We start from the raw sequence: 108,732 nt of genomic DNA, 5'->3' as shown, positions 1-108,732 counted from the left end.
TGGGCGCGCTGCTCGAGACGGGGGCGTATCTTTCGGGCCTGGTGCGGACCGAGGTGGGGGAGTATCGCTTGACCGAGGCGCAGGATTTGGCCTTGGTGGAAGCGAAAAACGTTCGTTTGTATCTGAAAAACGTTTAGTTCCGAACGCAAAAAGGAGGTCTATGTAAATATTTCTACATATGGAGTAGAATCCAAGGTGGTTTATTGAATGTTGTGACAGAAATGGTTGACAAAAAAATATAAACGTGGTAACATGTAGTAATGATCGTTTGCTGATTGCTCTGCGGTAACGCAGGTCAGCCAGGAGACGACCGCCTCCGCACGAGACATTCTGCCCTGTACGTGCGGCCGCCCCCAAGATCTTTCACTTGATCGTGTATACAGCACAGCGCCAAACGAGCGTCTGCGGCCCCGCAGGGTTCGTTCCGTCCGCCGGTTCCGGGATTCGTCCTGGAGAAAAGAGGTACGAAATGTGCCAACACAACCCCACCTGCCCGCCGGCAGAGGCCCCCAACCGCGACCAAGCGGTCGTTGTCTCGGATCACATGGGTGATCAGGGATGGGCTACTCGTTGCAACGGCGTCGTGACCTTCGCGGATAATGGTGAGATTCTGCCGAGTGGCAAGGTCCTCGGACCGCCGCCGCTCGACGCTGCGTGGACCCCCAAGCCACCGCCACTCGCCGCTTCTTCGGCCGCCTAGCCAGCTGTACTACCGGTCATAACCCGTCCGACCCCCGCGCTCACAAGGCGCGCTGGTCGGGCGGGACCGACCCAAGTTCTGAATACCGCGGTCTTCAGAGTTTAGGTTCGGTCTCGATGGGTTGTGGCCAGAGCTGGCCGTACGGTAGGCTGAGAAATCGCTACGCGTAGGCCTTTTGATAGTGTCGTTGGCACGGGTACTTGATTAGATAGGTAAAAAGTGCTAATATCGATTGCGTTATGTTAAAACCTGAATCGAAAACCAAGGTTATTACAGGTCTACAGACCCACAAGAAGGACACCGGCTCGCCGGAGGTTCAGGTGGGTATTTTTACCGAGCAGATCAAAGAGCTTACAAAGCATCTCCAATTGCACAAAAAAGATGAGCACTCCCGCCGTGGTCTGCTCAAGATGGTGAGCAAGCGCCGCCGGTTGCTTGATTATCTCAACAAGCGTGATCCGTCGCGCTACCGGGATGTGCTCAAGAAGCTCGATCTGCGCCGCTAACACGCGGTATGGTACAATGTCCGCACATACCTCCAGGCTACGCTACCAATTAACGCGTGCGCGTCCGTGAGTATGTGTTAGAGCTTTGGGATGAATCTACCTTATGCGGTTGATCCCTTGTCCCTGGCACGTATGCGCAAGCCGTTAAGGAACTACATGAAACAAGAGATTATTCACCCGTTCGGGGGTAAAGCCCGGTCGTTTAAGACTGAGTTTGCCGGCCGGGAACTGACGATTGAGACCGGTAAAATGGGCTTTTTGGCCGATGGTGCCGTGACCGTGCGCTATGGCGATACGGTGGTGTTTGGTACGGCTGTGGTGAGCAATACGCCGCGCGATGGCGTGGATTTTTTCCCGCTGCTGATTGATTACGAAGAGCGGTTTTATGCTGCGGGTAAGATTTCGGGCAGCCGATTTATTAAGCGCGAGGGGCGGGCGAGCGAGCGCGCTACGCTGAGTGCGCGGTTGATCGACCGGCCGATTCGGCCGCTGTTTCCCAAGGGCTATCGGCACGATGTGCAGTCGGTGGCGATGGTGGTGAGCGCGGACCTGGAATTTGCGCCCAACATTATCGCGATGACGGCGGTGTCGATGGCGCTGAGCCTGAGCGGTGCGCCATTTGAGGGGCCGGTGGCAGGCGTGCGGATTGGTTTGGTGGATGATGAGCTGGTGGTATTCCCGAGCGAATCGCAGATGGCCGAGTCGAAGCTTGATTTGACTGTGGCTGGTACCAAAGACGCCATCATGATGGTGGAAGCGGGTGCCAATGAGGTGGATGAGGCGACGATGATTGCGGCGATCGAGCTGGCGCACAAAAGCATTCAGCCGCTGATTGAGCTGCAGGAGAAGATCGCCAAAGAGCTGGGGGCGAAGGAAAAGCCGTATGAGCTCGTGCTGGCCAACGAGGAGTTGGTGGCGTCGATCAAGCACTTTTTGGACGGCAAATTGGGGCCGGCGGTGCGGCACCAGGATCACTATGCGCGGCATGATGCTCTGCGCAACCTGGAAGGTGAGACAGTGACGCAATTTGGCGAAAACTATGAGCACAGTGATATTGAGGTGGCATTCCGGAAGGTGATGGATTACGAAATTCGCCGGGCGATTTTGGAAGACGGCGAGCGACCCGATGGGCGCAAGACCACCGAAGTGCGACCGATTTCGAGCCAGGTTGGCTTGCTACCGCGCACGCATGGTTCGGCGTTGTTTACGCGCGGGAGCACGCAGGTGCTCAACGTGACGACGCTGGCGAGCACGAGCTACGCGCAGCTCATCGACACGATGGAAGAAGACACCACCAAGCGCTACATGCACCACTACAATGCGCCGGGTTACTCGGGTGGCGAGGTGAAGCCGATGCGCTCGCCGGGCCGCCGCGAGATTGGCCACGGGGCGCTGGCGGAGCGAGCGTTGCTGCCGGTGATTCCGACCGTGGAGGATTTTCCATACACGATTCGCACGGTGAGCGAGGTAATTAGCCAGAACGGCTCGAGCTCGATGGCGAGCGTGTGCGGCTCGACGCTGAGCCTCATGGACGCGGGTGTGCCGATTCGCAAGCCGGTGGCGGGTATTGCGATGGGGCTCGTGACGGATCACGAGAAAGCCGGGAAATACGTGATTTTGAGCGATATTCAGGGTGCCGAGGATTTTGCCGGCGACATGGACTTCAAGGTGGCGGGTACCAAAGACGGCATTACGGCGCTGCAGATGGACATCAAGGTGAAGGGGATTACCCCGGAAATTATGAGTAAAGCACTTGCTCAAGCCAAAACTGGACGTGAGCACATCATGACCCGCATGATGGAAGTGCTCGATGCCCCGCGCGGGGAAATGAGCGAGTACGCGCCGCGGATTTCGAAGCTGATGATTAATCCCGAGAAGATCAAGGATGTGATTGGCAAGGGTGGTGAGACGATTAACCGGATTATTGCCGAGACCGGGGTGGAGATCGACATCGAGGATTCGGGGCTCGTAATGATTGCCTCCACCGACGCTGACGGCGCTGAGCGGGCGATTGCGATCATCCGCGGCCTTACCGAGGATCCGGAGGTGGGTACGATTTACGAGGGAACCGTGGTGAAGCTTATGGAATTCGGCGCGTTCGTGAACGTTTTGCCGGGCAAAGACGGCCTGGTGCACGTGTCGCAAATGAGCGACAAGCGCGTGGAAAAAGTTTCGGATGTGGTAAAATTGGGCGACAAGGTGCGCGTGAAGCTGCTCGAGATCGACGGCCAGGGACGATTGAATTTGAGTATGAAAGCGGTAGGCGACCAGCACAGTTAGGTTGCTGGGGTGCGAGGCCTCTCGAATCCATCGAGAGGCTGGAGGGCCGCAGCAAAATAAACGGGTAGTATGCAGGACAAACAAGCAGACAAGGCAGAGCAACTGGCGCAGATCGCTCAAGCGATTGAGCAGGATGGGGTGACCCCACATTTGAAGCAAACGGCAACGCAGTTGGTGTTTGGGGTGGGGAGTCCGACGGCCGAGCTGATGTTTGTGGGTGAAGCGCCAGGCAAGAATGAGGATTTGCAGGGGGAGCCGTTTGTGGGTGCGGCCGGTAAATTCTTGAACGAGATGCTAGCCTCGATTGGTTTGAAGCGGTCGGATATTTACATCAGCAATATCGTGAAGTACCGGCCGCCCGATAATCGGGACCCGACGCCGGAAGAGATTGCGGCATTTGTGCCCTATTTGCAGCGTCAAATTGAAGTGATCGGGCCGAAGCTGGTCGTGTTTTTGGGACGGCACTCGATGAGCGTGTTTTTGCCCGAGCTGCGGATAAGTCAGGCGCATGGGAAGCCGGTGCGCAAGGGTGGGCAGGTGTACCTGCCGCTGTTTCATCCGGCGGCGGCGCTGTACAACCCGGCGATGCGTGAGACGCTCCTGGCGGATTTTGCCTTGATACCGGCCATTTTGAAGAAGATAGGGTAGTGGCTGGAATTTTTTTGCAATTATTTTGAATAACAATTTGGCTAGCCTAGGGCGGCCAAAACGAAAGGACCTTCATTGGAACCAAATAATACCAATAACGACAACAAAACTCCGCAGCGGCCAGTGCCGCCGCTGGTAAACCCGGTGGCGGGTAACGCGCCTCGGCGGCCCGTGAACACGGCGCCGACGGGTGGCGGATTGCCGCCGGTAGCGCCGCGGTCGGCTGATCGGCCAGTGGCCGCTCGGCCGCCGGCGGCCGCCCGCGTGCCGCTGACTTCGCGGCCGAACGTGGCCGCGCAGCTGGCCTCGGTGCAGCCGGCGGGTGGCGCTGCTGCGGCGCGGCCGCAACAGCCGAGCGGCGGCAAGCCGGCGGCGGGCGGCGGTGGCCAACGTTCGGGCGGTGGAGGCGGCGGTGGCGGTGGCCGGGGCGGACGCCGTCGCGGCCAGTCGCAGGTGCCCAACCACACCGACCTGGTGCCGGCGCTCGATACGATGCCGGTGAACAAGAGCGTGTTTAACGGTGCTAGCGGCAAGCAGCAAACCAAGCAGCGGGGTGCGCAGGCTGCTCAAGCCGACCGCGGGCCGGCCAATCAGGTGACGCACGAGCAAAAACTCAAGGTGATTCCGCTGGGCGGCTTGGGTGAGGTGGGCAAAAACATGATGGCCATCGAATTTGGTAACGATATTATTACGATCGATATGGGCTTTATGTTCCCCAATCCGGGGAAATTTCCGGGGGTAGATTATACGATTCCGGATGTGAGCTACCTAGTGAAGAACAAGCACAAGATTCGCGGACACGTGCTGACGCATGCGCATGAGGATCACATGGGCGGCATTCCGTTCATTTTGCCGCAGCTGCCGGCGCCGATTTATACGGCGCGGTTTAGTGCGGGGATGGTGGAGAAGAAGCTGGTGGAATACCATTTGCAGACGCAGCCGCAGCTGCGCGTGATGGATCCGGATAAGCACGAGAAGGTGCAGATTGGGGCGTTTACGCTCGAAATGGTGCGTGTGACGCATTCGATTCCGGATGCCTGCGCCGTGGTGATCACGACGCCGGTGGGCAAGATCATCAACACGGGCGACTGGCGGTTTGACCCGACGCCGGTGGATGGTAAGCTGGCCGACTTTGCGCGGCTCAAGGAGTTGGGGGCCGAAGGCGTGCTGCTGCTCATGAGCGACAGTACGTCGTGCGAGTATTTGGGCCACTCGAAGAGCGAGGCCGAGATTGAGCCGACATTCCACGAGGTGTTTAATCGGCAGGACGGGCGGATTATTTTGGCGAGTTTTTCGAGCCAGATCAACCGTATTCAGCTGGTGATTAATGCTACGGCGGCGGTGGGCCGCAAGATTGCGTTCGTGGGCCGCTCGATGCTGGCCAACGTGGAGCTGGCGATTAAGCTTGGCTATCTCAAGATCCCGGCAGGCCTTGTGGTGCGGGTGCAGGACGTAGTGAACTTACCGGACAACAAAGTGGTGATCATGTGTACGGGCTCACAAGGCGAAGAAAATTCGGCTTTGACGCGCATGGGCACGGGCGATCACCAAAACATCAAGATCAAGCCCGGCGACACCGTGGTGTTTAGCTCGAGTATTATCCCGGGCAACGACCGCTCGGTGACGAGCTCGATCGACGCTTTGATGCGCGAGGGGGCCAAGGTGGTGCACCATGTGTTCCGCGATCTGGATGGATTGGGGCCGCTGCATGTGGGTGGTCACGCGTACCAGGATGAGATCAAAGAGATGATTGCGATGGTGAAGCCGAAGTACTTCATGCCGATTCACGGTGAATTCCATATGATGGTGCGCAATGCTGAAATCGCGCTCAACGAAGGTATGGCATCGGACAATATCTTTGTGATGGACAATGGCGACGTGTTGGAGATTACACCCAACCGGGCGCAGAAGGGCGCTCGCGTGCCGGCGGGGGTAGTAGTGATCGACGGCGCTGGTATCGGCGACGTGGAGGGAGTGGTGCTGCGTGACCGCATTGCGATGGGTAATGACGGCGTGTTTATGATTATCGCTACCGTGAGTCGTAAAACTGGCCGGATGGTGAGCAGCCCGGACATTATTTCGCGCGGTTTCATTTACATGAAAGAAAATGAGGAGCTGATCGGCAAGGCTCGTACGGAGATTCGCAAAGCCTTCGAGAAACGAGCGGTGGGCGGCAATCCGAGCCGTGAGGATTGGGCGAAGTTTAAGCTGCGATTGCGCGATGACATTGGCGATTTGCTCTACAGCAAGACCAAACGGTCGCCGATGGTGCTGCCGGTGATCAACGAAGTGTAGTAATGGGTGATTGAATGCCTTTGCGAAGCAAAATACGGGGTGATGCCGAGCGTAAGAATTTTGAACACCAAATTAATTCGGTGAGGGTATGGCGACTGGCTGATTGATTGTCCTTATGGTCTGATATAATGGGTGGGATATGGCAGCCAAGAAGACTTCTACCAAGACCAAGCGCAAAGCTACGACCCGGCGGTCGCGGGCGAAGGCGGCCAAATTGTCGCCTGAGGCGCGGCGAGAGATTTCGTCGGTAGTGCTGGGGCTGCTGGCGCTGTTGCTGGCGTTTGCGTGTTTTAATTTTGGCGGGTCGCTCGTGACGGGTATGTTCCACGGCTTGCGGGTTGGGATCGGCTATAGCGCCTACGTGTTGCCGGTGATTTTTGGGGCTTTGGCGTGGATGTTGTTTCAGCCGGATAAGTATGCGGTGAAGGGGCTGAATTATTTTGGGTTTTTGGGCTTGGTGGCGAGTTTATCGGCACTGTGTCATTTGTTGATAGGCCGGGCTGACGCGCAGCTGGCAGCTATGGGCGGGTACGGCGGCGGGTACCTGGGGTACGCCATTAGCATGTGGATGCTGACGTTGCTCAACGGGGTGGCAGCGGCGATTGTGCTGGTGGCATTGCTGGCGATTTTCTTGATTTTGGCGACCAATACCAATCTGAAGGCGTTGTTTACGGCGATTTTGAGTGGGTTTACGCGCGAGGGCAAGGCGGTAGACGACGATGAGGCGGCTGGTGGTAAGCAGCCGGAGCTGCAGCTGAAGGTGAACGATAACTCGGGTGCGTCGATGACGGCGTTGCCGGTGCGGGGTGATTTGAACCTAGGCGGGGGGGGGTTCAAGAAGCCGGCGCCGGCTGCCGCTGAGGCGCCGCAAGAGGCGCTGACGGCTAATTCGGAGGAGGCCTGGGAGGCGCCGAGTTTGGATTTGTTGCAGGCTACGAGCACCAAGGCGGATGCGGGGGACGTGAATGCGAATGCCAAGACGATTGCGTCGACGATGGAGAGCTTTGGGATTAACGTGACGATGGGCGAGGTGAACGTGGGGCCGACGGTGACACAGTACACGTTTATTCCGCCGGCGGGGGTGAAGCTCAATAAGATTACGGGGTTGGATACGAATCTGGCACTGAGCTTGGCGGCGCATCCGATTCGCATTGAGGCGCCGATTCCGGGCAAGAGCGCGGTGGGGGTGGAGATCCCAAATAAGAAGATTGCGACAGTGCGGCTGCGGGATGTGCTGAGCGCGCCCGAAATTGAATCGCAAAAGGCGCCGCTGACATTTGTGCTGGGGCGCGATGTGAGTGGCACGCCGATGAGCTCGGACCTAGCGGCGATGCCGCATCTTTTGATCGCGGGGGCGACGGGTTCGGGTAAATCGGTGATGATTAACGCGTTGCTGACGAGTTTGCTGTACCGGAATTCGCCGGCGGATATGAAGCTGATACTGGTGGACCCGAAGCGGGTGGAGTTGGGGTTGTACAACGATATTCCGCATTTGTTGACGCCCGTGATCGTGGAGCCGGAGAAGTGTATTTCGGCACTGAAATGGGCGGTGGCGGAGATGGAGCGACGGTATAAACTGCTGGCCGAGGTGGGCAACCGTAACATCGTGGAGTACAACACTTCGCACAAAGGCGAGGCGATGCCGTACATCGTGATTGTGATCGATGAGCTGGCGGACTTGATGGTGCTGGCGGCGGCGGATGTGGAGAGTTTGATCGTGCGGTTGGCGCAGATGGCGCGGGCGGTGGGCATTCACCTAGTGCTGGCCACGCAGCGGCCGAGCGTGGACGTGATTACGGGCATCATCAAGGCGAATATTCCGGCGCGGTTGGCGTTTAGTGTGGCGAGCCAGATTGATTCGCGGACGATTTTGGACCAGATGGGGGCGGAGAAGCTGCTAGGTAAGGGCGATATGTTGTTCTCGAGCCCGGAGTACATTAAACCGCGGCGTATTCAAGGGGTGTACATTGACGAGAAGGAAACGAAGGCGGTGACGGATTATTTGCGCTCGGCGCGGGCGCCGCAGTACAACGACGAGGTGCTGGCGCAGAAGGTGTCGCTGGGCGGCGGGCGCAGCGGGGGCGGGGGCGATCTGGGTGAGCCGGACGACGATATGTTTGACGAGGCGGCGGAGGCGGTGTTTCGGGCCGGGAAGGCATCGGCCTCGATGTTGCAGCGGCGGTTGAGGATTGGGTATGCGCGGGCGGCGCGGCTGCTGGATTTGCTGGAGGAGCGGGGGATCATTGGGCCGGCAGATGGGGCGCGGCCGCGCGATGTGTTGATTTCGAGCTTGGATCAGGTTCAGGGTGGCGGCGGTGGTGGTGAGGCGATGCGGCCGGCGGAGCCGTATGAGGAGTAGGCTGTGGCTTGGCTCCGGCCATAAACCCTAGCCTTGCTCGCGAACTCATCCCCTTTGCTTGGTGGATGCGTGGTTTTGTCTGGCGTTCGCGGCGGCTAGGGTTTATGGCCTGCGCTCGACGCGCTGAGGCGGCTGGCGCTCTACCTGTTGTTTAGCTGTAGAATGGAATTATGCGGGAAGATACGAAGCGGCCTGAGACGGGTCAGGAATTACACGTGGGCCAGCAGCTCAAGGCCCGGCGGCAGGCGTTGCGGCTGAGTTTGGCGCAGGTGGAGGTTGATACGAAAATTCGGGGTAAGTTCCTGACGGCGCTGGAGTCGGGGGATTATTCGAGTTTGCCGAATGATATTTATTCGCGGGGATTTGTGCAGCACTATGCGAGCCATTTGGGGCTGGATGGAGTGCATGTGGCGGCGGATTATGTGCGGGAGCGTGGTGGTGTGGCGCAGGCTGATACCAAGCGGCCGCAGCTGGAGCGGGCGCCGCGGTTGGTGTTTACGGGTAAATTGGCTGCGGTGGGGGGTGTGCTCGTGGTGGCGGCGAGCGTACTGTGGTATCTGTTGTGGCAATTTTCGGCCTTGGCGTCGGCGCCGGGCTTGACGGTGAACTCGCCGGAATCTGATGTGGTGCTGACCGGCGCGGTGGTGAATGTGGCGGGGCATACTACGCCCGGGGCTGACGTGAGCGTGAACGAGTCGCCGGTGCTGACCGATACGGATGGTAACTTTAGCGAAAAGGTGGCGTTGCAAGACGGGGTGAATGCGATCAAGGTGGTGGCGCGGAGCAAGCTGGGTAAGAGCAGCGTGGTGATGCGCAATGTGCTGGCTAAACTGCCCAAGATGAGTGCGGCTGAGGCGGTAGTGCCGGCGGCGGTGTTCGACGGAGTGGCGGTGGTGGTGAGTGTGAGTGAGACGACGTCGATTGTGGTGCTCGTGGACGGGGCCGAGGCGTTTCGGGGGACCTTTGTGGCGGGCAAGAGTTTGGTGTTTACGGGTAAGGTGGATGTGAACGTTACGACCGGCAATGCTGGTGCCACGAGCCTCACAGTGACGAACGCGGCGGGGGCGGGTAAGCGGCTGAGCCCGTTGGGCAAAGAGGGTGAGATTCGGCGCAATCAGGATTTTGCGAAGGATACGGTGATTCCTTAGGGTTCATGCGGCTTGATTTGTGCTAAACTGGGCGCGATAAGGGAGACGAGCGATGGCGAAGGATTTTTCGTTTGATGTGGCCAGTGACTACGATGTGGCCGAGATGACCAATGCGGTGGATCAGGCGCAGCGGGAGCTGGGTCAGCGGTTTGACTTTAAGGGGACGGCGGCCAAGCTAGAGTTTGCGGATGGCAAGACCGGGGTGCAGATAGAGGGGGAGACGAAGAACCAGCTCGATGCGATTTTGGACATGTTCCAGAGCAAGTTGGTGAAGCGTGGCGTGTCGCTGAAGGTGCTGGATGTGAGCAAGGATCCGGTTGCCGGTGGCAAGGAGATGCGCTGGAGCGTGCCGTTTAAGAAGGGGCTGGATCAGGACAAGGCGAAGCAGATTACGAAACTGATTCGCGACAAATACCCGAAGGCGAAGGCGCAGATCCAGGGCGATATGGTGCGGGTGAGCTCGACGAGCAAGGATGATTTGCAGGGGGTGATGGTGGCGCTGCGCGAGGCGACTTTTGACTTTCCGCTCGATTTCCAAAATTACCGTTGACAGTTCGGTTTGTGTTCGGTTACTATGAGCTCACATAGATAACCAGATCAAAGGACAGTACAATGAGCACAGAACTAGCGGAGAAGGTAGTAATGGAACCGAAGGCGGACAAGGCGGTAAAACCCGAGAAGGTTGAGAAGACGATCGGAGAAAAGGCCGAGCGTATGAAGGCCATTGATCTGGCGATGGCGCAGATTGAGAAGCAATTCGGAGCCGGCTCGATCATGAAGCTGGGTGAGGCTCACAAGATTGACGTGGCGACGATTCCGACCGGGTCGCTGTCGCTGGATTTGGCGTTGGGTGGCGGGTTGCCGCAAGGGCGGATTATTGAGATTTACGGGCCGGAATCGAGCGGCAAGACCACATTGGCGCTGCATGCAGTGGCGGAGGTGCAAAAGAGCGGGGGTACGGCGGCGTTTATTGACGCGGAGCACGCTTTGGACCCGGAGTATGCGGGGCGGATCGGGATTAACCTCGACACGTTGTTGATTTCGCAGCCCGATACGGGCGAGCAGGCGCTCGAGATCGTGGAGACGCTGGTGCGGTCGTCGGCTGTGGATATTGTGGTGGTAGACTCGGTGGCGGCGTTGGTGCCGCGGGCCGAGATCGAGGGCGACATGGGCGATGCGCATGTGGGCCTGCAGGCGCGGCTGATGAGCCAGGCGTTGCGCAAGCTGACCGGGGTAATTTCCAAGAGCAAAACCACGGTGGTGTTCATTAATCAGCTGCGGCTCAAAATTGGCGTGATGTTTGGCAATCCCGAGACTACGGCCGGCGGGCAGGCGCTCAAGTATTATGCTTCGGTGCGCATGGATATTCGCGGTTCGGAGCAGATCAAAGACGGCGACGTTTCCATCGGCAAGCATGTGAAGGTGAAGGTGGTGAAGAATAAGGTGGCGGCGCCGTTTAAGGTGGCCGAATTCGATATTATGTTTAACGAGGGGATCTCGACGGCCGGCGATTTGGTTGATCTGGCGGTGAAGTTCGGGCTGGTGATCAAGAGCGGGGCGTGGTACTCGTACAAAGAGGAGAAGATCGGTCAGGGGCGAGAGGCGGCTAAGCAGTATCTGAAAGATCATCCCGAGCTGATGGTGACGCTCGACAAGGATATTCGCAAGCTCGCTCAGGCGGTCTAGATTATGCCGGTCGTTACGGCGATAAAGCGAAAGTCGCGGCTTAGAGGCGCGGTGCTGTTCCGGGTGTTCATTGATGAGGTCTTCGCGTTTAGTTTGAGCGATCTCGAGCTCAGTAATAGCGGTATTCGAGTGGGCCAGGAGCTCAGTGAGGGCCAGATTGGGGAGTTTCGCGCGGAGGCTAAGGAGTCCAAGGCGTATGCCTTGGCTCTGCGGTATCTCGGAGTGCGGATGCGCAGTCGTCGGGAGCTCGCGGACTATCTGGCCGGCAAAGGGTGTGAGCCGGCTGAGATCGAGGTCGCGATTGGGCGGCTGGAGGGGTTGGGGTTGGTCGATGACCTCAGGTTTGGACGGGCTTGGATAGCGGACCGGCAAGCGGTGAGACCGCGGAGCCGTCTGAGGCTTGCCCAGGAGTTGGCCGCGAAAGGTGTGGCTCGGGATATTGCGGAGGTGGCGTTGCGTGATATGGCGCCGGAAAGCGAGCTTGAGTCACTTAAACAGCTCATCCAGCGCAAACGCAGATTAAGTGGCTATGCAGATGAGCGTAAGCTCACGGCTTATTTGCAGCGGCAAGGCTACCGCTGGGATCTCATCAAAGAGGCTCTGGAGGTGTCGTCTGAATTGGACTAGTTGGCGGTGACGAGGCGGTAGACGAGAACAAATGCGACGGCAAAAATGAGGATGACTAGCACGATATGGTCCGATTATCTGACCTCAGTGTAGCTTAAGAGGTTTTCGATATCAAGGTTGGGTTTCGGGTAGGGAATCGGTATTTAACAGGGCATCCTGAACCGTGGTGTCGCGAACGGTAATATGACTCGGGGTGATATCAACGATTTGGGTGCGGTCGATAATGAGATTCGGGCTAAACCAGCCCCAAAATAGAGGCCGGCGGATATGAAGCTTTTGTACCCGATTGGTATCGAGATTGATTGAGTAATCTTCGACCGAACCCAGCCGGCGGCCGGTGTCGGCTATCACGGATTGACCTAGCGGGGAGTAGCGGTCTTTTAGATCGGCTTTGAGTCGTACGATATCGGCTGGGTCGGTGAGGTCGTCTTCGTCGTCGATGATGACGCAATCGGCGGCGAATTGCCGGATGTCGCGCGTCATGAGCAGGAAGGCTTGGCTGCGGGGAGCTACGCGACAGGTAAAGGCGATGACTTGCAGGGCGGTGATGGTGAGGAGCGGTTCGCCGATCCAGGCGACGGCCTGGCCGGTTTGGAGGCTGATGATGGGTTGGCCGGTGAGGTTGCTCTCCAGAGTATACATGAGGCCATTGTACACTGCCCGGAGGGCTCGAACTGATTGACGGGGGTGCCAAAACCAGGTACAATTACAAGGTTTTACAACCACTAACCTTTTTGCGTACGGCAGGAGCCGGGCGCATCCGTGGGAATGCACCGCGGTTTCCAGAGAAAGGAATCAATGCAAAAGACTTATGAGTTGATGGTGCTGTTGCACCCCGATCTCGAAATCGACGTGGAAGCGCCGATTACTAAGGTCGAAAATCTCATCGCCGATGCCGGCGGAAAGGTTCTGAAGCGCGATAACTGGGGCAAGAAGCGCCTGGCTTATCGAATCGCGCGTCAGGACTTTGCTATTTACGTGTATTTTGAGGTGACGTTGCCACCTGAGGGCGTTGCGCAGCTCGATAGCACTATTCTTATTATGGAAGAAGTGCTACGGCATATTTTGGTGGTGCACGAAGAGAATCCTCCTCGCGCTGAAGCCAAAAAAGATGATAGGGGTGATAAGAAGGCCGAGGTAGTAGCCGAGGCTAAGGGTGAAGACGAAGCGAAAGCAGACGAGAAAGAGGGAGACAAGTAGATGGCAAAAAGCTTTAACCAAGCCATAATTATGGGTAATCTGACGCGCGATCCGGAATTGCGCTCGACCCCCAGCGGTCAGCAAGTGGCATCGTTTGCGGTGGCCACCAATCGGAGCTGGATGGATCAGAGCGGTGAACGTAAAGAGGCGGTGGAATACCACGAGATTGTGGCTTGGGGAAAGCTTGGAGAGCTAGCTGCTCAGTACTTGGCCAAGGGCCGCAAGGTGATGGTGATCGGCCGGTTGCAAACTCAGAGCTGGGAAAAAGACGGCGTGAAGCGTCAGCGCACGGAAATCGTGGCGAGCGACGTCAACTTCCTGGATGGCCCCGGCGGAGCGCCGGTTGGGGGCGGGGAGCCTCGCAGCGGTGCCGCGTCGGCCGGTAGCAACCCGGCTTCGGCGGCCAAGTCCGACGATGTGGTGATCCAGGATCTGGACGCCAATTCCAACATTAATTTAGATGACATCCCGTTTTAGGGGTTTAAGGAACACGAATGGCTAATTTTTATTCAAAGAAAGTCTGCCGCTTTTGCGCCGAGAAGGTCGATTATGTCGACTACAAGGACGTGAAGCTGTTGCAGCGGTACCTCTCGAGCTACGGCAAGATCGAGGGTCGCAAGCGCACTGGTAACTGCTTGCGTCACCAGCGGCGCGTAGCCGTGGCGCTCAAGCGCGCTCGTCACATTGCTTTGCTGCCGTTTACGGTTCGGTAGTCTGATATGGCGATGGTTTACGGACACACGGATCTGAAGATCGGGGTGCTAGTGGAACTCGAGGGTGCGCCGTACCGCGTAGTGGAATACTCGCATAAGGCTATGGGCCGCGGTGGTGCGGTGGTGCAGGTGAAGCTCAAGAATTTGCTGAGTGGTGGCGTGGTGGAGAAATCATTCCGTAGCTCAGATAAGATTCTGCCGGCCGATGTGAGCCGGGTGAATATGCAGATGCTATACCGTGAGGGCGACAATCTGGTTTTTATGAATAATGAGACCTACGACCAGGAAACCGTGAGCACTGAAGTGCTCGGTGATCAGGCCAAATATGTGGCCGATGGGACGACGGTGGGTTTGCAGATGTTCAACGGCCGGGTGATTGGCCTTGAAATCCCCAATGCGGTGCAGTTGGCGGTCACTGAGACCGAGCCGGGCGTGAAGGGCGACACCGCTACCACGGCGCTGAAGCCGGCTACGCTAGAGACCGGCGTGCAGGTAATGGTGCCGCTGTTTGTGAACGAGGGCGACCGCGTGAAGGTGAATACCTTGAGCGGGGCCTACCTCGAGCGCGCTAAGTAGGCGACTGGCGTGAAGCAGCGGCTTGATGTGCTGATGGTGACCCGGGGTCTGGCGCCCACGCGCACGCAGGCGCAGGCGCTGATTATGGCCGGCCAGGTGTCGGCGGAGGGGCGGCGGCTGGAGAAGCCTGGCTTGATGGTGCACGCGGACACTTCGCTGCATGTGAAGGACCAGCCGCGATACGCGAGCCGGGCGGGGGACAAGTTGGCCTCGGTAGTGGAGCATTTTGGGCTCGACTTTGGAGGCAAGATTGTGCTCGATGTGGGCTCGTCGACGGGCGGGTTTACGGATTTGGCGCTGCAGCACGGCGCGGCGCGGGTGTATTGCGTGGATGTGGGGACCGGCCAGCTGGCGTACAGATTGCGGCAAGATGAGCGCGTGGTAGTGATGGAGCAGACGGATATTCGCGACGTGACGGTCGGCGATGCGGGCAAGGCCATTCCGGAGCCAGCGGATATGGCGGTGATGGACGTGTCGTTTATCTCGCTTACCAAAGTGCTAGAGGTTGCGGCGGCGTTGGTAAGACCGGGTGGGCTGCTTGTGGCCATGGCGAAGCCGCAATTTGAGGCGGGCAAAGCGTTGGCGGATAAATATCACGGGGTGATACCGCTGGGGGGCGAGCGGGACGAGGTTTTGGGCGATTTGCGGCTGTGGATGCGCGAACGGTTCGAGATTATGGCCGAAATGGACTCGGCGGTGTCGGGCGCTGAGGGGAATGTGGAGCGGTTTTTCCTGCTCCGGACTCGCTCATGACGCTAGCGGAATATGAAGCGGCGCACGACGGAACGTTTAAGCAGGTGACGTTGGTCTTTTTGCGCCGGCCGGGCGAGCTGTTGCTGGCCATGAAGAAGCGGGGATTTGGCGCCGGGCATTGGAATGGGGTGGGTGGCAAGCTGGAGGCAGGCGAAACCTACGAAGCGGCGGCTCGGCGCGAGGTGACGGAGGAGATTGGCGTCGAGGTAGGCGCGCTTACGGAGGCCGGGATGCTGAGGTTTTATTTTGAGCGTGATCCGGGTTTTGAGATGCAGAATATTTTGTGCCGGGTGTATGTATGTGAGGTGTGGGTAGGTGAGCCGATGGAGACCGAGGAAATGGCGCCACGGTGGTTTGATGAGCGGGAACTCCCATATGACGAGATGTGGGCTGATGATCGGTATTGGTTGCCGGAGGTGTTGGTGGGTAAGTATATTGAGGCTGAGTTCTTGTTTGGTGGGGAGGGTGAAGTGCTCGATATGCGGCTTCGATCTTAGGCGTAACGCTCGATCATCTGGGCGAGGCCGTCCTCATCGAGGGGAGGCGCAATGAGGACGGCTGCGGCTTTGAGGGTGGGGCCGGCGTTGCCCATGGCGATTTTGAGGCCGACGGAGCGGAAGAGATGCAGGTCGTTGTCGCCATCGCCGATGCCGATGCTGGCTGCGCGGGGCACGCCGAGCCGCGTGAGCACATCGGTGACGGCGTGCTCTTTGGTGGCGTCGCTGTGGGTGATGTTGAAGGCGAAACTGCCGTCGCCGCTCCAGTCGGGTACTACATTGGCGCTGAGGTTGGGGATGGTTTCGATGGTGCTTTTGAGATGCTCGACGTCTGCGGCTGGGACCTGGCCGACATAGATAATTTCGAGGTCCTCGGCTAGGGTGGGGTGGATTGCGGGGGCGTCCGAAGCTATGCGTTCTTCCCGCAGAAATAGTGAGTAGGGGTGGTCTTTGACGATGCTGAAAATGGCGTGCACTGCGGCTTGGGGCAAGGTGGTGATTTTTAAGACCTTGTGGTCGGCGGGATCAATGATAATGGTGCCGCCGGAGATGATGCAGGGGGCGGTGAGTCCCAGTGCCTCGATTACGGGCATAGCGTAGCGCAGTGGCCGGCCCGTGGCGGCTACGAGGTGGATGCGGTCGCGGTGAGCGGCGACGGTGCGCACGAGCCGCTCTGAGGGCATGCCGTCGCGCCGGTTGGGGATGGCGGTGCCGTCGAGGTCGAAAAATATGGCCTGGTAGTTAGACATTAAAGCGGAATTCGACTACGTCGCCGTCTTGCATGAGGTAATCTTTGCCTTCCAGCCGCGCCTTGCCGGCGGCGCGGGCAGCGGGCAGGGAGCCGGCGGCCATGAGGTCGTCGTAGCTGACGATTTCGGCTTTGATAAAGCCTTTTTGAAAATCGGTGTGAATGACGCCGGCGGCTTCGGGGGCGGTGGCATCGCGGGGGATGGTCCAGGCGCGGACTTCTTTGGGGCCGGCGGTGAGGTATGTCTGCAGGCCGAGTGTGCCAAAGCCGGCGTGGGCGAGTTGGTCGAGGCCAGATTGGGTGCTGCCGAGCTCGGCGAGCAGCTCTTGGGCTTCGTCGTTCGGGAGGTCAATGAGCTCGGCTTCGATCTGTGCGCACAAGAAAATACTGCTGGCAGGAGCGACTAATTTGGCCAGATCATTTTGCATAATTTTATTGTTCAAATCTTGTTCATCAATGTTGAACACAAAAATAAATGGCTTGGCAGAGAGTAAATTTAGGTCTTTGAGCAAATCAAGATCGAGGCCGGCGCTGCCGAGGAGCTGTCCGTGGTCGAGAATTTCGCGAGCTTTTTGAGTGATTTCGAGGACCTGTCCGAAGGTTTTGGGGTCGCGCTTGGCGTCGCCTTCGAGCCGGCGCAGGCGGGCGTCGACGGTGGCGAGATCGGCGAGGATGAGCTCGGTGTTGATGGTTTCGATGTCGCGCAGGGGATTGGGGTCACCGTCGACGTGCAGCACATTGGGGTCAGAGAAGGCGCGCACGACCTGCACGATGGCGCTGGCTTCGCGGATGTGGCTGAGGAATTTGTTGCCCATGCCCTGGCCCTCGCTGGCGCCGCGTACGATGCCGGCGATATCGACGAAGGTGACCGTGGCGGGCACGATTTTCTCGGTGTGGTAGAGCTCGGCGAGGGCTGCGAGGCGGGGATCGGGTGGGGCCACGATGCCGACGTTGGGCTCGATGGTGGCAAAGGGGTAGTTGGCCGCCAAGACATTGTTCTTGGTGAGCGCGTTGAAGAGGGTGGATTTGCCGACGTTGGGCAGGCCGACGATGCCGAGGGAAAGTGACATGGGGCTATTTTACAGATTTGGGGATGGTATGGCTAGGCGAGGTCAACTATGATGTGCTTACCGTGAGTTTGATGATCAAGGAGGGTCGGTATGGGTGAATTGGGTCCGTCACCCGAGCAAGAGCCGAGATATATGAGAGAACAAGTGTTGCAGGTGCTCGCTGGGTTGGTTGCGAAAGGCTATGATCACCCGGATGCTTTGCCTTTGGAGGGTGACCCGGAAGTCTCTGCAGCACAGCAAGCGGTGGACGCTTGGCGGGCCCAAGAGCTGGAGGCGGCGGCGAAGAGCCTGTTCCCGGTGCAGATATCCTGGCGACTATGAGCGTGGACACCATTTTCGTGGATGCGGGCTTTCGTAATCCAGACTACTTGGACGAAGTCTGCGGATCTTCTCTGGATCATGATCTGGCTGATGCCGAGGACGCTGATTTGCCTGAGGTGGCGGAGCAAATTCGGGCGAAGATAGCCGAGCTCGAGGCGTTACGGGACAATTCCGTGTAGATTTCGGGAGTCGGAATCATTGACAAAAGCGTCTATATTTTGTATAGTTTCAAAGAAAATTTGGCCAGAGCCAAAGTTTTAACTTTGACAAGTTGGTCCGATTTTTTTGTTTTCTGTGGGGCTGTCTTGGGATGCGGTGTGGCTACTTCTGTTTGGGAGTGGCTGCACCGCATCCTGATGAGGCCCACGGGGGGCCTCGCAGGATCGGGTCCCGAAGTTTGGGACTGTCACGGGGAGGAACTGTATGTCTCCACGAAGGACGGGTCGTGTCGGGGGGCGTGGGCGGATCGCAGCGTTTGCGATCTTGCTCGTGGCTCTGATGGGCGCAACGCTCACCTCGGGCACCGCGTACGGCAGTGCGGCGCCCCCGCCGATCGGCGGGCTGAAGCCGCCTCCGCCGGCCACGAAGCCGGCACCGAAACCGCCGGTGGCCAAGAAGCCGCCGGTGAGGAAGCTCGCGGCCACGAAGCCGGCGTGCACCAACAACACCAAGGCGGCAGTGCACCACACGTACAACCGCAACACCGGTGACGTCAGCGTCAGTGTCAGCCAGAAGCTGTGCAAGGTGCTGTACTACCGGGCGGCGGTCTGGGTGGAGCTCAACCCAGGCCTCGGGAAGGCCCACCTGTTCCCACAGGGACTGGTGGCCACCACCAAGGTGTACCCGTTCCAGAATCCCTTCCGGGGTTCGTACGTCGTCAAGGCGCCGCCTCACGGCATCTGCTACACGCAGTCCGACGGGTACGCCGCCTACGGTCGGGTCCCGCACATCCCATCCGTCCTCACGAAGGGCGGCCGGGGTAACGGCGAGGACTCGTACCTGAGCACCTTCTCGACCGGTCCGGGTACCTACACGGTGCCGAACCTCAACAACCCGAACTGCAGGCCGCCGACGCCGCCGCGGCCGGTGGGCAAGTTCGCTTGCGCGCTGAACTGCGTCGGAACCGGTGTGTGGACGATTCCCATCAAGAACGCGTCCATCTGGACCGAGCAGGTGGGCTACCAGCTCCCCGTGCTCGACAGCGCCGGCAAGCCGGTCCTGAAGGATGGCAAGCCGGTCGTGTACACCAGCGCCGCCGTCACAGTGAAGCCAGGGAAGTCGGCGACCATCAAGGTGCCATCTCGCAACAAGGTGGCCCTGACGGTGCTGTACCGCTACACGTTCAGCCGTACCTGGGTGGCGGGTCCCAAGCAGGTGGCGGATTGCCCGCCGCTGCCCACCTTCACCCACTCGGAGACCGACACCTGCGCCTGCAACGGGAAGGCATCGGGGCACCACGACTTCCGGCTCGTCCCCAACACCCTCGGGGACGGCCAGGAGTTGCGCGTGCTCAACGCCCAGAACCGCGTGGTGTTGACGGTCAGCCGCAGCAAGCTGGCGGGGTCGGTGTCGTTCTCGGGGGCCTCCAACCTCCGGGTCGAGCGACGCACCCAGCACGCCAACGGCACATGGACCGCGTGGTCCAAGGTGGGAGGCCACTACGTGACGGGGGCGTGAAATCGGGCTAGCAAGTCGCACTAAACGCGCGGGAGGGGTGGCGCACTGCCATCCCTCCCGCGTGGTCCACGCAATTATTTTATTTTGGTTCACGAAGCGCAAGCAGTTTGACCGCAGGCCGGCATTGGCCTAGAGTAAATTCAAATGCCGCAAGTAGTGATTGATACTGGAGCTTCGAAGCGACGCGCACGGATGATGGGTGCGGGTGTGGTTGTGGTGGTGTTGGCGGTGGTTGTGGGCGTTTTTGTCTTCATGAAGCTACAAAAGCCGGATACTGCGGTGGCGACCAAGCAGACATTGCTCAAGGCTCAAGACAATTCGTTTAGTGGTAAGTATGACGCCGCGATAGCCTCTTTGCGGACTCAGCTAACGGCGGTGAAGACGAATGAAGAAAAGCTGAGCTTGTACGCGGCTATTGGTTCAAATTATGAAGCTAAGGGTGATTTTCCGGGTGCGCTTGATGCGTACAAGACGGGGCAGGCCTTGATGGAAACGTACGGCATTGATTTTTCGGTGGCGCGGGCGGCGGAGAGCGCCGGCAATAAGGCGGTGGCGCTGGATTTCTATAAGCGGTGCCAGAAGATGATCAAAGACGGGACTTCTAAGCAGCACGCCGGCGAACTGCCACGGATTGAAGCGGCGATAACGCGCGTGGGAGGTACGCCGTGAGGCAGCGATTTTCGAGGCTGGTAGTGGCGGTGCTCACGGTGCTGACGGTATTGCTGCCGATGGGTGAGGCCTGGGCGGCGCCGTTTGCGCGGGCGGAATACCATGGGTATTTTTTGAACGCATTTGATGACTGGGGCGACAATGTTTTAAACGCTGGCATTCATCCGACCCCGGCTCCGCTGAGCCCGACCGGAAAGCCGTGTGTGGAGTCATTTATTGCGGCTATAAAGACCTACTTGGTTTCGGGGAGTCCTCAGGATAAAACCGGGGCTCGGTTTTTGGTACTGACCATGACGGGGAAGCCGGCTGGCACGGTGTGGCCGGTAAACCCAGCCTTAACGGTGCTGATTGCGGACTGGGAAGGCCGAGTCCGCTACTACAGCGACCAAAATTGGGTTACGTGGGGGCCCAATTGCGACGGAGTGCCCCATGCTTTTAGCACTAACACGTTTTGGCAAGGTAACGGCCCGGGTTCTAATCCGAACGACGATGCGTGGTACAACGATCCGGGTGGTTCGACGCCGGACGCGATTATTTTTCACCAGCCGGCGACGACGGATTTTTACGCGATTCGCGAGGCCTGCGCCAACCCATTGGGCGACGCGAACGGCTTGAACCAGCCAACTTTTAATGTAAATCTGAGTGCGTCGTCGAATCCGCCGCAGGTGGCTGGAGTGGCCAAGGTGGTGGCGGGTGACCCGGTGGATATCAACGTGGGGCTGGTGAATAGCGGCCCGGCACCTTCGCAGCCGGGGGATTTGCAGGTGATGTATCCGGGGGCGGCGTTTGCGACCGCGCCGTGTCCGGTGGCGTGCGCCACGACGCCGGCGCAGCAATCGGTGCTCACGGGGGGGCATTCTTCTGGCGACGGGTTTAGATCGGCTTCGGCCATTGGGGGGGTGGTAGGCAAGAACTGGTTTTGGAATGTGACGGGGATGGGTGCAGGTGCCACGAACGGACGCGTGACCTTTACGGTGCCGGCAACAGCGCCGGTGGGGAGTACGTTTACGGTGGACGTGTGGTTTGAGCCGACGAACTTGGCGGGGGCGCAGGATCATGTGCAGCTGCATTTTCGCGTGATCTCGCGGCGCGTGCCGGGCATCGAGGCCGATAGCGGCGATGTGCATGCCGGCGATTGTACTCAGCCGGCGGCTAACGGCTATGTGCAGACCAACGCCAGCGGGGCCTCATTTGGCCAGTATGCGGTGTCGGCGACGGCGGGCATTAGTAATTTTGCTTCCAATAATAATGCGGCGGCTGATTCGCTGAGGCTAGGGGTGAACGGTGGCTACGCTTGTTTGCAGCGGCCGGATATTTATGGGATTGCAGCGGCGGGCATGTCGGGGCCGGGGTACACCACGATCCCCGTGCAGGATTTTTTCCTGACGGGCAATGAAGAGGGAGTGTATTACTACATCGGTGTGTCCCCGCTTAAGCTGCACGGGACCGTGGGTAATCCGCTGGCACCGGGGGTAGCGCGCCGGCCGGTGACGATCGTGACGAACGGCAGCGTGGAGATTACGGGGAATATTACGCTCAATCCGACGATTTTGCCGGCGCACAGCGTGTCGTCGCTGGGAATTATTGCGAACGGCGGGATTTCGATTGACCCGGCGGTGACGCGGGTGGATGCGTATCTGTTCTCGAACGGGACTATTAATACGTGTAACGCGGTGGCGGCGGCGTGTTCGACTCCAACTTTGCGTATTAACGGCTTCATGATGGGCAAACAGCTGATTTTTGGCCGGCTCGGAGCGGCGAACACCAACGGTACTCCGGTGAGCGAGCAGGTGGTGCTGACGCCGCAGATTTATCTCAACCCGCCGAAATATTTTGATTCTAGTATTGATGATATTTTGCTGCAGGGGCAGGGTGAGAGGGCGCCGCTGTTTTAGGGATTGGCTCCTGCGGGAGTGGGTGAGGGAGTGCGATCCGAACTCGGCCTTTTTGCCAACTACGTTGCGCGGTGTTGTTTGGCGGATAGCATTCCCTCACCCATGCCCTCCGGCGCGTCACCTGGGGCGTCTGGTGGGGGCTGGGGAGGGAAGTGGAAAATGGTTTCACTTGTATAATGGTTATGGTAAAGTTTAGGCCATGGGACTGTTCGTAAAAGACACGGAATTTTTTGGCCTGGACATTGGTTCGTCGGCGATCCGGCTGGTGCAGCTGCGGCGCGGCGGAGACCATCCGGCGCTGGTGGCGTACGGGGCTTTGCCGGCTCCGGCCAACCTGACGGCGAGTGATTCGCAGCTCGATCAAGACAAGGTGGCGGAGCTGATTCGGCAGCTGGTGCGCGAGAATCGGGTGGCGCTCAAGAATGTGGTGGTGGGACTATCGGCCAACAAGGTGTTTGCGACCGTGATCACGACGCCGAAGCTTGATAACGCGCAGTTGGCGAAGGCGATTCGGTATCAGGCGGAGCAGTATATTCCGATGGCGCTCGACCAAGTGAAGCTGGATTGGTCGGTGATTGACCAGAGCAAGGACGGCAAGCAGCTAGAGGTGCTGCTGGTAGCGGCGCCGAATTCGGCGATTGAGCGTTATGTGAGCATTTTGGAAAAGGCCGGTCTTGAGCCGCTGGCCATGGAGCCCAACGCGACGGCAGTGGCGCGGGCGCTGATGCCGGCCAACAACCTAGCCGTGGTGGTGGTGGATTTTGGCTCGCTGGAGTCGGATATCTCGATCGTGTGGAACAACGCGCCGCGGCTGATCCGCTCGGTGTCGGTGGGCGGTACTACGATGGTGCGGTCGGTGGCGCAAAACCTGGGCCTCGACGAGGTGCAGGCGAACCAGTTTACGTTCAAGTTTGGTTTGACGCAGAGCAAGCTGGAAGGCCAGGTATTTAAGGCGATCAAGCCGACGCTCGACAACCTGGTGAGTGAAGTGGAGAAATCTACGAAGTACTTTTTGGGCCGGTATCCGGATGTGAAGCTCGAGAAGCTGGTGGTGACGGGCGGGCCATCGAGCCTGCCCGAGCTGGGGCCGTTTTTGGCCAACTCGACCGGGTTGCCGGTGGAGTTTGGTAATGCGTGGGTAAATGTGTCGTACCCCTCCGGGCTGCAAGATAAGCTCATGGGCCTCTCGGTGGAGTATGCCGCGGCGGTGGGCCTGGCGGGCCGGGGGTACATCGCATGAGCACGCTGATCAACCTGCTGCCGGATCTGCGGCAGGCTAAGCTGCGTGAGCGCCGGCGCCGGCAGTTGGTGTCGGGGGTATCGGTGACGATTTGGATCGTGTGCGGCGCGGTGGTGGCTTTGATGTCGATCATCGCGGCGGGGCAAAAAGTGTCGATTAGTAATCACACGAAGGCGATTACGCAAGGCAAGACCGATCTGGAAAATGTGGCGGGCTTGCTCGACGCGTTGACTGCCGAAGAGCACCTGAAGGCGTTGCCGGCATTGTATGACCAGCGCGTGTACCTCACGAAATTCTTCAAGGCTTATAGCGAGGCTAGCCCGGTAAGTACCACGATTTCGTCGCTGTCCGCGGACAATCAGAATGTGCTGACGGTGCGCGGGGTGGCGCCGACCTATGCTGAGGTGGCCAAGCTGGCGCGAGCGTTGATTGGATCGAATGTGACGGTGGGTAGCTCGGCGTTGGCTAGCAATAGCCCGTACTTTTCGGATGTGACGATTCAGAGTGTGGACAGTGGCGACAAGACGGGTGTGAACTTTACGATTAAAGCGACCATGGGGTCGGGGGTCACCAGTGGCAGCAATTAATACGGAAAAACTATCGAGCAATAATCTGATGATTGTTTTGCTCTTGATCAACCTGCTGGTGTTGGGGGCGTCGGGGTTGGTGGCGAAGTCGCTGTTTGGGACGATTGCGCGCGACCGGGTGGTAAATGAGAAAAAAGGGGTAGCGGAGAAGCAGGTGAAGGAAGATCTGGCAGCGGCGCCAAATTTGGTGGACGCGTTCAATAACCTGGGTTCGAAAGCGGCGCTGGTGGCCGACGCGTTGCCCAACGCCGTGGACTACCCTAGCTTGATCGTGACGCTCGAGAATATGACAAATGCGGCCAGCACAAAGCTCAAGAATATTACCGCGGCGCCGGATGCGGGAGTGAGTGCGGTGCCGGCTACTGGCACAGCGCCGGCGGCGGCATCGACGGCGGGTCCGACGCCGCAGACGTTTGCTTTCTCGATCAATACCACGAGCAATTATGATAGCTTACTTAAGCTCCTGGGTGAATTCGAGACCTCGGCGCGGCCGATGCGCGTGACCGGCCTGCAGCTGACCGGCGGCGGTAGCAGCATGAGCGCGCAGATTGATGCGCAGACGTACTACCAGGACAAAGCCAAGCTACCCTTTAGCACGGAGACGGTGAAATGAAACAAAAGGACGTGATTTACGCGGTTTTGGCGGTGGTGATTTTGATGGTGGCTGGTTACATTGGCTATACGCAGCTGGTGCCCAAAAATGCTAACGGCAAGAGTACGACGGTGGAAGTGGAGAAGATTGGGGTGATCCCGGGCGATCTGGATTCGGCGGGTCTCGACCGGATTGGCGATGGCGGGAAGGTGATTGACTACAATTCGACGCCGGATCTGAGCGGTTTGGGTAACAGCGCACCGTTTGGTCCGTGACGGGTGGTTTGAGGCAGGGGGCGTTTTGGCGCAAGAGAGGTGAGGATTAATGCTATCAGTTGAGAGCCAGCATCGAATCGAGGAGCTCCTGCTTGAGGGCAAGCTCATGGCGCCCGCTGATCTGGAGGCGGCTAAGGTCGATGCGCTCAAAGAATCGAAGCCGCTGATTGCCTATATTGCCGAGAAAAACTTGGTGGGCGAAGAGGATTTGACCCGGATTTCGGCCTCGGCTATGGGTGTGCCGTATGCCAACCTCAACAACATTACGGTGCCGGAAGACATCACGAAATTGCTGGCTCGTGATACGGCTGAGAATTATTTGGCGGTACCGTTTGGGATGCAGCAAGGGCGGCTGGCGGTGGGGATGCTTGATCCCACCAACATCCAGGCGGTGGACTTCCTGAGCCGCAAGGTAGGGCATACGGTGACGGTGTATTTGGCGTCGCGGGGCTCGATCGACCACGTGTTGGCGCAGTTCCATAGCGACGTGGCGGCGGACGTGGCGTCGGCCATGGATGTGGCCAGGGTGGACGACCACCCCAAGGTGGAGGCCAAGAGCGCCAAGGCCATGGCCAACCTGGTGCAGGACGCGCCGATCACCCGGGCACTGAATGCGATTTTGGACTATGCGGCGCAGAGTAGGGCGTCGGACATTCACATTGAGCCGAGGGAGCACGAGCTGAAGATTCGGTACCGCATCGACGGCATCTTGCAGGAAACGATGACGCTGCCGAAAAATATTGAACCGGCGCTGATTTCGCGCATTAAGATTTTGAGCAACCTGCGCATCGACGAACACCGGATCCCGCAGGATGGGCAGTTCCAGATAAGCTCGGCCGGGCACGAGATTGACCTGCGTATCGCTATTAGTCCGGTGGTGTGGGGTGAGCAGGTGGTGATCCGGTTGCTCGACAAGAGCGGGACAGTGCTGACGCTGGAGTCGCTGGGCTTTCGCGGGCGGGCGGCGCGGCTGATTGATGAGGGTATCCATAAGCCGCACGGTATGACGCTCAGCACGGGGCCGACGGGTTCGGGTAAGTCGACCACACTGTACGCCATTGTGCAGGAGCTTAAGGATGTGTCGATCAACATTGTGACACTGGAAGACCCGGTGGAGTACAAGATGGACGGAATTAATCAGATTCAGGTGAACGCGGACGTGGGGCTGACGTTTGCAAGCGGTTTGCGCAGTATTTTGCGCCAGGACCCGAACGTGGTGCTGGTGGGGGAGATTCGGGATAAAGAAACGGCGGATCTGGCGGTGCAGGCGGCGCTCACGGGGCACGTGGTGCTCTCGACGATTCACACCAACTCGGCGGCGGGGGTGTTGCCCCGCATGCTCGATATGGGCATTGAGCCGTTTTTGATCGCGAGTACGATCAACACGGTGATTGGGCAGCGGCTGGTGCGCAAATTGTGTGAGATTTGCAAGGAAAAGGTGGAGACGAATGAGGCGCAGACGAAGTCGGTGATGACGACCATTGGGAATGTTTTGCCCAAGACGAAGGCCGACCTCGATAAGGTGAAAAAGGATGTGGGCTACGATGTGGTGCCGATCGCCGATCAAAAGAGTTTCACGATCTACAAGCCGGTGGGGTGCCGGGAGTGCGTGAAGGGCTACAAGGGGCGCATTGGGATCTACGAGGTGTTTGCGATGACGCCGGCGATGGAGAAGCTGCTGCTGGGGCACGCGACGACGAGCGAGGTGCAAAACCAGGCGTCGAGCGACGGGATGCTGACGATGAAGCAAGACGGCTACTTCAAGGTACTCAATGCACTGACGACGCTTGAGGAAGTGGCGCGGGTGGCGGCGGACTTTTAGGAGTGGCGGTAGGGATTCGGTGTTCAACCTTGACTAACGTTGAACGTTTTGCTATGTTCTACGTATGATTTCGAGCAAGCTGTCGGCTAAATATCAGGTGGTGATTCCGAAGGAGTTGCGGCAGGGTTTGAATATGCGGCCGGGCCAGCGAGTGTATTTGTCGGCGGGGGAGAATGATGAGCTGATCTTGACGGCTAGGCCCGATGTGGACCAGTTTTTGGGGGTTTTGCAGCCGGCGGTTGAAGACCCGGTGGCGTATCAAAAGCGGGTGCGGGTGGATAAATCCTCCCTATGACGGGTCGTTTGGCGCTCGATACTAATGTGTTGCTGTATGCGCTGACGCGGGGATCGGCGTTTTATGAGCCGGCGGCGGCGATTTTGCGGGGGCAGACGGATTGCGATCTTATGGCTTCGGAGCTGGTGGTGGCCGAATTGTTGAGCCATGACAGCGTGGGGTCAAAGGCTGAATATGAGAAGGTGGATGGCTTGATTCGGTCGCAGGTGTTTGAAGTGGTGCCGGTGTCGGCAGAGGTGTTGTACCTGGCGGCTGGTTTGCGGCGAGAGCATCGGCTGACGTTGGCCGACGCGATTCATGTGGCGGCAGCGGTGGTGGGCAAGGCGACGCATTTTGTGACGAACGATCGGGATTTGCGGCGGTGTACGGTGGCGGGCCTCGAATTTTTGGACTTGGAAACGGTGGGACGGCTGATGGCGCGGTAATTTTGGGACTGGGCAGCAGGACGCCCCGGCCTCCGCGGATTTCGCGGGAGGCCGGGGCGTGTGCCCGTGCAAGGGGGGTCGCCCCGGGGGTTGCGGGACGTCAGGGGACGAGCTGGATGGTGATGCGGAAATCGCCGGGTCGCTTGATCGTGACGCCGCCGACGAAGGTCGTGACTCGGTCGCCGACGAAGATCGCGACGTGGTTGAAGCCCTTCGTGATGATCTGTCCGCTGATGCGAGTTTCGGATGGGACCACAGCTTCGATCGTGTCGCTCTGCGGTTCGTCGGGGCTGAACGCGTTGTTGCGCCAGAAGCTGACCGTGATCTTCACCGAGTGGCCGGTGAGGAGTGACCCGAGACGCTCGATGAGTGTGGGGAGATTCGCCTCCGTGACCTCGATGGTCTCGTCGGGGGTGCCGGGTTTGTGGTCGGGGCCGCCGTCGTCGTGCCAGCGGTGGATGTCCGTTTCGGTACCCAGACTTGCCATGGGGTGCTCCCTTGCGTGGGGCGTGAACGCGGGACCGCGCTCGTTTATAGATGTTAACAATATATGACCAGTTTTGTCAATAATTGGTTGCCGAAGAGGCTGCTAGTGTACAACGTGATACCCCTTGTGCTTTAATAGGGATAATTAGAGGTGAATGGTGGAGAGAAGCGCCCTCAAAATCGAAACAATGCTCGAACAGGTCATCAAGTTTGATGCCTCAGACTTGCACTTGCAGGTGGGTTTGCCGCCGATGTTGCGCGTGGATGGTGCGCTCAAGCCGATCGATGAGACGCCGGTGCTCGAAGCGGCCGACGTGGAGAAGCTGGTGTTTTCGATTCTCGACGATGACCAAAAAGAGATTTTGCTCAAAGACAAGGAAGTGGATTTTTCCTTTGCTTTCGGAAATTATGGTCGGTTTCGGGTAAACGCGTTTCACGAGCGGGGCAACATCGCGGCGGCGTTGCGGCTGATTCCGTCGAAGGTGCGAACGCTCGAGGAGCTGCAGATGCCCAAGACGCTGCAGGAGTTTACGAAGTTTCCGCGAGGCTTGGTGCTCGTGACGGGGCCGACGGGTTCGGGTAAGTCGACCACGCTGGCGGCCATGGTGGACAAGATTAACACCGAGCGGTCGTGCCATATTTTGACGATTGAGGACCCGATTGAATACGCCCACAGCTCGAAGAAATCGATCGTGGTGCAGCGCGAAATTCACTACGACACGTACTCGTTTGCGGCGGCGCTGCGGAGCTCGTTGCGCCAAGACCCGGACGTGGTGCTCATCGGTGAGATGCGCGACCTGGAGACGATCGCGGCGGCGGTGACGATTGCTGAGACGGGGCACTTGGTGCTGGCGACCCTGCATACGAACTCGGCGGCCCAGAGCATCGACCGCATGATCGACGTGTTTCCGCCGCACCAGCAGCAGCAGATTCGAGTGCAGCTGGCGGGCATGCTGCAGGGCATTTGCTCGCAGCGTCTGGTGCCGGGGATCGGCGGCGGGCGCGTGGTGGCGGCGGAGATTCTGGTGGCCACCGGGGCGGTGCGCAATATCATTCGCGAGGGCAAGACGCACCAGCTCGACGCGGTGATTCAGACCGGTGCGGAATACGGCATGCAGAGCATGGACCGGCAGCTGGTGCAGCTGGTGCAGGAAGGCAAAATTAGCTACGATGAAGCCAAGAACTTTGCGATTGATTTGCAAGAACTTGACCGCCTAATGCGAGGCTAACCGCTTATGTTGACGTTCGTTTATACTGCTCACAAAACGGCCACCGGCGAGATGGTCAAAGCTGATGTGCAGGCCGAAAACGAGAATTCGGCGGCCAAATTGTTGATCAGCCAGGGGCTGTTCCCGATTTCGATTCAGCCCAAGGATGGCGGCGGGCTGCTGGCTAAGAGTGGTGTGGGCAAGCGGGTGAGCGCGAAGGACCGGGTGATCTTCACGCGGCAGCTCAGTACGCTCATTAATGCCGGTCTGCCGCTGACGCAGTCGCTGCGCACGGTAGCGGATCAGATAACCAACAAGGCGCTGCACCAGGTGGTGGCGGAGGTGGTGTCGAGCGTGGAATCGGGGACGAGCTTGAGCCAGTCGTTTGCTAAGCATCCGAAGATTTTTAGCGATATTTATGTGAGCTTGGTGGCGGCGGGCGAGGCTACGGGTACGCTCGATAAATCGCTGGAGCGCATTGCCAACCAGCAAGAAAAAGATGCGGCGATCGTGGGCAAAATTCGCAGCGCGTTGATCTACCCGGTGATTGTGCTGGGGGTGATTGTGCTTGTGCTGGTGTTTATGCTCACCACGGTGCTGCCGCAGGTGGGGAGTTTGTACAAGGATTTGCACAAAGACTTGCCGGCGCTGACGCAAATTTTGCTCGCGATTTCGAATTTTATTGTGCACTTTTGGTTTTTGGTGCTGATTGCGCTGGGGGCGGCGGGATTTGCGATTCGGAGCTTTATTCAAACCGAGCGAGGGCGCTCGATGGCGGACCGGTTTAAGATTAGCATGCCGATATTTGGGAAAATTTTCCGCAAGGTGTACATGGCGCGGTTTGCGCGGACGCTGGGGACGATGCTGCAGAGCGGTATTCCGATGCTGGAGGCGCTGCGGATCGTGAAGAACGCGATCAACAACGTGCACGTGGAGGCGGTGCTCGAGAAGAGTATGCAGGGCGTGAAGGGCGGCAAGGCGTTGTCGTCGACGCTTGAGAATGAAGAGGCGTTCATTAAGCTCGTGCCGCAGATGATCAAGATTGGTGAGCAGTCGGGCGCGATCGACAGCATGCTCGACCGGGTGGCGACGTATTACGAGAACGAGGTGGACGAAGAGGTGAAGAACATCTCGACCACGATCGAGCCGCTGATGATGGTGATTTTGGGCGTGACGGTGGGCGGCGTGATCGCGGCGATTTTGCTGCCGGTGTACTCGCTGGTGGGTAGCGGGGGCGTGGATAATTTGAAATGATCCCGCGGGATGTCCCATCGCTGCTAAAGTTTCAGGTCGGGTGCTTTACGGTAGCAGCTATTTTCATCTTTGTTGTTGGTTCAGTGACTCCAGACACAATACCCGGTCCAATTGTCTCTACGCTTTTTATGGCGGCGGTCTTTGTTGCGTATTGCGTGTGCACTCTATTCAGCAGTAACTTTGTGGCAAAGATTTTATTGGCTGTCTTGGGTCTTTTTATAACTCTTTCAGTCCTGTCGGCGATGTTTAGAACTCCTCCTTGCGACGGATACTATAATAGGGTGTCGTGCGTGAGCCTGAACTTGCCTTTGATTCATTTGGGTAGCTTTGTCATAGCTTTGTTTGTGATTTTAGGTCTTGTCGCTGCTTTTGATGTTATAAAAATCAGAAGTAAACCGGTACCAAAAAAGCGACGTTAGTTGCTTAATTTTGAGTGATCGAGGATGAGTGCTCCTTTCCGGACGATCCGGGGACTGCTCCCGGGATCGTCCGGGTTGGGGTGTGGGCCCGGGTTATCCCGGGCTTGGGGGTGGCTCAGGTTGTGCTGGGCCGGGGTTGGTTACCAGCTGGTGCCGGTGGCTACGGCGGCTACCGCATTGGCGATGCGGGTTTGGCCCGGCGTGCTGCTCGTGACCGAGCCGCTGGGGTGCGGGTAGCCGTAGAGCCGGGTGAGCTGGAGGTACCCGCTGGCAACGGGTGTGGCTCCGAAGTTGGCCCGGAGGTCGATCAGCTTGACGTTGCTGCCGGTGACGGCGGCATGATCGGCATGGAGCAGGTCAACCACCGACTTGACGCCATGCCAGGCGCCGGAGTCGTTGTAGCAGATGCTGGTGTTGTCCTCGACGTACGGGTAGTCGACGTTGAGCCCTCGTACGCCCGGCGACACCGAGCTCGCGATGGTCATGAGCCCCTGGAGGTTGCTCGTGATGGTTGCGTTGAGCGTCGGGCTGCCGGCGCCCAGCGTGGTGTAGACCGACTGGGTGTCGGGGCAGTCCGTGACGCCGTTGGCCGTGGGAACTGCCCAGGGGCCGTAGGCGGAGGCGAAGTGGTTGATGTACCACGAGGTCATCACCGAGATCCAGTTCGTGTCGTCGGACCCGCCGGTGAAGGCGAGGTAACTCCACGAATTGTAGCGCGGGTAGAGCTCGGCGCGGATGGCGTCGGCTTGGGTGCCTGGTGCGGCCCACGAGCTGCTGCCGGGAGCGAAGGTCGCGTCGCCGAAACTCTGCGCGCTGGCTCCGCTGAGGGCGGCGTTCTTGCTGATGATCTGCCAGTTCGCCGACAGATGGAGTGTGCTGCTCATGGTGAGGGCGGTTTTCGGCAGCCACGAGAACGCGTAATCGTTGGGCTGCACCAAGGGCGCGCCGGCGATGCTGCAGGGAATGTTGCCGGGGTAGAGCGGTGCGTCGGCGGCGTTGGGGCAGTAGCGCTCGTCGCTGTCGTGGTGATGCCCGCTCAGGAACGAATCGCCGACGCCGACCAGGAGGCCTGCCTTCGGTGTGCGTACCGGGAGCGGGGTGCCCCAGGCGTTGGCGGTGCCGTTGGTCTTGACGGAGCGTACCCACAGGTACCAGATTTGATCTGGTTGCGTGCCGCCGTTCCAGACTGTTCCGGAGCCGCTGTAGACGCCCATGAAGTTGAGCGGGCCGGTGCGGGTGGTCATGTTGGTGATGGTCTGGAAGTTGCCCGTCGGCGCCGTGGTGGCGGATGTGCTCCAGCCGAGGTCGTAGCGCATGTTGCCCGTGGCCGAGAGGCCCACGGTGACCTGCCGCACGCCGTACGCGTCGTGCGACGTGGGGGCGGCGATGGCTACCGTGGAGTTGGCGGGTTGGGTGGCGGGGTAGGCGGCGAGTACCGGCGAGGGGGAACTGAGCTGAGCATCCCAGGTAGTGACGGTGAGTTGAGTGGGGGTGCCGCCGCTGGCGCTGATCATGTATAGGTCGGTAGCGTCCGTTGTGCTGGTGTATCCGTTACTCATGAAGTAGATCGTGGCGTTGTTGGCGCTGACTCGCGGAGATCTGTCGTTCTTGTAGTTGCTCTCCGTGGTCAGCACTTGCCGAGCTACGCTCGTGCCGCTGAACGGGGCGCCTGATCCCGTATACGTGAAGTAGACGATTCCGGTGCAGTCCGCGCATCCGCCGCTCTGGCTGCTGGCAACGTAGATGCGGCTACCGTCGTGCGACCAGGCCGGTGAGTAGTCGTTGAAGCCAGATGGCAGCTCGTGGTCGTTGGCGCCGTTAACGTCGACGACGTGGATTTTGAAGCCGGTTGGTCCGTAGGCGTCGTAGGCGAGCCTGGTGCCATCAGGCGACCACGTGACGTCGTAGACTTGGGAGCTTCCGCTGTAGGCAGTTGTTTGGACTCCGGTGGTGATGTTTACTACCTTCACTCGCCAGATTCCTGTGGCTCCGGAATACTTGGTGAATGCGATGCTCTGGCCGTTCGGCGACCACTGAAGGCCGTACATGGTGTAACCATGCGGTGGTGTGCTCGTGCAGTCTTCCCAGGGGAGATTGTCTTCGCAGTTTACGCCGCCGGCGGCTTCTCGTACGCCGGAGCCATTCGAGTTCATGATGGCTATACCGGCGGCGGTGCCGGGGACTACGGAGCCGTAGTAGGCGATGCGGCTTCCGTCGGGCGAGATGTCTGGGTACTGCGCTGACGGATCGCCCGGGATCTGAGAGCTGCTTCCGTCTGAGGCGTGCCTCAGGTAGATGCCGGGATTGTTGTTGGCCTTCAGATATACCACATCGCCTGCCGCGACGGCCGCGTTGGCCGCAGGGGCGGTGAGGGCGATGGTGGCGGTGGACACTCCGGCGACGATGCCGAGACTGGCCAGGAAGGTGGCCATGGCGGCCAGCAACCTTCGTGCGGGTGGTACCGGTCGTTGCGACACGGTATCTCCGTTTCTCTCAAGGAACTAGATGGCGGGTGCCGTCCAGCCTGGAGAGCATACGACACCGAGGGGGGTACGTGTCAACGGTTTTCCGGCGGCGATTTTGTGCTAGATGGAGCCGAAGTGGTCAGCCAGGACACTCAGTTGACAAGCTTTAAGCATAAGTGGCATACTCAAGCCAAGTTGTAATGATTCAACTCATTAAATTAATTGAAAGGTGAGTATAGGTGAGTAATCTCCTAAAGAAAGAGAAGGGGTTTACCCTTATCGAAATCGTCCTCGTCTTGGCCATTGCGGGTCTTCTGCTCGTGATTGTCTTCTTGGCGGTGTCCGGGGCGCAGAAGAGTCGGCGTGACTCGCAGCGCAAGAACGACTTGAGCCGTATCGCGGCTCAGCTGGAGAGTTTTGCTGGTAACTACAATGGTTGTTACCCGGGTTCTGCCAGTGCTGGTGGTTGTACTGCTACCGTTCCGGACTGGACCGCGTTTTGGGGTAGTAGCTACATTACCGGTGGTAACTTTAACGATCCCACTACGGGCGCTGCCTACACTAACGGTGGTGCGTTCAGTGCTAACCCGGCGCAGGGTGCGGTGACTTATCGCTATGGTACATCTTGTGATGGGACCACTGGTCGCACGTATAGTGTATCCATGGGTCTTGAGCAGGGCTCGATCTGCCGTGACACTAAGTAGTCTGCTGGCGTAGTTCGCAAAAAGAGGCCTTCGGGCCTCTTTTTGCGTGTATAATCCGGTTATGATTGCGCAGACGGGTGGTATGGTGGTGGATTCGGAGATGGCGGTGGGGTTGGCGGCGGCGGGGGTGATACTCGGTCTGATTTTTGGCTCGGCGATTAATGCGATGGTGTGGCGGCTCAAGGTGGGCAAGAGCTGGGTGCGGGGGCGGAGTGCGTGTCCGGATTGTGGGCATGTGCTGGCGCCGAAGGACCTCGTGCCGGTGCTGTCGTGGCTCGCGCTGGGGGGTAAGTGCCGGTACTGCCGGCAGCCCATCAAGGACCATCCGGTGGTGGAGCTCGTGACGGCGCTGGTGTTTGGCCTCTCCGCGTACGCGCTGGCGCCGGTGGGGGCAGTGGATTGGGTGCGGTTGGGATTTTGGCTGGTGCTAGCCACAATGCTGATTGTGCTAGCGGTGTATGATGCGCGGTGGATGATTTTGCCCGATAAAGTGATGCTGCCGCTGATGGCGGTAGGCGTGGTGTATGCGGCGACGATGGCGGTGGCGACGCACAGTCCGCAGGTGCTGTGGGGGGCGCTAGCGGCGGCATTGGTAGCCGGCGGGGCGTTCTACGCGTTGGTGTGGGCCACCAAGGGGCGGGCGATGGGCGGCGGGGACATCAAGCTGGCGTTTGCGATGGGGCTGGTGCTGGGGGCGCAGGGTACGGCGGTGGCGATGTTGGTGGCGTTTAATGTGGCGGCGGCCGTGGGGGTGGCGATGATTGCGTCGCGCCGGCGGGGGCGGCACGACCACATTCCGTTCGGGCCGTACCTAGTAGGCGGGACGATCGTGGCGTTTTTGTGGGGGCGGGAGATTGTGGCGTGGTATTTGCGGCTGAACGGGTTGGGGTGAGCTCGCCGCCTCGGCGCGTGCTACAATCAAAGCACTTATGGCTATCCGGAAGCAGCTAGGTTTTACGCTCGTGGAAATAGTGATCGTGATTGCGATCACGGGGGCGATTGCGGTGATTGCGCTCGTTGGGCAGCGCGGCTTGCGCAGCCGGGCGCAGTTTGACGCCGGCGTGGACAAGCTGGTGGCGAGCGTGGCCAATGCGCACAACCAGGCGACGGCGGGGGTGCAGGTGAGCGGCCTGGGCAACGGCTCGGTGAATTGTGCGGGTGGGGCCTCGCCGGTCGGCGCCAAGTACATTTTTGCGGGCGTGGCGTGGAGCGCAGTGGACGCGCCGGCGGCGACGTTTGCGCTGGATTTTTACGCGACCCAGATCGATGCGGCCACAGGTTCGCGGCTGGCGGCGGCGCCGTGCATTTTTAACACCGAGACGGTGGCGCCGGGCACGGTGATGCGCGTGAATAATCCGCCGCCGGGGCAGATGCGGCGGGTGCTGTTTGTGCGCGACGACGCCGGTGGGCTCAATATTTGCCGGGGTACGGGCGCGGTGGCGACGGTGGCGGCGAGTTTTCGGACCGGAACGTGTGTGGCGCCGGCGGTGACGAATGCGGCGCCGGGGCTCACCATCACGCTCAGCGATCCGGACGGCCATCAGTCGTCGGTGTTGATTGATGTGAGTGGGCTGGCGAAACGGCTCAACTAGCGCGGCTGGGCGTGCTATATTGAAGGTACTTATGGTTATAAAGCGGTTTGGGATGAGGCTGACGGGGGTCAAGACAGGGCGCGAGCGAGGCGACACGCTGGTGGAGGTGGTGATCGCGCTGGCGATTTTGGCGTTTGTGCTGCTGGGCGCGACGCTGGTGGCCACGAGCGCCTTCCGCACCGGCCAGACGGCCCGGGAGCGCACGCAGGTGTCGAATGAGGCCCAGCGCCAAATGGAGGCGCTGCGGAGCTTTCGCGACAACCATACCTGGGATGAGTTTCGGGTGGGTGTGGGTGCATCGTACCCGGGGGTAGACAACGTGCCGGTAACACCGTGCCGATTTGACGCTACCAAGCACTGCTTCCACATGGAGACGCAGGCAGTGGGGGCAAATACGGAATTTGTGCCGGTGACGGGTTCTACGGTGGGTTCGGTGCCTACTTCGACTATTGAGATTTGGGCCGACAATTCGGCGGCGGCGATCACAGCGCGGCCGTGCAACTATGACTTTGAGCTGCACTATAGCTTCCAGACGCTCGGCGGGGGCGTGCCGGCCCAAAACCACATCCGTACGCGGTTGGCGAATTTGAAATACGTGCTGCCGGCGGTGGGTCCGGGGACATGTCTATGAGGCGGCAGGTGGCGCAGCAGCGGGGGTTTACGCTCGTTGAGCTCTTGGTGGCAATGGCGGTTTTTGGCTTCATGCTGCTTATAGTGGTATCGGGGTTCATCAATATCGTGCATCTGCACAATCAGGCGCTGGCGTCGAACGTGGCGCAGGACAACGCTCGCACGGCCATGGCTGAGCTGGTGCGCTCGGTGCGCGATAGTGCCGGCGTGGTGGGCGCGCCGGGAGCTGGGCCGTCGGGGACGTTGTGCCTGAGCCAGCTCGGCGGAACGCTGCGGGGGTATTATTTGAACGCGGGGGTGTTGACGCGGTCGGATAATTGCACCACGCCGCGGATAAATCCGGTAGCGATCACCAATGATGTGGTGCAGGTGACGAACTTTGTGGCCACGGTGGAGTCATCGGGGCCGGAGGTGGTGAAGCCCGAGATTAAGCTGACGGTAACCCTTGGCAGCCGCAATGGCACCACCGCGGGTGCCGGAGCGGCGCTGGCCTGCAACAATACCAATCAAGACCGGACATTTTGCTCAGTCGTAACCTTAACCTCGGGGGCGGTGCCGCGATGATAAAACAATCTGAAAATGGCTTTGTGTCGCTATTAACCTGCATCATGCTGAGCTTGCTGCTGCTCGTGATCACGATTAGTATGGCGTCGCTGCAGTCGCTGCAGCTGCGCAAGGCTGAGGATTCGGAGCAGACGCTGCGGGCCTATTACTCGGCGGAAGCGGGCGTGGAAGATGCGGTGAGCAAGGTGCTCAGCAAGACGATTGCTCAGGGCGTGGGCGACAACACCTGCAACGCTTCGACGGGATTTGATGCGAGCGGCGCAGCCGAGTGGACCTGCCAGTACGTGAGCTTTTCGGGCAATCCGACGGGTAAGCTTGATCACCCGGATTCGGCCAAAACGGTGGATCCGCTCAATGTGCCATACCAGAGCGTAATCATTGAGTGGAATCAATCGACCAACATTGCGGCGGCGTTCCATAATCGGCCGGCCCTGTTGGGCGGCACGTTCCCCACGGCGGCCGCGTATGCTTCTTCGCCGTTTGATCCGCCGCTCGAACTAGCGGTGCTGGAGTATCCGTCGGGTGGGTTTGGGTCAAACCAAGTGTGTACGCGGCCGGGAGTGCCGGCGGGATGCCAGGCGCTGCTGCAGAATCTGGTGTTGGTGCCCGAGGGTGGGGCGGTCAGCACGGTGGCTTACGGCACGTTGCTGGGGCATGGCCCGTGGAACGGCAATTGCGGCAACCTGGGGCGCACCTATAGCCCCGGCGGCTTGACGCTCACGGGCTATAATTGCTACGCGGTACTGACGGGGCTCAGCGCCGCCAAAAATTATTTGTTTCGGCTGAGGTCGCGGTATGCGGCATCGTCGTATCGCATGACATTCCGTTCGGGTCCGAATGGCACGGGCGCTACGGTGACGGTGCCGGACGGTACGGCCACGATTGATGTGACGGCGCGGGCGGGTCAGACGTTCCGGCGGGTGATTTCCAAGCTGCCGCTCAATAAAAGTGCGGCTTCGATGCTCAACTTTGTGATTTATTCGGATACGGATGTGTGCAAAAACTTTGATGTGATCGACAACGTGCCGTCGGCGCCGCCGGCCTGCTGATTACTCGGCCGGGGGTTTGCGGCTGTGGAATTTCTCGTGGACGGCTTTGAGTTGCGGATCGGTGATGTGGGTGTAGATCTGGGTGGTGGCAATGTTGGCGTGGCCGAGCAGGCCTTGCACGCTGCGGATGTCGGCGCCGTTGATGAGCAGGTCGGTGGCGAAGCTGTGGCGCAGGGTGTGGGGCGTGACGTCTTTGGTGATGCCGGCCGCCTGGGCGTAGCGTTTCACGAGGCGTTGCACGCTGCGGACGGTGAGGCGGGTGTAGCCGGCTTCGGTGCCGTCCTGGGAGCCGGAGTAGTGGATGAATAGCGGCTTGAAGGCGTCGCGCCGGCTCTCGAGGTAGCGGCTGATCCAATCGGCGGCTTGGGGTGAGATGAAGATGGGGCGGTCTTTTTGGCCTTTGCCGCGAACCATAAACTCGCGGCGTTCGAGGTTGATGTGGTCGGTGTTGAGGTCGACGAGCTCGCTGACGCGGAGGCCGCCGCTAAAAAGCAGCTCGATGACGGCGCGGTCGCGCAGGCCCACGGGATTGGAGGTGTCGATGGCTGCGAGCAGGCGGTCGACCTCGTCGGTTTCGAGAAAGGTGACTTTGGGCCGGGTGACCTTGGCGAGCTCGATTTTGGCGCTGTCGAGGGCTTTGATGTCGCGCTTGGCGAGGTATTTGAGGAAGCTGCGGAGCGCTATGAGGTGGTAATTTTGGGTGGTTTTCGTGAGTTCGTGGCCGGTGATGTCCTTGGTGCGGTTGAGGTGGAGGCGCCATTGGCGGACCATTTCGGCGTCGAGCCTAGCGATATCACAGTCGTCGGCGAATTCGACGAGGCGCTGGAGATAATGGTCGTAATTGCTAATGGTTTTTTGCGAGCGGTTTTGCTCGATCTCGAGGTGCTCGAGAAAGTCGTTTACGAGTTCGGAGAGGTGGAGTTCGGCCATGCTTTCAGGATAACACGGCACCCAGTTTTTTCAGGGCCTGTTCGGCAAGGTGGTTTTATCGAAATTACTACCTTTTTAGGTACTATCCAAAAAGGTAGTAATTTCGGAAATAGTGGTCTCCGTGGGTCGGGAGAAGGGTGGGTAGGTCCGAGGTAGAGTACAATCGGGTTATGGATACTGTGGTGATGAGGCCGGTGATTGTGAAGGCGGTGGTGGTGTGCCTGGCGATTGCGGTGGCGCCGTGGCTGAGTGGGGGGCAGGAGCCGCTGGCAATGCTCATTAGTGGCTTTGCATTGCTGTTGGGGGCGCTCCTTGTGGGTCGTCAGGCGGAAACGCGGCTGCTCAAGCGCGGGCCCTTGGTGGTGGTGTTTGGCCTGCTCATCGGCTTGGCATTATTGTCTTTGCTTTGGACGGCCAATCGGTATTCGACGGCGGTGTGGGTGGTTCAGTGGGTAATGGCGGCGCTGGCTTTTCGCCTCGCTTATAGTATATCGGGCGATGAAGTGGGTAGAAAATGGCTCGTAAATGCCTACGTAATCTCGGCGGGTGTGTTTGCCTTGGCGGCCATTTGGATGTATCTCACGAGTGAGTATGGTCGCCTCACGGGTACGTTTTACTGGGCTAACCCAGCGGCGGCGTATTTGATACCGGCCGTGGTGTGGGGCGTTGATCAGATTCGGCGGCGGGAGCGGAGCCGTGGCTTGTACGGGTGGTTGGCGGCGACCGCAGTGTTTTTGGCAGCCTTTTTGTTGACCGATTCGCGGGCGGCGAGCGCTGTGTTGATAGTTGTTGTTCTGCTGTATTTGCTTTTGGTAAAGCTCAATCGGAGTTTTTGGATAAAATTTGTGTTCACTGTGGTGGTCGCCGTGGGACTGAGCTACGGGTTGGTTCGGGTGAGTACTTTGACGGACCAGCATACGGCTAAAGTGGCCCCGGGATCGCGGTTTAGTGAGGCGGTGAAGGGTGAGTCGAGCAGTGGTAGCGACCGGCTGCGGTTTCTGAGTAGCGCGCTCAATATGTGGTTTGAGCACCCAGTGCTCGGGGTGGGTGCCGGAACCTATGGCGATGTGCATCCGAGCTACCAGCAGCGGGTGGTGAGCGCCAGTACCAGCGCTCACAACGTGTACGTGCAGGTGTTGGCGGAATTGGGGTTGCCCGGGGCGATGCTGCTGGCGGGGTTGTTGCTGACCTTGCTGCTGGGTTCGCTGCGGGGGCTGGTGCGGCGGCCGGAGCTGGTGCCGGTGGCACTGGGTACCTTGGGTTTGTTGATGCATATGGGTTTGGATATCGATGTGCGTTATCCGGCCCTTCTGGGTTTGGTGGGTGTGTTTTTTGGCTTGATGTACGCTCAAGGCAAAACTAGGTGGGTAAGACCTGGCTGGAAATGGCCGCTGGTGGCGCTGGTGGCGGTGGCGCCGTTGGTGAACTTGTACCTGAGCGATACTTGGGCCAACCGGGCCAAGGCGGTGCAGGCGGACGATGATTACGAGCTAGCTGCGCAGGACTTCGCTCGGGCGCAGCAGGGGTGGGTGTTTAATCCCGACTATGTGAGCGCGGAGGGGATTAATCTGTACACGATGGCGAGCTTGTATCCGGAAGGTCGGCAGACGGGGTACCAGGCGGCGCTGGAGCGGGCGCGGCGGGCGGAGGCGCTGGATCGCTACGACGGCCAGCATCATCAGCTGGAGGGCCGGGTGTTGGCGGCCATGGGTGACGCGAAGGGTGCGGCGGCGGCGTTTCGGCGGGCGCTGGCGCTCGATCGCTTTAATCATCCGGATTACGCGCTCGATCTGGCGGCGCTCTTGATGCGCGAGAATCAGCCGGCGGAGGCGCTGCAGGTGGCGGAGGCCATGCTGGCGCAGTATCCGCCCGAGGTGGTGAGCAATCGTGGCTCGGACGAGACGGTGGCGCCGACCTTGGCCAATCTGGAGGCGCTCCGGGGTAATGTGTACCTCGGCCAGGGGGATTTGGACCGCGCTGGGGCAGCGGCCGACCGGGCGCTCAAGCTTGATCCGCAGAGTTTGCGGGGGCGGGCTTTGAAACATCAGGTTGAGACCCTTATAATGCGGTAGATGCATTTGACTCAAATCGCAATAGATTTGCTTTCGCAGCTGGGCTATGGCGGCCTGGCGGCGGGCTTGGTGCTCGATAGCTTTGGCGTGCCGTTGCCCTCAGAGGTGCTGTTGGTGCTCGGTGGCACGTTATCGGCTTCGGGCCGGTTTAATGTGTGGGCGGTGTTTACGATTGGCACGCTGGCCCAGCTGGCGGGAGGGCTGATTGGTTATGCGTTGGGCCGGTACGGCGGGTTGCCGTTGCTGGAGCGGTACGGCAAGTATGTGCTGATTTCGAAGCGTGATTTGGCGCGGACACACGCGGCTTTTGAGAAATACGGCCCCTGGATGACGATGCTCGGCCGCTGCTTGCCGGTGGTGCGGGGGCTGATTGCGTATCCGGCGGGTATTGCGGGGATGCGGCTCGATCGGTTTATCATCTATACGACGCTGGGTTCGGCGGTGTGGAGCGCTTTGTTTGTGTGGATAGGGTTTACGGTGGGCGGTAATTTGACGCAGATCGAGCAGCAAATGGGCCGGCTATCGATCTTCGTGGTGGTGCTCGGGGTGGCAGTGGTATTGTGGCATTTTCGGGAGCCATTGCAGCGATGGTGGGCGCGAGGCAAGACAGATAAGGGAGATAGGCAGGTATGAAAGTTGCAGAGACGACACTCGAGAATGGGCTGAGGATCGTGACGGCTAGCTTGGCCGATGCGCATAGTGTGACGGTGAACATTGTAGTGGGTACGGGTTCGCGTTTTGAGGAGTTTACGAAAAATGGTGGTGTGTCGCACTTTTTGGAACACTTGTTGTTTAAGGGGTCGCAAAAATATCCGTCGGCGCAAATTATCGCCGAGACCGTGGATGCAGTGGGCGGCTACAATAATGCTTACACGACCGAGGATGTGACGTCGTATTACATCAAGGTGCCGGCGCGACACCTTGACCTGGCGCTCGATATTTTGGCAGATATGGTGAAGACGCCACTGCTGGACGCTGAGGAAATTGATCGTGAACGGGGGGTGATCATCGAGGAAATGAATGTGTTTCGGGATGATCCGTCGCGGCAAATCGGTATGCTTGTGCCGAGTTTGATTTTCCCGAATAATCCCTTGGGCGGCGACATTTTGGGTACCGAAGAGGTGATTAAATCGATCCCGCGCGCGGCGATTGCCGGGTATTTGGGCGAGCGCTACCGTCCCAACAACCTGGTGGTGGCGGTGGCTGGAGCGGTGGATCACGAGGAGGCGGTGGCCAAGATCCGCGCGAGCTTGGGTGACATGACGTCGGGCGAGCTGGCTACGTTTAAGCCAGTGGCGGACGGGCTTGATCGCGATCTGGTGGTCGCGCACGCCAAGCCGACGGCGCAGGCGCACTTTATGGTGGCGGCGCGCGGCTACGCCTACGAGGATGCCGATGAACCGACGGCGCGGCTGGTGGCGGCGATACTGGGCCGCGGTATGAGCTCGCGGCTGTTTTTGAACGTGCGCGAGCGGCAGGGGCTGGCGTACAGCGTGTTTGCGGAGACGAATTCATTTGTGGATACGGGGTTGTTTGAGGCTTACGCCGGTGTTAATCTCGATAAGATCCAGCAGGCGCTGGATTCGGTGCTGCATGAGCTGGAGGTGATTCGTCACGAGGAGCCGGCGGCGGCCGAGCTCGATAAGGCCAAGCAACAGTTGATAGCGGGACTCGAAATGAGCCTGGAGAGCAATAGTAATATTGCGGACCGGATCGGTACGCAGCTGGTGCTGCTGGGCAGGGTGAGGACGATCGAGGACAGCATTGCGCGCATTGAGGCGGTGAAGGCGGCGGATATTCGGCGGGTGGCGGCGGCGATGCTCGATCCCCAGCGCTTGCGGTTTGCGATTATTGCGCCGGAGCCAGACCCGGTGGCGGCGCATTTTGTGGAATATTTAGGCAAATTTAAGGAGAAATCATAACGTTATGGAACAGACTTTAATTGTAGTGAAGCCCGATGGGGTGCAGCGTTCGCTCGTGGGACGACTGTTGCAGCGGTTTGAGGATGCGGGGCTCAAAATTGTGGGCATGAAGATGGTGTGGATTGATGATAACTTTGCTAAAAAGCATTACTTTGATCTGGCCGAGCGCCGGGGTGAGCACGTGCTCAAAAACATGGTGGACTTGATGACTGAGGGGCCGGTGGTGGCAGTGGTGCTGGAGGGCGTGGAGGCCGTGGAGAATGTGCGGCGCATTGTGGGCTCTACGGAGCCAAAATCGGCTGCGCCCGGGACGATTCGCGGCGATTTTGCGCATCACAGCTTCTCGTACACGGATGAGAAGCAGCAGGGGATTCGGAATTTGATCCACGCCTCGGGGAATGTGGCTGAGGCCAAGCAAGAGGTGGAGCTGTGGTTTGAGGATGGCGAGTTGCACGGGTACCGGACTGATCAGGATAAGCATCACGGGTTTTAGGTTCGCTGCGGCTTAGGGGTTCAATGGGCCGATCGCGGTGAAGCGGTCGGCCCATTGAGGCTCCGGCGGAACCGAAGCCTCTCTCTGTGAAAGCAGAGGACGCTACCCCTTACTGGGCCGTGGCGGTGTGCGCCGGGGGCGGCCTAGTGCGGGGTGCTGACGAGCTGGCCGTTCTGGCGCAGCTCCTCGTCGATCTCGTGGGTGGCGAGCTTGATACCTAGGTCACGGACCTCCTTGATGAGGAGCTGCTCGTCGCGCCGGCGGGCGCTCTGGCAGAAGGTGTACTGGAGTACATTGACGCGCTTGCTTCGGTGTTTGGGGTGAGCGTCCGGGACCTCCCGCTGGAGCCAGACCTGGTAGTGCTGGTCCGGCGTCTGCGGCTGCACGGTGGCGACGAGGATGGTGTCGCCCATCGTGATGGTCGCGAGGGCCTGCTCCAGCCAGGCGTGGTCGGCGGCGAGGGTCGCCGGGTCCACCGGGAGCTGGAAGGCGGCCCGGGCTTGGTTGGGGCAGGTGTCGTGGCCTTGCCACGCGAGGGCCTGCGGGTCGAGCAGCGGGTGCGGAACCACGGCAGTGGGCTTCCGCGACAGCGTGGGTCATGCATTCTCCAATCGGAGAGATTGTTCGGGCGATCCGAACCTTCTTATGGTAATACGCGGGTAGGGATTTGAGAATTATTACTTGGTGCCCCAGGAGGGAATCGAACCCCCGACGCTCTCCTTAGGACGGAGACGCTCTATCCACTGAGCTACTGAGGCGTGGCTGGATGTGATTATATCAGAGACCGGCGGGGTGGGGTGTACAATCGGAGCATGAGCAAAGACGCGGCGTCTCAGGTGGTCGAAAAGCAGTTTCCGGGGCAGCATGCAGGTGAGACGGTGGAGCTGGTGTTTCGCCAGCATCCGCTGGTGATGCGCAAAGCGTTGATTTTGGGCTTGGTGGCAATACTTTTGGCGGTGCTGCCGTTGGATTTTCCGCAGGTTTATACCGTGAGCTGGGTGTCGGGGGTGGTGCTGAAGGTGATGTGGGCGGTGATTGCGGCGGTGTTGGCGGCCTGGTTTTATCGTTGGGTGGGGTGGTATTACACGCTCTATATTGTGACCGACCGGCGGATTCTGGCCATTCGGCAGCAGGGGTTTTTTAACCGTAAGGTCGACGAGTGGCAGCTGGAGGGAATTCAGAATGTTAATTATGAGATCGGCGGGTTGCAGGCGGTGCTATTTAGCTATGGCGACATTACGGCGCGGACATACATTGGTGATCTGGTGATGAAAACGATTCACAAGCCGGCCGAGATACACGCGCAGCTGGTGGATGCGGTGCGGCGGGCTGGCGGCGGGTCGACACAGCTGCCCAACTAAGTTAGCATGGTATCCATATAAATGCCGTACGCGCTGGAGTTTGGGCGTGTTCGGGTGAGGAGTTGTTTTGCCCAGGAAAGATGAGGATGCTGTGAAGGACGAGTCAAAGGCGATGGACCCAGTGCGCAAGAAGGCGGAGCCAAAGCCGGAGGCCGCGAAGCCGGTGAAGGCCGATAAGCCGGATGAGCCGGCGCCGAAGGTGGCTGACGTGCCGGAGGCCGAGCCTGCTGAGGCGATAGACCGGCCGGCGAAGGCGCGCGACGTGCGCGGCTTGGCCATCAAGGTGGCGGCCGTGGTCGTGGGACTGGCGGCCGTGGTTGTGGTGGTCTTTGGTGTGTTGGTGTACGGCTACTCCAGCGAAAACCAGGCAGTAAAGTCGGTGGCGGCATTGGTGCCGTACCCGGTGGAGCGCGTGAACGGGCATTTTGTGACGTACCATGATTATTTGTTTGAGGTGGATGCCAACAAGCGGGCATACCAAAACAACGCTAAGCTCAACAACCAGCCGGCGGTGGACTTTAAATCGGCGGACGGTAAGAAGCTGGTGGTGCAAATTAAGCAGCATGCGCTCGATAAATTGACGGGTGATTCGCTTACAGCTCAATTGGCCTCGCAGAAAAAGGTGAAAGTGACCGATAAAGACGTCAACGATTCGCTGAATTTGCTCTACCAGCGTAGTGGCGGCAAGGATACGGTGCTCAAGACGCTTAATCAGCTGTACGGCTGGAGCTTCGAGGACCTCAAGGGGGTTTTGCGTAAGCTGCTGGTGCGGCAGAAGCTCGAAGAGAAGGTGACCTCCGATCCGGCGGCGGATGCGGCGGCGAAGACCAAGGCTCAGAACGTGCTCAAGGACATCAAGGGCGGCGCAGACTTTGGCGAATTGGCCAAGAAAAACTCGCAGGCTTCGGATGCGTCGAGTGGTGGCGATATTGGCTTCTTCACCAAGGGACAGTTGCCGGATGAATTGCAGAAAGCAGCCGAGGCTTTGCAGCCGGGCCAGGTTTCGGATCCGGTGAAAGACCAGTACGGATACGAGATTTTGAAGGTCGTGGAGAAGAAGGACGATGGCTCGATTCACGCGCTGCACATCTTGATCAAGACCGTGGATTTCGACGAATACTTCCAGGGCGAGCTCAAGAAGGCCAAGACGAACAAGTACATCAAGGTATAAGGGTTCGGGCATGGAGCTCATAGCGTGGCAGGAAGCGGCCGAGCGGCTCGCTCGCGGTGAGGTAGGGGTAATACCGACCGATACCCTCTACGGGATCGTGGGATCGGCCTTGAAGCCGGCGACGGTGGAGCGAATTTATGCTCTGCGGAAGCGAGAACTCGATAATCCGATGATCGTGTTGATAGGTGATTGGACGGACCTCGATAGGTTTCATGCGGTCTTGCCGCCTCAGGCGCGAGCCTTGCTAGAGCGGGTTTGGCCGGGGCCGGTGAGCGTGGTCGTGCCGGTGGCCGATGCGGGGTGGCAGTATTTGCATCGGGGCAAACAGAGCATCGCGTTTCGGATGCCGGCCAAGCCGGAGCTTTTGGCTTTGCTGAAGCAAGCTGGCCCAGTGGTGGCGCCGAGTGCCAATTTGGCGGGAGAGACGCCCTCGGTGACGGTGGCGGAGGCACAGGCTTACTTCGGCGACGAGGTGTTTTATGTGGACGAGGGGAGGCTTGAGAATTCGGCTTCGGCGCTGGTGGATGCGCGGACCGATCCGCCGCGAATTTTGCGCCCGGCGCCCGGCTTTGGGCTACAATAGGGCTCATGAGCCGTGCGAAATATGGGGTGGATATTTTGGGGGACGACGGCGTGGAGGTGGCGATGGGACTGCATTCGGATCAGTTTTCGCCCACGCTTAAGGGGCTGTGGCCGAGTTTGTGGGCGTGGTGTGAGGCGGCAGCGTAGCTCTAGCGGGTTCACGAGCGGCGCTATCAATTGCCTTGCTGGGGTAAAGCTGGTAAGATGAGACGGTTTTACGGTCTGGGCTCGTGGTGTAGAGGCCTAACATGCCTCCCTGTCACGGAGGAGATCGCCGGTTCGAATCCGGTCGAGCCCGCCAATTGCAATTATTCGTTTTTTGTGATGTAATGTGACGACTGCTCAGCTTTTGAGCGGTCGTTCTTCGATACGGTGCTGTCTGGCACCACGACACACGCGGGTAAGCTCGCGGGAAATGGACCAGAGATGCGTGTTCTCGGCTCAACCATGGCGTTCGTCGGCGGAGTCATCGCTATCGGCGACCGTGCTCCGGCGTTCGGTGTACTTCTGGGGATTGCGGGGATCATTATCCTCGTGGTTTTCAGCCGTCGGCGTCGCCAGTCCCGTCAGTCCCGCTAAATCCGGATTAAGCGGAGACGAAGGATCGTGCGCGAGTTCTTCTGTTTTTTCGGTCTAATAGGTGGGCCTGTCGGGCTCTATCTCCATGTTCCGGTCATCGTGTGCATGGTGGTGTTCCTACTCGGCCTCGCCTTGATTCCGAAGGAATAGACTCTGTCGTCAATCTCGAGGAGGGGAGCTGTGGAGAGGCTTGTACGGTACGGGCTGGGGCGGCTGGTGGCGTTTCTGAGGAGTTTCGGCTTCTCGGAGGGTGGCACGGTCGTACGCCAAGAGGCTGTGCGGGCGCATGAGACCCGTGCGCGAATCAGCGCGCTGTCGGGGCCATGGCTGGGATGTACGCGCCGGGGACGCCAGTCGTGGTAGTTCCAGGCGAGACGGTACCGCCCACCTATCGGCTTCGGATCCGCAATCTGCGGGGCCTGGAGCGCTGGGTGAAGGTGGATCCGGATACGCTCGCGGAGCATCTGCCGGGCACAATGTATTCCCCGTATTCGCCGAGGTAGGCTACTGCCTGCCTCGAGCCTCCGCGGGTCTCCCGCTCTCCGTCGGTGGAGCGGGAGACCCGGCCGGGGGTTTTTCGTTATTTTGATACGACGTTTGGCAGGTATAATGCTGATATGACAAGGCTTGATGCACTGATTTCGGATGCCGACGGCACGCTGATTGATACGGTTTATATGGTGCGGCACGGGCTGTACGAGACTGCGCGGCGGTATCTGACGGGCTACGGGGTGCCGGTGGGCGAGATACCGAGCTACGAGGGGTATCAGACCCAGCTGGAGGAGGTGCTGGGTGGGAGCGCACGGGATAGCCTGGAGCGGGTGGTGCGTCGGCTGTATGAGGCGGCGCCGCATCATTTGGAGGGAATTGATTATGAGGCGCTGAATGCGTTGCTCGATCCGATTCAAGATGAGCTGGCGCCGCGGTTTGTGAAGGCGTACCCCGGAGCTGATGCGTTGCTGCGGAAGTTGGGTGAGGCTGGCATGGGGCTCGGGATTGTAACGAGTGGCACGCGATATCAGGTAGTGCGCAATTTTGGCTTGGCGTTGGCACAATTGGGTTGCGAGCAATTGTATCTGGAGGAGGGGACGAGTGATGTTGATAAACTTGAGCGGCTTGAGGCCGCTGTGGCGCAGGTATTTGGCATCGACCGGGTGGCGATAATCACCTGCGAGCAAATCAGCGTAGGCAAGCCGGACCCGCAGGGCGTGCACGAGGCGGCGCGGCGGCTGAGCGCAGCGCCGGAGCGGTGCGCGATGATGGGCGACCACGGTGTGGATATGGCGGCTGGAGCGGCGGCTGGGTTGCCGGTGCGGGTGGCGGTGACGCACGGCCTCGGGGCAGCGCCGGCGCTGCGGGCGGCGGGGGCTACGGCGGTGGTGGACGATTTGGCCGCCGTGCCGGGGCTTTTGGGGTTAGACTAGCTACAAGGAGACTTTGAGGATGGCGAAGACGGATCAGCATGATTTTAGTGAGCTCAGCGCGGTGTACATAAACGCTACGCTCAAGCGCTCGCCAGAGGTGAGTAACACTGATGGCTTGCTCGAAAAGAGCCGGGCCATTATGAACAAGCACGGGGTGAAGACAGAAGTGATTCGGGCGGTTGATCACGATATTGCGACCGGCGTGTGGCCGGATATGCGCGAACATGGCTGGGAGACCGACGAGTGGCCCGAGATCGCGGCGAAGGTGATGGCGGCGGATATTTTGGTGCTGTGTGGGCCGATTTGGCTGGGCGACAATAGTTCGGTGATGAAGCGGGTGATCGAGCGTCTGTACGCGGGCTCGAGCGAACTCAACGAGGCTGGGCAGTACGCGTATTATGGCCGGGTTGGAGGCTGTATTATTACGGGCAATGAGGATGGTGTGAAGCATTGTGCTATGAATGTGTTGTATAGTTTGCAACATTTGGGGTATGTAATTCCCCCTCAAGCGGATGCTGGCTGGGTGGGGCCGGCGGGTCCGGGACCGTCGTATTTGGACGCGGGATCGGGTGGTCCGGAGAACGATTTTACCAATCGCAACACGACGTTTATGACCTGGAACCTGATGCATCTAGCAAAGATGCTGCGGGAGGGCGGGGGAATTCCGGCTTATGGCAACCAACGCAGTGCTTGGGATGCGGGGTCACGGTTTGATTTTGAGAATCCGGAATACCGCTAAGGCGATTTGGGGAATTGAATCAATTTTGTGTTCAATAATTCAGTCAGACTGGCGACGGATTTTGCCTTGGCAGAGCTAAATTCTGCTTGGCTGACGAATCCGGTGGTGACGCCGATGAAGTGGAGGCCGGCGCCGATGGCGGCGTAGTAGTCGCTGAGGGCGTCGCCAACGTAAAGGATGTTTTGTGGCTTAATGCCGCGCTTTTGGAGCAAGTGGAGAGCTGGATCGAAAACGCCGGGATCGGGTTTGTGGACCGGGGTGTCTTCGGAGCCCTGGACGAAGAGGAAGTGGCTGGGGTCGAAGCCGAAGCGCTTGATGTCGGGCTCAATCATGTCGCGGGTCATGGCGCTGAGGACACCAAGCGGCAAGCCGGCGGCGTGGAGGCGCTTGATGGTGACGAGGGCATCGGGCTGAAGCGTTTTCCGGAAGCGGTGTTCAATGGAGAAATTGGCGGCGCGCATGTTTTCCAATGTGTCGGCGTGTTGGTAGAGGAGCGGGATCATGTCGTTGAACGGCATCCCCCAGTGTTTGCCGAGCGTTTCGTCGGTGAGTTTGAGGCCGTAGAATTCCTTGGCCGTGGCTTTGTGGTGGGCCCATTTGATGCGGCCGGAGCGCACGAGGGTGTCGTCGAAGTCGAAGATTATGGCTTGATAGTGGTGGGCTGGCATGGGCTCATTGTATAATGAACCAGATAACAAAGCAGGTAGGCGCATGGCGGACGTGATGATTGGGCAACTGGGGGAAGCGAGCGAGGCGGCGGCGGAGCAATTGGGGGCTTTGATGCAGCAGCTGACGGCCAATGCCCAGCCGTTGGATGTGGATCGGTTGCGGACGATCGTGGAGGCCTCGGCGCTGTATGTGGCCAAGGCCGATGGACGGATCATTGGGACGGTTTGTCGGATTGATCTGCGCCACCCGGTGCGCACGAAGTGCTGGATCGAAGACTTAGTGGTCGATAGCGAATTTCGCGGCCAGGGGATCGCGCGTAGGCTCATGGAGGCGGCGATCGCCGGCGCGCCGGAGGAGGCGGTGTCGGTGAATTTGAACTCGAATGTGGCGCGCACTGAGTCGCACCGGCTATATCAGAAGCTGGGGTTTGCGGTGCGCGAAGAAACTCGGATTTGGCTGCTCAAACTGCCGCGCTAATGGTTGCCTTGGTTGGCCTGGACGACCTTGGAGCGGTCGGTGAAGTAGGTGCGGTAGTAGTCTTCGAGGGCCGGCGGAAGGTGCTGATACTCGGTGCCGAGAAGGGCATGGGCCTCGTCGAGCCGGTCCTCGGGGCTGGGCTGGTCGTCGAGTTCGGCTTCGGTGCCGAGAATGGCGTTTTGCTCGACGGCTTGGTTGAGCAAGGGCGCGAGGGTGTCTTTTTGGCTTTGGGGAAGGCGTCGGTAGGCTAGGTGGAGCATTTCGTGGGTGGCGGTGACGATCGTTTGCTGAGGGCGGGTGGAGTCGTCGTAGATGAAGGCTTGGCCTTGGCGGGTGAGGCAGCCGAGCCGCTCGGTGTCGCAGTGGGCGTCGACAGCGGTCTTGGTGTCGAACTTAGGGTTGGTGCGATAGAGCAGGTGCCGGCCGGTGTCGCTGAGGCCGGCGTCGGTGGCGATGAGGGTGGTTTTGGCGTCTGGGGTATACTGCCAGAAAAAGAGGCTATCGGTGATAGTGGTGCGGTTGAGGGCGGCTCCGCCGATGACAACGGCTAGCGTGAGCACAAACAGGAGGTCGAAGGTGCGGCTAGTGTGAAAACGTGCCATCTTGCTGCCGAGCATAGCACGAAAACGCAGGTCATAGCGTAAGCTTTTTGGTATGATTGTGGTATGCTTAGAGGGTAATTGTTGGGCGCTAACGTGGATCAACCAAGACCGACTCGAAGAATGACCGACATGGGCCCGCGCCGCATGGATGGCTTTGGGGGGCCACCCCGGCCAGCTGGGGCGCGACCGATAGCGACGGGTGCGCAGCCGGTGACGAGGCCGGCGGCGGTGCGTCCAGCGCGCGCACAAGCGCCGGCGCAGCCGGTGGCGCGTCCGGTGCGGAGCGTCGATCCCCGTACTACCGCGGTTCAGCCTTCTGCGCAGCCGGTAGCCCAGAGTCGTCGTGGCAGCTGGTCGGTGGTGCTGCAGTTCGTGATCGGATTGGTCGTAATTGTGGCCGTAGCGGGTGCGATTGTCTGGCTTTACATTAAGTATTACCAGCAGTAAGACTTGATGGGAAGAAATGCCGCAACCTTTGTTGGGGTATTGATGCTGGCTTTGTTGGCCGGTGTTTTGGCGGAGGCGACTTTGGCGTTGGGGCGCCGGGGGAGCTTGTCGAACGATAATTTACTGCGGCCGGCGGCGACGGCTAGTCCGACTCCGACGGCCTCTTCTACTCCCAGCCCGACGTTGGTGCCGGTCGTGGCGCCGACCGCAGCGGCGACGCCCGTTCCGACCCCGGCAACGCCAACCGCGACTACGAATTCATTTGTGCATATGCGGAGCGGTAAATCGACTGCTACGCCGATTTTGACTGATTTGAACGGGGGAACGGTGGTGGAATTGCTGCCGGATAGTGATTCGCAGTGGCAACAGGTGCGCTACGGTGGTCTCACGGGGTATGTGTTTAAGACGTATTTGGCGTATTGAGCGGCGGTGAATCGACAAAACAATCGAGCTTATGACCGTAAGCTTTGTGATATGTACTGATGTTCGGTCCGGCATCGGCTGCAATACTGGCCTCATAATCATGAGTGAGGGTGGTACCGTGAGCCGTTCAAGAATTCGCAAGATAAAGTCTGAAAACGTTCAAGTACAGCAACAGGATCTGTACGATGTGTTTTATATGAGCCCCGATGAGGCCAAGCGGGCACTTGAGCAAAAGTATGAGTTTTTGGCGGAACGCTACGAGCGTAAATTCCCGAAGCACAAGGGTTTGACCTAGCCGAAATTGGGCTAGGGGCGAGTGATTTGCTGGAGGGCGTTCATGAACGCAGCCTCTTTGAGTGAGACCTTGGCCTTGGCGGCGGTTTTGATGGTGGCGTCGATGGCGGGAATGAGGTGGTCTGCAAGCTGCGCATTGACGCGCGCTTCGCTCCAATGCTCGCCGGCGAGATTTTGCTGCCATTCAAGGTAGCTCACGATGACGCCGCCGGCATTGGCGATGATGTCGGGCAAGATAACGGTGCCGGCGGGCGTGAGATGGTCGCTGGCGATGAGGCTGACGGGGCCGTTGGCCAGCTCGACGATGAGCTTGGCTTTGACACGGCGCAGGTTGGACTCGATGACGGCGTCGCCGAGGGCGGCGAGCACGAGGACGTCCACGTCTTGGGCGATGAGGTCGGCGGCCGGCAGGGCGGTGATGGCGGGTGAATGCAGGTCGGCGAAGCGGCGGCCGGCCTGCTTGAACTGGGCGAGTTCGACGGCATCGAGCCCAGCGGGGTCGACCAGGGCGGCGCTGGTGTCGCTGGCCGCGACGAGGCGCCACAGCGGTTGCTCGGCGGCGGCGATGGTGGCAAAGAAGGCGCCGACGTTGCCAAATCCCTGGACGGCGACGGTGAGCTGGCGGTCTGATTGGCCGGTGAGCCGCAGGTATTCGGCGAGCGTGATGACCCCTCCGCGGCCCGTGGCAGCATCGCGGCCGAGGCTGCCGCCGGCGCCGAGGCTTTTGCCCGTGAAGCTGGCCGAGGTGGTATCGCCGGTGAGACGGGCAAATTCGTCGACCATCCAGTCGATGATGCGGGCGTTGGTGTTGACGTCGGGTGCGGGGACGTCTTTGTGGGGGCCGATGTGGAGCGCGAGGTGGTGGGCGTAGGCTCGGCTGAGTTCCTCGAGCTCAGCGGCGTCGAGGCTGCGGGGGTCGACGGTGACGCCGCCTTTGCCGCCGCCCAGGGGCAGGCCGACGGCGGCGGTTTTGAGGCTCATGAGCGTGGCTAGAGCGCGGACTTCGTCGAGATCGACTTCGGGATGAAAGCGAATGCCGCCCTTGTAGGGGCCAAGGTGGTTGTTGTGTTGGATGCGATAGGCGGGGAATTTTTTGCCGTTTTTTAGCTCGATTTCGAATTGATGCTCGGCGTTGGGCTGCAGAAATTCGGCGAGGGCTTGATCGGACAGCCCCAGGCGATGGCCGGCCCGGCTGATAAGGGATTGCGCAGTACTTAGCATGTTCATAGGATAGCAAATCTGGTGGGCTCTGGAAAAGCGGGTCCGAATTTGCTAATCTATCCTGGTCATGCGCCGTCGTGTGCCGATGTAGCTCAGTTGGTAGAGCAGTGCTTTCGTAAAGCAAAGGTCATGGGTTCGAGTCCCTTCATCGGCTCCATTTGCGGGCATAGTACATCGGTAGTATGCGACCTTCCCAAGGTTGAGAGGCAGGTTCGATTCCTGTTGCCCGCACCATTTGCATGGCAGGCGCGATACGCGTCTGTTTTTGTTTGTTGGGGTTTGGGATGGGGGCTTTGTAGAATTCCTAACAATTTTTATGCGTAAAATTTTTTAAGTAATTTTGATAGGATATAATTCTCTTATGGAATGGGAATCTCCTTTAGGTCTGGTCCAGGTTGACGCACTTTAGGATTGATTCGAGGGCAGAGTATTACGGCGATTTGGTTCGGCGGCTGCGGGTGTTGGGCGCTGGCGACCGCGCGGTGGTGGCGACGATGGCGCTGACGGCCGGTGAGCCGGCGGTGCGCCAGGTGTTCGAGGCGCTGGGGGTGGCAGCGCGGCATGGGGCGGATGTGCGCTTGGTGGTGGACGCGTTTGCTTTCATGTTTAATAGTCAAACGAGCAGATTGGGGCCGTTAGTGTGGGGCCGGGAGCCGGCGAGCGCTCGGAGCGGGCCGTTTGGCGATACGGGGGCGGCGCTGCGCGAGCTTGAGGCGGCGGGTGGTCGCTATGTGTTGGTCAACCGGCCGCGCCGGGTTCCTGCCAACCCATATGGGGGCCGTTCGCATATGAAGTATGCGGTGATAAATGATGATGTGTGGGTTGGGGGATGTAATTTTGACAACAGTGATCATCTAGATTTGATGGTGGGCTGGCGCGATCAAGCTGTGGCGAAGCTGCTGGTGGCGTTGACGGATCGGTTGTTTGCGACCGGTAGTGCGCGGTTGGCGGTGGGTGACGACGATGTGGTACGCGCGGTGGCACCCGGCGCGTGGTTGCTGCTGGATGCAGGAGTGGCGGGGCGGTCGGTGATTTATGATCGGGCGCTGGCGTTGATTGACGCGGCTCAGGAGTGGATCGTGATGACCTGTCAGTATTTTCCCAACGGCGAGACAGCGCGGCGGTTGCTGGCCGCGCATCGGCGCGGGGTGATGGTGAAGATTTTGTTTAACGATCCGGGCAAGCATGCCTGGCCGCATAACCTGGCGCATCGGGGGGTAATGACGGCTGGGCGATTGCGACTGCCGCCGAGCTTCTTTGAGCACGTCGTGGGGCGTGAGCAGGCGTTTTTGCACGCTAAGCTGCTGGCGAGCGAACGAGCAGCCATGATCGGCAGTCACAACTATGTGCCGGCGGGGGTGCGTCTGGGGACGGCGGAAATGGCTTTGGAAGTAGCCGGGCCGGAATTTGCGGATCGGGCGGTGGCGAAGATTTGGGATTTGGTGGATTCGGGTATACTGCCGATATGAAGTTGCGTGTACGCGATAAGATCATAGACCTCGACGAGCCTGTGATTATGGGAGTGCTGAACGTGACGCCGGACTCGTTTTCGGGCGATGGGGTGGTGGATGTAGCGGCGGCGTTGGAGCAAGCACGGGTGATGGTGGGTGAGGGCGCCCGGGTGATTGATGTGGGCGGTGAGAGTAGCCGTCCGGGTGCGCAAGCGGTGAGCTTGGATGAGGAGCTGCGGCGGGTGGTGCCGGTGGTGGAGCGATTGGCGCGCGAGACTACGGCGGTAATTTCAGTGGATACGGCGAAGCCCGAGGTGGCCCAGGCGGTGCTGGAGGCGGGTGCACATATCATTAACGACATTACGGGATTGCGCGATGAGCGCATGGCCGGCGTGGTGGCGAAGTATGGTGCGGCCGTGGTGCTCATGCATATGCAGGGAACGCCGGAGACGATGCAGCGTGACCCGCAGTACGATGACGTGGTGCGCGAGGTGGCGGAATTTTGGCGCCAGCGGACCCGGCGCGCACGAGCGGCCGGCGTGGGGGCCGACCAGATTGTGCTCGATCCGGGGATTGGTTTTGGCAAAACTATGGAGCACAATCTTGAGCTGCTGCGGGCGACGCGGAACTTGGTGGCGGAATTTCGCGAGCCGGTGTTGATTGGGGCTTCGCGAAAGGGATTTATCGGCCGGCTGACGGGTCATGAGGAGGCGCGCGATCGGGTGTTTGGGACGGTGGCCCTGACGGCGATGGTGGTGCGCGATGGAGCGGCGATGGTGCGGGTGCACGATGTGGCGGCTAATCTCGATGCGGTGAAGCTCGTGCAGGTCTGGCGTGATGAAAGAGATTAAGCTATCCGGCGGGGCCGTGAGTGCTCCGGTGAAGCTTGGGGATACGGTGCGCCGGAATGCTGGGCCGTGGACGCCGACGATTCACGCCTTGCTCGACTACCTCACCGAGCGTGGTTTGCGTGAGGCACCGCGCCCTCTGGGTATGGATGAACGCGGCCGCGAGATTTTGACCTATATGCCGGGAACGGCGGCGCACCGGCCCTGGCCTGAGGTTTTGAAAGATGCGGATGGGCTCGTGCAGATGACGCAGTGGCTGCGCCGGTATCATGATATGGTGGCGGATTTTGAGCCACCGGCGGAGGCTAGGTGGCGCATCGGTAAGGCCGGGAAGGCTCCGGGGCAAATTATTCGTCACGGTGATTTGGGGCCCTGGAATACGCTCTGGGAAGAGGGCCAACTGGTGGGAGTACTCGATTGGGATTTTGCTGAGCCGGGTGAGCGGATCACCGACGTGGCGCAGTTGGCGTGGTATTTTGCTCCGCTGCGGGGCGAGAAGGGCTGGCACGAAGCGGGCTTTGAGGTGCGGCCGGATTTTCGTGACCGGCTGACGGTGATGGTGCAGGGGTATGGTGATTTTACCGTGCCCGAAGTCCTCAGTGAGGTCGATAGGCTCCAGCAGACCGATATGCTGACGACGCAGCGGCTGGGGGGTGCGGGGGTGCATCCTTGGAATTTGTTTTACGAACGGGGCGGCATGGGGGTGCTTCGCGATGAGAACGCCTGGTTGCAGACCGTAAGGTGATATAATCGACCTCATGGAAGGACTGGCGCGGTTGCGTTCGCTGCGGCGGACTCTTCAAGAACGAATCAACCATGTGCTGAGTCAGCGCTTTTTTCATGATCGCATCAGCATGGCGGTATTGAGTATGGCGTTGGCGGTGAATGCGGCTGCCATCATTATGCTAGCGCTGCTGCTGCATCCGACGGAAAGTCAGGCGCCGGTGCATTTTTCGAGCTTTGCGTTGTTTGATCGATTGGGGCCTTGGTATTATCCGTTTGAGATTGCGTTGGTGGCCGTGGTAGTGACGGTGGTCAATACGGTGTTTGCGTACCATAGTTTTTTGCGTAGTCGGCTGGCGAGTTTCTTTTTGCTCGTGACTTCGCTGGTGGTGGCGGTGTTTGCGTTTATTATTGCGCAGGCGTTTGGGGCGGTACGGTGAAATATTACGACCGGCGAGGGTTTGTGCGGGCGTTGGAGATTTTTCCGGGAGCGGTAACGTGGACCACTTTGGTGCTGCCGATTGTGCTGAGTCTTTGGCTGCCGGTGTGGGTGGCTTATTTTATTATTGCCTACGATTTGTATTGGATGAGCAAGTCGTTTCGGTTGAGCGCAAATCTGATTCGCGGCTATAGAAGGCTTCATTTGGCGCAGCATATAGATTGGAACCGGCGGCTTGATGAGTTAAGAGACGTGAGTACTAGTTTTGCTCAGGCTACCAATAGGCTGGCAGCTGCGGGGAGGGCGAGCGGGAGGCGTCGGCGAGAACTAGAGGCCGAGGTGAGTCGCCTGCAGCCGTTGGCGGTGCGTCCAGATACGATTATGGATCCGGGATCGGTGTACCATGCGGTGATCTTGGCGACCTATAACGAATCGATGGATATCCTGCATCCTTCGGTGCGCTCCTTGACCGAGGTGGACTTTCCGCTCGACCAGCTCATGCTCGTGATTGCCTACGAGGAGCGAGGCGGCCCTCAGACCGAGGCTAATGCGCTCAAATTGGTGGAGGAGTTTGGCGATAAGTTTGCGATGATGATCGCGGTGAAGCACCCAGACGGCGTGGTGGGCGAGATTCGGGGCAAGGGCGGTAACATCAGCCATGCGGGCCGGGTGCTGACCGAGGAGGTGCGGCGCCGGGGGATTGATCCGGAGCGGGTGCTCGTGACCACCTTTGATTCTGACCACCGGTCGAGCAAAAATTATTTTAGCTACCTGTCGTATCTGTACGCCACGGACCCGAACCGGGTGCACAAGAGCTACCAGCCGATTCCGATGTTTTATAACAACATCTGGGATGTGCCAGCGCCGATGCGGGTGATTGCGACGGGCAACTCGTTTTGGCTGCTCATGGAGACGATGCGGCCGCATCGTCTGCGCAATTTCGCGGCGCATGCGCAGTCGCTGGCGGCGCTCATTGAGACCGATTATTGGAGCGTGACGTCGATTGTGGAAGATGGGCATCAATATTGGCGATCGTACTTTGCGTTTGCGGGTGATCATGCGGTGGTGCCGGTGTTTACGCCGGTGTATCAGGACGCGGTGCTGGCGAGTACGTATCTCAAGACGTTCAAAGTGCAGTTTTTGCAGCTGCGGCGGTGGGCCTGGGGGGTGAGTGATTTTCCCTATGTGGTGCGACAATCCTTGGAGCATCGGGAGATTGGGTGGGGCAATAAGCTGACGCAGATCGGACGATTGTTTGAATCGCATTTTTCGTGGGCGACGGCGCCGTTGATTTTGACGTTTGTGGGCGGATTGCCACTGTTTTTGAACCGGAACTTTGGCTACCAGGCCTTGGCGCATAATCTGCCGGTGATTACCTCGCGGATTTTATCGCTGGCTTCGGTGACCATTGTGATTACGGTGCTGTTGAGCCTCATTTCGCTGCCGCCGCGGCCCGAGCGGTACCGGGGGACACGGATGATCGGCATGCTGGCGCAGTGGATATTGCTGCCGGTGACGAGTATTTGTTTTGGGTCGCTCGCTGCTTTGAACTCGCAGACGCGGCTGATGTTTGGCAAGTACCTGGAGTTTTACGTTACCGAGAAGGCCACCAAAAAGTGACCGGAGTGCGGGCCGCATGATGTACCTGCTGGGTTTTGGATTGGCGTTTGTGCTCAGCGCGGGTTTGACGCCGTGGGTGCGACGGTACGCGCTAAAGCATGGGATCGTGGACGCGCCGACGGAAGCACGCAAGATTCACCGGCGCGCCATTGCTTACTTGGGTGGGGTGGCGATTTTTGGGGCGTTTGTGCTGACCGTGATGGTGATGCTGCCGCTGTCACGCCAACTGGGGGCGTTGCTGCTGGGATGTTTGATCTTGGTGACCGTGGGGGTGATCGACGACATTCGGGGTTTGTCGCCCGGCGTGAAGCTGGCGGGGCAGTTTGTGGCGGCGGGGGTAGCGCTGGGGGGCGGAATTGGCATTACGCAGGTCACGAATCCGTTTGGCGGGGTGATCGATTTGAGTAGTTGGGGTCGGATGAGCTTTGAACTGGCGGGTACGCAATTTCACATCTCGCCGTTGGCGAACGGTTTGAGTTTGCTGTGGATGGTGGGGCTGGCCAACACGGTGAATTTTTTGGACGGACTCGACGGTTTGGCGTGCGGTATCTCGGGCATTGGTGCGCTGGTGATGTTTGGCTTGGCGGTGGAGCCGCACGTGGGGCAGCCGGCGGTGGCGATGCTGGCGATTATTTTGGCCGGCGCGGCGTTTGGATTTTTGCCGTTTAATTTTTTCCCCGCGCGGATATTTATGGGGGATTCGGGGGCGTATTTTTTGGGTCTGGTGCTGGCGATGCTGTCGATTTACTCCGGCGCCAAGCTGGCTACGGCGGCGCTGGTGCTGGGATTTCCGATCGTGGACGCGCTATGGGCGGCTACCCGGCGGCTGGCCAAGCGGACGTCGCCGTTTCGGGCCGACCGGCAGCATTTTCATCACCTGCTGCTCGACGCCGGCATGACTCAGCGCCAGGCGGTGCTGACGCTCTACGCGGTGGCGGCGATTTTCGGTACGGTGGCGTTGTCGGTGGGGTCGTTTGCGAAATTGGTGGCGCTGGTGGTGCTGATGTTTTTGATGGCGGTGAGCATCGGGGCTTTGGTGTATGTGAATTGGATTCGGACGCGCAAAATCTACCCTAAGTAGATACGGCTATGTTTGTTGGGGCACGTGGGCGGTGATAAGATGAGATTGTAACGGGGGAGCACCCAATGCAGCCACGATATTTGCAAGAACTGATCCGCAATTTGCAGGAGTTCTATAAGTGCCCTTCGTGTGAGACGAATTATCATTTTGATGACATCAGATTCCTCGGTGAGATTGATTTGTATTGCTTTGTGCAGCTGTCGTGTCATAATTGCTCCCTGCCTGTGCTGGCTACGGTGAGCGTGAACGGTAAGGCCGGCGGCAAGCGCAAGAGCGACTTGCGCCAGAGTGAAGAGGCTAAGTTTGCGTCCAAGGGCGCCATTAGTGCCGGGGAAATCGCGGAATTTCACCGCTGGTTGTCGAAGTCGAAGACATTTGTGAAAAAAGGTAAGTAATTACGTTCGGTAAAGGATGGAATGATGGAAAAGATTGAACTCGTAGCCGAAAAACGTAAGGTATCGGGTAAGCAGACGAGGCATGTGCGAACCGAGGGCAAGCTGCCGGCGGTGGTGTACGGGCACGGTGTGGAGTCGCAGTCGCTGGAGCTGCCGGCGCGCGAATTTGAGCGGGTATACAAGCTGGCGGGTGGTAACAAGATCGTGGCGCTCAAGGTCGGCGAAGGCCGGGCCAAGAACGTGCTGATTCACGATGTGCAGCTGGGGGCGGTGCGCGGCGAGGTGCTGCATGCCGACTTCTACGTCGTGAAAATGGATGAATTGCTCAAGGCCGAAGTGCCGCTGCATTTTATTGGTGAGTCGAATGCGGTATTTCAGGGTGAGGGTAGCTTGCTGAAGGCGGTGGAGCTGGTGGAGGTGGAATGCCTGCCGGGTGACATTCCGGAATTGTTTGAGGTGGATATTGCGGTGCTCGATGATTTCGAAAAGACGATTACCCTGGCTGACCTGAAACTGCCGGCGGGCGTGAAGCTGATGGAGGAGGATCTGACGATGCTCGTGGCCAAGGTGGAGCCGCCGCGTAGCGACGAAGAAATGGCCGAGCTGGACGAGGCCGTGGAGGGTGGAGTGCCTGAGAGTGCCCAAGAAGAGGCTCCCGTGGTGGTGTCCGAAGAGAATGAAGGTGACAAGGATCGTCGCGACAAGAAGTAGCCGGCTAGTAGTTTTTGAGCTGGCGTTTGAGCTCGGCGTTGGAGCGAAGCTCGGCGTGTGAGGCTAGATACCGCAGAAACGCCGGCGTGTCGTAATGCCTCAGGGTAGTGAGAATGGTAGCGCTAATTTGCTCCGTGGTGATCACGGGGCTTTTTAGGTCTAGAAGCTTGCTTTCGACGGTGTCGGTGAGGGCGTCGACGGTGGTGGGCGGGGCCGGCTGCGTCTCAAAGGCGGCGGCGATGCCGGAGTATAGCTTGGCGCGGCTGTAGGGGCTGTGTGAGGCGTTGCGGGCACGGATTTGAAGGAATCCTAGGTCGGCGGCTTCGTACGTCGTGAAGGCTTCGTGGCAGGTCTGGCAGCGACGCCGGCGCCAGAGCTGGGTGCCGAATTTGGTGGTGCGGGTGTTGTAGACTTCGGTTTGGTTCGATCGGCAAAACGGGCATTTCATGACTATATGTTGTCATATGACTATAAAAATTGCCAGGGGATAACTTTTTCAAAATTGGGGAAAAGCACTTGGGGCTTGCTAGGCTGGGGCGGCCCAACTAAAATACGGCCTAATGGATATGCGCATCGAGAACTTAAGGGGCAAGTTTGACGGCTTGCCGGGTCGCTTGGTGGTTATTTCGGGTCCCTCGGCGGGCGCCGGTAAGGGCAAGGTCATCGACGAGATGCTGGGGTTTGCCGATGAGAAATTGTGGCTGTCGGTGTCGACTACTACGCGGCAGCCGCGGCCGGGCGAGGTGCTGCACCACAAGTACACCTTTGTGACGCGGGAGGAATTTGAGGCTCAGGAGAGGGCGGGGGCGTTTTTGGAGGCCAATGGGCTGACCGAGGGTGCGCGTTACGGTACGCCGATCGAGCCGATTCTGGAGCATATGCGGGGGGGCGAGACGGTGATGACGGAGATTGAGGTGAACGGGGCCGAGTTTGTGCATGAGGTGCTGCCCGATGAGCTGTTTATTTTTATTCGGCCGACGGCTGGTTCGCTCGATGACGATCTGGCGGAATTGCGGCGGCGGATCGAGAAGCGCGGCACGAACGACGCGGCTTCGATTGAGCGCCGGCTCGATCAGGCTAGGCGGGAGATTGCGCGGGCTGAGGAATTGGGTTTTTATACATGGGTGATCAATGAGACCGGCAAAAGCGAGCAGGCGGCGAGAGAGATTTATGACCTCATCGTGAGCCGCGTGCGACCCGAGCGGGTGTAGCGTGCGCCGTCGGGTGGGGTTGCTGACCGGAACGTTTGACCCGGTGCATTTGGGGCACGTGGCGCTGGCCCGGGCGGCGATGGGTGCGTGTGATTTGCGCGAGGTGTGGTTTCTGGTGAATCCGGCTCCGGGTCACAAGACGGGGGTGGTGCCGGCGGCCGACCGGGTGGCGATGGTGCAGCTGGCGTTGGAGGGCGAGCGGCGGATGCGCGAGGGTGACCCCGATGATGTGGGGGTGGTGCGCCACCGGATGGCGGATTTTGATCGGCTGACGGGGGCGTATCCGGGTACCGAGTTCGTGTTTATTGTAGGGGCGGATGTGCTGGCGGCGATGGCGCGGTGGGAAGACCAGGAGCCGGTGCTGGAGCGAGCGCGGTTTGCGGTGGCGCGGCGAGCTGGAGCGCCCGAGGCGGCGATGGACTCGCGGCTGCAGGTGCAGGTGTTTGAGGTGGCGGAGCATGCGGCCGCGTCGTCGCGGGTGGTGCAGGGGCAGCTGGCGGCGGGTGAGCGACCGAGTGAGTTGGATCCGCGGGTGCTGGCGTACATTCGGGAGCGGGGATTGTATGTGGGCGTGGCACAGGCGGTGCCGGATGATGCCGCGGGGATCGCGGCCGTGCAGCATGAGGCGTGGCTGGCGACGTATCCGAATGAGGCGCTGGGGATTCCTCGGGCGGCGATTGAGGAGCGGGTGAAGGGCTTTCGATCGCCGGAGCGGATCGCTAAATGGCGCGACATTATTGGCAATCATGAAGAGTATGTGGTGGTGGCCAAAGATGATCACCGGGTGGTGGGATTTGGCTGCGGTAAGCGCCGGGAGGATGGTGTCGGCGAGGTGACGGCGTTATACATACTGTCGCGGTATCACGGCACGGGAGCGGCGCATAGGCTGATGGAGGCGGTGATGGGTTGGTTGGAGGGGGTGTCTGAGGTGCGCGTGGAGGTGGCTTCGTATAATGCGCGGGCGATCGCTTTCTACGAGCGGTATGGATTTGGACTTACGGGTGAGACTTCGAGCTCGGATGTGATTCCGACCGTGTTTATGCGTCACGCAAAACTACCTATCAGCTGAGTAGTATTCGCGTGATAGGTAGTTTTGCGATATGCGGGAAATCCCCTGGCGCGTTGGTCTGACTTTGCTCATGCTTGCGTTCGGCTTTAGTTCGGTATAATATCAAGACGAAGGAGGCCGGTTATGCGCGAAGAATGCGACGACATCGTGAGTGTGCTGGCGTCGTTTGCGCCGGGGCCGCGCGGAATGATGCGAGTGACGCCGCACATCATGAAGTGGCGGGGTCGACGCTGGCGGCTTGAGACCATGGGTTTGTACCACCCGGAACGGCGCGGAGTGAAGCGGGTGCATATCTTTAGCTTCTCGGCCGGCGAGACGGCCTTTCGGCTGGAGCTCGATCCGGAGACGCTGGAGTGGCGGCTCAAGGAGGCGTTTTATGGCTAAACGTGACGCGGCCCCACAACCAGGTTCGGTCGTGGGGCCGGGGCGTCAGCCGGTGTTGGAGAGGCGAATGACGCCTCTTTGGACGACCTCGGTGAGGGCCCGATCCACGTCGCCGAAAACTTGCTCGGCGCTGCCTCCATCGCTGTGGATGGCTGCGGTGATGATCCCCCCGAGCATTTTCAGGGCTTGCCCGATGAGTTCCTCGAAGCAAGCAAGCATCTCTGGCGGGGCGGTTTCCAGTAGGGCTTGGGTATTCGGGTCGGGAATCCAAGTGAGGCTCCCGCCATTGCGGGAAGTGGATTGCTGGAATGCGAACATACCAGAGCGCCTTTCTCCTGGGCTATTGACTGACGGGTGGGGGAGCAGGGAAATACTCTCTTATATATTATACCAACTATTGAAATTTATGTCAATTCTGGAGAACCCTGATGGAGCTTAAACCCAACCCGGCGCGGCCGGAGGTGATGCACCTGGATCTGAACTCGGCGTTTGCGATGACCGAGCAGCAGGCGAATCCGTTGCTGCGGGGCCGGCCGGTGGGGGTGACGAACCGGCTGAATGACTACGCTATTTGTATTGCGGCGTCGCACGAAGCCAAGCAGCTGGGGATTAAGCTGGGTACGCGCAACGGTGAGGCTAAGCGGATCGCGCCGAATTTTGTGATGCGCGAGAGCGACGCGGCGAAGTATCAGCATGTGACGCGGCTGATACGTGGAATCTTTGAGAGCTACTCGCCGGTGACGCAAATGAAATCGGTGGATGAGGGGATTATTGATTTTCGGGGCATGGCGGGGCTGCTGAAGGGGCGGCCGCTGGAGGATATTGGGCGCGAGATCAAGCAGCGGGTGCGCGAGGAGGTGGGTGACTACATGACGGTGAACGTGGGTATCGCGCCTAATCGCTGGCTGGCCAAAGTGGCGGCTGGGTTTATGAAGCCGGATGGCTTGTACGTGATCGACCACACCAACCTGGAGGCGGTGTATGGGTTCATGCGGCTGGTGGAGCTGCCGTACATTAAGCGGCGGCTGGAGCGGCGGCTGGGTGATGCGGGGATTTATACGCCGCTGGAGTTTTACCGTGCGAGCGAGCGGACGCTGAGTAAGCGGGTGTTTCGGAGCGTGAATGGGCATCATTGGTATTTGAGGCTGCGGGGCTACGAGACTGAGGTGGCGTTTGGGATTCGCACGGTGGGGCGCAACTACGTGCTGGAGCACCGGACGGCCGATCCGGAGGAGCTGGCGACGTTGCTATATAAGGCTAGCGCTAAAGTGGCGCGGCGGCTGCGCAAGAATGATTTGGCGGCGCGGGGGTTTATGCTGTGGCTTGGGTATGTGCAGGAGCCGGCTGAGGGAACCCGGCCGGCGTGGGGTGGGCCGCGGGGTTGGCATGAGCGCAAGATGTACAAAACGGCGGCGTATCGGGGCGACCAGCTGTACACGCGGGCCCTGGAGCTGTTTGGCCGTTCGTTGGAGCAGTGGCCGGGTCGGGTGGTGAGTTCGCTCGTGATGACGACCTACGAGCTGGAGCCGGTGAGGTCGGATCAGCTCTATTTGTGGGAGAGTGAGGATGCGCGACAGGATCGGATTGAGGCGGCAATGAATGCTATCAACGATCGCTATGGCGAGCAGCGGCTGATGCCGGCCAGTGTGCTGGCTAGCAAGAATCCGATGCAGGATAAGATTCCGTTTGGGACGGTGCGATATTTTGAGTGAACGCTCGGGAAGGGGTGGGTTCGTACGATAGCGAAGCGCCAGACAAGACGGCAGATGGTGATTTGCTAAGAGGTCGAGTTCGTTGAGCAAGTACGAGCCCACCCCTGGACGAGCGCATTTTGCATCAAAAAACAGCTCCGGTGGAGCGGAGCTGCTGACGGGTGTTGTTGAAATGTCTACGATGCCATAGCTGCAACTAGCTCTTCTTTGGCGGCGACTTCGGCTTTTTCCTGCTTTTCGGCCAGGCGGGCTTTGAGCCATTTGGTGAGCCCCCAGGACTGCTTGATGACGGCTGTGTAGTCGGTGATGAGCTCATCGGTGGCGCCGAACTGGCGGGCCTCATCGAGGAATTTCTGGGTGATTTCAGCCTCGCGGCGCATGGCTGCTAGCTCGTCGAGCTTAAGTCGGTAGCTGAAGAGGCGATGAGCACCCATGATGTGGTGTGAGACGGCGGCGCTGGAGCGACGCAGGTCGTTGCCGAGTCCGTAGAAGTGGTCGGCGGGTAATGTCTTGACCAGTTCGTAGACGCTGTCTTCGGCGCTTCGGGCGGTCTTGTAGATACGTAGTTGTTCGATTGATTCGGCCATGAAACTCTCCTTTAAGTAAAACCCAATGTGTCCCTCGTGAACCAATGTACCGAACTAAATCCGAACAGTCAAGTCCAAAAAAAAGTCGCGTGGGGCGACTTGGTGGGGGCGGGGTCTTATCTAGGATTTGTGGTGCTTGTTGACGGAAGCTTTGGGGGCCGGCGTGGCCGGCGAGCGTTTGGCCTCACGTAGTGAGTCGGCGGCAATTTGCGAGACTTGCTCGTCGCTGAGGCCACGCATCGTGTGGTCGGCCGGCTTCTCGTATTCGTCTTGGATCTCAATGTCTTTTAGGTAGTCTGTCGGCGGAAGTTCTAGATAAAAATCTAAATAGTCTTCGAGATTGTTTTTTTTCATCTGCTGCCTCTGTTCTTTACCCACTCTACGTTGACTTGCTTTTCCTCAGACGGTGCTTTCAAGATACTGGTATGCGGTCTGTCAGCAAAGGCGTTATGTCACAAAATTTTAGTAAAATTTTGGAGCTGGTTTGTGACTTGGCCTGAGTGAGGGAAAAGTTTGGCTCCTTGAACACGATATTTCGTCGGACGAGCGTTAGGCGACGGATTGGTCCTGGTAGAACATGAGGCCCAATTTGATCTGCAGGGCGTCGTCGAAATGGCGCGGATCGAGATTGATGAGCTTCTTGGTTTTGTCGAGGCGGTAAATGAGGGTGTTGCGGTGGATGTGGAGCTTTTCGGCGGCGTCGGTGAGGTTGAGGCCGCAGCTCAGGAAGGCTTGGACGGTCTTGAAGAGTTGTTCGTCGCGCAACAGGGGTGACAGAATTTGGTGGGCGAGCTCGGCTTTGCGGTCTTGGCTGGTGGCGGCGAGGGTGATGAACATGCCGACCTGTTTGATGTGGTAGACGCGGCCGGTACCCCAGACCTTGGAGCCAACTTCGAGCGCCAGCTTGGCATCCTGGTAGCTTTTGCGGAGGCCGCCCAGATCGGGATAGTATTGGCCGATGCCGAGGGTGATGGGTTGGTCGAGTTTGGCGGCGCCGAGCATCGCGAAGGTGGCTTGGGCTTTCTCGGTCATTTGGCGGATGGTGTTGAGGGTGGTGAGGGTTTCGCCGGTGAGACCTTTGAGAAGAACGAAGCGATCTTCGCCGAGATACGCCATGAGGTTTTCTTGAAGGTTTTTGAAGCCGTCGCGGACGAGGATGTTGATGGCTTCGGCGGCGGTGTCGATTTGAAGTTGTTGTTCTTCTGACGACAGATGGGGGTGCTTGGACCGCACTGAGGTCTCGAAACCGTCGAGGTGGATGAGGATGACGGCTTGGGCGCCGCGCACGTTGAGCTGGAGGATGTCGGCCTGGCGATGAATGTCGGCGGCGTCGATGGTGGGGGCAGTGAGGAGGGTGCGGACAAAATCGGCGCGCACGCGTTCGGCCGACTGGATTTTATCGAGCAGGAAGTGCTGGTATACGATGACCTCGGCGAGTCCCTGGAGCAGGGTGGTGGCCTCTTGGGTGATGGGGCCGGTGTCGAGCGGCAGGCCAAACACGGCGATGGTGCGCTCGTCGTAGACGAACGGCCACCATTTGGTTTGCCGCTCCTCGAATTCGGAGGTGGTGGGCCGGCCGGTTTGGGCGGCCGAAAGCGCCTCGGAGACAAAGGCGCGGCCGGGACCACCGGCGAGGATCTGGCCCGACAGGTCGGCGATGAGCAGGTCGCGTTTGAGCACTTGGTTGGCCTTGTCGGAGATTTGGCGGGCGAGAGCGGTGTTGAGCTGCATTAGCCACGCTCCACAAAGCGGCTGTAGAGAATCGCCAGCTTGATCTGAATGGCGTCGTCGAATACGCGTGGATCGAGGCCGAGGGTTTCGGTGATGCGGTCGAGGCGGTAGACGAGGGTGTTGCGGTGGATTTTGAGGGTCTCGGCGGTGCGGGTGAGCGACATGTCGAAGCTAAAGAAGGCCTCGAGGGTCTGGATGATTTCGTTGTTTTCGCCGACGCGGTCGAGGAGTTCACGCGAGAAGTAGATATTATTTTCGTCGACACCGGACAAGAGGGGGGCAACCACGCCGAAATCGTCGATGTGGTACATGCGGTCGACGTCCCAGGTTTGGGCGCCCAGCTCGATGGCGGAGGTGGCCTCGTGGAAACTTTGACGCAAGCCCTCGAGGCCGGGGTGGTAATTGCCGACCCCGACGGTGGTGGGGGGTTTGAGTTCGCTTTTGAGAATGCCATAGATGACGCCGAGGCTTTTTTTGAAGTTTTCGAGACCGGCGTCGAGGTCGGAGTCGCCGGTGGGCAGGATATCTTTGAGGATGCAAAACGAGGTGCCGCCGAGGTAGCTCACCACGTTTTCGCGGCTAGAGGTGTAGAACGAATTGAGGGCGCGGGTGATGCCAAATTTGTAGCGGGTGAGGCGGACTTCGCGGTCGCCGGAGGGGTCTTGGAATCGCGAGGTGAGGCTGGGGTCGTCGATTTGAATGACGATAGCGATGCGGGGTCGATCGAGCTCGATGTCGAACAGGCGGGCCTCGGCGGCGAGGAGGCTCCATTCGGGCTGGGGTTGGTTGAGGAGGTCGTAGATGAATTTGTCGAGGCGCTCGTCTTGGCGCGGGATTTGCTCAAGCACGAGCGATTGGTGCATCACGAGCTCGGCAATGGAGCGAATGAGCGGGGCGATTTCGGTGTGGTTGGGCATTTCGGTTTCGAGGGCGATGTAGCCTACGACGTTGCCGCCATATGAGAATGGGATGGCCCAAGCAACCTCGGTGAGGTTTACTGGCTCGGGTTTGAGGGCGGAGGTTTGGGAGAGGGGCTGGCCGGCCGCGTCGGTGAGACGCAAGTCTTGATTGACCAGCGCGCTGACCTTGGCGCAGATTTTGTCGGCGATTTGCTGACTGAGCATACTCCCAAACCTCTTATGTTGGCAGATAGTACAAATAGCGTAGCGTGTGCGTGGGGCATGCTGCAAGCATTAGCGTGATGACCTGGGGCGGGCGTCGTAGAATTGTGGTGGTTGGGCCATAAGGTCGAGAAGAGCCTCCGGCGCGAGGCCGGGGCCTTCTCGCTAGAGGCTGTGATCCGAGATGCGCTCTCGGTGGGCGGCTAGGCCGATGGGTCTAATCGTGGCCCGCAACTACTTGGCCGTCTATCACCTGCACGTGGCAGGTTACTCCCTCCGTCGATGGCCCGTGTCGGTTGTCGTGAAACGGGGTGTTTGTCCACTTGCCGTCAATGAAGGCCTGGACAGTGCAAATGATCAGGCCGGCGTCGGTGAGTTCGGCCGTTGGCCTCAGGACGTACTTTAGATCGTAGATCTCGTTGGGGAATTTTTTCGGTGTAGAGGGGGTGTAGTCATCGTGACGTTTGATCGGGCTGAAGGAGTCAACCTTGATGTTGTCGATGTCTCGATTGATCGTCACTTCCCGGGTGTAGCCCCGGTAATCGGCCCCAATCATTGACGCGACGATGCGCAGTCGTGGCGGTTTTTCTTTGCTCGGCACGATCGATATGACGATGGGTAGGAAGACGAGGGCGAAAATAATCCAACGAAAGACCTTAATCCCGCCGCTACGTCGCTGCACTGTCGTAGTCACGATGATCCCTTCTGGGGTTGAGGGCGCCGCGCTTACTATTTTAAGGCAAAAACCCCGGGTTGCGGGGTTTTGGGCTCCGCCCTGAAGGCGGGGCGGGTGGGGGTCGGCCGAGGGGTTCCCCGGTCGACCCCCACCGGGAGCGGGGTGTCAGAGGCTGGCAAGCGTGGCGGTGACTCCGCGGAGGTAGGCGAGGTTGCGCTGCATGTTCTGGCGCGGGATGTGGCCGGCGCCGGCGGAGGTGAGCTGGAGGTCCTGTTCCACGACGTACCGGCCGGTGTAGCCGTTGTTCTCGAGCAACCGCATGATGCCGGCGATATCGACATCGCCGTCGCCCAGACAGGCGTAGAGGCCTTGCCTGACGGCTGCGGCGTAGCTGAGCTGGTCGGTGCGGACTGCTTCGGCCACTGGGGCCTTGACGTCCTTGAAGTGCACGTGGCCGATCCGGTCGGGGTGGTTCTCGGCGATCTGCTTCGGGTCGCCGCCGCCGGCCAGGATGTGGCCGGTGTCGAGGCACAACTTGAGGTCGGTGCCGCGAAGCACGTACTCGATCTCGGTGGGCCGCTGCACCATTGTGCCGACGTGCGGGTGTATGGTGAGCAGCATGCCCAGGTCGGTGCAGATGGTGCTGGCCTGCTGCAGGTTGGCTAGTAGCCGCTTCCAGCCGTCGAAGTCCAGGTCGGGGCGGGTTTCGTACCCGTCCAGACCGGTGGCCGCGGCCAGGACTACGACACTTGCGCCGACGTCCCGGAGCCAGGTGGCCCGGGTGGCGAGGGTCTCGGCTCGGTGGGTGTCCCATACCTGGTGGAGCGCTACGGGCACGAAGCCGGCGATCAGCTTCAGACCATGGCCTGCCAGCATGTCGGCGGCCTGCTGGCTGTCGGCGGGCAGGAAACTGTCGGGGCCGGCCTCGGTAGCCGTGAGCCCCAGCGCAGACATCTCGCTGAGGACTGTGTGCGGGTTGAGCTGGTGGCCCCAGTCTGGAACCTCGTTGACGCCCCAGCTGACGGGGGCGCCGCCGACTCGGTCCATGGCGCTAGGGGACGGGTTCGGGCTGGTCACTGGATCTCCTCCACGTAGACTTGGCGGTTTTCCGCCAGGGACCGCTTGCAGGCCAGCGCGACGCGCAGGGCCTGGAGGGCGTTTTCGCCGGTGCAGGGGTTGTCGATGTCTCCGCGCGCGTATCGCACGAAGTGGTCCATTTCGTCCTGGTAGGCTTGCCTGAACCGGCCGATGAAACTTTCGTACGCAGTGGCACCAGGCCAGGGGACGTTGGGGTTGGCGGATTGTAGCGGCGAACGCTCGTCCAGCCCGATCACCAGTGTTCCGTTCTCGCCGATGAGGGTGGTGAGGTAGAGGTAGCCGGCGGCGTGGTAGCGAGTGCCGTTGAGCGACACCATGGTGCCGCCGCTGAGCTGCATCGACACCATGGCGGTGCCGACGTCGCCGTACCGCCGGAAGCGGTCGTCGGGGTCGAGTGTCCCGCCGGCGACCCTTACCCACACGATTTCCTGGCCGGTGAGCCGGCGAAGGGCGTCGAAGTCGTGGATGAGCATGTCGCGGAACATGCCGCCCGAGCGCGGGATGTAGTCCGCGGGTGGGGGCGCCGGGTCGGCCGACAGCACCTGGATGCTGTGCAGTCGACCCAGTCCGTTCCGCGCCAGGGCGGCGTGGGCCGCCACGTGATCGGGGTCGAACCGGCGCTGGAACCCGATCTGGAGCTTGAGGCCTGCGGCCTCCGCGGCGGCGAGCGCCGCGCGAGTGTCCGCCGTGTCTAGCGCGATCGGTTTCTCGCAGAGCACCGTGCGAATTCTGGCCTCGGCGGCTCGGGCGATCAGTTCGGCGTGCGTGTCGGTGGAGGTGGCGATCACGAGCGCGTCGGGGTGGCTTGCGAACATGTCGTCTACGCCGACGTGCGCGACATTGAGCCGGCCCGCTAGCTTGGCGGCGGCTTCCGGATTGATGTCGGCGACGCACAGTGCCACGTCGGAACGTTTCGCGAGGTGCTCTGCGTGGAGGGTGCCGATGCGGCCTACCCCCAGCAGACCAACTTGCAGTATGCTGCCAGACATTTGGTCCTCCCATCGTCTGACTCCTCAGCTCCGCTCTGAAGCGAGGGGGATGCGTTCGTGGACTTATCAAGACCACATCCCCCTCGCTTCAGATTGCTAAAAAGAACGATCGCTCCAAGAGAGCGACTAGGGGTTACCGTAACCCCGGGGTAGGGATTTTGTCAAAGCGACGGCATACAAAGAGAGCCCTTGGAGGGCTCTCTTTGGGGAATAATTGCTGGTGGGCAATACAGGACTCGAACCTGTGACCTCACGGATGTGAACCGTGCGCTCTAACCAACTGAGCTAATTGCCCGCGAGGGGCGGGGCATTTGGGTGAACTTGTGTGATAATAGCGGATTTTGGGCGAGGAGGGAAGGCTCTGGGGCTCTCCCGGCGGGCGTTCACTGGGAACGCCCGCCGGGAGGCGGCTACGCGGTGGGCTCGTCGTCGAGCGTGGTCGTGAGCTTGGCCAGCAGCTGCTGGTAGTTGTGGCCGGCAGCTCGCAGGCGCCGCAAGGCCGTGTCTCCCACGGCCGCCTGGAGCTCGAGTTCCATCAGGCCGTCGGTCTTGATGCCGTAGCCGCGAGCCACGCTCACGGCGAACTGGCAGCGGGTCAGGGTGAAGTTGGCCTCGCCCGGTGCGATCTTGTACAGCAGGCTCACCAACGCCTCGCGGACGGTGGCGCCGGCGCCACCGGTGCAGAAGCTGGCCCCGTCGTAGAGATTGATGACTACGGGTCTGCCGGGGTTGATGGTGCTCTGCCGGTTGACGTCGAGCGTGAGTGTCCGCGGGGTCTCATCGACGCTCGGGTCGATGATGCCGGTCAATTGCACGCCGAATCGCGGCTGCCCAGCGGCGGCTTGCAGCCAGCCGTTCCAGTCGGCCAGGACGATTCTCGACCCGGTCGCGAACCAGCTGAGCCCGGGAGCTCCTTGGCCTGGGGTCCGGAGGTAGCGACACGGCGTGGTGGTGACGGGGGAGGGGGACAACACGAAGGGCCTCCTGGGGCGCGTAGTGGGGCCAAATTTTGGCCACGAGGCAGTGTACTCTTTTGGTGGGGGATTTTCAACCCGGTGGGCTTGAAGATTGCCCGGGGTTGCGGTATAGTTTGGCCTTGTAACAATTTGGATCCTTAGCTCAGTTGGCTAGAGCACTTCATTGACGTTGAAGGGGTCAGAGGTTCGAGTCCTCTAGGATCCACCAGGAATTATTCTACGAAGCCGCCCCTCGGGGCGGTTTTGTTTTTGGCTTGGTATGGGGCAAATACTTCGGTTGAAAATTTATCTTGCTTATGCTATAGTGACGAACACATAAGGAGAAAACAAATATGGATACCGAAAAGAATGATGAAGTTACCCCTCAGCCGCCAGTGGCTCCTGCAGAAGCACCGGTAGCACCGGCTGGTCCGGAAACGGTTTCTGACCCCGCCGCAGCACCGGCTCCCTTGGATGCCCCGGTGGCTCCCGAGCAGCCCGAAGAAGCGCCCCAGCCGCCGGCCGAGGGTGAAGCGCCGGTTCCTTCCTCGCCCGAGGCTCCTGTTCAGCAACCATAGTTCGATTTTTTCGAAAAAAGCGCCCCGTATTCCGGGGCGCTTTTGTTGCGTGCGAATGTGCGCTATAATCCCGCCAGGTACATAGGGCGCTGACCGGGCTTCACCACCCCGCGAGCTCCGCTGCCGGTGGCGAACGTCGGCGACCAAAGAGTCTTGGCTTACGAGCCGAGGAAGTCTGGTGGAACCGCCCGCGAGGGTCCAGACGCGCCAGGAATGGCGCGTTGTTTTGGTATAAGGAGCATTTTTTATGAGCAAGCCCCAGTCCGATCAAGACCAGCAGGTATTTGCGATGCGGCATTCATTGGCGCACATTATGGCCACGGCGATCCAGGAGCTGTACCCCGAGGCTAAGTTTGGCGTGGGGCCGGTGGTGGAGAACGGGTTCTACTATGATGTGGATCTACCAAAGCCGATTGGGGTGGAGGATTTGGGCGCAATCGAGGGCAAAATGCGCGAGGTCGTGAAGGCAGACTATCCATTTGAGCAGTCCACGATGAAGCTCGAAGAAGCGCTCAAATATTTTGGCGATAAGGGCCAAGCCTACAAAGTGGACCTGCTGGGCGACCTTAAGGAGCACGGTACCACGGTGGCGAAAGAAATTGATCGATCGCAAATGGGGGTGGGTGAAGGTGTCAAAGTGGATGATGTGGGCATCTACACGGACGGTCCGTTTACTGATTTGTGCCGGGGGCCGCATGTGGCTTCAACGGGCCAGGTGGGAGCGTTTAAATTGATGCGTGTATCTGGAGCGTACTGGCGCGGCGACGAGAAGAATGCACAAATGCAGCGCATCTATGGTGTAGGATTTACAACAAAGCCCGAGCTTTTGGCGCATTTGGACATGCTCGAAGAGGCGGCCAAGCGCGATCATCGTAAGTTGGGCAAAGAGTTGGACTTGTTTGTGTTTTCGGACCTGGTGGGACCGGGATTGCCGCTGTTTACGCCGCGGGGAACGCTGATTCGCGAGCAGATCAACGCTTTTGTGCAGGAGCTGCGCGAGACGATTGGCGGCGGATACCAGGCGGTAACGATTCCGCATATTACCAAGAAGGATTTGTACATCAAGAGCGGGCATTGGAAGAAGTTTTCGGAGGAGTTGTTCAAAATTAAAACTCGGGAGGGGCATGAGTTTGCGATGAAGCCGATGAACTGCCCGCACCACACGCAAATTTACGCTTCGCAGCCGCGGAGCTATCGGGATTTGCCGATCCGCTACCGTGAGACCACGATGGTGTACCGCGATGAGCAGAGCGGCGAGCTCTCGGGGCTCAGTCGGGTGCGGTCGATTACGCAAGACGATGCGCACGTGTTTTGCCGGACGACTCAGATTGAATCGGAATTGGGTAAAATTTGGGATATCGTGCAGGCGTTTAACGCGAAGTTCGGGATTGAGCTGAAGGTACGGTTTAGTCGGCATGATCCGGATAAAATGGATGAATATTTGGGTACGGCCGAGACGTGGGAGCGCACCGAGCGCCAGATGAAGGCGGTGATAGAGGCGCGTGGCGTGGAGTATATGGATGGTTTGGGCGAGGCGGCTTTCTATGGGCCGAAGATCGACTTCATGGGACGGGACGTGTTTGGACGCGAATTTCAGGCAGCAACGATCCAGATCGACATGGGTCAGCCCGAAGGTTTTGACCTGGTGGTGACCAACGAGGCTGGTGAGCGGGAGCGCATCGTGATGCTGCACGCAGCGATTGCGGGTTCGCTCGAGCGGTTTATGGTGCTCTTGCTGGAGCAGACGGCCGGAGCGTTTCCGGCATGGCTGGCGCCGGAACAGGTGCGGCTGGCGCCGATCAACGAGACGCCGGAAATTTTGGAATACACGGAGCAGCTGCGACGGGACTTTGCGGCCAAGGGTCTGCGGGTGGGAATTGACGCTGGCGCCGAGAGTGTGGGTAAGAAAATACGGGCGGCTGGGCTCGCGAAGGTGCCGTATACGGTGGTGGTGGGTGAGAAAGAACGCGAAAGTGGCCGCATTAGCCCGCGGTTGCGCAGGGGGCACGGTGAGTTTGAGGGCGAAATTGGGGTAGTTGAATTCGCCGAGGCGGTGGCGGCCGAGGCGGCGGAGCGCGCGGCCGCGAGCCGCCTGTAGCGATGCCGGCGCCGTTGATTCATATGGTGTATGCGCAGGCCTACGTACGTGATCATCCGGATTTGGATGAGGCGGCGGTGGTGCGGGGCTCGGCGTTTCCGGACATTCGGCTGCTGGCCGGTTTGCCCCGGTCTTTGACGCACCGGGAGGGGGTAACTATGGACGATGTGCGGCATGAGGAGGACGCCTGGCGCGTGGGCATGTTGTTGCATAGCTATTTGGATGAGGCGTGGAATCAATTTTTTCGCGAACAGGGCTTGGGTTTGTTGCCGGAGACGGATGTGGTGGAATGGCGGGGTGTGAAGGCGGCGGAGCAGGCTGATTATGCCTTGGAGGGACCTGAGCGGCAGCGCTTGGCGGCCATGTTTGCGGCGCCGGCAAATGCGCAGGAGCTGGCGGTGGTGGCGTCTGCGGGCGGGGCCGCGGTGGTGGGGCAATGGAACCAGCACATGATCTGGATACTTGGCGGCGCATACGAACCTGAGGCTTGGAAGCGTGAGGCGTTGAAGCTGGGCACGAATGTGCCGGAAGCGGAACGGATTATCGAGGTAGTGGGTAGGATTCGGCAGAGCGGAGCGTGGCGGGAGCGAGTGGCGGCGCTGCATCGGTATCTGGGGATTTGAGCGGTGGCGGACGATACTTTTGCTCAGCGGGTGTACGAGTTGGTGGCGTTGATTCCGGCTGGCCGCGTGATGACGTATGGCCAGATTGCGGCGGTGTGCGGCAGCCCGCGGGCGGCTCGGATTGTGGGTGGACTGGCGCACTACGGCCCCGAGGAGCTGCCGTGGCAGCGGGTAGTAAATAGGCGCGGTGGGTTGGCGAGTGGGTTTCACGGTGGCCGCAGCGAGCACGCGGCGCGGCTGCGGGCCGAGGGTGTGGTGGTGGATGCGGATTATGTGGTGGATATTGAGGCTTTGCTGTGGTGGCCGCCGGGTATTGGTGGGGCTGCAGTATGATGAGCGGCGTGCGAGCGAAATTTGTGGCCGTGGTAGGGCCGACAGCTACGGGCAAGACGGCGCTGAGCTTGCATTTGGCTGAGCGATTTGGGGGCGAGATTGTATGCGCCGATTCGCGGACGCTCTACCGCGGCATGGATATTGGCACGGCCAAACCGACGGCGGCGGAGCAGGCGCGGGTGCGGCATCATATGCTGGATGTGATTGATCCCGGCGAGCGACTGAGTGCGGCGGCGTTTAAGCAGCTGGCGGTGGGGGCAATGGCTGATATTGCGAGCCGGGGTAGGCTGCCGCTGTTGGTGGGTGGGAGCGGATTGTATGTGGACGCAGTGTTGTTTGATTATGAATTTCCGTCAGAATCTGAGCCGGCTTTGCGGGCGCGATTGGAGGCGATGGGCGATGAAGATTTGCTGGAACTGCTGGCGGCGGAGGATCCGGAGGCCTACGAAACCGTGGAGCGGACCAACCGCCGGCGGGTGATTCGGGCGATTGAAACGGCTGGTGAGCGGCGAACGCGGCGGACCGAGATGGTGCCCGAGGCATTGGTGTTGGGGACGATCTTGAACAAAGAAATTGTTCAACATCGGGTGGAGCAAAGAGTGAAAAAAATGCTTGAGGAAGGCTTTATTCGTGAAGTTGAAGACATTGGTGAGATGTATGGCTGGGAAAGTGCGGCGCTGGAGGTGATTGGGTATCGAGCATTTAAGGGGTACGTTTTGGGGACCAAAACGCTCGAGCAAGCGACGGCTGATTTCGTGCGCGGCGACATGGCGCTCTACAAGAAACAGGTGACGTGGTTTAAACGGCATGAGGGGATTCGGTGGGTACAGTCGGCGGCCGAAGCCGAGCAATTGGTGGCGGATTTTGGACTGCGCTATACTTGAGCCATGAACGTCACGCTGACATTGCTTGTTACGAAGGTGGCGGCGGCTTTGAGCCGAGGGCTTGGACGCGGCGGTGGCGGGGCATTGCCGGGGTTGGTGGCGGAACGGTTGGACCCGCATTTGGCGGCCAAGCTGGCGGCTGGTTTGAGCGGCGGGGTGATTTTGGTGACGGGTACGAATGGCAAAACGACCACGACCAAGCTTATCGCAGAGTTTTTGGAGGCGATGGGGCTGGTGGTGGTGACGAACAGCAGTGGGTCGAACCTGAAACGCGGCGTGACGTCGGCGTTGATACGGGCGGCCGATATGGGCGGTCGGGTGCGCGCGACCGTGGGGCTGTTTGAGGTGGATGAGGCGAGCTTGCGGCGGGTGGCGCCGGAGGTGCGGCCGACGCATATCGTGGTGACGAATTTGTTTCGGGATCAGCTCGACCGTTACGGCGAGCTAGATACGACTGCCGCGCTGATTGGCGAGGGGATTGCAGGTACCGATGCCCAAGTTTATTTGAACGCCGATGATCCGTTGGTGGCGAGCTTGGCCACGTATGCCCGCAGCCCTGAGCAGGTGCATTATTTTGGGATTGAGGGCATGCCGGTGAGTGCGGTGGGCGAGCATCAAACGGCTACGGATTCGGATCGGTGCCCGGTGTGCCACTCGCGGCTGGAATTTAGCCGGGTGTTTTATGGGCATGTGGGGCATTATCGCTGTCCCAAGGGAGATTTTGGGCGGCCGGCGCCGACGGTGGCGGTGACGAACGTGGAGGAAGCTGATCGTGACGGTAGTCGGTTTGTGGTGGCGGTGCGGGGTAAGCGGACGGAGCTGCGGTTTCCGCTGCCGGGAACGTACAATCTCTACAACGCGCTGGCGGCCGTGAGTTTGGGTGTGGGATATGGGGTGGAGATGCCGGTGATGCAGGCGGCGCTGGCGGCAACCCGCGCGGCGTTTGGCCGGGTGGAGCGGGTGGAGATCGATGGCCGGACGCTGTGTTTGCTGCTCATCAAGAACCCGGCGGGGTTTGCACAGGTGCTGCAAACGTTTGTGATTGGCCGCGAGGCGGTGCGGGTGTTGTTTGTGATCAACGATTTGGCGGCGGATGGCCGCGACGTATCGTGGCTGTGGGATGTGCCGATTGAGGCCCTGGGGGGCCACGATACACGAGCGTTTACGGCGGGGGTGCGCGGCGCCGACATGGCGGTGCGGCTGCATTACGCCGGGGTGGAGTCGCAGACGGCGGCGAGCGTGGGCGAGGGCATTGAGGCGCTCGTGGCGGCGACCCCGGCGGGTGAAACGGCGTACATCTTGCCTACGTATACGGCCATGCTTGAGGTGCGCAAGTTGCTGGCGCGGCGTACGCAGATGAAGGCGATGCCGCGATGAGAGGGCATATCACGATCGCGCATCTCTACCCGCGAGAGATGAATATTTATGGCGATATGGGCAATATTATTACGCTCGTGAAGCGGCTGGAGTGGCGGGGGTTTGGAGCGCGGGTGGTGCCGGTGGAAATTGGGGAAACGGTGGACTGGGGGGCTGTGGACTTGGTGTTTGGCGGCGGTGGCCAGGATTCGGGTCAGCTGGTGGTGGGCGCGGACCTCACGCGGCACGGCGAGGCGCTGCGGGAGATGGCGGCGGCTGGGGTGCCGATGTTGGTGATTTGTGGCTTGTACCAGCTGTTTGGGCGAGAATTTGTGACGCACGATGGGAGCCGGATTCCGGGAATCGGGGTGTTTGGCGCCACGACGCGGGCGGGTAACGTGCGGATGATTGGTAATGTGGTATCGCAGAGCGACTACGGGGTGCTGGTGGGGTTTGAGAATCATTCGGGAGCTACGAGGCTCGATAAGGGCCAGGCGCCGCTAGGGCGGATCGTGAAGGGCTATGGGAACGATGTGCGCAGTCGGCGCGAAGGGGCGATGACGCAGGCGGCTGTGGGCACGTATTTGCACGGGCCGGTGCTGCCGAAGAATCCGGGGCTGGCGGATCATTTGCTGCTGGAGGCGTTGCGGCGGCGGCATGGGGTGACGGAGCTGGAGCCGCTCGATGATCGTCTGGAGCACGTGGCGGCGGGGGTGGCCGCGGGACGGCCGCGGTAGGCTGTTGTCTCGAAGAACCTGCGTGGGTGTTGGCACTATTCCATTTTCTGGAATAGTGCAAAGGCAGGTAAATTTTTATGGCTTTATAAAGGGATAAATCATCGACCATTTTGGCACTATTCCGAGAAATGGAATAGTGGTTTGGCGGCTGTTGTCTCATTCTACTGGACGGGCGGGTCGGATTGTGGTTATGCTTGTAGGCACTATGATTCTCTTGCCCGACGAGGCGATTACTGAGGCGGAGCTCGAAGCTACCAAGGCGCCGGCCGGCTCGAAGCGGCGCCGGCGTCAGCGTGGATTTAGCCGATTTTTGCGCATTTTGGGCCCAGGGATCGTGACGGGAGCGGCCGACGACGACCCGTCGGGTTTGGCGACGTATTCGCAGGCGGGGGCGCAATTTGGCTTTGCGCTGCCTTGGACGATGCTGTTTACCTACCCGCTAATGACGGCGGTGCAAGAGGCTTGCATGCGGATCGGCGCGGTGACGGGCAAGGGCTTGGCGGCGGTGATTCGCGAGCATTACCCGGCATACGTGCTGTACCCGGTGGTGGGGCTGGTGGTGGTGGCCAATACGCTCAACATCGGCTCCGACATTGGCGCCATGGCGGCGAGTATGCAGCTGCTGGTGCCGCTGCCGTTTGCGCTGCTGGCGATGATTTTTGCGGTGGTGATGTTGGTGCTGGAAGTGCTGGTGGCGTACAAGACCTACGTGCGGATTTTGAAGTGGCTGGCCGTGGCGCTGTTTGCGTATCCGGTGACGGCGTTTTTGGTGAACGTGCCGTGGCAGGAAGTGCTGCGGGCAACGGTGACGCCGCGGATTGTGTGGAGCCCGGAGTACCTCTACATCGTGGTGGCGATTTTTGGCACGACGATTTCGCCGTATCTCTTCTTTTGGCAGACGAGCGAGGTGGTAGAGGACGAGATTGCGGCGCACCGGCTGGCGCAGCGTGGTGGGGTGCCCAAGCTGACGGCGCCGTACTTGCGGCGGCTGCGGATTGATACGGCGTTGGGGATGCTGTTTTCGAACGTGACGGCGTGGTTTGTGATTGTGGTGGGGGCGGTGGTGCTGGGGGCGCATGGGGTCACGAATATTGACTCGGCGGCCGATGCGGCCAAAGCATTGGAGCCGCTCGTGGACGGTTTCCCGAACGCGGGCTACATCGCGAAGGTGGTGTTTGCGGTGGGGGTGATTGGCATCGGGCTCATGAGTGTGCCGGTGCTGGCGGGATCGTCGTCGTATGCGCTGAGCGAGACATTCAATTGGAACGAAGGGTTGTTTCGGAAGTTTAAGCAGGCGCGGCAGTTTTATTTGGTGATTATTTTTGGGACGCTGGCGGGGTTGGTATTTAACTTCATTGGACTCGATCCGATCAAGGCGCTGATATTTACGGCGGTGTTTAATGGGTTGGCGGCGGTGCCCCTGATTTACCTGATTGCGCGGGTGTCGCGGCGGGCGGACGTGATGGGCGAGCATCGCAGCGGCTGGTTGTCGCTGGCGGGGCTGTGGATTTGTTTCGGAGTGATGGCGGCTGCGGCCGTGGCGTTGCTGGTCTCGATTGTTCGCGCTTGAACGAACTTGTTTTTGTTTATATCATGCGAGGCGCGTAAGCACTGAGTGCCTGCGGGCACCTGAGAGAAAAGGTAAGGTGTATGCGTCGAGTACATCGTCTGGGCGTGGTCGGGCTGTTGATCGTGGCGCTGGCTCCAGCTGCGGCGGCTTGCGGGTCGGGAATCAAGGTCCATGAGACCGGCACTGTGGTTCGGGCTGAGATGCGTGATCCCAAGGTGCACGACGGTGTGTGCCGATTTTGGCTCAAGCCGGATGGCCACGCCGAGCACTGGAGCGTCTATTACCCGGCCGGGAGTTTCTGTACTACACCGATGGACGGGTATGTCCTTTACGGCGTTGATACGCTGCAGCTGGATTACTCTTCCTGGGGTACATCGGTGAAGCGGGATGTAGTGGGGGGCTCGGACAGAGATCCGGTTTGTCGCGTCGAGACTACCTACCAGCAGCCGGGTGACGAGGGGGTCGTGTCCAAGTCCTACTTCGACCAGGCATTGTGCGACGGTCTGCCTGATCGCGAGCCCGTCGCGGGGCGGTTGATCAAAACGCTCCAGGCCGTAGCCACAACGCCTACTTCTACGTAGGCCCTTTTTGGGGCCATGGGGCTCGGTGCGCACTTGCGTGCCGGGCCCCTTCGAGCGTCTGGTGATATCGTTGAGCTAATTTGCTATACTATGTGGCAATACAGGGGTAACCGAGGCGGAAAGTGTTCAGGTATGGTCGAACAATTGTTTGGTTCGAAGACGCGTGTGAAGCTGCTCAGCCTGTTTTTTAATAATCCAGGTCGGCCGTTTTATGTGCGCGAAATTACGCGCAAAATCGATGAACAAATTAATTCCGTGCGGCGGGAGCTGGCGAATTTGTTGTCGGTGGGGTTGGTGTCTTCGGACGGCTCGAACAATCGGCTGTACTATGAAGTGAATCCGAAGTATGAATATTATGAGCAGCTGCGGAGTATCTTTACGAGTATGCCAGCCAAATCGAGCGACCCGGTGGTGAAGGAGACGCGCGAAGAAGACAAGATCATCAAGCGGTTGCGATCGACGGGGTCGATAAGCTTTGCGTTTCTGACGGGGTCGTTTGCGCGGGACAGCCGCACCAACGTGGACATTTTCGTGGTGGGGGATATCAACAAGGCGCGGTTGGCAAAAGTGGTGGCGGAGATGGAGAAAGAGATGGGCCGCGAGCTCAATTATTCGGCGCTCACACCCGACGAATACCAATACCGGTTGAGCCTCAATGACCGGTTTATCACGACGGTGCTTGAGGCGCGCAAAATTGTGATCATCGACGGCCAGGAAAAACCGTTGGCGCATAGCGACGTGACGTTTGGCGAGTATGTGCCGGTGGCGATTGTGACAGCGGCTACGCCGGGTCGCGGACGCGATATTATCAGGAATTAAGACGGGAGACGGATGATGGATATTACGTATCTGGGGGCAGGAAGTGTGAAGCTGTCGGGGCGCAACCTCAATGTGGTGAGCGACCCAGTGGGTTCGGCCAAGGCTGACGTGGTGGTGGTGACTGGGCCGGCCGAGGGCGGAACATGGCTCGAGGTCGCGGGGGCGATGGTGATCGACGGCCCCGGTGAGTACGAGGTGAAGGGGGCAATGATCACCGGCGCTCCGGCTCGGCTGCACATTGACGAAGACGGCCACCGCGGCACGGCTTTTAGCGTGCTGGTTGATGGGGTGAACGTGGTGGTGGTTGGTAATATCTCGGGCAAGCTCGACGAGGACCAGGTTGAGAATCTCGGCCAGGTGGACGTGCTGGTGGTGCCGGTGGGTGGGGGCGGCCTCACGCTCGACGCCGAGGGGGCGGCCGATGTGGTGGCGCAGCTCGAGCCTGGCTACGTGGTGCCGGTGCATTATGATGACGGAATTACAACATATCCCGTCCCGCAGGCGGGGCTGGAGAAGTTTTTGAAGGAAATGGGGGCTAACCCCGAGCCGGAGAGCAAGCTGCGCGTGAATGCCAAGGAGGCGCCGGCCGAAACGCAGGTGGTGGTGCTGACGCGGGTTGGCTCCTGACGAGCATCATCGAGTAACGAAAAAACCGCCTTGTGAGGCGGTTTTTTTTAGGGACGAAAAAGTTAGGCGGCGGCGGGAACGGCTTTGGCGGCTTCGATCTTGGCTAGCTTGGCAACTTCTTCCCGCTCCCATTTCTTGAGGGTGCGGATAGTGGACGTGGCCAACTTCAGCCGAACCTTTTGGCCGCCGATGGTAATCGTCTTGGGTTGGAGATTGGGCTTCCAGACCTTGCGGGTCTTCTTTTGGGAAAACGGCACGTTATTGCCGAACTGCTTGCCCTTGCCCGTGATGTCGCATGCGTAAGACATGACAAATCCTTAAAACAACTCGGTAAGTGTAGCTAATTTCATCTGGTAAGTCAATGATTTGGCACTGCATATAGTACAATTGCGTGTATGCATGATCCGATTCAAATTTTGGCCCAGGTGGTGGCGTTGGTACTGGCGCTCACGCTGCACGAATTTGCGCATGCGCTCATGGGGCACTATCTGGGCGATACGACAGCTAAAGATAAGGGCCGGCTGACGCTCAATCCGCTCGCGCACATCGATCCGTTTGCCACATTGGCGCTGCCATTGTTTTTGATTGTGGTGGGTTCGCCGGTGGTGTTTGGGGCGGCCAAGCCGGTGCCGTTTAACCCGTGGGCGGTGCGCTGGGGGCGGTGGGGTGCGGCGTTGGTGGCTTTGGCCGGGCCGTTTACCAACCTGTTGTTGGCGTGCTTTTTTGCCCTGTGTGCGCAACTATTGCCGTTTAGCTCGGTGGGCGCCACCTTTTTCGCGGCACTCATTATCGTGAACGTAGGGTTGTTTGTGTTTAACATGATTCCGTTTCCGCCGCTGGATGGTTCGCGGCTGCTGTATGCGGTGGCGCCGCCGGGCTTGCGCGAGGTGATGGACCGGATAGAGCAGTCCGGGTTTGTGGTGCTGCTGGCGGTGATGTTGCTCGGGTATCAATTTATCGCGCCGTGGGTGGCGCAGGCGACGATCGCGATTGTGCGGCTGCTGGTGCCGGCAAGTAGCGTGCTCTAAAACGGCGGGAGGCCCTCGGACGCGGTGTCCGGGGGCCTCTGCCTGAAGCTAGTGAGCGCGCGTAATGGGTTCGTGGAGCTGCCGGTGTATTCTGACATCCGGGTGATCAGTCTTGAATTGTTCCAGGAGGATGTCGGCGTATTGCTGATCGGCACGGTCGGTGGATACCAAGACCACGATGTCGTAGCGATTGGGGTGGGGGAGGAGCCGCACCTCTTGCTCGGGTATAGCCCCCTCAAAACAAAACCTGCATTTATTTCGAGATTTTGTTACGCTTAATTGCAAATGCGTAAAACAAATATCACCAACGAAGAAAAGATTCTTTTAAAGGAATATGCCAAAACCTCCCCACTCATCCTCATACGATATAAAGCTGGGGCCGTACTCATGGCGAATAAAGGGATGTCATCCGCTGACATTGGCGACATCCAAGACCGCTCCTCACGAACCGTGGGGAGCTGGCTCAATGCCTGGCGAACTAGTCGCCTCAGCATGATATTCACCGGCCACGCCGGCAATGACAACGCCAGTCCTCTAACCCGCGACCAGCGCCAAGAGGTCAAGCAGGCGCTCAGCTCTCCACCCTCCGACTTTGGCTTGCCTCAGGCCTTCTGGGATGTACCCCAGCTCAAAACCTACCTCCAGACCAAGTTTGAGATTGTGTATGAATCTCCGCAGTCATATCATTTCCTCCTACGGTTTAGTAATCTGTCGTTTAAGTACCCGGATACCTTTGACCTCAGGCGCAATGTGGCTACGATTGAGGCCCGGATGCGAGAAATCCATGCTGAAGTTGCCCCGCTGCTTACCAGCAAGGAGTGGGAAGTGTTTGCCGTTGACGAAGTCCGGATAGAACAAGAAGCTATTACCCGCCGGGCTTGGCTCAAAAAGGGCAAGCGCACCATTGTCAAAGTCGACCGGGACAAAGAGGCTCAGAGCTATATCGGGTTCTTGAACCAGAAATCGTTCACCTGCGAAGTGTATGAAATGCCCTGGCAAAACCAGGAAGAGGTGTTGAAGGCATTCGAGCTCTTCTTGAAAAACCACCCAGACAAGAAGATTGCCATTATCTGGGACAATGCCGCCTTCCACAAAGGTCGTGCGATTCGAACAGCCTTAGCCAAAGGCCAACTCTTGGAGCGGGTCCACCTCATCCCCATGCCGCCCTATGCCCCTGACAACAATCCAATTGAGCATGTTTGGAACACCACCAAGCAAGCTGTAGCCAATATTCAGCGTTCTACCTTTGAAGACACAAAAAAGGCCTTTACCGGCTATATTGCCGGAAGGCTGTTTAAATATGGTTTATGACGGTTTTGTTTTGAGAGGGCTATAGGTAGGTCGAGCGGTAGGTGAAGAGGATGACGGTGCGGCGTTTGTACCGCGGGATCATCGTTTGGTCGAGCCAGCCGTTGCTCCTGGTCACGAGGAACTGTGACAGTTCCAGGATGAGTTCGCCTTGTCGGAACATCTGCCTCACGCGTATGGTTCCCCAGGCTACGGCGGCTACCATGCTGAGGCCGAGGACCAGGAGGAACGCGATCTTGATATCCGTAAGCAGCATGATGTGCTCCAATCTGTCCGAACGGTGCGCCTGACTTCAGGTTTTGTAATAATACAATGTATGATCATTAATGTCTATCTCGCCTGGATTGATCTGGACGATGTGCGCCTATAGAATAAACAGGTCTCTGCACCATACGCATATGCGGTGCATAAATTTTTCTCTGTACTACTACCAACGGGAGCTTAAGATTGTCCGGGTCCGTGGACCACGTGACTGAGGGCACCCACCTGCGATTCGCAGGGAAAAGTTGGTGGCTGCTGCGGTGGCGCGGAGCCAGGATTTATTGAGTGGGGTGTAAATGAAAGTTCGGATTATCAATAAGAGCCGGCATCCGCTGCCGGAGTATCATACGGCGGGAGCGGCGGCGCTCGATGTGCGGGCCAACCTGGAGGCGCCGGTGACGCTGGGGCCGCTGGGCCGGGCGCTGGTGCCTACGGGGCTGTTTGTGGCGGTGCCGGAGGGCTACGAGATGCAGGTGCGGCCGCGTAGTGGGCTGGCTGCCAAGCACGGGGTGACGACGGTGAACGCGCCGGGGACGATTGATTCGGATTACCGGGGTGAGCTCAAGATCATCATGGTGAATCTATCGGACGAGCCGTATACGATCGAGGACGGTGATCGAGTGGCGCAGGTGCTCGTGAAGCCGGTGGAGCGCGTGGAGTGGGTCGAGGTGGAGGCGCACGATGAGACCGAGCGCGGGGAGCAGGGGTACGGGCATACCGGGCGCTGAGGTAATACCTTGACGGGTGGTATTACCTTTTGGTAGGGTAATACCATGAAGTATTCGTCTACCATGACTAGCAAGGGGCAGGTGACCATTCCGGTCGAGATTCGGCGTAAGCTGGGGCTCAAGCCGGGACAGGCGGTGAGTTTTGATTTGTCCGGGGATATCGCTACGATTGAGCAGCCGGATTGGCATAAGGAGTTGGCGGCGCTCCACGCTCGCGTGCGAGAGCATATGCAGCGCACCAACCGAACCTTCCCGCAGACCGATGATGAACTGAGGGAGGTTCGTTTACAGGCTCATCGCGATGCGGCGGCCTATCGAGTAGAGCGAATGCGAGAGTCGGAGTGAGCGCACTTGATACCAACCTGGTGTTGCGGCTGTTGCTCGAGGATCATCCGGCCCAGTCGCCGGCAACGGTGGCGATGGTAGCGAAGGGCCGCAGGAGTGAATTTACGGTTGAGGATGTGGTGTTGTTTGAGTGTGTGTGGATTTTGCAGGGGTCGGCCTATGGATTCGATCGGCGGTTAATTGCTGATCTCATCACCGAGCTTACGAGGATTGAGCAAATTGCCTGTAATCGGCTCCTGATATCCCAAGTTATGCCGGTATATGTTCATCATAAGGCGGTGTCGTTCATCGACATTGCGCTGGCGGTTTATGCGGAACTGAATGGAACCGGGCCATTGCTTACATACGATAAGAAATTGGCAAAGGCTTTGCCCCATCTGGTGCGGTTAGTTGCATAAGTGGCCGAATTGACTCATAATCGGACAGTTATCGGGGTGTGGCGCAGTTGGTAGCGGTCGCCGTGGCGACGCTGGGGGCCGTGAGGAGTTAGGATTGTATACCATATATGTGTTGCGGAGCGAAAAGAACGGGCGCCGATATACGGGCCAGACACAGGATTTTGAGCTCCGTTTTGAGCAACATAATTCCGGCATCACTAAATCAACTCGATCGATTGCTCCTTTTAGGGTAGAGTATACGGAGGTTTTGCCAACCAGAACCGAAGCCATGAAGAGGGAGCATTTTCTCAAGTCGGGTGCCGGTCGCAAGTGGCTCGACCAGAGATTGTAAATTATCGGGGTGTGGCGCAGTTGGTAGCGCGTACGGCTGGGGGCCGTGAGGTCGCAGGTTCGAGCCCTGTCACCCCGACCAATGTACTTATGCTTGAAAGGAGACCCAAGCGGTCTCCTTTTGTTGCTATACTGGCTGCATGACAAGACTCAGTAATTTTGAATTTGAAGGCCAGCTTCTGCCAACCAAGTTTGAAGAGACTCAAACGGTGATGGTCGTTTTGAGGATTTGCCGGAATAGTTCGCTAAGGTGAGGCGTATGGTTGACCAGGAATTATTTTTTGTCTGCTAGACTTACTCTATGGTAACCATTATTTTCGAGGCTCATTCGACCTCGTTGGACAACGAAGCTGAGCTTTCGTCGGGGTGGAATGATGTCGATCTCTCGGAAGCCGGATTGCGTCAATCTTCTGAGCTGGGAACCCGGTATAAGGACCGTTTGCCCGATGCGGTATTTTGCTCGGATTTGCAGCGAAGCTATAAGACGGCTGCAATTGCTTTCAAGGATAGGCTGGTTCCGATATTCATTGATTCGAGATTGCGCGAATGTGGTTACGGGAAGCTGACCCAAGCTCCTAAAAGTGAGGTTGAGGCAAAAAAAGCCGAGCACATTAGCAAGCCGTTCCCTGATGGCGAGAGCTACGAACAGACTTCTAGGCGGGTGGCTAAGTTTCTGGAAGATCTCAGGGTGTCGTATCAAAATAAGACCGTTGTGATTATAGGTCATCGGGCGACCCAGTATGGGTTTGAAGAACATTTGCTGGGTAAGAAGCTTGAGGATATCATATCGGAACCCTGGAAGTGGCAGCCCGGATGGGTGTATTCGGCTTGAGCTTCCTCGTGGATTGCCTCGTTTTGATGACGGCCGGATCGACTTCACTGGTGCGCGCAAAGCGCCAGTGTTGAATGTGGTTGTTTATTATGAGGGAAAAATTCTTATCGTAAAACGTAGCCAGAAAGTAGGCACCTACCGGGGCCTGTGGAATGGAATTTCTGGGTTTATCGATGAGCCAAAATCGATTGAGGAGTTTGCTAAACAGGAGCTCATGGAAGAGGTGGCCTTTGATGAGCGCGTCATTGCGAGCATGGGCGTTTGCAGGCCGTATGAAGTTGATGACCAGGGCATCGGCCGGACATGGGTGGTATACCCGGTATTGGTAATGTTGCGTCAAAAACCGGCTATTACCTTGGATTGGGAGCACACCGATTTTGCTTGGATCAATCCCGAAGCACTCAAGGGCTATGAATATGTTAAGGACTTTGATGTCAGCGTCAGGGAGGCGTTGGCTAGGATGTCGGAATGAAGCTGGTAGGTCGATGGCCGCGCCGATTTTGATTACTTTGCTGCTACTGGCTGATCTGTGTTGTATTTGATACATCAATAGTGAAAATTTAATTTGAATTTTTGAGCGTAATCTGTCATAATCTGAAGGTCAGACTAGAAGATGATCGCGCCGGCTGCAAGGTCGGTGAGGAAAGTCCGGACAGCATAGAGCAGGACGGTTGCTAACGGCAACCGCGGGCGACCGTAGGGAAAGTGCCACAGAAACGATACCGCCGGGCGCAAGCTCGGTAAGGGTGAAACGAGTGCGGCAAGAGCGCACAGCTGGCCTAGGTGACTAGGCGAGGAGGTAAACCCCGTCCGCTGCAAGGCGGCTCAAACATCCCGAAAGGGGCGCTGCTCGCGCGTTTGAGCGATCAGACCGCATGAGGTTCGCGGCAACGTGGACCCAAGATAGATGATCATCCTCGACAGAATCCGGCTTATGACTAGTCTGGCAATGCCATTATTTTTAGCGCGCGGTGTACAATAGCGACAACAGATTATGCGCAAACGAAGCGAATTATTTTTTAGCGTAATACTTGTGCCATTGGATTTTTTGGCGCTGCTAGGTGCGTTTGCGGCGGCCTATATTATTCGGGTGAAGCTGGAGGACAAACCGGTGGCTCATCCGATTCCAGCGGCTGAATTTGTGCACGTGCTGCTGATTTTGCTGCCGCTGTGGATTGTGATTTTTGCGTTGTCGGGGTTGTACGTGCAGTCGAACTTACGCGGGAAGCTGGGTGAGATCGGCAAGGTCTTTGTGGCGGTGTCGGGTGGAGTGATGCTGAGCATTTTGCTGGATTTCTTTCAGCCGCAGTCGTTGTTTCCGTCTAAGGCGGTGCCGATTTATGCTTACGGTTTGGGGCTGGTGTTTGTGTTGCTGTCGCGGACGCTGGTGCGTTGGCTGCAGCGGTGGTTGTTTCAGTTTGGAGTGGGGGTGCATAACGCGGTGATCATTGGTAGCGGCGAGATTGCGCAGCGGATGGTGCCGGATTTGCAGCAGGCGTTTTCGGGTTACCGGCTGCTGGCGTGCGTGGACCGGTCGCGGGGAGCGGCGAAGCGGATGCGGGGGGTGCCGGTGTTTGACGCGCTCGAGGAGGCGATCGCGGCAGTGGCGCCGGACGGTAATTTGGATGAAATTATTCAGGCCGATTCGGCGCTGGAGCAGGACGAGATTTTGGCGCTGGTAAATTATGCGGCTAATCACCAGATTGGGTACCGGTTTGTGCCGAACCAGTTTGGGCTGTACGCCTCAAACTCGGTGCTTGGTACGTTGGCCGGGGTGCAAATGATTGAGATTCGGCTCACCCCGCTTGATGGTTGGGGGCGGGTGGCGAAGCGGGTGTTTGACTTGATGGGTTCGGCGTTGGCCATAGTGGTGTTGTCGCCGTTGCTGGTGGGGCTGGCGTTGCTGATAAAACTGCGGGACCCGAGTGGCCCGGTGTTGTATCGGCATCATCGTTTGAGCCGAAGCGGACGCTCGGTGGGGGTGCTGAAGTTTCGGACGATGGAATGGCGCTATTGTGACGGGCCGGGGCGTCCGTTTACGAGTGCCGAGGAGACGCTGCGAGCGATGGGCCGCCCTGAGCTGATAGCGGAATTTAAGCGGGCGCACAAAATAGAGAATGATCCGCGGGTGAGTCGATTTGGGCGGTTTTTGCGCCGCACCAGTCTGGATGAATTGCCGCAGTTTTTGAATGTGCTGAAGGGTGAAATGAGTCTGGTGGGGCCGCGGCCGATTGTGGCGGCGGAGTTGGATCATTACGGCCAGCGGGGTGCGACCTTCTTGGCGCTCAAGCCGGGAATGACGGGGTTGTGGCAGATTTCGGGACGGAGTGATATTAGCTATGATGACCGGGTGAAGCTTGATATTTATTACGTCGAGCACTGGGGCTTGCTACTTGATACCAAGATTTTGCTGAAGACAGCGCTGACGTTTTTGGCCGGTAAGGGGGCATACTGATGCGCGAGCCGAAGATTGCGCTGACGCATCACTGGCTGACGTCGCCTGGCGGGGCCGAGAAGGTGTTGTATGAATTGCATCAAATGTATCCGGAGGCGCCGATATATACCTCGGCCTATGATCCCAAAAAGTTTCCGGAATTTGCGGGCGCCGATATTCGAACGACGTTTTTGGACAAGATCCCGTTTTTGAAGCTGAAGCACCAGCTGTTTCCGATATTTTTGGGGACGCCATTTAAGACGCTTGATATGAGTGGGTATGACATTGTGATTTCGTCGTGCGCGGCCGAGGCCAAGTATGTGCGGACGAGCGGGGAGACACTGCATATCTGCTACTGCCACACGCCGGTGCGTTACTACTGGAGCGATTATGAATGGCGGCTCAAGAATTTGCCCTTTGGGGCCTTTAACTGGCTGGCGCGGCTGGTGTTTCCGGTACTGATTGGGGTGCTGCGGTGGGTAGACTACCGGGCGGCGCAGGGGGTGGATGTGTTTGTGGCGAACTCGCGGCATATTCAGCGGCGGATTGCGCAGTATTATCATCGGGATTCGACCGTGATTTATCCGCCGATTGTGATGGGGGCGCAGGGGGTGGTGGGGTCGGGGGGGCGTGATTATTATTTGATTGTGGGGCGGCAGGTGGCGTCGAAGCGGCTGGATGTGGCGGTGGATGCATTCAATAGCCTGGGGTTGCCGCTCAAGGTGGTGGGGGCGGGGGAGGAGATTGCCCGGCAGCGGCCGCGGGCGCAGGCTAATATTGAGTTTTTGGGGCGAGTGAGCGACGACGAGCGCGACCGGTTGTTTGCGGGGGCCAAGGCCTTTGTGTTTCCGCCGGAAGAGGACTTCGGTATGGTGCCGTTAGAGGCTATGGCCGTCGGTACGCCGGTGATTGCCTATGATGGCGGTGGCGCTCCGGAGTATGTGACGGACGGCGAGACGGGTGTGCTCTTTGGATCGCAAACCGGTGCGGCGTTGGCTGATGCGGTGCAGCGATTTGAGGGGATGACATTTGATGAGGGGGTGATTCGGGCGCGGGCCAAAGAGTTTGATGCGTCAATATTTCGCAAAACCATGGCAAAATTTGTGCGAGATAAATGGGATGTTTTTACCTTGAATAAGGGTACTTTGCGCCCTTAGTTTTTTGCGGATTTTCTGGGTATTTTTGCATTAATTACTATTTTTGTATTGGGGAAATCAAAAAACGCCTAGCGCATCGGTGCGGAGGCGTTTTTTGGTTTCGAACGTATCTATTTGGTGGCTTTGGCGGTGTCTACGACCGCTTCGAAGGCCTTGGGGTGGGTGACGGCGAGCTCGGCGAGGATCTTGCGGTCGAGCGTGACGCCGGCTTTTTTGAGGTTGCCCATGAAGACCGAATAAGACAGTCCGAATTGGCTGACGCCGGCGTTGATGCGGGTGATCCAAAGACCGCGGAGGTCGCGCTTCATGTTGCGGCGGTCGCGGTATTGGTATTGGAGGGCTTTGAGGACAGCCTGACGAGCCTGGCGGACGCTGGCGCGCCGGACGAGGCTATAGCCTTTGGTCTGGGCCCGGAGTTTCTTGTGTTTGGCGTGGCTGGTGACGCCGCGTTTGATACGCATTATTTATAATTTCCTAGCATTACCTTAACGTTGGCAGTATCGCCGGCTGAAATCTGGAATTCCTTAACGTACTCACGTTTGGCCGAGGCCGACTTGTGAGCGAGCATGTGGTTGCGGTAGGCGCGGCGGTGCATCAATTTGCCGGTAGCGCTGATCTTGATGCGCTTGGCCATTCCCTTGTGTGTCTTAAGCTTTGGCATCTTTGGTGTCCTTCTTGGATCCTACTATCATGTTGAGGTCGCGGCCTGAAAGTTGAGGGGCTTGCTCCTGGACGGCGAATTCCTCGATTTGATCCATAACTCGCTTGAGAATGGCGCGTCCGAGGTCGGGGTGAGTGATTTCGCGTCCTCGGAACAGTAGGCTGATCTTGACCTTGTCGCCTTGTTCGAGAAACTTCTTGACCCGGCTTAGTTTTACCTGCAGATCGTGCTCACCGATCTTGAGGCCGAGCCGGACTTGCTTTACCTCAACTTGCTTTTGAGACTTACGGCTCTTGGCGAGTTGCTTGCCTTGTTCGTAGCGGTATTTGCCCCAATCGAGGATTTTGACTACGGGAGTTTCGGCGTTGGGAGCTATCTCTGCCAGATCTAGGCCAGCCTCGGCGGCTAGGTCCAGTGCCTCACGGAGGCTAACAATACCACGCTGTGACCCATCAACATCGACCAAACGAACAGTTTGGGCGGTGATCTCACGGTTCAAGCGGATTTTGTTTATCTGGAAGTCTCCTTGAAAAAGCTCTTCGGTACTATATCAGTTTGAGGGTTCCTGGTCAACGGGTATTACGTTTATTTTCCTAGAGGCTTGGGGGTGGTGATTACGCGGCAATGGCGTCCTTGAAATCGGCGATAATTTTCTCGGTGATAAAGCGAATGCGCCGGTCGGTGAGGCGGATGGCAATGGGCGTGCGCCCGGCGACTTTGCCGTCGACCATGATCCCGGTGGGTGGGTCGGTTTCGATCACCACGCGGTGGGCTAGGAAGCGCGTGGTGGCGGTGTCCTCGAGCAGGCTCTCGCCGCTGCGGCGCCGCAAGGTGCGCCACACCATGGTGCCGAGCCCGAGGCGGGCCTGGGGTCGGTCGCTGAGGGCGATAATGAGGCGGTTTTCGGCTAGGGGGTTGAGAAATTTTTGATTGGCTACCGAGAGGGTGAAGATATCGCAGGCCAGGGTGAATTTGCCGTCAACTTCGATGCGGCATCCCAGGCTGTTGTAATGGGAGGCGTGTCCGAGGCTCTGGGCAAATTGGCCGACGCGCGCGCGGACACCGGACTGCGAGGTGTCGACGGTTTTGTCGAGGTCGGTTTCGAATCCGAGGGTGAGGGTGGAGAGAAAGAATTTTTGGCCGGCAGCGATCAGCGAGTAGGAGGTAAGCCGGCGGGCGGCCAGGGCTTCGCAGGCTTGGGACCAGGTGATGATGCCGAGCTGACTGGCGACGCGGTTGGCGGTGCCGATGGGGATGATGCCAACGGCGACGTTGTCGCGCTCGATGCCGTTGATGACTTCGTTGACGGTGTCGTCGCCGCCGACGGCTACGATGGTGGTGTGCCCGGCGGCGACGGCAGCTTTGGCGAGCTTGGTGGCGTCGCCGGGGCCGGTGGTTTTGACCCATTCGCCGCGAATGTTTAGCTTGTCGAGGCGTGAACGCAGCTTTTCTTGGAGATTTTTGATCTGTCCGTGACCGGCTGCTGGGTTGACGATGTAATAATACATGGTTTAGAGATTCTTGGTCTCGGATTGAGGCTCGGGTTTGGTGGGTTCGGGGCCGAGCGGTATGACGGTTTGCATTTGGCTGCGGCCCACGAAAATACCGCCGGGGCTGATGGCGAGCCCACCGGAAACGATGTCGCCCTCGACTTGGCCGGTTTCGCGGATAGAGGCTTCGCCGGTGGCGGTAATGTTGCCCTTGAGGTGGCCGAGTATCGTGATATTGGTGGCGGTGACGTCGGCCGTGATGCGGCCGTTGACGCCGATGGTGAGGTCGCCGGCGGTGGTGATGGTGCCGTCGAGGCTGCCGTCGATGGTGATATCGGCATCGCTGTTAAGGGTGCCATGCACGGTGACACCGGCGCCGATGATCGTTTCGCCGCCGGCTACTCCCAGTGCGTCATCGTGACTTTTTCGAGCCATGTTAGTTCTCCTCGCTTATCTGGGGTACGCGTTTGGCGGCTTGGTTTAAGGCTTGCTGCTCCTCGACCGAAAGCTGGTATTTGCTCTTGCCAAAGTCGACGGGCTTGACGTAAACCCGGGTGCCTTGGCGGCCGTGGATGCTCGAAAGTACATAGCCGGAATCGTGGGCATCGAGTACGGCTAGACTGAAGCTTTGATCGCCGCCGGTGTCGCCGAAGGGGTTGAACCGGACCACCGAGATCTTTTGTGAGGCGAGGGCGCCGGTGATCGAAAGGCGCTGGTATTCGGATTCTAGCTCGCCTAGGCGGCTATCGACGGCTTCAACGCGGGCTAGGTGACCGGTGAGGGTGGATTCGAGCGATGCGGCGACATTGCCGCCGAGTGCGGCGCTGAAGCGCGTCGTGAGCCGTCGTACCTGTACGAGGGCAATAACACCAAGGCCGAGGCTGGCCAGGGCAAGGGCAATGAGGGCATATATCACAACGAGGTCCTTCTAGCTCGTCACCAGTATATGGCGTGGAGCAACCTCGGCGCAAACTGGGACCAGGCGAGGGGGGTGCCAGATATGCTACAATGCGGGCCATGGCAAAGAAGAAGAATACGGCAAAAAAGCACAAGTTCAAGCACGTTGAGGCTGCCGGCGCAACCGCCGTTGTAGCGACTGCGACAGAATCTCCGGCTGCGATGGGGGCGTCGCTTCAGTCTAGCGCCCGCTCGGTGGCGCCCGCGGTAAGCACTCGTGATTTCTCGTACGTTTCGAGCGATTTGCGGCGAATCGGCGTAATGGCGGTGGCTTTGGTCGGCGTAGAGCTGGTTTTGTACTTTGTGCTCGTGCACACCTCCGTGGGCGCCTCGATTTATAATCTGGTAAAGGTTTAGCCGTTTACGCTGGCTTGGGCGGTGTGGTTGGTACGGGTTTCGGGGAGTCGGGGCCGGTACTGGAGCGCCTCGGTGAAGTGGTGGGTTTGGATGGTTGAGGAGGCTTCTAGATCGGCGATGGTGCGGGCGACTTTTAGGATGCGGCTGTAGCCGCGGGCCGAAAGGCTGAGATTGCTCATGGCATGAGACGCGATATCGGTAGTTTCGTTGTTAATAGTACAATGTTTTTGAATATCTCTAGTACTCATGTGGGCGTTGCAGCTGACGCCGTGTTCGTAGGCGCGCTGTTGCTGGATGGTGCGGGCGCGCTGAACGCGCCCGGCTATGTCGGCGCTGCTTTCGGCGGGACGAGCGCGGATGATGGCTTGTTGATCGATGCGTGCCACCTCGGTGACGATGTCGATGCGGTCGAGGAGTGGACCGGAAATTTTGCGTTGGTAGCGGTTGATGGCGGCGTGTTCGCACTGGCATTTTTCGTCGGGGTCACCGGCGAAGCCGCAGGGGCAGGGATTGCGGGTGGCTACGAGCATAAAGCGGGCGGGAAAGGTGGCTACTCCGGCGGCGCGGGCAACGGTAATGGAGCCGTCTTCTAGCGGTTGACGCAACACCTCGAGCACTCCGCGGGGGAATTCGGGTAATTCATCCAGAAATAACACTCCGCCGTGGCTGAGGCTGATTTCGCCCGGACGGGGTTTGGTGCCGCCGCCGATGAGGGCCACGCTGGAGGCAGTGTGATGCGGTGATCGAAACGGCCGCGTGCGCATGATGCCCGTGGCCTGGCGGCCGGCGAGGTTGTGGAGTTTGGAGATTTCGATGGATTCTTCGAAGGTAGGCTGGGGCAGTATGCCCATAATGGCTTTGGAAAGAAGAGTTTTGCCGGTGCCGGGAGGTCCGGTGAGCAAGAGGTTGTGGCCGCCGGCAGCAGCGATTTCGACTGCGCGCTTGGCTGCAACCTGGCCGTAGATGAGGCTAAAATCTACCACTGGGGAGTCGGCCGGCTCGAGGGTGCTGCCCGCGGTAGCAGCAAACGGGGAAAGCAGCGTATGGCCAACGAGGTGCTGATAGAGTTCGAGGAGGCTTGATACCGCGAAGACCTTGGTTTGGCCCGAAAGGGCGGCTTCGGCGGCGTTTTCGGGGGCTACAAAAAGCCGTTCAAAGCCGCCGCGGTGGGTCATTTCGGCGGCGATGATGGCTCCCCGGACGGGGCGAATGGTGCCGTCGAGGGCGAGCTCGCCCATAAACAGGCTGCCTTCGAAGAGGCTGGCGTCAATTTGGCCGCTCGCGGCGAGGACGGCTACGGCCATGCCAAGATCGTAGCTGGAACCATCTTTCGGCAGGTCGGCGGGCGCGAGGTTGAGGGTGATGCGTTTGGGTGGCAGCATCAATTGGCTGTTTTTGATAGCGCTGCGTACGCGTTCGCGGGATTCGTCGACGGCTTTGTCGCCGAGCCCAACGATGACAAAACCGGGCAGGCCGTTGGTCATGTCGCATTCAATGGAGATGAGGTGGCTGTCGATGCCAATAATGGCAGGGGCGTACGTAGTGGCTAGCATGAGTTCTCCTGGTGAGACCTGCACTATACCGAACGTAAAGCGAACATGCAAGGGCTAGTCGGTGGTTTTGCCCTGGTACCACAAGGCGGCGTATTCGGGGGCGACGGGATTTACCTCGATGCCGGTTCCCAGCTCGGCCCCGGCGAATTTGGTGGTGCGAGGTTCGACTTTTATGACGAAATGATGGTCTTGGTGGTCGAGGGATTCTTGTATAATATAGTTGAAACTTATCGTTGATGCATCGAGACGAGCGGTTATTTTTTTGATAATTATTGCAAGGGATTGTATTTCATCGGCGTGGAGTTCGCCGAGTTTGTTGATGTGGCGGCGAGGAAGCAGCCAGACCTCCAGGGCGTGACTGGAGGCGTAGGGGGCGAGGGCTACAAAATGTTTATCGTGACTAACGAGGCGCACTTTTTGTTGTTCTTCCCAGGCGATCGTGTCGCAATAGGCGCAGGTGTTGTGGAGATCCCAATGGTGATTGAGCGCGTCGCTCTCGGTGGCGATTTTGGGCGGTATGATGGGCAGGGCAAAAATTTGGCAATGGGCGTGGGCGATGCTCGCTCCGGCGACGGGGCCATCGTTTTTAAATATGAGTACGTAGCGGATGCCGTCGATTTTGGAGAGCTCGCTGATTCGCTGGCGGTAGGCGGCAAAGATTTCGACGATATGGCTGACGGAGAGGTCGGAAAATTCACTGAAGTGATCGGGCGTGTTGATGATAACTTCCTGGATGCCAAAGGCCTTGGGGTTGTCGGGGGAAAAGGCTGGGAAGACATTGCGGACGACTTTCACGCGCCAGTCGGCGCCGCGGGGATGCTGCCATACGGCGTGCTCGGTGTTGTGATCGAATGGGCAGTGGTCCATGACCAGCTTGTGGGGCTCGGCGGCGCGGGAGAAAGAGTCGGGCCGGAAGCTGCGCCGGGGCGCGATCACGACGTAGCTATCGAGAAAATAGTGCTTGCGGAGCTCTGCACGCTCGTTTGTGAATTTGGATTGGGCTGACTTCGCCACCGAGGGTTTCACCGTTGTTGTCGCTAGCGTAACAATTTTGGAGCCGGAACGCCAGTTTTGGCACTGCCGTGGCGCGTGTTTTTAGGCAGGGAGGCCGATGAGCGAGCCGATGGTAGAGGCGATCTCGGCGCTGGCTCCGGGTTGGGCGATGCTGCTGGCGGCTTCGGACATGTGCTTGAGTGTGGCCGGGTTGTCGAGTAGCAGGCGCACGGTGCTTGCCATCTCGCTGAGTTTGGGCTGCCAGAGCCCGGCGCCGGCGTTGGTGACGAAATCGACGTTGCCGTCTTCTTGACCCGAGAGCTTGGAGTAGAGGATAAGGGGTAGGTGGGAATTGAGCGCTTCGACGATGGTGCCGGGGCCGGCCTTGGTGACGATGAGATCGGCTGCGCGCATCATTTCGTCGAGGTTGCTGACGAAGCCGTAGACCTTGACGTTGGGTGGTGCCTCGGTCGAAAGTTTCTCGTAAAGGTTGGTATTTTTGCCGGTAACGACGGCGATGGTGGCTTCGAGGGGGGCGAGAAGGTTTGTAATCTCGTCGAGGGCCCCGACGCCTTCGCCGCCCGCCATGGTGATGATGGCCGGCTGGGTAGGGTTCCAGTCGAGGGCTTTTTTGAGCTGGTTTTTGGCTTTGGCGGGGGGATAAAAACGACTGGATACTGGTTGCCCGATGACTTTTATTTGTTTTGGCTTCAATCCGCATTCGTGTGCTAGTTGGGCGGCTTGGGGGGTGGGCGTAATGCAGAGAGTGGTGCGGGTGTCGAACCAGATCAGCGGGACGGTGACGAGGTCGGTGACGACAGTGACAAACGGTATTTTGATATTGTGTCGGGCCAGCGTTTCGAGCATGCCGGCGTTGGCAAAATGGTAGGTGGATATAACGAGGTCGGCGGGGTGATTTTCGAGCAACTTTCGGCTGTTGCGGAGGGCGTAGAGGGAAATACTGGAATTGATGATCTTGGATCTACGAGGTCCATCGACGATTTCGTAAAGGCTGCGCCAGGCCTTGGGTGATTTTATGACGAGCTGAAACAGATCACCACCGCGGTCGAAGGGCTGAGGGGCGATTTCTTTGAGTGAATCAATAATTTCGACAACGACTCCCTCTTGATACTTGGTCACGAGGGCTTCGGCGATGGCATTGGCAGCGCTCTTGTGGCCGCCGCCGGCGTTGGCCATGAGGATCAAAATACGCTTTGGTGCTGTAATTTTATCAACAATAGGGGTCATTTATGCTCCTGAGCGGTGAGGGTAGTGAGTATTTTGAGCAGTTTGGCTGCGGTGTGGTCCCAACTGAAGCTGGCGGCTTGAGCGGAGCCGAGTTTGATGAGCTCGGCGCGAACAGGCGGCTGCTCGAGCGCGCGAATTTGGTCCGCGAAAGCGGCTGGAGAATCGGGATCGAAGTACAGCGCGGCTTTTCCGGCGACCTCGTGGAAGATGGGTATGTCGCTGCAGACTACGGGCACTCCGTGCGCCATGCCTTCGACGAGCGGCAGCCCGAAGCCCTCGAAGCGCGAGGCACTCACGAGGGCCGTGGCGCTGCTTAGCAGTTTAGCGTAGTCGGCGTCGCTGGCGCCATTCCAGAAGGTGATGCGGCTGGCGACGTGGTGCTGGTTGGCCAGGGCGGTGAGGGCGGCGAGGCGGTCTGGGGTAGCGCGGCCGGTGAGATGGAGGTGGTATTTGGGCAGCAGGGGCAGTGACTGGATGAGCAGTTCGGCGTTTTTGTAGGGCATGAGGGTGCCCATAAACACCAATTCAGGCTTAATTTTTGTGTTCGCAATGGCCGATGGGAGCTTGGGGGCGGCATTGTAGAGGACTTCTACGGGCCGATCGGTGAGATGGTTTGATGTGATTTCGTGTTTTGAGAATTCGCTGACGGTGGCGATGAGGTCGGCTTGATTGAGTACGAGCCGGCCGGGCCAATAGGCTTGGTGGTAGAGCCACCAGAAGGCGCGAGCCGATACGCTGAGGTCGGTGGGCGCCATGGGGTAGCGGTAATAGATGGTGTCGTGGAGGGTGAAGATGAGTTTGTAGCGGCGGCCGATGGTGCCCATGATCTGCATGGGGCTGTAGACGGCGTCGGCGTCGAGGCGGTTGAGCTTGAGCGGCAGGAGGATCTCGGCCGGTGAGGTGGGTTGGTTGACCTGGATGTAGGTGGGTCCGGTGGGCAATAGCTTCAGCTGGCGTTGATCACAAATGAGCGCGGTGACGGGCGTGAGTTTCACGAGTGCTTCGAGGAGGTTGGCGCCGAAGCGGCTGATGCCGTCGTGATGGTCGGTTTTGGTCCAGCGGGCGTCAAAAATTACCATCATAATGACCCCACTCTATCATAAGTGGTATCTGACTTGATATAATCGCGTCATGAAGATTCTCATGGCCTCCGATCTTCACTGGCCAACCATTAACGGGATTGCGACTGCTGGCAGAACCCTCGCGCAAGGTTTGGCGGAGCGTGGCCATGATGTGGTGGTGGTGGCGCCGTCGCAAACCGGCAAGCGCTCGGTGGAGATGGATGGTAATTATCGGGTGATGCGGACGGCGTCGGTGGTGTTTCCGTTTTATCAGAATTTGCGGATTTCGCTGTCACCCAACCGCGAGATCAATCAGATAACCAAAGAGTTTACGCCGGATGTGATTCATCTGCAGACGCCGCTGGCAGTGGGCTTGGGGGCGATTGGGGCGGCCAAGAAATACCATGTGCCCCTGGTGGCGACCAATCATGCGATGAGTGAGAATTTCATCGATAATCTCAAGTTGTTGGCGCCGTTTGCGCGGCAAATTGACTTTATGCTGCGTGAATATGGTAGTAGATTTTACAGCAATGCGGACGTCGTGACCTTGCCAACGCAGGCAGCTATCCGCATGCTGAAGCCGGATTCGTTTTCGAAGCCGTTTGTAGCGATTTCGAATGGAGTTGATTTGAGTCGGTTTAAGTCTGGCAAGGTGTCGGCGGAATTTTATGAGCGATTTGGGATTCCGATGGGTGTTCCGGTAGTGATGTATTTGGGTCGGCTTGATGCCGAGAAGCATGTGGGGGTGTTGGTGCGCGCGGCTCATCGGCTTTTGGGCCGGGTGAAGTTTCACTTGGTGATTGTGGGCGACGGCAATGATTTGGCACATCTCAAAGAGTTGGCGCGTGATCTGAATATGACTGACCGCGTAACCTTTACGGGCAAGGTGGACGAAGACGACAAGCCGACGATATTGCGGCTGGGTAGCTTGTTTGTGATGCCGTCGCCGGCCGAGTTGCAGAGTATTGCGACGCTCGAGGCGATGGCTACGGGTATGCCGGTGGTGGTGGTGAATGCTGGGGCGGTGTATGAGCTGTGTCAGGAGGGGCGCAACGGGTACTTGTTTGAGGTGGATGACTATGAGGAGCTGGCCGATCGAATGGGGCGGATCGTGGGGGATAAGACTGTCGTGGAGCAATTTGGGGCGGTGAGCCTACAGATCGCGCGAACACATGATCTGGCGAATACTATCACGGCGTACGAGAAGCTCTACGAACAAGTCGTGCGCGAACATAAACCCAAGATTAAACGGCGGGCGTTGCTGGGGGTGGTAAGAAGTCGTTGATAGCCGCGGCGGCTTCGCGGGCTTTCTCGTAGTGGATGATGTGGCCGACGTTGTCGAACTCAATGAGCTGGGCGCCGGCGATGGCGGCAGCGAGTTTGCGCTGGCCTTTGATCGGTGCGATGGCGTCGACTCGGCCGGCAATGAGGAGGGTGGGGATGGTGATGTTGGCGGCGTGGGCGGTGACCGTGTGCTCTACCGAGGCTCGGTAAACTTCGAAGAGGGTGTGGCGGTTGTGGAAGCGCTTCATGTAGGTCAGGTGGTTGGCATGAATCCATCGGCGTAGCTGTTTGTCGCGGGTTTTGGTCATGGTGGCACTGGCGAGCATGATGGGCCAGCTGTGGGACAGCCATACGAGGCCGATTTTCTCAGGTAGCCACTGGGCGCCTATTTTCAGATGCAGCCCTCCGAGCGCAATTTGGGGCCCGGTTTGGCTTTTGAGGGGGTGTTCGGCAATGGGGTTGATGAGTATCAGGTGGGTGGCGATGGCGGGATCAAGCGCCACGAGCTCAGCGGCGACGGTGGTGCCCATGGAATGGCCGAGTAGAATGACGGGGTCGAGCTTGAGGTGGTGGATGAGCTCGCGGATGAAGCGGGCGTAGCCGAGCATGTTGTGGGGTTGAGTGGTCATGGGGGTGGAGTCGCCGAAGCCGGGGAGGTCGGGGACCACAACGTGATACTTCGGCAGATACTTAATAATGCTGAGCAGGCCGTGATGGGTGCCGCGGAAGCCGTGGATGACTATGATGGTGGGGAGCTTGGGGTCGCCATAGGTCCAATATTTGGCATGGCTACCAAAGGCTTCGAAGCTGTGGCCGGGCTTGTCTTGGTGTTTGAGGTCGATCATCAAACAGAGGCTCCTTGGGGTGTGCGCAGCCACGAGGTGACGGCTACGGCGATCTCGGTGGGAATTTCGGCGGGTGCGAAGTGCCCCATGCCCTCGATGACTTTGATGATAATACCGGGGCGGTCGTAGCTGGCTATGACATCGGCGAGGCGGGTGAGGGGATCGGCGTCGCCGGCTACCACGAGCGTCGGGACGGTGAGGCTTGCTAGCCAGAGGGTGGGGTCGGTGGCGGCGAGGCTGAGGTAGTTTTGGACATTGATATGGGGCTCGAGCACTTGGAGTTCGTGCTCGCCTTCGGCCATGACGTAGGCGTGGGTGACGGGGTCGGTGGCGCGGGCTACGAGCTGGCGTATCGGCCGGTGGAGGCGGCGGTTGGTGAGCCAGCGCTTGTCGAGCGGCGCAGGAAGTGCCTGACCGATGCGGTAGTAAATAGTACCGGCACGCGAGATGATATTTGGCTTGGGGATGGGACTAATCATTACGAGGTGGTTGATTTCGGCCGATGTGGTGGCAGCGTAGGCGAGGCCGATGAGGGCCCCAAAACTGTGGCCGAGCAACGTGAGGTTCTGCAGCTTTAGCTCTCGGATGAAGCTGCCGACGAATGCGGTGTAGGCGGCTACGGTGTGCCGCCCGGCGAGCGGCGCGCTGCCGCCGTAGCCGGGGAAATCAGGGATGATGACGCGATGACCGGGGAATTGCTCGGCTAGCTTCAGGAGACCGGCGTGGCTGCTTCTCAGTCCATGTAGCATCAGGATGGTGCCGGGCAGATGGGGGCGGAGGTCCACGTAATGGACCTTGGCGCCGGCAATTGAAAGGGTGTGCGAAATTGGTGGTTTTGTGTTCACGGTTGGATGATATTTGTTTGATTATACCATCGTGCTGGGACGCTCTTGGCAGCAATAACCCCGGCTAGATTATGCCGGGGTTATTGTCGGGGTGTTTTTGGGTTTTTAGGAGTCGGTAGCGTCGGGCTTGATGCCGCCGGGATAATCCGCCTCGGTCTCGTCGCGCAGAGCCTCGTCGTCGAATTGGTCGTCGAGTTTGGGATTGTCGGCGGGGCTAAGGGTCTCGCCAAAACCATCATCGATGGGGCTGAGGGGCTGCATGTCGTCTTCGGACATGGCTTCTTCCTCGTCGGCCGCATCTTCCTCGGCTAGGTCATCGGCGCCGATGCGCTCGCCAAACTCATCGAGCTGGTACTCGCTGCCGTCATACGCAAGGTCCCCAAGACCAGGATCCATACCGTCATCTTCTAGGTAGTGCTGATACATTGTAACCTCCACATTACACCCCTCATGCTACGCCGGCGGTGTGAGCCTGGCTTTGTGATGGGTCCTAAAAAGCTTGGGATGAGCTGGGGTGTTTTTGTGAGTATCGTGGTGTTTGGTACAACACGCTTATGCTTATTTTGTCGCCCGGATGGTGTGAACCAGTACAGATTGTTGCTGGAACGGTCGATTTGAGGTAGAATACAGGAGTAAATCGTGGGGCTGATCAGGCTCGACGTTGGGACTTTTACAAGCTATGCGCGCAGGTCGTAGGCAAACGTTAGCTTCCACAAGTTAGCTTAACTGCCAACTTTTTCGCGCGGGTGAAGGCTGCCTTCCAGGCTCCTTCATTCGCCCCCGCTTACGCCTAATAACGTAAGCTATCGGCACCTGATTCCCGGTAGGGGTTCGCCGGTATCAAATCATCGGGACGCTCTGAGGGTTGGGCTTCTGCCCCTCAGCTAAGCTTTGAAGCTGCTCCCGCCACCGTTTGGTTTGCTCACAGGTGGAGGGCTAAGACATGTAAGCAAACTAAGCCTGTAGATCGCGAGCGAGTAACCCGACGGACCGGGGTGCGATTCCCCGCAGCTCCACCAATGTTCTTATGCTTAAAGAGTCAAGTTTCTTGGCTCTTTTTGTAATCTGTTATTGTTAAGGCATGTCACAGATTTATTTTATTGGCGGTGCTCCCCGAACGGGCAAGACTACGATTATCCATGCTCTCTTGAGAGAGAGGCCAATGCTCGCTGCATCAACGGATGCAATTAGGGCCGTTGCGAGAGGCGTATCAACACCTGAAATAAATCCCATCTTCATAAAGTGCAGCGTGGTGCATTTGGCTCAGAAAAGCACATCGACGCCTTAAAGAATAATCCGCAGGCCGCACTAGGTCATGAGCTGGGAGAAGCCGAAGAAACCTGGAAGTCGGTACTCGATTTCGTTGGTTATTATCAGCGCGACGGAAAGGATGCGATTGTAGAAGGGGTTGCCATACTGCCAGAGCAGCTCTCCAAGGTAGATTTTGAGTTTAAGTCGGTGTTTATTGCTAACCTTGCTGATCAGACTGAAGATATTCTTGCTCATGCTCGTAAAAATCCAAATGACTGGCTTCGCAAATATGATGAAGAAACAATTCGACTCTATGCCTCATTCAATCAGCTATGGAACAAGTTCTACGCAGACGAGGCGCGAAAATATGGCTTTCCGGTTATTGAGATAGAGTCGGGTAACTTCCATGCTTCCATAGAGAAGGCAGCCAGACTTCTTGTCGCTTAGGGACTAGATTTGGCAGCATATTCCTCAATATTCGCTGTTTTTATCACAGCAATCTTTGGTGGGTGAACTTGAATCGTTCAAACTTCGGCCCCAGTGCGTACCGCCACGCTGCGGCATCTCCATGATCAAGTGCCAAGATTTTCCCCGCAGCTCCACCAAAAGGGCATCTGACCTCAAATCAGGTGCTTTTTTGTTTGATGAATAGCTTGTTAGGGCCAATAACGTCGCTATTTTGGTAAGACTGCTGAGATAATGTTGTATCTGAAATACTTAATGTGTCTGTAAATCTCAACCGCAGACATTGCATTTGCAAAATGGTTTTCTTGCTTAAGCCATCGGGCGATTTGGTAGGGGAGTCGGGCCTTTCTTTCGAACTTTTGCAGTAACGGCAACATGCGCTCTGTGATGTCGCGTGATTCTACTTCTTTGAAGCCCTCTTTTGCCAAGGCGCTTTCAAGCGTTCCGTGAGTGAATTGGTCAAAAGCTGGCATGGCTGCTAATTTATTAACCCGTGTTAGTGCTTGCTTGGCATCCTGAGGCATTTTGTCTGCCATCGAGTACTCGAAGTGCACTAGTTTGCCGCCGGGTTTTAGTAAGCGATGAAACTCCTTAAGGGTTTTGGTGTAATCGGGGGAGTGTACGAGGGTTTCCATTGTATAGATGGCGTCAAATGAGGAATCGGGTAGGGTGGTATTTGAATAATCGGCTTTAAGAAACTCGACTTTGGTTTCCAGCTCGTCTTTAGCCGCCCGCTTCCTTGCCCTGGCTATGTTGAAGTCGAGCAAATCAATGCCGGTTACATTTAGGTGATGGTGCTTTGCTAGATAGAGGGCTACACCACCCTCTTCGCAGCCAGCATCAAGCACCTTTGCTCCGTCAGACAACGCCAGTGTTTGAGCTAATGGCTCGTCCATAAGCTCTTGCGCTTTGAGGGTCGGGAGGTCTTCTTGGCCTATTGGGTAGTAGCCAAAGTGTTTGACCCCACCCAATAATCTGTATCCAAGCCTTGACTCAAACGTGTGGTAGTAGCTGACTACGGGGTTCTTTTGCATAACGATATTCTAGCAGCTTGTTTATTCGTTGGAGCGATTTTTGGTGCGTGAGCTTGACGTATCAGGGGGATGGTTGGCGCTTTTTGCGGACCTATTTGTAGAGCTGTGAGTGCGTGCCGACTGCAACGAAAGTTGCCTCAGTTTCGTTTATAGCTTTGTAGTGTGCTCGCCAGTCGCCGCCAAACGATATTGATTCGGGCGGTAGTTTACGGTCAAAATTAGCTCTCAAGCGATGCGATCATATCCTCGGCGCTGCTAAACGGCCCCACCATGTTTCGACCGGCTTTTATGTCGGCGTTAGCTTCGCGCATGATCTTTTCGAGGTAGGGGGTAGGCTCTAGCGGGGCGCTAAGCACGACGCGGCGGTCACGGATCGCCTGTTTGACGACCATGTTTACGAGGGCCGTGCTCGATACGCCAAGCTCTGCGGCGAAAGACTTGAGCTGCTCTTTCGTCTCGGAGTCGATTTTGATGCTGAGCAATACGGTATTCATAATACATACATTGTATGGTTAACGTATGCGTGTGTCAAGCCGGGTTGGGCGGGGGTTCGATTTGCTACACTGGTTTCATGGCGTTAATCTACGAAACCCCGAATTTTATCATCAAGTCTGCGGAGTTTTCGCACGTGTATGTGGATCGGCGGGAGGGTGGTCATATTCAAATTAGGCCGAAGGTGCCGGTATCTGACCGGACGAAGCTTTCTCCTGAACTGGCGGTGGAATACGTGAAGCTGTCTATGGTGGCGGGCGAGGCTATGAAGCTGGCTTTGGGGCGGCGGGGGATTGATGTTGGCCTGATCAATTACCAGGATATGGGTAATTGGATGGTGTTTAAGCCGGAGGGTCCGACCCTGCACATGCAGCTTTTTGGCCGGGCCAGGGATGCGGTGAAGCAGAAGTATGGTGACGCGGTAAGCCTGCCGCATCTTGAGACTGGTTTTTATGATGGCTTTGAGCCGCTGGATGAGGGTGATGTGCGTGAGCTTCGGGCTGAGATCGAGCGGTTGATGCAGACTGATAAGTATCGGGGGGCGTGGTGACGGCGAAGGAGATCATTGAGCGGGTAATCTACCTCACGGTAGCGACTGCTTCGAAAGAGGGCGAGCTTTGGAATACGCCGGTCTACGATGCGGGGGAGGTAAGCGGGACCTATGTGGATGTGCGGAGTGAAGTTATTTTGCCGTAATGAGCTTGAAAAATCTGCGTCATGAGACTAGACTAAGTCTAGTTTACTTGGGTGCGAGCAATGAAAGTCGTGAACATACATGAGGCCAAGACGCAGCTGTCGAAATATTTGCAGGAGGCGGCGGAGGGCAAAGAGGTGGTGATCGGGAAATATGGGCAGCCGATTGCGCGCTTGGTACCGTTTGAATCGGACAAGCCGAAAATTGTCTTTGGCTTGTTGAAGGGAAAATTTTCGGTGTCGGATAATTTTGACGAGCCGGATGAGGAGCTTATCCGGATGTTTGAGGGTGAGGCGTGAGGCTACTGCTCGATACGAATGCGGTGTTGTGGGCCGTATTGGATTCGCCTTTGCTGGGTGTGGGTGCGCGGATGTCGCTCAAGCAGGCCGAGGCTACCTACGTGTCGGCCGCGAGCGTTTGGGAAGTGCGGATCAAGGCGGCGAAAGGTAAATTGACCTTGCCGAAGGGATTTTTGGCTGCGTTGGCAGCTACCGGATTCAAGGAGCTGCCGGTTGCCTGGGAGCATGTGGATGGGGTCGGTGGGGTGGAGTTGCCCCATGGTGATCCGTTTGATCGCCTATTGTTGGTTCAGGCCGGCCAGGAGCAGTTGATACTTTTGACTTCTGACGCCGTGCTGCTGAGCGCGCATCCTGATGCTTGTTTGGACGCGCGGGTGTGATATGACGGAATACGAGCAGATTCGACGCCGATATCGGCCGCCAGTGGTGCGGTATTTGCTAATTGCGGAGTCGCCGCCGCCGGCTGCGGGGGTGGCAAGCAGCCGGCAGTTTTACCGGGCCGAGTATCAGAAGCCCGATGACCGGCTCTATGCTAATACGATGCGGGCGGTGTTTGCGGAGGCAGCGGACGCGCCGGCGGGTGACCTGGAGGCGGCTAAGGCGGCGTGGCTGGGGCGGTTTCGGGACGCGGGGTTTTATATGATTGAGGCGCTCGAGACGTCACTGGAGCACGAGGTGACCAAGCCGGAGCGGCGGCGGCTGCTGGCGGAGCGGGCCGACGCGGTGATCGCGCGCGTGAGGGAGCTGGCGACGGCGGAAACGAAGTTGATTTTGATCAAATCGAACGTGTACGACATGCTGGCGGGGCCGTTGCGGGCGGCGGGATTTGTGGTGCTTAATGAGGCGCTGCTGGATTACCCGGGCCGGTTTATTCAGCGCGACTATCGAGAAAAATTGGCAGCTATGGTAAGAGTATAATCTGGGTATGGGGTGATCTAGTGGCCCGAGGGGAGAAGATCATGACTCGCAAGAAGGTGGCTGCGGCCGGGATCGGTTTGTCGGTGTTGGCTGCGGCTGCGGCGCTGGCGGTGCGGCGGTATCGCAGCGGCGGCGCCGAGGAGCTGACGGATGGTGATCTGGATCAGCTCGCGGAGCTGACACGGCGGTTCAACGCGGCGAGCCGAGGGAGTACGGCTCCGGAGGTGGAGGAGCTGCGGCGGGTGCTCGCGAAACTTCAGCGGGACGCTGGGATTTCGACGCGCGGTTTGTCGGTGCGGTTGTCGCGACTGCGGCGCCGACAGGCAGATTTGCCCGATGACACGCTCGTGTACGCCGAGGACCTGCTGGAGCGGATCGAGCTTCAGGCGAGCCGCGGTCGGTAGTCGAAATCACCCTTACGGGTGGCAGTAACATCTGCCCGTGGGGGTGTTATTGTGTGAGAGCAAAAAATTGATTCAGGGGGACGAGGGCGAGTATTTTTGGCTGCGGGGTGGCGATTTGAGGGTAAATCTGGTAGCATAATTGAAATCTCGCCCCGGGATGGAGTTGTTTATCATAACGAAGGTAGGTGATGCGTAATCATGACTGATCGAATACCCGAACTCAAATTGGTCGAGGCCCTAACGTTTGATGATGTCCTGCTGCAGCCTGGTAGCTCGGATATTTTGCCAAAAGATGTAAATATTACAACGAAATTGACGAAAAAGATTGAATTGAACGTGCCCGTGGTGTCTTCGCCGATGGATACGGTAACCGAAGCTCGCATGGCGATTGCGGTGGCGCGCGAGGGTGGCATCGGTATCATCCATAAATCACTCAAGCCTCATGAGCAGGCGCAGCAAGTCAATTTGGTGAAACGCTCGGAGCACGGGGTGATTGCGGAGCCGATTAGGTGCAAGGCCGAAAACACTTTGCGCGAGGTGGATGCGTTGATGGCGCAGTATCGGATTTCGGGCGTGCCGGTGGTGGGTGAACGGGGTGAGCTCGTCGGGATTATTACGAACCGCGACCTGCGTTTTGTGACCGACATGGATCAGAAGGTGGGTGACGTGAT

General features: G+C 58.8%; 132 protein-coding genes, 7 tRNA genes and 2 other RNA genes (2 of these 141 only partly in view). 101 read left to right on the top strand and 40 right to left on the bottom strand.

Annotated elements, in window-relative coordinates:
• From truB to VMT30_01710, 11 genes are all read left to right on the top strand, one after another.
• Positions 1–137 carry the 3' portion of a tRNA pseudouridine(55) synthase TruB gene (gene truB, locus VMT30_01760; GenBank protein ID HVQ43670.1) on the top strand. Its footprint begins 550 nt before the window's first position, so only the last 137 of its 687 coding nucleotides appear in the window; its start codon lies off the left edge, out of view; its stop codon occupies positions 135–137.
• Between the two features lie 332 nt (positions 138–469).
• Positions 470–700: a DUF5999 family protein gene (locus tag VMT30_01755; protein HVQ43669.1), complete on the top strand. Its 231-nt coding sequence runs from the start codon at positions 470–472 to the stop codon at positions 698–700.
• A 239-nt stretch (positions 701–939) separates the two neighbouring features.
• Entirely contained in the window at positions 940–1,206 is a 267-nt protein-coding gene (rpsO, locus tag VMT30_01750) for a 30S ribosomal protein S15 (GenBank protein HVQ43668.1), read from the top strand.
• A gap of 156 nt (positions 1,207–1,362) precedes the next feature.
• Positions 1,363–3,486, top strand: coding sequence for a polyribonucleotide nucleotidyltransferase (locus tag VMT30_01745; protein HVQ43667.1), 2,124 nt, complete (start codon positions 1,363–1,365; stop codon positions 3,484–3,486).
• A gap of 69 nt (positions 3,487–3,555) precedes the next feature.
• Positions 3,556–4,134, top strand: a complete 579-nt coding sequence (locus tag VMT30_01740; protein HVQ43666.1) for a uracil-DNA glycosylase — start codon at positions 3,556–3,558, stop codon at positions 4,132–4,134.
• Positions 4,135–4,209: 75 nt separating this feature from the next.
• Positions 4,210–6,429 (top strand): ribonuclease J, encoded by a 2,220-nt coding sequence (locus VMT30_01735; protein ID HVQ43665.1) that lies wholly within the window; start codon positions 4,210–4,212, stop codon positions 6,427–6,429.
• A 139-nt stretch (positions 6,430–6,568) separates the two neighbouring features.
• Complete coding sequence (locus VMT30_01730) at positions 6,569–8,788, top strand: DNA translocase FtsK 4TM domain-containing protein (protein HVQ43664.1); 2,220 nt, start codon at positions 6,569–6,571, stop codon at positions 8,786–8,788.
• A 170-nt stretch (positions 8,789–8,958) separates the two neighbouring features.
• Complete coding sequence (locus tag VMT30_01725) at positions 8,959–9,936, top strand: RodZ domain-containing protein (GenBank protein HVQ43663.1); 978 nt, start codon at positions 8,959–8,961, stop codon at positions 9,934–9,936.
• Between the two features lie 52 nt (positions 9,937–9,988).
• Positions 9,989–10,486 (top strand): YajQ family cyclic di-GMP-binding protein, encoded by a 498-nt coding sequence (locus tag VMT30_01720; GenBank protein ID HVQ43662.1) that lies wholly within the window; start codon positions 9,989–9,991, stop codon positions 10,484–10,486.
• A gap of 164 nt (positions 10,487–10,650) precedes the next feature.
• The gene (gene recA / locus VMT30_01715) at positions 10,651–11,622 is read left to right on the top strand and encodes a recombinase RecA (GenBank protein HVQ43661.1); all 972 of its coding nucleotides are present in this window, start codon (positions 10,651–10,653) and stop codon (positions 11,620–11,622) included.
• A 3-nt stretch (positions 11,623–11,625) separates the two neighbouring features.
• Positions 11,626–12,249 (top strand): RecX family transcriptional regulator, encoded by a 624-nt coding sequence (locus tag VMT30_01710; protein HVQ43660.1) that lies wholly within the window; start codon positions 11,626–11,628, stop codon positions 12,247–12,249.
• Positions 12,250–12,360: 111 nt separating this feature from the next.
• Here VMT30_01710 and VMT30_01705 read toward each other — a convergent pair whose 3' ends face one another.
• Positions 12,361–12,891, bottom strand: coding sequence for a PRC-barrel domain-containing protein (locus VMT30_01705; GenBank protein HVQ43659.1), 531 nt, complete (start codon positions 12,889–12,891; stop codon positions 12,361–12,363).
• Positions 12,892–13,047: 156 nt separating this feature from the next.
• On the opposite strand from VMT30_01705, the gene rpsF reads away from it, so the two are divergent.
• The 6 genes from rpsF to VMT30_01675 are packed head-to-tail and all read left to right on the top strand — an operon-like array spanning position 13,048 to position 15,988.
• Positions 13,048–13,449: a 30S ribosomal protein S6 gene (gene rpsF / locus VMT30_01700; GenBank protein ID HVQ43658.1), complete on the top strand. Its 402-nt coding sequence runs from the start codon at positions 13,048–13,050 to the stop codon at positions 13,447–13,449.
• The gene (ssb, locus tag VMT30_01695; protein ID HVQ43657.1) at positions 13,450–13,926 is read left to right on the top strand and encodes a single-stranded DNA-binding protein; all 477 of its coding nucleotides are present in this window, start codon (positions 13,450–13,452) and stop codon (positions 13,924–13,926) included.
• Between the two features lie 17 nt (positions 13,927–13,943).
• On the top strand, positions 13,944–14,162 hold the full coding sequence (gene rpsR, locus VMT30_01690; protein ID HVQ43656.1) for a 30S ribosomal protein S18: 219 nt from the start codon (positions 13,944–13,946) through the stop codon (positions 14,160–14,162).
• A gap of 12 nt (positions 14,163–14,174) precedes the next feature.
• Positions 14,175–14,738, top strand: a complete 564-nt coding sequence (gene efp, locus VMT30_01685; protein HVQ43655.1) for an elongation factor P — start codon at positions 14,175–14,177, stop codon at positions 14,736–14,738.
• Positions 14,739–14,747: 9 nt separating this feature from the next.
• On the top strand, positions 14,748–15,491 hold the full coding sequence (locus VMT30_01680) for a TlyA family RNA methyltransferase (GenBank protein HVQ43654.1): 744 nt from the start codon (positions 14,748–14,750) through the stop codon (positions 15,489–15,491).
• Positions 15,488–15,988 carry an 8-oxo-dGTP diphosphatase gene (locus VMT30_01675; GenBank protein HVQ43653.1) on the top strand — a complete coding sequence of 167 codons (501 nt, stop codon included), beginning with the start codon at positions 15,488–15,490 and terminating at the stop codon, positions 15,986–15,988. Before VMT30_01680 ends, VMT30_01675 begins: the two co-directional genes overlap by 4 nt.
• On the opposite strand, the gene VMT30_01670 is transcribed toward VMT30_01675, so the two are convergent.
• Entirely contained in the window at positions 15,985–16,737 is a 753-nt protein-coding gene (locus VMT30_01670) for an HAD-IIB family hydrolase (GenBank protein ID HVQ43652.1), read from the bottom strand. The genes VMT30_01675 and VMT30_01670 overlap by 4 nt on opposite strands.
• Positions 16,730–17,806 (bottom strand): redox-regulated ATPase YchF, encoded by a 1,077-nt coding sequence (gene ychF / locus VMT30_01665; GenBank protein ID HVQ43651.1) that lies wholly within the window; start codon positions 17,804–17,806, stop codon positions 16,730–16,732. The genes VMT30_01670 and ychF overlap by 8 nt, the downstream gene beginning before the upstream one ends.
• 90 nt (positions 17,807–17,896) lie before the next feature.
• On the opposite strand from ychF, the gene VMT30_01660 reads away from it, so the two are divergent.
• The 12 genes from VMT30_01660 (at position 17,897) to VMT30_01605 (ending at position 27,604) form a co-directional block, all read left to right on the top strand.
• The gene (locus VMT30_01660) at positions 17,897–18,127 is read left to right on the top strand and encodes a hypothetical protein (protein ID HVQ43650.1); all 231 of its coding nucleotides are present in this window, start codon (positions 17,897–17,899) and stop codon (positions 18,125–18,127) included.
• Positions 18,124–18,306, top strand: coding sequence for a hypothetical protein (locus VMT30_01655; GenBank protein ID HVQ43649.1), 183 nt, complete (start codon positions 18,124–18,126; stop codon positions 18,304–18,306). Before VMT30_01660 ends, VMT30_01655 begins: the two co-directional genes overlap by 4 nt.
• A gap of 244 nt (positions 18,307–18,550) precedes the next feature.
• The gene (locus VMT30_01650) at positions 18,551–19,804 is read left to right on the top strand and encodes a hypothetical protein (protein ID HVQ43648.1); all 1,254 of its coding nucleotides are present in this window, start codon (positions 18,551–18,553) and stop codon (positions 19,802–19,804) included.
• A 156-nt stretch (positions 19,805–19,960) separates the two neighbouring features.
• Entirely contained in the window at positions 19,961–20,473 is a 513-nt protein-coding gene (locus VMT30_01645) for a hypothetical protein (protein ID HVQ43647.1), read from the top strand.
• Positions 20,470–22,368 carry a hypothetical protein gene (locus VMT30_01640; GenBank protein ID HVQ43646.1) on the top strand — a complete coding sequence of 633 codons (1,899 nt, stop codon included), beginning with the start codon at positions 20,470–20,472 and terminating at the stop codon, positions 22,366–22,368. Before VMT30_01645 ends, VMT30_01640 begins: the two co-directional genes overlap by 4 nt.
• Positions 22,369–22,567: 199 nt before the next feature.
• Positions 22,568–23,608, top strand: a complete 1,041-nt coding sequence (gene pilM, locus VMT30_01635) for a type IV pilus assembly protein PilM (GenBank protein HVQ43645.1) — start codon at positions 22,568–22,570, stop codon at positions 23,606–23,608.
• Positions 23,605–24,195, top strand: a complete 591-nt coding sequence (locus tag VMT30_01630) for a PilN domain-containing protein (protein ID HVQ43644.1) — start codon at positions 23,605–23,607, stop codon at positions 24,193–24,195. The genes pilM and VMT30_01630 overlap by 4 nt, the downstream gene beginning before the upstream one ends.
• The gene (locus tag VMT30_01625) at positions 24,182–24,808 is read left to right on the top strand and encodes a hypothetical protein (protein HVQ43643.1); all 627 of its coding nucleotides are present in this window, start codon (positions 24,182–24,184) and stop codon (positions 24,806–24,808) included. The genes VMT30_01630 and VMT30_01625 overlap by 14 nt, the downstream gene beginning before the upstream one ends.
• Positions 24,805–25,062 carry a hypothetical protein gene (locus tag VMT30_01620; GenBank protein HVQ43642.1) on the top strand — a complete coding sequence of 86 codons (258 nt, stop codon included), beginning with the start codon at positions 24,805–24,807 and terminating at the stop codon, positions 25,060–25,062. The genes VMT30_01625 and VMT30_01620 overlap by 4 nt, the downstream gene beginning before the upstream one ends.
• Before the next feature lie 49 nt (positions 25,063–25,111).
• On the top strand, positions 25,112–26,884 hold the full coding sequence (locus VMT30_01615; protein ID HVQ43641.1) for a GspE/PulE family protein: 1,773 nt from the start codon (positions 25,112–25,114) through the stop codon (positions 26,882–26,884).
• 64 nt (positions 26,885–26,948) lie between these two features.
• Entirely contained in the window at positions 26,949–27,179 is a 231-nt protein-coding gene (locus VMT30_01610) for an AbrB/MazE/SpoVT family DNA-binding domain-containing protein (protein ID HVQ43640.1), read from the top strand.
• Entirely contained in the window at positions 27,176–27,604 is a 429-nt protein-coding gene (locus VMT30_01605) for a PIN domain-containing protein (GenBank protein HVQ43639.1), read from the top strand. Before VMT30_01610 ends, VMT30_01605 begins: the two co-directional genes overlap by 4 nt.
• 100 nt (positions 27,605–27,704) lie before the next feature.
• Here the strand turns inward: VMT30_01605 and VMT30_01600 are convergent, their stop codons facing one another.
• Positions 27,705–28,091 carry a hypothetical protein gene (locus VMT30_01600; GenBank protein ID HVQ43638.1) on the bottom strand — a complete coding sequence of 129 codons (387 nt, stop codon included), beginning with the start codon at positions 28,089–28,091 and terminating at the stop codon, positions 27,705–27,707.
• Positions 28,092–28,245: 154 nt separating this feature from the next.
• Here VMT30_01600 and VMT30_01595 point away from each other — a divergent pair, with 154 nt between their 5' ends.
• Together VMT30_01595 and VMT30_01590 are read left to right on the top strand one after the other, a co-directional pair.
• Positions 28,246–29,319 (top strand): type IV pilus twitching motility protein PilT, encoded by a 1,074-nt coding sequence (locus tag VMT30_01595; GenBank protein HVQ43637.1) that lies wholly within the window; start codon positions 28,246–28,248, stop codon positions 29,317–29,319.
• Between the two features lie 6 nt (positions 29,320–29,325).
• On the top strand, positions 29,326–30,552 hold the full coding sequence (locus tag VMT30_01590; protein ID HVQ43636.1) for a type II secretion system F family protein: 1,227 nt from the start codon (positions 29,326–29,328) through the stop codon (positions 30,550–30,552).
• A gap of 559 nt (positions 30,553–31,111) precedes the next feature.
• On the opposite strand, the gene VMT30_01585 is transcribed toward VMT30_01590, so the two are convergent.
• Positions 31,112–33,448, bottom strand: a complete 2,337-nt coding sequence (locus VMT30_01585; protein ID HVQ43635.1) for a hypothetical protein — start codon at positions 33,446–33,448, stop codon at positions 31,112–31,114.
• 227 nt (positions 33,449–33,675) lie between these two features.
• Here VMT30_01585 and VMT30_01580 point away from each other — a divergent pair, with 227 nt between their 5' ends.
• The 6 genes from VMT30_01580 to VMT30_01555 all read left to right on the top strand — a co-directional run bounded on the left by VMT30_01580 (position 33,676) and on the right by VMT30_01555 (position 37,975).
• Positions 33,676–34,140, top strand: coding sequence for a type II secretion system protein (locus VMT30_01580; protein HVQ43634.1), 465 nt, complete (start codon positions 33,676–33,678; stop codon positions 34,138–34,140).
• Between the two features lie 61 nt (positions 34,141–34,201).
• Positions 34,202–35,032 carry a prepilin peptidase gene (locus tag VMT30_01575; GenBank protein ID HVQ43633.1) on the top strand — a complete coding sequence of 277 codons (831 nt, stop codon included), beginning with the start codon at positions 34,202–34,204 and terminating at the stop codon, positions 35,030–35,032.
• Positions 35,033–35,069: 37 nt separating this feature from the next.
• On the top strand, positions 35,070–35,732 hold the full coding sequence (locus tag VMT30_01570) for a type II secretion system protein (GenBank protein ID HVQ43632.1): 663 nt from the start codon (positions 35,070–35,072) through the stop codon (positions 35,730–35,732).
• A gap of 52 nt (positions 35,733–35,784) precedes the next feature.
• On the top strand, positions 35,785–36,363 hold the full coding sequence (locus VMT30_01565; protein HVQ43631.1) for a prepilin-type N-terminal cleavage/methylation domain-containing protein: 579 nt from the start codon (positions 35,785–35,787) through the stop codon (positions 36,361–36,363).
• Entirely contained in the window at positions 36,360–36,926 is a 567-nt protein-coding gene (locus VMT30_01560) for a type II secretion system protein (GenBank protein ID HVQ43630.1), read from the top strand. The genes VMT30_01565 and VMT30_01560 overlap by 4 nt, the downstream gene beginning before the upstream one ends.
• Positions 36,923–37,975, top strand: a complete 1,053-nt coding sequence (locus VMT30_01555; GenBank protein ID HVQ43629.1) for a hypothetical protein — start codon at positions 36,923–36,925, stop codon at positions 37,973–37,975. The genes VMT30_01560 and VMT30_01555 overlap by 4 nt, the downstream gene beginning before the upstream one ends.
• Here the strand turns inward: VMT30_01555 and xerA are convergent, their stop codons facing one another.
• Positions 37,976–38,905 (bottom strand): site-specific tyrosine recombinase/integron integrase, encoded by a 930-nt coding sequence (xerA, locus tag VMT30_01550; GenBank protein ID HVQ43628.1) that lies wholly within the window; start codon positions 38,903–38,905, stop codon positions 37,976–37,978.
• A gap of 170 nt (positions 38,906–39,075) precedes the next feature.
• On the opposite strand from xerA, the gene VMT30_01545 reads away from it, so the two are divergent.
• From VMT30_01545 to VMT30_01530, 4 genes are read left to right on the top strand one after another with little or no spacing between them, the layout of a single operon-like run.
• Positions 39,076–40,977: an O-antigen ligase family protein gene (locus VMT30_01545; protein ID HVQ43627.1), complete on the top strand. Its 1,902-nt coding sequence runs from the start codon at positions 39,076–39,078 to the stop codon at positions 40,975–40,977.
• Positions 40,978–41,610: a DedA family protein gene (locus VMT30_01540; protein ID HVQ43626.1), complete on the top strand. Its 633-nt coding sequence runs from the start codon at positions 40,978–40,980 to the stop codon at positions 41,608–41,610.
• A complete protein-coding gene (locus VMT30_01535) occupies positions 41,607–42,899 on the top strand; it encodes a pitrilysin family protein (protein HVQ43625.1) in 1,293 nt (430 codons plus the stop codon). Before VMT30_01540 ends, VMT30_01535 begins: the two co-directional genes overlap by 4 nt.
• Before the next feature lie 4 nt (positions 42,900–42,903).
• Complete coding sequence (locus VMT30_01530) at positions 42,904–43,392, top strand: nucleoside-diphosphate kinase (GenBank protein ID HVQ43624.1); 489 nt, start codon at positions 42,904–42,906, stop codon at positions 43,390–43,392.
• 143 nt (positions 43,393–43,535) lie between these two features.
• Here VMT30_01530 and VMT30_01525 read toward each other — a convergent pair whose 3' ends face one another.
• A complete protein-coding gene (locus tag VMT30_01525) occupies positions 43,536–43,961 on the bottom strand; it encodes a hypothetical protein (GenBank protein ID HVQ43623.1) in 426 nt (141 codons plus the stop codon).
• A 113-nt stretch (positions 43,962–44,074) separates the two neighbouring features.
• A tRNA-Arg gene (locus VMT30_01520) sits at positions 44,075–44,150 on the bottom strand.
• A gap of 54 nt (positions 44,151–44,204) precedes the next feature.
• Between VMT30_01520 and VMT30_01515 the strand changes: the two genes are divergently transcribed.
• The 8 genes from VMT30_01515 to VMT30_01480 all read left to right on the top strand — a co-directional run bounded on the left by VMT30_01515 (position 44,205) and on the right by VMT30_01480 (position 49,248).
• Positions 44,205–44,753 (top strand): PH domain-containing protein, encoded by a 549-nt coding sequence (locus VMT30_01515; protein ID HVQ43622.1) that lies wholly within the window; start codon positions 44,205–44,207, stop codon positions 44,751–44,753.
• A 67-nt stretch (positions 44,754–44,820) separates the two neighbouring features.
• Positions 44,821–45,924, top strand: a complete 1,104-nt coding sequence (locus VMT30_01510; GenBank protein HVQ43621.1) for a peptidylprolyl isomerase — start codon at positions 44,821–44,823, stop codon at positions 45,922–45,924.
• Positions 45,925–45,934: 10 nt separating this feature from the next.
• Positions 45,935–46,507 carry an L-threonylcarbamoyladenylate synthase gene (locus tag VMT30_01505; protein HVQ43620.1) on the top strand — a complete coding sequence of 191 codons (573 nt, stop codon included), beginning with the start codon at positions 45,935–45,937 and terminating at the stop codon, positions 46,505–46,507.
• A gap of 5 nt (positions 46,508–46,512) precedes the next feature.
• Complete coding sequence (locus VMT30_01500; protein HVQ43619.1) at positions 46,513–46,653, top strand: hypothetical protein; 141 nt, start codon at positions 46,513–46,515, stop codon at positions 46,651–46,653.
• A gap of 77 nt (positions 46,654–46,730) precedes the next feature.
• Positions 46,731–46,807: transfer RNA gene (locus VMT30_01495), tRNA-Asp, on the top strand.
• 458 nt (positions 46,808–47,265) lie between these two features.
• On the top strand, positions 47,266–47,448 hold the full coding sequence (locus tag VMT30_01490) for a hypothetical protein (protein HVQ43618.1): 183 nt from the start codon (positions 47,266–47,268) through the stop codon (positions 47,446–47,448).
• 254 nt (positions 47,449–47,702) lie between these two features.
• Positions 47,703–48,509: an HAD family hydrolase gene (locus VMT30_01485; GenBank protein HVQ43617.1), complete on the top strand. Its 807-nt coding sequence runs from the start codon at positions 47,703–47,705 to the stop codon at positions 48,507–48,509.
• A gap of 19 nt (positions 48,510–48,528) precedes the next feature.
• Positions 48,529–49,248 carry a flavodoxin family protein gene (locus VMT30_01480; protein HVQ43616.1) on the top strand — a complete coding sequence of 240 codons (720 nt, stop codon included), beginning with the start codon at positions 48,529–48,531 and terminating at the stop codon, positions 49,246–49,248.
• Here VMT30_01480 and VMT30_01475 read toward each other — a convergent pair.
• Positions 49,245–49,916: an HAD family hydrolase gene (locus VMT30_01475; protein ID HVQ43615.1), complete on the bottom strand. Its 672-nt coding sequence runs from the start codon at positions 49,914–49,916 to the stop codon at positions 49,245–49,247. The genes VMT30_01480 and VMT30_01475 overlap by 4 nt on opposite strands.
• Positions 49,917–49,959: 43 nt before the next feature.
• Between VMT30_01475 and VMT30_01470 the strand changes: the two genes are divergently transcribed.
• Entirely contained in the window at positions 49,960–50,394 is a 435-nt protein-coding gene (locus tag VMT30_01470) for a GNAT family N-acetyltransferase (protein HVQ43614.1), read from the top strand.
• Here the strand turns inward: VMT30_01470 and VMT30_01465 are convergent.
• A complete protein-coding gene (locus VMT30_01465) occupies positions 50,391–50,996 on the bottom strand; it encodes a hypothetical protein (GenBank protein ID HVQ43613.1) in 606 nt (201 codons plus the stop codon). The two genes, VMT30_01470 and VMT30_01465, sit on opposite strands and share 4 nt — an antisense overlap.
• 120 nt (positions 50,997–51,116) lie before the next feature.
• Here VMT30_01465 and VMT30_01460 point away from each other — a divergent pair, with 120 nt between their 5' ends.
• From VMT30_01460 to VMT30_01450, 3 genes are read left to right on the top strand one after another with little or no spacing between them, the layout of a single operon-like run.
• The gene (locus VMT30_01460) at positions 51,117–51,443 is read left to right on the top strand and encodes a hypothetical protein (GenBank protein ID HVQ43612.1); all 327 of its coding nucleotides are present in this window, start codon (positions 51,117–51,119) and stop codon (positions 51,441–51,443) included.
• Between the two features lie 42 nt (positions 51,444–51,485).
• Positions 51,486–51,866, top strand: a complete 381-nt coding sequence (locus VMT30_01455) for an SH3 domain-containing protein (protein ID HVQ43611.1) — start codon at positions 51,486–51,488, stop codon at positions 51,864–51,866.
• A gap of 31 nt (positions 51,867–51,897) precedes the next feature.
• A complete protein-coding gene (locus VMT30_01450; protein ID HVQ43610.1) occupies positions 51,898–52,161 on the top strand; it encodes a hypothetical protein in 264 nt (87 codons plus the stop codon).
• Positions 52,162–52,172: 11 nt separating this feature from the next.
• On the opposite strand, the gene VMT30_01445 is transcribed toward VMT30_01450, so the two are convergent.
• Positions 52,173–53,381, bottom strand: a complete 1,209-nt coding sequence (locus VMT30_01445; protein HVQ43609.1) for a Glu/Leu/Phe/Val dehydrogenase — start codon at positions 53,379–53,381, stop codon at positions 52,173–52,175.
• 81 nt (positions 53,382–53,462) lie between these two features.
• On the opposite strand from VMT30_01445, the gene VMT30_01440 reads away from it, so the two are divergent.
• The 10 genes from VMT30_01440 (at position 53,463) to VMT30_01395 (ending at position 60,649) form a co-directional block, all read left to right on the top strand.
• Positions 53,463–53,538: transfer RNA gene (locus tag VMT30_01440), tRNA-Thr, on the top strand.
• Positions 53,539–53,541: 3 nt separating this feature from the next.
• Positions 53,542–53,615: transfer RNA gene (locus VMT30_01435), tRNA-Gly, on the top strand.
• 161 nt (positions 53,616–53,776) lie between these two features.
• The gene (locus VMT30_01430; GenBank protein ID HVQ43608.1) at positions 53,777–54,850 is read left to right on the top strand and encodes a phospholipase D-like domain-containing protein; all 1,074 of its coding nucleotides are present in this window, start codon (positions 53,777–53,779) and stop codon (positions 54,848–54,850) included.
• Positions 54,847–55,683 carry a dihydropteroate synthase gene (gene folP, locus VMT30_01425; protein ID HVQ43607.1) on the top strand — a complete coding sequence of 279 codons (837 nt, stop codon included), beginning with the start codon at positions 54,847–54,849 and terminating at the stop codon, positions 55,681–55,683. Before VMT30_01430 ends, folP begins: the two co-directional genes overlap by 4 nt.
• Complete coding sequence (locus VMT30_01420) at positions 55,670–56,425, top strand: aminoglycoside phosphotransferase family protein (GenBank protein ID HVQ43606.1); 756 nt, start codon at positions 55,670–55,672, stop codon at positions 56,423–56,425. The genes folP and VMT30_01420 overlap by 14 nt, the downstream gene beginning before the upstream one ends.
• 13 nt (positions 56,426–56,438) lie before the next feature.
• A complete protein-coding gene (locus VMT30_01415) occupies positions 56,439–56,843 on the top strand; it encodes a hypothetical protein (GenBank protein ID HVQ43605.1) in 405 nt (134 codons plus the stop codon).
• Positions 56,840–58,462, top strand: coding sequence for a hypothetical protein (locus VMT30_01410; GenBank protein HVQ43604.1), 1,623 nt, complete (start codon positions 56,840–56,842; stop codon positions 58,460–58,462). Before VMT30_01415 ends, VMT30_01410 begins: the two co-directional genes overlap by 4 nt.
• A gap of 16 nt (positions 58,463–58,478) precedes the next feature.
• Entirely contained in the window at positions 58,479–59,543 is a 1,065-nt protein-coding gene (locus tag VMT30_01405) for an MraY family glycosyltransferase (protein HVQ43603.1), read from the top strand.
• 65 nt (positions 59,544–59,608) lie between these two features.
• Positions 59,609–59,938 (top strand): hypothetical protein, encoded by a 330-nt coding sequence (locus VMT30_01400; GenBank protein ID HVQ43602.1) that lies wholly within the window; start codon positions 59,609–59,611, stop codon positions 59,936–59,938.
• A 21-nt stretch (positions 59,939–59,959) separates the two neighbouring features.
• Positions 59,960–60,649: a 50S ribosomal protein L25 gene (locus VMT30_01395; protein HVQ43601.1), complete on the top strand. Its 690-nt coding sequence runs from the start codon at positions 59,960–59,962 to the stop codon at positions 60,647–60,649.
• Between the two features lie 4 nt (positions 60,650–60,653).
• On the opposite strand, the gene VMT30_01390 is transcribed toward VMT30_01395, so the two are convergent.
• The gene (locus VMT30_01390) at positions 60,654–61,097 is read right to left on the bottom strand and encodes an ATP cone domain-containing protein (GenBank protein ID HVQ43600.1); all 444 of its coding nucleotides are present in this window, start codon (positions 61,095–61,097) and stop codon (positions 60,654–60,656) included.
• 112 nt (positions 61,098–61,209) lie between these two features.
• On the opposite strand from VMT30_01390, the gene VMT30_01385 reads away from it, so the two are divergent.
• From VMT30_01385 to VMT30_01375, 3 genes are all read left to right on the top strand, one after another.
• The gene (locus tag VMT30_01385; GenBank protein HVQ43599.1) at positions 61,210–61,860 is read left to right on the top strand and encodes a guanylate kinase; all 651 of its coding nucleotides are present in this window, start codon (positions 61,210–61,212) and stop codon (positions 61,858–61,860) included.
• Position 61,861: 1 nt separating this feature from the next.
• Complete coding sequence (locus VMT30_01380) at positions 61,862–62,929, top strand: GNAT family N-acetyltransferase (GenBank protein HVQ43598.1); 1,068 nt, start codon at positions 61,862–61,864, stop codon at positions 62,927–62,929.
• A 123-nt stretch (positions 62,930–63,052) separates the two neighbouring features.
• The gene (locus tag VMT30_01375) at positions 63,053–63,313 is read left to right on the top strand and encodes a hypothetical protein (protein HVQ43597.1); all 261 of its coding nucleotides are present in this window, start codon (positions 63,053–63,055) and stop codon (positions 63,311–63,313) included.
• Between the two features lie 45 nt (positions 63,314–63,358).
• On the opposite strand, the gene VMT30_01370 is transcribed toward VMT30_01375, so the two are convergent.
• The gene (locus VMT30_01370; protein HVQ43596.1) at positions 63,359–63,631 is read right to left on the bottom strand and encodes a hypothetical protein; all 273 of its coding nucleotides are present in this window, start codon (positions 63,629–63,631) and stop codon (positions 63,359–63,361) included.
• Positions 63,632–63,741: 110 nt separating this feature from the next.
• On the opposite strand from VMT30_01370, the gene VMT30_01365 reads away from it, so the two are divergent.
• Positions 63,742–65,025, top strand: coding sequence for a hypothetical protein (locus VMT30_01365; protein ID HVQ43595.1), 1,284 nt, complete (start codon positions 63,742–63,744; stop codon positions 65,023–65,025).
• 176 nt (positions 65,026–65,201) lie between these two features.
• Here VMT30_01365 and VMT30_01360 read toward each other — a convergent pair whose 3' ends face one another.
• From VMT30_01360 to VMT30_01320, 9 genes are all read right to left on the bottom strand, one after another.
• Entirely contained in the window at positions 65,202–65,612 is a 411-nt protein-coding gene (locus VMT30_01360; GenBank protein HVQ43594.1) for a four helix bundle protein, read from the bottom strand.
• 120 nt (positions 65,613–65,732) lie between these two features.
• Positions 65,733–65,966, bottom strand: coding sequence for a hypothetical protein (locus VMT30_01355; GenBank protein ID HVQ43593.1), 234 nt, complete (start codon positions 65,964–65,966; stop codon positions 65,733–65,735).
• A 195-nt stretch (positions 65,967–66,161) separates the two neighbouring features.
• Positions 66,162–67,343: a helix-turn-helix domain-containing protein gene (locus tag VMT30_01350; GenBank protein HVQ43592.1), complete on the bottom strand. Its 1,182-nt coding sequence runs from the start codon at positions 67,341–67,343 to the stop codon at positions 66,162–66,164.
• A complete protein-coding gene (locus VMT30_01345; protein HVQ43591.1) occupies positions 67,343–68,467 on the bottom strand; it encodes a helix-turn-helix domain-containing protein in 1,125 nt (374 codons plus the stop codon). The genes VMT30_01350 and VMT30_01345 overlap by 1 nt, the downstream gene beginning before the upstream one ends.
• Before the next feature lie 214 nt (positions 68,468–68,681).
• Positions 68,682–69,158: a hypothetical protein gene (locus VMT30_01340; GenBank protein ID HVQ43590.1), complete on the bottom strand. Its 477-nt coding sequence runs from the start codon at positions 69,156–69,158 to the stop codon at positions 68,682–68,684.
• 147 nt (positions 69,159–69,305) lie between these two features.
• On the bottom strand, positions 69,306–70,217 hold the full coding sequence (locus VMT30_01335; protein ID HVQ43589.1) for a TIM barrel protein: 912 nt from the start codon (positions 70,215–70,217) through the stop codon (positions 69,306–69,308).
• Positions 70,214–71,227, bottom strand: coding sequence for a Gfo/Idh/MocA family oxidoreductase (locus tag VMT30_01330; protein HVQ43588.1), 1,014 nt, complete (start codon positions 71,225–71,227; stop codon positions 70,214–70,216). Before VMT30_01330 ends, VMT30_01335 begins: the two co-directional genes overlap by 4 nt.
• Before the next feature lie 218 nt (positions 71,228–71,445).
• A tRNA-Val gene (locus VMT30_01325) sits at positions 71,446–71,522 on the bottom strand.
• 115 nt (positions 71,523–71,637) lie between these two features.
• A complete protein-coding gene (locus tag VMT30_01320) occupies positions 71,638–72,201 on the bottom strand; it encodes a hypothetical protein (GenBank protein HVQ43587.1) in 564 nt (187 codons plus the stop codon).
• Positions 72,202–72,335: 134 nt separating this feature from the next.
• Here VMT30_01320 and VMT30_01315 point away from each other — a divergent pair.
• From VMT30_01315 to VMT30_01260, 12 genes are all read left to right on the top strand, one after another.
• A tRNA-Val gene (locus tag VMT30_01315) sits at positions 72,336–72,412 on the top strand.
• A gap of 124 nt (positions 72,413–72,536) precedes the next feature.
• Positions 72,537–72,761: a hypothetical protein gene (locus VMT30_01310; GenBank protein HVQ43586.1), complete on the top strand. Its 225-nt coding sequence runs from the start codon at positions 72,537–72,539 to the stop codon at positions 72,759–72,761.
• Between the two features lie 247 nt (positions 72,762–73,008).
• Entirely contained in the window at positions 73,009–74,859 is a 1,851-nt protein-coding gene (gene thrS / locus VMT30_01305) for a threonine--tRNA ligase (protein ID HVQ43585.1), read from the top strand.
• Between the two features lie 2 nt (positions 74,860–74,861).
• Entirely contained in the window at positions 74,862–75,482 is a 621-nt protein-coding gene (locus VMT30_01300; GenBank protein ID HVQ43584.1) for a hypothetical protein, read from the top strand.
• A gap of 3 nt (positions 75,483–75,485) precedes the next feature.
• Positions 75,486–75,815: an MGMT family protein gene (locus tag VMT30_01295; GenBank protein ID HVQ43583.1), complete on the top strand. Its 330-nt coding sequence runs from the start codon at positions 75,486–75,488 to the stop codon at positions 75,813–75,815.
• Positions 75,816–75,823: 8 nt separating this feature from the next.
• On the top strand, positions 75,824–76,699 hold the full coding sequence (gene miaA / locus VMT30_01290) for a tRNA (adenosine(37)-N6)-dimethylallyltransferase MiaA (GenBank protein ID HVQ43582.1): 876 nt from the start codon (positions 75,824–75,826) through the stop codon (positions 76,697–76,699).
• A 3-nt stretch (positions 76,700–76,702) separates the two neighbouring features.
• The gene (locus tag VMT30_01285; GenBank protein HVQ43581.1) at positions 76,703–78,076 is read left to right on the top strand and encodes a MurT ligase domain-containing protein; all 1,374 of its coding nucleotides are present in this window, start codon (positions 76,703–76,705) and stop codon (positions 78,074–78,076) included.
• The gene (locus VMT30_01280) at positions 78,073–78,792 is read left to right on the top strand and encodes a glutamine amidotransferase (GenBank protein HVQ43580.1); all 720 of its coding nucleotides are present in this window, start codon (positions 78,073–78,075) and stop codon (positions 78,790–78,792) included. Before VMT30_01285 ends, VMT30_01280 begins: the two co-directional genes overlap by 4 nt.
• Before the next feature lie 205 nt (positions 78,793–78,997).
• Positions 78,998–80,362 carry a divalent metal cation transporter gene (locus VMT30_01275; GenBank protein ID HVQ43579.1) on the top strand — a complete coding sequence of 455 codons (1,365 nt, stop codon included), beginning with the start codon at positions 78,998–79,000 and terminating at the stop codon, positions 80,360–80,362.
• Between the two features lie 80 nt (positions 80,363–80,442).
• The gene (locus VMT30_01270) at positions 80,443–80,943 is read left to right on the top strand and encodes a hypothetical protein (GenBank protein HVQ43578.1); all 501 of its coding nucleotides are present in this window, start codon (positions 80,443–80,445) and stop codon (positions 80,941–80,943) included.
• Between the two features lie 132 nt (positions 80,944–81,075).
• A complete protein-coding gene (locus VMT30_01265) occupies positions 81,076–81,762 on the top strand; it encodes a transcriptional regulator (protein ID HVQ43577.1) in 687 nt (228 codons plus the stop codon).
• Between the two features lie 12 nt (positions 81,763–81,774).
• Positions 81,775–82,389 carry an MBL fold metallo-hydrolase gene (locus VMT30_01260; GenBank protein ID HVQ43576.1) on the top strand — a complete coding sequence of 205 codons (615 nt, stop codon included), beginning with the start codon at positions 81,775–81,777 and terminating at the stop codon, positions 82,387–82,389.
• A gap of 62 nt (positions 82,390–82,451) precedes the next feature.
• Here the strand turns inward: VMT30_01260 and rpmB are convergent, their stop codons facing one another.
• Positions 82,452–82,697: a 50S ribosomal protein L28 gene (rpmB, locus tag VMT30_01255; GenBank protein HVQ43575.1), complete on the bottom strand. Its 246-nt coding sequence runs from the start codon at positions 82,695–82,697 to the stop codon at positions 82,452–82,454.
• An 87-nt stretch (positions 82,698–82,784) separates the two neighbouring features.
• Here rpmB and VMT30_01250 point away from each other — a divergent pair, with 87 nt between their 5' ends.
• On the top strand, positions 82,785–83,417 hold the full coding sequence (locus tag VMT30_01250) for a site-2 protease family protein (protein ID HVQ43574.1): 633 nt from the start codon (positions 82,785–82,787) through the stop codon (positions 83,415–83,417).
• A 48-nt stretch (positions 83,418–83,465) separates the two neighbouring features.
• On the opposite strand, the gene VMT30_01245 is transcribed toward VMT30_01250, so the two are convergent.
• Complete coding sequence (locus VMT30_01245) at positions 83,466–83,630, bottom strand: hypothetical protein (GenBank protein ID HVQ43573.1); 165 nt, start codon at positions 83,628–83,630, stop codon at positions 83,466–83,468.
• A gap of 72 nt (positions 83,631–83,702) precedes the next feature.
• Here VMT30_01245 and VMT30_01240 point away from each other — a divergent pair, with 72 nt between their 5' ends.
• Positions 83,703–84,728, top strand: a complete 1,026-nt coding sequence (locus VMT30_01240) for an IS630 family transposase (protein ID HVQ43572.1) — start codon at positions 83,703–83,705, stop codon at positions 84,726–84,728.
• A gap of 19 nt (positions 84,729–84,747) precedes the next feature.
• Here VMT30_01240 and VMT30_01235 read toward each other — a convergent pair whose 3' ends face one another.
• Positions 84,748–84,981, bottom strand: a complete 234-nt coding sequence (locus VMT30_01235; GenBank protein HVQ43571.1) for a hypothetical protein — start codon at positions 84,979–84,981, stop codon at positions 84,748–84,750.
• 301 nt (positions 84,982–85,282) lie between these two features.
• On the opposite strand from VMT30_01235, the gene dut reads away from it, so the two are divergent.
• The 9 genes from dut (at position 85,283) to VMT30_01190 (ending at position 91,210) form a co-directional block, all read left to right on the top strand.
• On the top strand, positions 85,283–85,714 hold the full coding sequence (gene dut, locus VMT30_01230; GenBank protein ID HVQ43570.1) for a dUTP diphosphatase: 432 nt from the start codon (positions 85,283–85,285) through the stop codon (positions 85,712–85,714).
• Positions 85,715–85,759: 45 nt separating this feature from the next.
• The gene (locus VMT30_01225) at positions 85,760–86,059 is read left to right on the top strand and encodes an AbrB/MazE/SpoVT family DNA-binding domain-containing protein (protein ID HVQ43569.1); all 300 of its coding nucleotides are present in this window, start codon (positions 85,760–85,762) and stop codon (positions 86,057–86,059) included.
• The gene (locus VMT30_01220; GenBank protein HVQ43568.1) at positions 86,056–86,457 is read left to right on the top strand and encodes a PIN domain-containing protein; all 402 of its coding nucleotides are present in this window, start codon (positions 86,056–86,058) and stop codon (positions 86,455–86,457) included. The genes VMT30_01225 and VMT30_01220 overlap by 4 nt, the downstream gene beginning before the upstream one ends.
• A gap of 336 nt (positions 86,458–86,793) precedes the next feature.
• A tRNA-Pro gene (locus VMT30_01215) sits at positions 86,794–86,869 on the top strand.
• Between the two features lie 219 nt (positions 86,870–87,088).
• Positions 87,089–87,619: a histidine phosphatase family protein gene (locus tag VMT30_01210; GenBank protein HVQ43567.1), complete on the top strand. Its 531-nt coding sequence runs from the start codon at positions 87,089–87,091 to the stop codon at positions 87,617–87,619.
• Positions 87,620–87,632: 13 nt separating this feature from the next.
• Complete coding sequence (locus VMT30_01205) at positions 87,633–88,091, top strand: NUDIX domain-containing protein (GenBank protein HVQ43566.1); 459 nt, start codon at positions 87,633–87,635, stop codon at positions 88,089–88,091.
• Positions 88,092–88,220: 129 nt separating this feature from the next.
• Positions 88,221–88,570: RNase P RNA component class A (gene rnpB / locus VMT30_01200), an RNA gene on the top strand.
• Between the two features lie 43 nt (positions 88,571–88,613).
• A complete protein-coding gene (locus VMT30_01195; protein HVQ43565.1) occupies positions 88,614–90,074 on the top strand; it encodes a sugar transferase in 1,461 nt (486 codons plus the stop codon).
• Positions 90,074–91,210: a glycosyltransferase gene (locus VMT30_01190; protein HVQ43564.1), complete on the top strand. Its 1,137-nt coding sequence runs from the start codon at positions 90,074–90,076 to the stop codon at positions 91,208–91,210. The genes VMT30_01195 and VMT30_01190 overlap by 1 nt, the downstream gene beginning before the upstream one ends.
• A 110-nt stretch (positions 91,211–91,320) precedes the next feature.
• Here VMT30_01190 and rplT read toward each other — a convergent pair whose 3' ends face one another.
• The 6 genes from rplT to VMT30_01160 all read right to left on the bottom strand — a co-directional run bounded on the left by rplT (position 91,321) and on the right by VMT30_01160 (position 94,277).
• Positions 91,321–91,674: a 50S ribosomal protein L20 gene (gene rplT / locus VMT30_01185; protein ID HVQ43563.1), complete on the bottom strand. Its 354-nt coding sequence runs from the start codon at positions 91,672–91,674 to the stop codon at positions 91,321–91,323.
• On the bottom strand, positions 91,671–91,871 hold the full coding sequence (rpmI, locus tag VMT30_01180; protein ID HVQ43562.1) for a 50S ribosomal protein L35: 201 nt from the start codon (positions 91,869–91,871) through the stop codon (positions 91,671–91,673). Before rpmI ends, rplT begins: the two co-directional genes overlap by 4 nt.
• A complete protein-coding gene (infC, locus tag VMT30_01175; protein HVQ43561.1) occupies positions 91,858–92,370 on the bottom strand; it encodes a translation initiation factor IF-3 in 513 nt (170 codons plus the stop codon). Before infC ends, rpmI begins: the two co-directional genes overlap by 14 nt.
• A 115-nt stretch (positions 92,371–92,485) precedes the next feature.
• Positions 92,486–93,379, bottom strand: a complete 894-nt coding sequence (locus VMT30_01170) for a diacylglycerol kinase family protein (GenBank protein ID HVQ43560.1) — start codon at positions 93,377–93,379, stop codon at positions 92,486–92,488.
• 3 nt (positions 93,380–93,382) lie between these two features.
• Positions 93,383–93,796, bottom strand: coding sequence for a polymer-forming cytoskeletal protein (locus tag VMT30_01165; protein HVQ43559.1), 414 nt, complete (start codon positions 93,794–93,796; stop codon positions 93,383–93,385).
• 1 nt (position 93,797) lies between these two features.
• Entirely contained in the window at positions 93,798–94,277 is a 480-nt protein-coding gene (locus VMT30_01160; protein ID HVQ43558.1) for a DUF4446 family protein, read from the bottom strand.
• Between the two features lie 101 nt (positions 94,278–94,378).
• On the opposite strand from VMT30_01160, the gene VMT30_01155 reads away from it, so the two are divergent.
• Positions 94,379–94,675 (top strand): hypothetical protein, encoded by a 297-nt coding sequence (locus VMT30_01155; GenBank protein HVQ43557.1) that lies wholly within the window; start codon positions 94,379–94,381, stop codon positions 94,673–94,675.
• Here VMT30_01155 and VMT30_01150 read toward each other — a convergent pair.
• From VMT30_01150 to VMT30_01135, 4 genes are all read right to left on the bottom strand, one after another.
• A complete protein-coding gene (locus tag VMT30_01150; protein ID HVQ43556.1) occupies positions 94,672–96,228 on the bottom strand; it encodes a YifB family Mg chelatase-like AAA ATPase in 1,557 nt (518 codons plus the stop codon). The two genes, VMT30_01155 and VMT30_01150, sit on opposite strands and share 4 nt — an antisense overlap.
• 54 nt (positions 96,229–96,282) lie before the next feature.
• A complete protein-coding gene (locus VMT30_01145; protein HVQ43555.1) occupies positions 96,283–97,242 on the bottom strand; it encodes a DUF4931 domain-containing protein in 960 nt (319 codons plus the stop codon).
• A gap of 81 nt (positions 97,243–97,323) precedes the next feature.
• Positions 97,324–98,469: a glycosyltransferase gene (locus VMT30_01140; GenBank protein HVQ43554.1), complete on the bottom strand. Its 1,146-nt coding sequence runs from the start codon at positions 98,467–98,469 to the stop codon at positions 97,324–97,326.
• A complete protein-coding gene (locus tag VMT30_01135; GenBank protein HVQ43553.1) occupies positions 98,466–99,551 on the bottom strand; it encodes a glycosyltransferase family 1 protein in 1,086 nt (361 codons plus the stop codon). The genes VMT30_01140 and VMT30_01135 overlap by 4 nt, the downstream gene beginning before the upstream one ends.
• 49 nt (positions 99,552–99,600) lie before the next feature.
• On the opposite strand from VMT30_01135, the gene VMT30_01130 reads away from it, so the two are divergent.
• Complete coding sequence (locus VMT30_01130) at positions 99,601–100,815, top strand: glycosyltransferase (protein HVQ43552.1); 1,215 nt, start codon at positions 99,601–99,603, stop codon at positions 100,813–100,815.
• On the opposite strand, the gene VMT30_01125 is transcribed toward VMT30_01130, so the two are convergent.
• From VMT30_01125 to VMT30_01115, 3 genes are all read right to left on the bottom strand, one after another.
• A complete protein-coding gene (locus tag VMT30_01125) occupies positions 100,775–101,659 on the bottom strand; it encodes an alpha/beta hydrolase (protein ID HVQ43551.1) in 885 nt (294 codons plus the stop codon). The two genes, VMT30_01130 and VMT30_01125, sit on opposite strands and share 41 nt — an antisense overlap.
• On the bottom strand, positions 101,659–102,504 hold the full coding sequence (locus VMT30_01120) for an alpha/beta hydrolase (GenBank protein HVQ43550.1): 846 nt from the start codon (positions 102,502–102,504) through the stop codon (positions 101,659–101,661). The genes VMT30_01125 and VMT30_01120 overlap by 1 nt, the downstream gene beginning before the upstream one ends.
• Before the next feature lie 105 nt (positions 102,505–102,609).
• Positions 102,610–102,930, bottom strand: a complete 321-nt coding sequence (locus tag VMT30_01115) for a hypothetical protein (GenBank protein HVQ43549.1) — start codon at positions 102,928–102,930, stop codon at positions 102,610–102,612.
• Positions 102,931–103,145: 215 nt separating this feature from the next.
• Between VMT30_01115 and ssrA the strand changes: the two genes are divergently transcribed.
• Positions 103,146–103,523: a transfer-messenger RNA gene (gene ssrA, locus VMT30_01110) on the top strand.
• 223 nt (positions 103,524–103,746) lie between these two features.
• The gene (locus tag VMT30_01105) at positions 103,747–104,202 is read left to right on the top strand and encodes a hypothetical protein (protein HVQ43548.1); all 456 of its coding nucleotides are present in this window, start codon (positions 103,747–103,749) and stop codon (positions 104,200–104,202) included.
• Between the two features lie 227 nt (positions 104,203–104,429).
• Here the strand turns inward: VMT30_01105 and VMT30_01100 are convergent, their stop codons facing one another.
• Together VMT30_01100 and VMT30_01095 are read right to left on the bottom strand one after the other, a co-directional pair.
• On the bottom strand, positions 104,430–105,254 hold the full coding sequence (locus VMT30_01100) for a methyltransferase domain-containing protein (protein HVQ43547.1): 825 nt from the start codon (positions 105,252–105,254) through the stop codon (positions 104,430–104,432).
• A 218-nt stretch (positions 105,255–105,472) separates the two neighbouring features.
• Positions 105,473–105,748, bottom strand: a complete 276-nt coding sequence (locus tag VMT30_01095) for a hypothetical protein (GenBank protein ID HVQ43546.1) — start codon at positions 105,746–105,748, stop codon at positions 105,473–105,475.
• A gap of 77 nt (positions 105,749–105,825) precedes the next feature.
• On the opposite strand from VMT30_01095, the gene VMT30_01090 reads away from it, so the two are divergent.
• From VMT30_01090 to guaB, 7 genes are all read left to right on the top strand, one after another.
• Positions 105,826–106,296, top strand: a complete 471-nt coding sequence (locus VMT30_01090) for a hypothetical protein (protein HVQ43545.1) — start codon at positions 105,826–105,828, stop codon at positions 106,294–106,296.
• Entirely contained in the window at positions 106,293–106,442 is a 150-nt protein-coding gene (locus tag VMT30_01085; protein ID HVQ43544.1) for a hypothetical protein, read from the top strand. Before VMT30_01090 ends, VMT30_01085 begins: the two co-directional genes overlap by 4 nt.
• Before the next feature lie 60 nt (positions 106,443–106,502).
• Positions 106,503–106,739: a type II toxin-antitoxin system Phd/YefM family antitoxin gene (locus VMT30_01080; protein HVQ43543.1), complete on the top strand. Its 237-nt coding sequence runs from the start codon at positions 106,503–106,505 to the stop codon at positions 106,737–106,739.
• The gene (locus VMT30_01075) at positions 106,736–107,119 is read left to right on the top strand and encodes a type II toxin-antitoxin system VapC family toxin (protein ID HVQ43542.1); all 384 of its coding nucleotides are present in this window, start codon (positions 106,736–106,738) and stop codon (positions 107,117–107,119) included. Before VMT30_01080 ends, VMT30_01075 begins: the two co-directional genes overlap by 4 nt.
• A 1-nt stretch (position 107,120) precedes the next feature.
• Positions 107,121–107,657, top strand: coding sequence for a hypothetical protein (locus VMT30_01070; GenBank protein HVQ43541.1), 537 nt, complete (start codon positions 107,121–107,123; stop codon positions 107,655–107,657).
• A 41-nt stretch (positions 107,658–107,698) separates the two neighbouring features.
• Complete coding sequence (locus tag VMT30_01065) at positions 107,699–108,061, top strand: hypothetical protein (protein ID HVQ43540.1); 363 nt, start codon at positions 107,699–107,701, stop codon at positions 108,059–108,061.
• Between the two features lie 210 nt (positions 108,062–108,271).
• Positions 108,272–108,732: the 5' end (the start) of an IMP dehydrogenase gene (guaB, locus tag VMT30_01060; GenBank protein HVQ43539.1), read on the top strand. Its footprint extends 1,000 nt past the window's final position; the window shows 461 of its 1,461 coding nt (coding positions 1–461); its start codon is at positions 108,272–108,274; the stop codon falls past the right edge of the window.

The organism is Candidatus Saccharimonadia bacterium, assembly GCA_035544015.1.
GTDB lineage: Bacteria > Patescibacteriota > Saccharimonadia > UBA4664 > UBA4664 > UBA5169.
This window is presented reverse-complemented; position numbering and strand designations above follow the sequence as displayed.

Excerpts from the sequence above, each read along its gene's own strand:
- VMT30_01755 (HVQ43669.1), top strand. The coding sequence starts at position 470 with ATGTGCCAACACAACCCCACCTGCCCGCCGGCAGAGGCCCCCAACCGC.
- rpsO (HVQ43668.1), top strand. The coding sequence starts at position 940 with ATGTTAAAACCTGAATCGAAAACCAAGGTTATTACAGGTCTACAGACC.
- VMT30_01745 (HVQ43667.1), top strand. The coding sequence starts at position 1,363 with ATGAAACAAGAGATTATTCACCCGTTCGGGGGTAAAGCCCGGTCGTTT.
- VMT30_01740 (HVQ43666.1), top strand. The coding sequence starts at position 3,556 with ATGCAGGACAAACAAGCAGACAAGGCAGAGCAACTGGCGCAGATCGCT.
- VMT30_01730 (HVQ43664.1), top strand. The coding sequence starts at position 6,569 with ATGGCAGCCAAGAAGACTTCTACCAAGACCAAGCGCAAAGCTACGACC.
- VMT30_01725 (HVQ43663.1), top strand. The coding sequence starts at position 8,959 with ATGCGGGAAGATACGAAGCGGCCTGAGACGGGTCAGGAATTACACGTG.
- VMT30_01720 (HVQ43662.1), top strand. The coding sequence starts at position 9,989 with ATGGCGAAGGATTTTTCGTTTGATGTGGCCAGTGACTACGATGTGGCC.
- recA (HVQ43661.1), top strand. The coding sequence starts at position 10,651 with ATGAAGGCCATTGATCTGGCGATGGCGCAGATTGAGAAGCAATTCGGA.
- VMT30_01710 (HVQ43660.1), top strand. The coding sequence starts at position 11,626 with ATGCCGGTCGTTACGGCGATAAAGCGAAAGTCGCGGCTTAGAGGCGCG.
- VMT30_01705 (HVQ43659.1), bottom strand. The coding sequence starts at position 12,891 with ATGTATACTCTGGAGAGCAACCTCACCGGCCAACCCATCATCAGCCTC.
- rpsF (HVQ43658.1), top strand. The coding sequence starts at position 13,048 with ATGCAAAAGACTTATGAGTTGATGGTGCTGTTGCACCCCGATCTCGAA.
- ssb (HVQ43657.1), top strand. The coding sequence starts at position 13,450 with ATGGCAAAAAGCTTTAACCAAGCCATAATTATGGGTAATCTGACGCGC.
- rpsR (HVQ43656.1), top strand. The coding sequence starts at position 13,944 with ATGGCTAATTTTTATTCAAAGAAAGTCTGCCGCTTTTGCGCCGAGAAG.
- efp (HVQ43655.1), top strand. The coding sequence starts at position 14,175 with ATGGTTTACGGACACACGGATCTGAAGATCGGGGTGCTAGTGGAACTC.
- VMT30_01675 (HVQ43653.1), top strand. The coding sequence starts at position 15,488 with ATGACGCTAGCGGAATATGAAGCGGCGCACGACGGAACGTTTAAGCAG.
- VMT30_01670 (HVQ43652.1), bottom strand. The coding sequence starts at position 16,737 with ATGTCTAACTACCAGGCCATATTTTTCGACCTCGACGGCACCGCCATC.
- ychF (HVQ43651.1), bottom strand. The coding sequence starts at position 17,806 with ATGTCACTTTCCCTCGGCATCGTCGGCCTGCCCAACGTCGGCAAATCC.
- VMT30_01660 (HVQ43650.1), top strand. The coding sequence starts at position 17,897 with ATGGGTGAATTGGGTCCGTCACCCGAGCAAGAGCCGAGATATATGAGA.
- VMT30_01655 (HVQ43649.1), top strand. The coding sequence starts at position 18,124 with ATGAGCGTGGACACCATTTTCGTGGATGCGGGCTTTCGTAATCCAGAC.
- VMT30_01650 (HVQ43648.1), top strand. The coding sequence starts at position 18,551 with ATGTCTCCACGAAGGACGGGTCGTGTCGGGGGGCGTGGGCGGATCGCA.
- pilM (HVQ43645.1), top strand. The coding sequence starts at position 22,568 with ATGGGACTGTTCGTAAAAGACACGGAATTTTTTGGCCTGGACATTGGT.
- VMT30_01630 (HVQ43644.1), top strand. The coding sequence starts at position 23,605 with ATGAGCACGCTGATCAACCTGCTGCCGGATCTGCGGCAGGCTAAGCTG.
- VMT30_01620 (HVQ43642.1), top strand. The coding sequence starts at position 24,805 with ATGAAACAAAAGGACGTGATTTACGCGGTTTTGGCGGTGGTGATTTTG.
- VMT30_01615 (HVQ43641.1), top strand. The coding sequence starts at position 25,112 with ATGCTATCAGTTGAGAGCCAGCATCGAATCGAGGAGCTCCTGCTTGAG.
- VMT30_01610 (HVQ43640.1), top strand. The coding sequence starts at position 26,949 with ATGATTTCGAGCAAGCTGTCGGCTAAATATCAGGTGGTGATTCCGAAG.
- VMT30_01605 (HVQ43639.1), top strand. The coding sequence starts at position 27,176 with ATGACGGGTCGTTTGGCGCTCGATACTAATGTGTTGCTGTATGCGCTG.
- VMT30_01600 (HVQ43638.1), bottom strand. The coding sequence starts at position 28,091 with ATGGCAAGTCTGGGTACCGAAACGGACATCCACCGCTGGCACGACGAC.
- VMT30_01595 (HVQ43637.1), top strand. The coding sequence starts at position 28,246 with ATGGTGGAGAGAAGCGCCCTCAAAATCGAAACAATGCTCGAACAGGTC.
- VMT30_01590 (HVQ43636.1), top strand. The coding sequence starts at position 29,326 with ATGTTGACGTTCGTTTATACTGCTCACAAAACGGCCACCGGCGAGATG.
- VMT30_01575 (HVQ43633.1), top strand. The coding sequence starts at position 34,202 with ATGATTGCGCAGACGGGTGGTATGGTGGTGGATTCGGAGATGGCGGTG.
- VMT30_01570 (HVQ43632.1), top strand. The coding sequence starts at position 35,070 with ATGGCTATCCGGAAGCAGCTAGGTTTTACGCTCGTGGAAATAGTGATC.
- VMT30_01565 (HVQ43631.1), top strand. The coding sequence starts at position 35,785 with ATGAGGCTGACGGGGGTCAAGACAGGGCGCGAGCGAGGCGACACGCTG.
- VMT30_01560 (HVQ43630.1), top strand. The coding sequence starts at position 36,360 with ATGAGGCGGCAGGTGGCGCAGCAGCGGGGGTTTACGCTCGTTGAGCTC.
- VMT30_01555 (HVQ43629.1), top strand. The coding sequence starts at position 36,923 with ATGATAAAACAATCTGAAAATGGCTTTGTGTCGCTATTAACCTGCATC.
- xerA (HVQ43628.1), bottom strand. The coding sequence starts at position 38,905 with ATGGCCGAACTCCACCTCTCCGAACTCGTAAACGACTTTCTCGAGCAC.
- VMT30_01545 (HVQ43627.1), top strand. The coding sequence starts at position 39,076 with ATGGATACTGTGGTGATGAGGCCGGTGATTGTGAAGGCGGTGGTGGTG.
- VMT30_01540 (HVQ43626.1), top strand. The coding sequence starts at position 40,978 with ATGCATTTGACTCAAATCGCAATAGATTTGCTTTCGCAGCTGGGCTAT.
- VMT30_01535 (HVQ43625.1), top strand. The coding sequence starts at position 41,607 with ATGAAAGTTGCAGAGACGACACTCGAGAATGGGCTGAGGATCGTGACG.
- VMT30_01530 (HVQ43624.1), top strand. The coding sequence starts at position 42,904 with ATGGAACAGACTTTAATTGTAGTGAAGCCCGATGGGGTGCAGCGTTCG.
- VMT30_01515 (HVQ43622.1), top strand. The coding sequence starts at position 44,205 with ATGAGCAAAGACGCGGCGTCTCAGGTGGTCGAAAAGCAGTTTCCGGGG.
- VMT30_01505 (HVQ43620.1), top strand. The coding sequence starts at position 45,935 with ATGGAGCTCATAGCGTGGCAGGAAGCGGCCGAGCGGCTCGCTCGCGGT.
- VMT30_01500 (HVQ43619.1), top strand. The coding sequence starts at position 46,513 with ATGAGCCGTGCGAAATATGGGGTGGATATTTTGGGGGACGACGGCGTG.
- VMT30_01485 (HVQ43617.1), top strand. The coding sequence starts at position 47,703 with ATGACAAGGCTTGATGCACTGATTTCGGATGCCGACGGCACGCTGATT.
- VMT30_01480 (HVQ43616.1), top strand. The coding sequence starts at position 48,529 with ATGGCGAAGACGGATCAGCATGATTTTAGTGAGCTCAGCGCGGTGTAC.
- VMT30_01475 (HVQ43615.1), bottom strand. The coding sequence starts at position 49,916 with ATGCCAGCCCACCACTATCAAGCCATAATCTTCGACTTCGACGACACC.
- VMT30_01470 (HVQ43614.1), top strand. The coding sequence starts at position 49,960 with ATGGCGGACGTGATGATTGGGCAACTGGGGGAAGCGAGCGAGGCGGCG.
- VMT30_01465 (HVQ43613.1), bottom strand. The coding sequence starts at position 50,996 with ATGGCACGTTTTCACACTAGCCGCACCTTCGACCTCCTGTTTGTGCTC.
- VMT30_01460 (HVQ43612.1), top strand. The coding sequence starts at position 51,117 with ATGACCGACATGGGCCCGCGCCGCATGGATGGCTTTGGGGGGCCACCC.
- VMT30_01455 (HVQ43611.1), top strand. The coding sequence starts at position 51,486 with ATGCTGGCTTTGTTGGCCGGTGTTTTGGCGGAGGCGACTTTGGCGTTG.
- VMT30_01450 (HVQ43610.1), top strand. The coding sequence starts at position 51,898 with ATGACCGTAAGCTTTGTGATATGTACTGATGTTCGGTCCGGCATCGGC.
- VMT30_01445 (HVQ43609.1), bottom strand. The coding sequence starts at position 53,381 with ATGCTAAGTACTGCGCAATCCCTTATCAGCCGGGCCGGCCATCGCCTG.
- folP (HVQ43607.1), top strand. The coding sequence starts at position 54,847 with ATGAAGTTGCGTGTACGCGATAAGATCATAGACCTCGACGAGCCTGTG.
- VMT30_01420 (HVQ43606.1), top strand. The coding sequence starts at position 55,670 with ATGAAAGAGATTAAGCTATCCGGCGGGGCCGTGAGTGCTCCGGTGAAG.
- VMT30_01415 (HVQ43605.1), top strand. The coding sequence starts at position 56,439 with ATGGAAGGACTGGCGCGGTTGCGTTCGCTGCGGCGGACTCTTCAAGAA.
- VMT30_01405 (HVQ43603.1), top strand. The coding sequence starts at position 58,479 with ATGATGTACCTGCTGGGTTTTGGATTGGCGTTTGTGCTCAGCGCGGGT.
- VMT30_01400 (HVQ43602.1), top strand. The coding sequence starts at position 59,609 with ATGCAGCCACGATATTTGCAAGAACTGATCCGCAATTTGCAGGAGTTC.
- VMT30_01395 (HVQ43601.1), top strand. The coding sequence starts at position 59,960 with ATGATGGAAAAGATTGAACTCGTAGCCGAAAAACGTAAGGTATCGGGT.
- VMT30_01390 (HVQ43600.1), bottom strand. The coding sequence starts at position 61,097 with ATGAAATGCCCGTTTTGCCGATCGAACCAAACCGAAGTCTACAACACC.
- VMT30_01385 (HVQ43599.1), top strand. The coding sequence starts at position 61,210 with ATGGATATGCGCATCGAGAACTTAAGGGGCAAGTTTGACGGCTTGCCG.
- VMT30_01375 (HVQ43597.1), top strand. The coding sequence starts at position 63,053 with ATGCGCGAAGAATGCGACGACATCGTGAGTGTGCTGGCGTCGTTTGCG.
- VMT30_01370 (HVQ43596.1), bottom strand. The coding sequence starts at position 63,631 with ATGTTCGCATTCCAGCAATCCACTTCCCGCAATGGCGGGAGCCTCACT.
- VMT30_01365 (HVQ43595.1), top strand. The coding sequence starts at position 63,742 with ATGGAGCTTAAACCCAACCCGGCGCGGCCGGAGGTGATGCACCTGGAT.
- VMT30_01360 (HVQ43594.1), bottom strand. The coding sequence starts at position 65,612 with ATGGCCGAATCAATCGAACAACTACGTATCTACAAGACCGCCCGAAGC.
- VMT30_01355 (HVQ43593.1), bottom strand. The coding sequence starts at position 65,966 with ATGAAAAAAAACAATCTCGAAGACTATTTAGATTTTTATCTAGAACTT.
- VMT30_01350 (HVQ43592.1), bottom strand. The coding sequence starts at position 67,343 with ATGCAGCTCAACACCGCTCTCGCCCGCCAAATCTCCGACAAGGCCAAC.
- VMT30_01345 (HVQ43591.1), bottom strand. The coding sequence starts at position 68,467 with ATGCTCAGTCAGCAAATCGCCGACAAAATCTGCGCCAAGGTCAGCGCG.
- VMT30_01330 (HVQ43588.1), bottom strand. The coding sequence starts at position 71,227 with ATGTCTGGCAGCATACTGCAAGTTGGTCTGCTGGGGGTAGGCCGCATC.
- VMT30_01310 (HVQ43586.1), top strand. The coding sequence starts at position 72,537 with ATGGATACCGAAAAGAATGATGAAGTTACCCCTCAGCCGCCAGTGGCT.
- thrS (HVQ43585.1), top strand. The coding sequence starts at position 73,009 with ATGAGCAAGCCCCAGTCCGATCAAGACCAGCAGGTATTTGCGATGCGG.
- VMT30_01300 (HVQ43584.1), top strand. The coding sequence starts at position 74,862 with ATGCCGGCGCCGTTGATTCATATGGTGTATGCGCAGGCCTACGTACGT.
- VMT30_01285 (HVQ43581.1), top strand. The coding sequence starts at position 76,703 with ATGAACGTCACGCTGACATTGCTTGTTACGAAGGTGGCGGCGGCTTTG.
- VMT30_01280 (HVQ43580.1), top strand. The coding sequence starts at position 78,073 with ATGAGAGGGCATATCACGATCGCGCATCTCTACCCGCGAGAGATGAAT.
- VMT30_01275 (HVQ43579.1), top strand. The coding sequence starts at position 78,998 with ATGATTCTCTTGCCCGACGAGGCGATTACTGAGGCGGAGCTCGAAGCT.
- VMT30_01270 (HVQ43578.1), top strand. The coding sequence starts at position 80,443 with ATGCGTCGAGTACATCGTCTGGGCGTGGTCGGGCTGTTGATCGTGGCG.
- VMT30_01265 (HVQ43577.1), top strand. The coding sequence starts at position 81,076 with ATGGTCGAACAATTGTTTGGTTCGAAGACGCGTGTGAAGCTGCTCAGC.
- VMT30_01260 (HVQ43576.1), top strand. The coding sequence starts at position 81,775 with ATGATGGATATTACGTATCTGGGGGCAGGAAGTGTGAAGCTGTCGGGG.
- rpmB (HVQ43575.1), bottom strand. The coding sequence starts at position 82,697 with ATGTCTTACGCATGCGACATCACGGGCAAGGGCAAGCAGTTCGGCAAT.
- VMT30_01250 (HVQ43574.1), top strand. The coding sequence starts at position 82,785 with ATGCATGATCCGATTCAAATTTTGGCCCAGGTGGTGGCGTTGGTACTG.
- VMT30_01240 (HVQ43572.1), top strand. The coding sequence starts at position 83,703 with ATGCGTAAAACAAATATCACCAACGAAGAAAAGATTCTTTTAAAGGAA.
- VMT30_01235 (HVQ43571.1), bottom strand. The coding sequence starts at position 84,981 with ATGCTGCTTACGGATATCAAGATCGCGTTCCTCCTGGTCCTCGGCCTC.
- dut (HVQ43570.1), top strand. The coding sequence starts at position 85,283 with ATGAAAGTTCGGATTATCAATAAGAGCCGGCATCCGCTGCCGGAGTAT.
- VMT30_01225 (HVQ43569.1), top strand. The coding sequence starts at position 85,760 with ATGAAGTATTCGTCTACCATGACTAGCAAGGGGCAGGTGACCATTCCG.
- VMT30_01210 (HVQ43567.1), top strand. The coding sequence starts at position 87,089 with ATGGTAACCATTATTTTCGAGGCTCATTCGACCTCGTTGGACAACGAA.
- VMT30_01195 (HVQ43565.1), top strand. The coding sequence starts at position 88,614 with ATGCGCAAACGAAGCGAATTATTTTTTAGCGTAATACTTGTGCCATTG.
- VMT30_01190 (HVQ43564.1), top strand. The coding sequence starts at position 90,074 with ATGCGCGAGCCGAAGATTGCGCTGACGCATCACTGGCTGACGTCGCCT.
- rpmI (HVQ43562.1), bottom strand. The coding sequence starts at position 91,871 with ATGCCAAAGCTTAAGACACACAAGGGAATGGCCAAGCGCATCAAGATC.
- VMT30_01170 (HVQ43560.1), bottom strand. The coding sequence starts at position 93,379 with ATGTATTATTACATCGTCAACCCAGCAGCCGGTCACGGACAGATCAAA.
- VMT30_01165 (HVQ43559.1), bottom strand. The coding sequence starts at position 93,796 with ATGGCTCGAAAAAGTCACGATGACGCACTGGGAGTAGCCGGCGGCGAA.
- VMT30_01155 (HVQ43557.1), top strand. The coding sequence starts at position 94,379 with ATGGCAAAGAAGAAGAATACGGCAAAAAAGCACAAGTTCAAGCACGTT.
- VMT30_01150 (HVQ43556.1), bottom strand. The coding sequence starts at position 96,228 with ATGCTAGCCACTACGTACGCCCCTGCCATTATTGGCATCGACAGCCAC.
- VMT30_01140 (HVQ43554.1), bottom strand. The coding sequence starts at position 98,469 with ATGACCCCTATTGTTGATAAAATTACAGCACCAAAGCGTATTTTGATC.
- VMT30_01135 (HVQ43553.1), bottom strand. The coding sequence starts at position 99,551 with ATGATGGTAATTTTTGACGCCCGCTGGACCAAAACCGACCATCACGAC.
- VMT30_01130 (HVQ43552.1), top strand. The coding sequence starts at position 99,601 with ATGAAGATTCTCATGGCCTCCGATCTTCACTGGCCAACCATTAACGGG.
- VMT30_01125 (HVQ43551.1), bottom strand. The coding sequence starts at position 101,659 with ATGATCGACCTCAAACACCAAGACAAGCCCGGCCACAGCTTCGAAGCC.
- VMT30_01115 (HVQ43549.1), bottom strand. The coding sequence starts at position 102,930 with ATGTATCAGCACTACCTAGAAGATGACGGTATGGATCCTGGTCTTGGG.
- VMT30_01100 (HVQ43547.1), bottom strand. The coding sequence starts at position 105,254 with ATGCAAAAGAACCCCGTAGTCAGCTACTACCACACGTTTGAGTCAAGG.
- VMT30_01095 (HVQ43546.1), bottom strand. The coding sequence starts at position 105,748 with ATGAATACCGTATTGCTCAGCATCAAAATCGACTCCGAGACGAAAGAG.
- VMT30_01090 (HVQ43545.1), top strand. The coding sequence starts at position 105,826 with ATGGCGTTAATCTACGAAACCCCGAATTTTATCATCAAGTCTGCGGAG.
- VMT30_01080 (HVQ43543.1), top strand. The coding sequence starts at position 106,503 with ATGAAAGTCGTGAACATACATGAGGCCAAGACGCAGCTGTCGAAATAT.
- VMT30_01070 (HVQ43541.1), top strand. The coding sequence starts at position 107,121 with ATGACGGAATACGAGCAGATTCGACGCCGATATCGGCCGCCAGTGGTG.
- VMT30_01065 (HVQ43540.1), top strand. The coding sequence starts at position 107,699 with ATGACTCGCAAGAAGGTGGCTGCGGCCGGGATCGGTTTGTCGGTGTTG.